111 protein-coding genes and 4 pseudogenes (2 of these 115 only partly in view) are annotated in these 112,865 nt (G+C 68.5%); 70 read left to right on the top strand and 45 right to left on the bottom strand.

The genetic code is table 11. From position 1 onward, the window contains the following. A protein-coding gene (locus QGN30_RS15095; protein WP_248923090.1) for an acyl-CoA dehydrogenase family protein crosses the window boundary here: on the bottom strand, positions 1-149 show its 5' portion. It extends 1,036 nt beyond the left edge of the window; only the first 149 of its 1,185 coding nucleotides appear in the window; the start codon lies at positions 147-149; its stop codon lies beyond the left edge, outside the window. A gap of 77 nt (positions 150-226) precedes the next feature. Between QGN30_RS15095 and QGN30_RS15090 the strand changes: the two genes are divergently transcribed. Further along, a complete protein-coding gene (locus QGN30_RS15090) occupies positions 227-607 on the top strand; it encodes an NYN domain-containing protein (protein WP_009954856.1) in 381 nt (126 codons plus the stop codon). Next, complete coding sequence (locus QGN30_RS15085; RefSeq protein WP_009954858.1) at positions 604-1,575, top strand: NAD(P)H-dependent flavin oxidoreductase; 972 nt, start codon at positions 604-606, stop codon at positions 1,573-1,575. The genes QGN30_RS15090 and QGN30_RS15085 overlap by 4 nt, the downstream gene beginning before the upstream one ends. Positions 1,576-1,587: 12 nt before the next feature. Here QGN30_RS15085 and tpx read toward each other — a convergent pair whose 3' ends face one another. Beyond that, entirely contained in the window at positions 1,588-2,082 is a 495-nt protein-coding gene (gene tpx, locus QGN30_RS15080) for a thiol peroxidase (RefSeq protein WP_009954859.1), read from the bottom strand. 121 nt (positions 2,083-2,203) lie between these two features. Between tpx and QGN30_RS15075 the strand changes: the two genes are divergently transcribed. Both QGN30_RS15075 and QGN30_RS15070 read left to right on the top strand, forming a co-directional pair. Beyond that, complete coding sequence (locus tag QGN30_RS15075; RefSeq protein ID WP_009954860.1) at positions 2,204-3,154, top strand: GlxA family transcriptional regulator; 951 nt, start codon at positions 2,204-2,206, stop codon at positions 3,152-3,154. A gap of 18 nt (positions 3,155-3,172) precedes the next feature. Next, entirely contained in the window at positions 3,173-3,916 is a 744-nt protein-coding gene (locus QGN30_RS15070; RefSeq protein ID WP_009954861.1) for a DJ-1/PfpI family protein, read from the top strand. A 25-nt stretch (positions 3,917-3,941) separates the two neighbouring features. Here the strand turns inward: QGN30_RS15070 and QGN30_RS15065 are convergent, their stop codons facing one another. Continuing rightward, the gene (locus QGN30_RS15065; protein ID WP_009954862.1) at positions 3,942-4,580 is read right to left on the bottom strand and encodes a winged helix-turn-helix transcriptional regulator; all 639 of its coding nucleotides are present in this window, start codon (positions 4,578-4,580) and stop codon (positions 3,942-3,944) included. 149 nt (positions 4,581-4,729) lie between these two features. On the opposite strand from QGN30_RS15065, the gene QGN30_RS15060 reads away from it, so the two are divergent. After that, positions 4,730-5,137, top strand: a complete 408-nt coding sequence (locus tag QGN30_RS15060; RefSeq protein ID WP_009954863.1) for a tautomerase family protein — start codon at positions 4,730-4,732, stop codon at positions 5,135-5,137. Positions 5,138-5,294: 157 nt separating this feature from the next. On the opposite strand, the gene QGN30_RS15055 is transcribed toward QGN30_RS15060, so the two are convergent. Then, entirely contained in the window at positions 5,295-5,771 is a 477-nt protein-coding gene (locus QGN30_RS15055) for a nuclear transport factor 2 family protein (protein WP_009954865.1), read from the bottom strand. Between the two features lie 59 nt (positions 5,772-5,830). Here QGN30_RS15055 and QGN30_RS15050 point away from each other — a divergent pair, with 59 nt between their 5' ends. Then, positions 5,831-6,601, top strand: a complete 771-nt coding sequence (locus QGN30_RS15050; protein WP_009954866.1) for an SDR family oxidoreductase — start codon at positions 5,831-5,833, stop codon at positions 6,599-6,601. 7 nt (positions 6,602-6,608) lie between these two features. On the opposite strand, the gene QGN30_RS15045 is transcribed toward QGN30_RS15050, so the two are convergent. The 3 genes from QGN30_RS15045 to QGN30_RS15035 form a co-directional block, all read right to left on the bottom strand. Then, a complete protein-coding gene (locus QGN30_RS15045; RefSeq protein WP_014380143.1) occupies positions 6,609-7,286 on the bottom strand; it encodes a hypothetical protein in 678 nt (225 codons plus the stop codon). Positions 7,287-7,420: 134 nt separating this feature from the next. Beyond that, positions 7,421-8,653, bottom strand: coding sequence for a serine hydrolase domain-containing protein (locus QGN30_RS15040; protein WP_233042653.1), 1,233 nt, complete (start codon positions 8,651-8,653; stop codon positions 7,421-7,423). A gap of 64 nt (positions 8,654-8,717) precedes the next feature. Beyond that, positions 8,718-10,562: a fatty acyl-AMP ligase gene (locus QGN30_RS15035; RefSeq protein WP_014382571.1), complete on the bottom strand. Its 1,845-nt coding sequence runs from the start codon at positions 10,560-10,562 to the stop codon at positions 8,718-8,720. Positions 10,563-10,761: 199 nt separating this feature from the next. Between QGN30_RS15035 and QGN30_RS15030 the strand changes: the two genes are divergently transcribed. Continuing rightward, positions 10,762-11,229 (top strand): SRPBCC family protein, encoded by a 468-nt coding sequence (locus QGN30_RS15030; protein WP_036459043.1) that lies wholly within the window; start codon positions 10,762-10,764, stop codon positions 11,227-11,229. A gap of 59 nt (positions 11,230-11,288) precedes the next feature. On the opposite strand, the gene QGN30_RS15025 is transcribed toward QGN30_RS15030, so the two are convergent. The 4 genes from QGN30_RS15025 to QGN30_RS15010 form a co-directional block, all read right to left on the bottom strand. Beyond that, positions 11,289-12,452: an LLM class flavin-dependent oxidoreductase gene (locus QGN30_RS15025; protein WP_009956988.1), complete on the bottom strand. Its 1,164-nt coding sequence runs from the start codon at positions 12,450-12,452 to the stop codon at positions 11,289-11,291. 168 nt (positions 12,453-12,620) lie between these two features. Continuing rightward, on the bottom strand, positions 12,621-13,031 hold the full coding sequence (locus QGN30_RS15020) for a hypothetical protein (RefSeq protein WP_064893924.1): 411 nt from the start codon (positions 13,029-13,031) through the stop codon (positions 12,621-12,623). Between the two features lie 421 nt (positions 13,032-13,452). After that, positions 13,453-15,741 (bottom strand): isocitrate lyase ICL2, encoded by a 2,289-nt coding sequence (gene aceA, locus QGN30_RS15015; RefSeq protein WP_008256786.1) that lies wholly within the window; start codon positions 15,739-15,741, stop codon positions 13,453-13,455. Between the two features lie 136 nt (positions 15,742-15,877). Then, positions 15,878-16,591, bottom strand: coding sequence for an MBL fold metallo-hydrolase (locus QGN30_RS15010; protein ID WP_009955974.1), 714 nt, complete (start codon positions 16,589-16,591; stop codon positions 15,878-15,880). A gap of 91 nt (positions 16,592-16,682) precedes the next feature. On the opposite strand from QGN30_RS15010, the gene QGN30_RS15005 reads away from it, so the two are divergent. The 4 genes from QGN30_RS15005 (at position 16,683) to QGN30_RS14990 (ending at position 18,570) form a co-directional block, all read left to right on the top strand. Next, complete coding sequence (locus tag QGN30_RS15005; RefSeq protein ID WP_009955976.1) at positions 16,683-17,009, top strand: ArsR/SmtB family transcription factor; 327 nt, start codon at positions 16,683-16,685, stop codon at positions 17,007-17,009. After that, a complete protein-coding gene (locus QGN30_RS15000; RefSeq protein ID WP_009955977.1) occupies positions 17,006-17,422 on the top strand; it encodes an SRPBCC family protein in 417 nt (138 codons plus the stop codon). The genes QGN30_RS15005 and QGN30_RS15000 overlap by 4 nt, the downstream gene beginning before the upstream one ends. A gap of 36 nt (positions 17,423-17,458) precedes the next feature. Continuing rightward, complete coding sequence (locus QGN30_RS14995) at positions 17,459-17,905, top strand: SRPBCC family protein (RefSeq protein ID WP_009955978.1); 447 nt, start codon at positions 17,459-17,461, stop codon at positions 17,903-17,905. Between the two features lie 62 nt (positions 17,906-17,967). After that, entirely contained in the window at positions 17,968-18,570 is a 603-nt protein-coding gene (locus tag QGN30_RS14990; RefSeq protein ID WP_043954846.1) for a YbhB/YbcL family Raf kinase inhibitor-like protein, read from the top strand. Between the two features lie 10 nt (positions 18,571-18,580). Here the strand turns inward: QGN30_RS14990 and QGN30_RS14985 are convergent, their stop codons facing one another. Further along, a complete protein-coding gene (locus QGN30_RS14985; protein ID WP_014384709.1) occupies positions 18,581-20,149 on the bottom strand; it encodes a phytoene desaturase family protein in 1,569 nt (522 codons plus the stop codon). A gap of 102 nt (positions 20,150-20,251) precedes the next feature. Between QGN30_RS14985 and QGN30_RS14980 the strand changes: the two genes are divergently transcribed. The 7 genes and pseudogenes from QGN30_RS14980 to QGN30_RS14950 all read left to right on the top strand — a co-directional run bounded on the left by QGN30_RS14980 (position 20,252) and on the right by QGN30_RS14950 (position 25,409). After that, positions 20,252-20,851 (top strand): TetR/AcrR family transcriptional regulator, encoded by a 600-nt coding sequence (locus QGN30_RS14980; protein ID WP_008256801.1) that lies wholly within the window; start codon positions 20,252-20,254, stop codon positions 20,849-20,851. A gap of 190 nt (positions 20,852-21,041) precedes the next feature. Continuing rightward, positions 21,042-21,434, top strand: a complete 393-nt coding sequence (locus QGN30_RS14975; RefSeq protein WP_225346575.1) for a tautomerase family protein — start codon at positions 21,042-21,044, stop codon at positions 21,432-21,434. Positions 21,435-21,442: 8 nt separating this feature from the next. Further along, a complete protein-coding gene (locus QGN30_RS14970; protein WP_197748743.1) occupies positions 21,443-22,414 on the top strand; it encodes an NAD(P)H-dependent flavin oxidoreductase in 972 nt (323 codons plus the stop codon). 104 nt (positions 22,415-22,518) lie between these two features. Next, positions 22,519-23,148 carry a nitroreductase family protein gene (locus tag QGN30_RS14965; protein ID WP_009955986.1) on the top strand — a complete coding sequence of 210 codons (630 nt, stop codon included), beginning with the start codon at positions 22,519-22,521 and terminating at the stop codon, positions 23,146-23,148. Further along, entirely contained in the window at positions 23,148-23,642 is a 495-nt protein-coding gene (locus QGN30_RS14960) for an SRPBCC family protein (RefSeq protein WP_009955988.1), read from the top strand. Before QGN30_RS14965 ends, QGN30_RS14960 begins: the two co-directional genes overlap by 1 nt. 98 nt (positions 23,643-23,740) lie before the next feature. Beyond that, positions 23,741-24,310, top strand: a pseudogene (locus tag QGN30_RS14955) (hypothetical protein); the annotation flags it as partial. 136 nt (positions 24,311-24,446) lie between these two features. Continuing rightward, the gene (locus QGN30_RS14950; RefSeq protein ID WP_014384712.1) at positions 24,447-25,409 is read left to right on the top strand and encodes an FAD-dependent oxidoreductase; all 963 of its coding nucleotides are present in this window, start codon (positions 24,447-24,449) and stop codon (positions 25,407-25,409) included. 2 nt (positions 25,410-25,411) lie between these two features. Here the strand turns inward: QGN30_RS14950 and QGN30_RS14945 are convergent, their stop codons facing one another. Continuing rightward, positions 25,412-25,801 carry a phage holin family protein gene (locus tag QGN30_RS14945; protein ID WP_008256813.1) on the bottom strand — a complete coding sequence of 130 codons (390 nt, stop codon included), beginning with the start codon at positions 25,799-25,801 and terminating at the stop codon, positions 25,412-25,414. Positions 25,802-26,015: 214 nt separating this feature from the next. On the opposite strand from QGN30_RS14945, the pseudogene QGN30_RS14940 reads away from it, so the two are divergent. The 3 genes and pseudogenes from QGN30_RS14940 to QGN30_RS14930 all read left to right on the top strand — a co-directional run. Beyond that, a pseudogene (locus QGN30_RS14940) lies at positions 26,016-27,068 on the top strand (13E12 repeat family protein); the annotation flags it as partial. A gap of 238 nt (positions 27,069-27,306) precedes the next feature. Continuing rightward, positions 27,307-28,377: an IS110 family transposase gene (locus QGN30_RS14935; RefSeq protein ID WP_042792078.1), complete on the top strand. Its 1,071-nt coding sequence runs from the start codon at positions 27,307-27,309 to the stop codon at positions 28,375-28,377. 113 nt (positions 28,378-28,490) lie between these two features. Beyond that, positions 28,491-28,826 (top strand): annotated as a pseudogene (locus QGN30_RS14930) (HNH endonuclease signature motif containing protein); the annotation flags it as partial. 185 nt (positions 28,827-29,011) lie between these two features. Here QGN30_RS14930 and QGN30_RS14925 read toward each other — a convergent pair. Further along, positions 29,012-30,079 carry an amidohydrolase family protein gene (locus QGN30_RS14925; protein ID WP_038536352.1) on the bottom strand — a complete coding sequence of 356 codons (1,068 nt, stop codon included), beginning with the start codon at positions 30,077-30,079 and terminating at the stop codon, positions 29,012-29,014. 154 nt (positions 30,080-30,233) lie between these two features. Between QGN30_RS14925 and QGN30_RS14920 the strand changes: the two genes are divergently transcribed. Further along, the gene (locus QGN30_RS14920; RefSeq protein WP_407937426.1) at positions 30,234-31,430 is read left to right on the top strand and encodes an MFS transporter; all 1,197 of its coding nucleotides are present in this window, start codon (positions 30,234-30,236) and stop codon (positions 31,428-31,430) included. 2 nt (positions 31,431-31,432) lie between these two features. Here QGN30_RS14920 and QGN30_RS14915 read toward each other — a convergent pair whose 3' ends face one another. Then, positions 31,433-32,728, bottom strand: a complete 1,296-nt coding sequence (locus tag QGN30_RS14915; RefSeq protein ID WP_038536354.1) for a competence/damage-inducible protein A — start codon at positions 32,726-32,728, stop codon at positions 31,433-31,435. 34 nt (positions 32,729-32,762) lie between these two features. Here QGN30_RS14915 and QGN30_RS14910 point away from each other — a divergent pair, with 34 nt between their 5' ends. Continuing rightward, positions 32,763-33,257 carry a macro domain-containing protein gene (locus QGN30_RS14910; protein ID WP_179293464.1) on the top strand — a complete coding sequence of 165 codons (495 nt, stop codon included), beginning with the start codon at positions 32,763-32,765 and terminating at the stop codon, positions 33,255-33,257. On the opposite strand, the gene QGN30_RS14905 is transcribed toward QGN30_RS14910, so the two are convergent. Further along, positions 33,254-33,559, bottom strand: coding sequence for an MTH1187 family thiamine-binding protein (locus QGN30_RS14905; RefSeq protein ID WP_014382583.1), 306 nt, complete (start codon positions 33,557-33,559; stop codon positions 33,254-33,256). The two genes, QGN30_RS14910 and QGN30_RS14905, sit on opposite strands and share 4 nt — an antisense overlap. Before the next feature lie 52 nt (positions 33,560-33,611). On the opposite strand from QGN30_RS14905, the gene dtd reads away from it, so the two are divergent. Together dtd and QGN30_RS14895 are read left to right on the top strand one after the other, a co-directional pair. Continuing rightward, complete coding sequence (gene dtd / locus QGN30_RS14900; RefSeq protein ID WP_009956813.1) at positions 33,612-34,043, top strand: D-aminoacyl-tRNA deacylase; 432 nt, start codon at positions 33,612-33,614, stop codon at positions 34,041-34,043. A gap of 16 nt (positions 34,044-34,059) precedes the next feature. After that, entirely contained in the window at positions 34,060-34,971 is a 912-nt protein-coding gene (locus QGN30_RS14895) for a class I SAM-dependent methyltransferase (protein ID WP_248923091.1), read from the top strand. A gap of 4 nt (positions 34,972-34,975) precedes the next feature. On the opposite strand, the gene QGN30_RS14890 is transcribed toward QGN30_RS14895, so the two are convergent. Continuing rightward, positions 34,976-36,001, bottom strand: a complete 1,026-nt coding sequence (locus tag QGN30_RS14890; RefSeq protein ID WP_038536361.1) for an alcohol dehydrogenase catalytic domain-containing protein — start codon at positions 35,999-36,001, stop codon at positions 34,976-34,978. A gap of 10 nt (positions 36,002-36,011) precedes the next feature. Then, positions 36,012-37,961 carry a flavin-containing monooxygenase gene (locus QGN30_RS14885; RefSeq protein WP_038536363.1) on the bottom strand — a complete coding sequence of 650 codons (1,950 nt, stop codon included), beginning with the start codon at positions 37,959-37,961 and terminating at the stop codon, positions 36,012-36,014. A 252-nt stretch (positions 37,962-38,213) separates the two neighbouring features. On the opposite strand from QGN30_RS14885, the gene QGN30_RS14880 reads away from it, so the two are divergent. Further along, the gene (locus tag QGN30_RS14880) at positions 38,214-39,344 is read left to right on the top strand and encodes a nitronate monooxygenase (RefSeq protein ID WP_008256833.1); all 1,131 of its coding nucleotides are present in this window, start codon (positions 38,214-38,216) and stop codon (positions 39,342-39,344) included. 26 nt (positions 39,345-39,370) lie between these two features. Here the strand turns inward: QGN30_RS14880 and QGN30_RS14875 are convergent, their stop codons facing one another. The 3 genes from QGN30_RS14875 to QGN30_RS14865 all read right to left on the bottom strand — a co-directional run bounded on the left by QGN30_RS14875 (position 39,371) and on the right by QGN30_RS14865 (position 40,376). Further along, entirely contained in the window at positions 39,371-39,592 is a 222-nt protein-coding gene (locus QGN30_RS14875) for an Rv1893 family protein (protein WP_038536367.1), read from the bottom strand. A 77-nt stretch (positions 39,593-39,669) separates the two neighbouring features. Beyond that, positions 39,670-39,960: a hypothetical protein gene (locus tag QGN30_RS14870; protein ID WP_008256835.1), complete on the bottom strand. Its 291-nt coding sequence runs from the start codon at positions 39,958-39,960 to the stop codon at positions 39,670-39,672. Positions 39,961-39,971: 11 nt separating this feature from the next. Further along, the gene (locus tag QGN30_RS14865; RefSeq protein ID WP_008256836.1) at positions 39,972-40,376 is read right to left on the bottom strand and encodes a hypothetical protein; all 405 of its coding nucleotides are present in this window, start codon (positions 40,374-40,376) and stop codon (positions 39,972-39,974) included. Positions 40,377-40,621: 245 nt separating this feature from the next. On the opposite strand from QGN30_RS14865, the gene QGN30_RS14860 reads away from it, so the two are divergent. From QGN30_RS14860 to QGN30_RS14850, 3 genes are read left to right on the top strand one after another with little or no spacing between them, the layout of a single operon-like run. Further along, positions 40,622-41,908 carry a cytochrome P450 gene (locus QGN30_RS14860; RefSeq protein WP_014382588.1) on the top strand — a complete coding sequence of 429 codons (1,287 nt, stop codon included), beginning with the start codon at positions 40,622-40,624 and terminating at the stop codon, positions 41,906-41,908. Positions 41,909-41,917: 9 nt separating this feature from the next. Next, the gene (locus tag QGN30_RS14855) at positions 41,918-42,931 is read left to right on the top strand and encodes an alcohol dehydrogenase (protein WP_095562717.1); all 1,014 of its coding nucleotides are present in this window, start codon (positions 41,918-41,920) and stop codon (positions 42,929-42,931) included. Positions 42,932-42,943: 12 nt separating this feature from the next. Then, complete coding sequence (locus tag QGN30_RS14850; protein WP_038536373.1) at positions 42,944-43,504, top strand: YceI family protein; 561 nt, start codon at positions 42,944-42,946, stop codon at positions 43,502-43,504. 19 nt (positions 43,505-43,523) lie between these two features. On the opposite strand, the gene QGN30_RS14845 is transcribed toward QGN30_RS14850, so the two are convergent. After that, complete coding sequence (locus QGN30_RS14845; protein ID WP_198347120.1) at positions 43,524-44,660, bottom strand: DUF7159 family protein; 1,137 nt, start codon at positions 44,658-44,660, stop codon at positions 43,524-43,526. Positions 44,661-45,289: 629 nt separating this feature from the next. Between QGN30_RS14845 and ag85B the strand changes: the two genes are divergently transcribed. From ag85B to QGN30_RS14805, 8 genes are all read left to right on the top strand, one after another. After that, a complete protein-coding gene (gene ag85B, locus QGN30_RS14840; protein ID WP_009952996.1) occupies positions 45,290-46,282 on the top strand; it encodes a diacylglycerol acyltransferase/mycolyltransferase Ag85B in 993 nt (330 codons plus the stop codon). A 90-nt stretch (positions 46,283-46,372) separates the two neighbouring features. Then, the gene (locus tag QGN30_RS14835) at positions 46,373-46,957 is read left to right on the top strand and encodes a chorismate mutase (RefSeq protein ID WP_263656930.1); all 585 of its coding nucleotides are present in this window, start codon (positions 46,373-46,375) and stop codon (positions 46,955-46,957) included. Between the two features lie 105 nt (positions 46,958-47,062). Then, positions 47,063-47,500, top strand: a complete 438-nt coding sequence (gene rpfC / locus QGN30_RS14830) for a resuscitation-promoting factor RpfC (protein WP_038536378.1) — start codon at positions 47,063-47,065, stop codon at positions 47,498-47,500. 35 nt (positions 47,501-47,535) lie between these two features. Beyond that, the gene (locus QGN30_RS14825; RefSeq protein WP_170320593.1) at positions 47,536-48,015 is read left to right on the top strand and encodes an SRPBCC family protein; all 480 of its coding nucleotides are present in this window, start codon (positions 47,536-47,538) and stop codon (positions 48,013-48,015) included. Further along, the gene (locus QGN30_RS14820; RefSeq protein ID WP_036459059.1) at positions 48,012-48,845 is read left to right on the top strand and encodes an SDR family oxidoreductase; all 834 of its coding nucleotides are present in this window, start codon (positions 48,012-48,014) and stop codon (positions 48,843-48,845) included. The genes QGN30_RS14825 and QGN30_RS14820 overlap by 4 nt, the downstream gene beginning before the upstream one ends. A gap of 12 nt (positions 48,846-48,857) precedes the next feature. Further along, positions 48,858-49,280: a lipoprotein LpqH gene (locus QGN30_RS14815; protein WP_038536381.1), complete on the top strand. Its 423-nt coding sequence runs from the start codon at positions 48,858-48,860 to the stop codon at positions 49,278-49,280. Between the two features lie 55 nt (positions 49,281-49,335). After that, positions 49,336-50,658 (top strand): cytochrome P450, encoded by a 1,323-nt coding sequence (locus QGN30_RS14810; RefSeq protein ID WP_038536384.1) that lies wholly within the window; start codon positions 49,336-49,338, stop codon positions 50,656-50,658. Between the two features lie 85 nt (positions 50,659-50,743). Further along, on the top strand, positions 50,744-51,187 hold the full coding sequence (locus QGN30_RS14805; protein ID WP_038536387.1) for a nuclear transport factor 2 family protein: 444 nt from the start codon (positions 50,744-50,746) through the stop codon (positions 51,185-51,187). A 412-nt stretch (positions 51,188-51,599) separates the two neighbouring features. Here QGN30_RS14805 and QGN30_RS14800 read toward each other — a convergent pair whose 3' ends face one another. The 6 genes from QGN30_RS14800 to bfr all read right to left on the bottom strand — a co-directional run bounded on the left by QGN30_RS14800 (position 51,600) and on the right by bfr (position 58,277). Next, positions 51,600-52,715: an amidohydrolase family protein gene (locus tag QGN30_RS14800; RefSeq protein ID WP_014382595.1), complete on the bottom strand. Its 1,116-nt coding sequence runs from the start codon at positions 52,713-52,715 to the stop codon at positions 51,600-51,602. A gap of 10 nt (positions 52,716-52,725) precedes the next feature. Further along, positions 52,726-54,078, bottom strand: coding sequence for a glutamine synthetase family protein (locus QGN30_RS14795; protein ID WP_020188642.1), 1,353 nt, complete (start codon positions 54,076-54,078; stop codon positions 52,726-52,728). A gap of 57 nt (positions 54,079-54,135) precedes the next feature. After that, on the bottom strand, positions 54,136-55,017 hold the full coding sequence (locus QGN30_RS14790) for a TIGR03854 family LLM class F420-dependent oxidoreductase (protein WP_014382597.1): 882 nt from the start codon (positions 55,015-55,017) through the stop codon (positions 54,136-54,138). A gap of 110 nt (positions 55,018-55,127) precedes the next feature. After that, complete coding sequence (locus QGN30_RS14785; RefSeq protein ID WP_009953008.1) at positions 55,128-55,622, bottom strand: carboxymuconolactone decarboxylase family protein; 495 nt, start codon at positions 55,620-55,622, stop codon at positions 55,128-55,130. A 65-nt stretch (positions 55,623-55,687) separates the two neighbouring features. Next, a complete protein-coding gene (locus QGN30_RS14780) occupies positions 55,688-57,760 on the bottom strand; it encodes an MDR family MFS transporter (protein WP_233042661.1) in 2,073 nt (690 codons plus the stop codon). Between the two features lie 37 nt (positions 57,761-57,797). Then, positions 57,798-58,277, bottom strand: coding sequence for a bacterioferritin (gene bfr / locus QGN30_RS14775; RefSeq protein WP_008256872.1), 480 nt, complete (start codon positions 58,275-58,277; stop codon positions 57,798-57,800). Between the two features lie 339 nt (positions 58,278-58,616). On the opposite strand from bfr, the gene QGN30_RS14770 reads away from it, so the two are divergent. After that, positions 58,617-58,802, top strand: coding sequence for a (2Fe-2S)-binding protein (locus QGN30_RS14770; protein WP_008256874.1), 186 nt, complete (start codon positions 58,617-58,619; stop codon positions 58,800-58,802). Positions 58,803-58,817: 15 nt separating this feature from the next. Here QGN30_RS14770 and QGN30_RS14765 read toward each other — a convergent pair whose 3' ends face one another. Genes QGN30_RS14765 through QGN30_RS14750 form a run of 4 tightly spaced genes read right to left on the bottom strand, consistent with a single transcriptional unit; the run spans position 58,818 to position 61,712 of the window. Then, positions 58,818-59,567 (bottom strand): enoyl-CoA hydratase/isomerase family protein, encoded by a 750-nt coding sequence (locus tag QGN30_RS14765; protein ID WP_038536399.1) that lies wholly within the window; start codon positions 59,565-59,567, stop codon positions 58,818-58,820. Between the two features lie 18 nt (positions 59,568-59,585). Then, positions 59,586-60,029, bottom strand: coding sequence for a TIGR03618 family F420-dependent PPOX class oxidoreductase (locus tag QGN30_RS14760; protein ID WP_038536402.1), 444 nt, complete (start codon positions 60,027-60,029; stop codon positions 59,586-59,588). Positions 60,030-60,038: 9 nt separating this feature from the next. Next, a complete protein-coding gene (locus tag QGN30_RS14755; RefSeq protein WP_038536405.1) occupies positions 60,039-60,740 on the bottom strand; it encodes an EthD domain-containing protein in 702 nt (233 codons plus the stop codon). A gap of 36 nt (positions 60,741-60,776) precedes the next feature. Beyond that, complete coding sequence (locus tag QGN30_RS14750; protein WP_014382600.1) at positions 60,777-61,712, bottom strand: hydrogen peroxide-inducible genes activator; 936 nt, start codon at positions 61,710-61,712, stop codon at positions 60,777-60,779. A gap of 101 nt (positions 61,713-61,813) precedes the next feature. On the opposite strand from QGN30_RS14750, the gene QGN30_RS14745 reads away from it, so the two are divergent. From QGN30_RS14745 to QGN30_RS14735, 3 genes are read left to right on the top strand one after another with little or no spacing between them, the layout of a single operon-like run. Beyond that, on the top strand, positions 61,814-62,401 hold the full coding sequence (locus QGN30_RS14745) for a peroxiredoxin (protein ID WP_008256883.1): 588 nt from the start codon (positions 61,814-61,816) through the stop codon (positions 62,399-62,401). A 38-nt stretch (positions 62,402-62,439) separates the two neighbouring features. After that, positions 62,440-62,976: an alkyl hydroperoxide reductase gene (locus tag QGN30_RS14740; protein WP_009953017.1), complete on the top strand. Its 537-nt coding sequence runs from the start codon at positions 62,440-62,442 to the stop codon at positions 62,974-62,976. Positions 62,977-62,986: 10 nt separating this feature from the next. Next, entirely contained in the window at positions 62,987-64,315 is a 1,329-nt protein-coding gene (locus tag QGN30_RS14735; protein WP_036459060.1) for an alpha-amylase family glycosyl hydrolase, read from the top strand. Here the strand turns inward: QGN30_RS14735 and QGN30_RS14730 are convergent. Beyond that, positions 64,301-64,738, bottom strand: coding sequence for a DUF1810 domain-containing protein (locus QGN30_RS14730; RefSeq protein WP_038536409.1), 438 nt, complete (start codon positions 64,736-64,738; stop codon positions 64,301-64,303). The two genes, QGN30_RS14735 and QGN30_RS14730, sit on opposite strands and share 15 nt — an antisense overlap. A 19-nt stretch (positions 64,739-64,757) precedes the next feature. On the opposite strand from QGN30_RS14730, the gene QGN30_RS14725 reads away from it, so the two are divergent. The 7 genes and pseudogenes from QGN30_RS14725 (at position 64,758) to QGN30_RS14695 (ending at position 71,919) form a co-directional block, all read left to right on the top strand. Beyond that, entirely contained in the window at positions 64,758-66,017 is a 1,260-nt protein-coding gene (locus tag QGN30_RS14725) for an alpha-hydroxy acid oxidase (RefSeq protein ID WP_051475320.1), read from the top strand. A gap of 122 nt (positions 66,018-66,139) precedes the next feature. Then, complete coding sequence (lon, locus tag QGN30_RS14720; protein WP_179293458.1) at positions 66,140-68,461, top strand: endopeptidase La; 2,322 nt, start codon at positions 66,140-66,142, stop codon at positions 68,459-68,461. Between the two features lie 61 nt (positions 68,462-68,522). Beyond that, on the top strand, positions 68,523-68,900 hold the full coding sequence (locus QGN30_RS14715) for a nitroreductase family deazaflavin-dependent oxidoreductase (protein ID WP_036396652.1): 378 nt from the start codon (positions 68,523-68,525) through the stop codon (positions 68,898-68,900). Positions 68,901-68,908: 8 nt separating this feature from the next. Further along, positions 68,909-69,239 (top strand): annotated as a pseudogene (locus QGN30_RS14710) (TfoX/Sxy family protein). Between the two features lie 43 nt (positions 69,240-69,282). Then, positions 69,283-69,909 (top strand): endonuclease, encoded by a 627-nt coding sequence (locus tag QGN30_RS14705; RefSeq protein WP_248923092.1) that lies wholly within the window; start codon positions 69,283-69,285, stop codon positions 69,907-69,909. Positions 69,910-69,915: 6 nt separating this feature from the next. Beyond that, positions 69,916-70,641 (top strand): DUF72 domain-containing protein, encoded by a 726-nt coding sequence (locus QGN30_RS14700; protein ID WP_038536421.1) that lies wholly within the window; start codon positions 69,916-69,918, stop codon positions 70,639-70,641. A 45-nt stretch (positions 70,642-70,686) separates the two neighbouring features. Then, entirely contained in the window at positions 70,687-71,919 is a 1,233-nt protein-coding gene (locus QGN30_RS14695; protein WP_036459064.1) for an NAD(P)/FAD-dependent oxidoreductase, read from the top strand. Here QGN30_RS14695 and QGN30_RS14690 read toward each other — a convergent pair. The 3 genes from QGN30_RS14690 to QGN30_RS14680 form a co-directional block, all read right to left on the bottom strand. After that, complete coding sequence (locus tag QGN30_RS14690) at positions 71,893-74,052, bottom strand: NAD-dependent epimerase/dehydratase family protein (protein ID WP_038536424.1); 2,160 nt, start codon at positions 74,050-74,052, stop codon at positions 71,893-71,895. The two genes, QGN30_RS14695 and QGN30_RS14690, sit on opposite strands and share 27 nt — an antisense overlap. A 112-nt stretch (positions 74,053-74,164) precedes the next feature. After that, complete coding sequence (locus QGN30_RS14685; protein ID WP_009953030.1) at positions 74,165-75,649, bottom strand: acetyl-CoA acetyltransferase; 1,485 nt, start codon at positions 75,647-75,649, stop codon at positions 74,165-74,167. A gap of 93 nt (positions 75,650-75,742) precedes the next feature. Beyond that, positions 75,743-78,145, bottom strand: a complete 2,403-nt coding sequence (locus tag QGN30_RS14680; RefSeq protein WP_085979661.1) for a CaiB/BaiF CoA-transferase family protein — start codon at positions 78,143-78,145, stop codon at positions 75,743-75,745. 212 nt (positions 78,146-78,357) lie between these two features. On the opposite strand from QGN30_RS14680, the gene QGN30_RS14675 reads away from it, so the two are divergent. The 4 genes from QGN30_RS14675 to QGN30_RS14660 all read left to right on the top strand — a co-directional run bounded on the left by QGN30_RS14675 (position 78,358) and on the right by QGN30_RS14660 (position 83,444). Further along, complete coding sequence (locus QGN30_RS14675) at positions 78,358-79,281, top strand: undecaprenyl-diphosphate phosphatase (protein ID WP_008256912.1); 924 nt, start codon at positions 78,358-78,360, stop codon at positions 79,279-79,281. Positions 79,282-79,381: 100 nt separating this feature from the next. Continuing rightward, on the top strand, positions 79,382-80,230 hold the full coding sequence (locus tag QGN30_RS14670) for an SDR family oxidoreductase (protein ID WP_009953032.1): 849 nt from the start codon (positions 79,382-79,384) through the stop codon (positions 80,228-80,230). Positions 80,231-80,260: 30 nt separating this feature from the next. Further along, on the top strand, positions 80,261-82,624 hold the full coding sequence (locus QGN30_RS14665; RefSeq protein ID WP_038536427.1) for a phosphoketolase family protein: 2,364 nt from the start codon (positions 80,261-80,263) through the stop codon (positions 82,622-82,624). Positions 82,625-82,685: 61 nt separating this feature from the next. Beyond that, complete coding sequence (locus tag QGN30_RS14660) at positions 82,686-83,444, top strand: CPBP family intramembrane glutamic endopeptidase (protein ID WP_026071384.1); 759 nt, start codon at positions 82,686-82,688, stop codon at positions 83,442-83,444. Between the two features lie 6 nt (positions 83,445-83,450). Here the strand turns inward: QGN30_RS14660 and QGN30_RS14655 are convergent, their stop codons facing one another. From QGN30_RS14655 to QGN30_RS14635, 5 genes are all read right to left on the bottom strand, one after another. Then, positions 83,451-84,479, bottom strand: coding sequence for a zinc-binding alcohol dehydrogenase family protein (locus QGN30_RS14655; RefSeq protein ID WP_014382612.1), 1,029 nt, complete (start codon positions 84,477-84,479; stop codon positions 83,451-83,453). A gap of 46 nt (positions 84,480-84,525) precedes the next feature. After that, a complete protein-coding gene (locus QGN30_RS14650) occupies positions 84,526-84,825 on the bottom strand; it encodes a GlsB/YeaQ/YmgE family stress response membrane protein (RefSeq protein WP_008256923.1) in 300 nt (99 codons plus the stop codon). A gap of 131 nt (positions 84,826-84,956) precedes the next feature. Next, entirely contained in the window at positions 84,957-86,099 is a 1,143-nt protein-coding gene (locus QGN30_RS14645) for an alanine and proline-rich secreted protein Apa (protein WP_014382613.1), read from the bottom strand. Positions 86,100-86,240: 141 nt separating this feature from the next. Further along, positions 86,241-87,344, bottom strand: coding sequence for a sulfate/molybdate ABC transporter ATP-binding protein (locus QGN30_RS14640; protein ID WP_014380167.1), 1,104 nt, complete (start codon positions 87,342-87,344; stop codon positions 86,241-86,243). A 9-nt stretch (positions 87,345-87,353) separates the two neighbouring features. Continuing rightward, a complete protein-coding gene (locus QGN30_RS14635; protein ID WP_179293463.1) occupies positions 87,354-88,151 on the bottom strand; it encodes an ABC transporter permease in 798 nt (265 codons plus the stop codon). Positions 88,152-88,380: 229 nt separating this feature from the next. Between QGN30_RS14635 and QGN30_RS14630 the strand changes: the two genes are divergently transcribed. Next, positions 88,381-89,043, top strand: a complete 663-nt coding sequence (locus tag QGN30_RS14630) for a DUF2510 domain-containing protein (RefSeq protein WP_009956132.1) — start codon at positions 88,381-88,383, stop codon at positions 89,041-89,043. Positions 89,044-89,079: 36 nt separating this feature from the next. Here QGN30_RS14630 and modA read toward each other — a convergent pair whose 3' ends face one another. Further along, positions 89,080-89,856 carry a molybdate ABC transporter substrate-binding protein gene (modA, locus tag QGN30_RS14625; protein WP_009956131.1) on the bottom strand — a complete coding sequence of 259 codons (777 nt, stop codon included), beginning with the start codon at positions 89,854-89,856 and terminating at the stop codon, positions 89,080-89,082. A 187-nt stretch (positions 89,857-90,043) separates the two neighbouring features. On the opposite strand from modA, the gene QGN30_RS14620 reads away from it, so the two are divergent. The 3 genes from QGN30_RS14620 to QGN30_RS14610 all read left to right on the top strand — a co-directional run bounded on the left by QGN30_RS14620 (position 90,044) and on the right by QGN30_RS14610 (position 92,906). Next, positions 90,044-90,721: an SDR family oxidoreductase gene (locus QGN30_RS14620; protein ID WP_008256934.1), complete on the top strand. Its 678-nt coding sequence runs from the start codon at positions 90,044-90,046 to the stop codon at positions 90,719-90,721. Between the two features lie 212 nt (positions 90,722-90,933). Further along, complete coding sequence (locus tag QGN30_RS14615) at positions 90,934-91,314, top strand: DUF4189 domain-containing protein (protein WP_009956130.1); 381 nt, start codon at positions 90,934-90,936, stop codon at positions 91,312-91,314. A 206-nt stretch (positions 91,315-91,520) separates the two neighbouring features. Further along, positions 91,521-92,906: an NAD(P)/FAD-dependent oxidoreductase gene (locus QGN30_RS14610; protein WP_009956129.1), complete on the top strand. Its 1,386-nt coding sequence runs from the start codon at positions 91,521-91,523 to the stop codon at positions 92,904-92,906. A 50-nt stretch (positions 92,907-92,956) separates the two neighbouring features. Here the strand turns inward: QGN30_RS14610 and QGN30_RS14605 are convergent, their stop codons facing one another. Further along, positions 92,957-93,379 carry a PaaI family thioesterase gene (locus QGN30_RS14605; RefSeq protein WP_009956128.1) on the bottom strand — a complete coding sequence of 141 codons (423 nt, stop codon included), beginning with the start codon at positions 93,377-93,379 and terminating at the stop codon, positions 92,957-92,959. A gap of 337 nt (positions 93,380-93,716) precedes the next feature. On the opposite strand from QGN30_RS14605, the gene QGN30_RS14600 reads away from it, so the two are divergent. The 7 genes from QGN30_RS14600 (at position 93,717) to mbtN (ending at position 101,194) form a co-directional block, all read left to right on the top strand. Next, entirely contained in the window at positions 93,717-94,136 is a 420-nt protein-coding gene (locus QGN30_RS14600) for a BlaI/MecI/CopY family transcriptional regulator (RefSeq protein ID WP_095763301.1), read from the top strand. Between the two features lie 14 nt (positions 94,137-94,150). Continuing rightward, positions 94,151-95,101: a M56 family metallopeptidase gene (locus tag QGN30_RS14595; RefSeq protein WP_008256947.1), complete on the top strand. Its 951-nt coding sequence runs from the start codon at positions 94,151-94,153 to the stop codon at positions 95,099-95,101. Positions 95,102-95,202: 101 nt separating this feature from the next. Then, on the top strand, positions 95,203-96,672 hold the full coding sequence (gene gndA / locus QGN30_RS14590) for an NADP-dependent phosphogluconate dehydrogenase (protein WP_009956145.1): 1,470 nt from the start codon (positions 95,203-95,205) through the stop codon (positions 96,670-96,672). A 39-nt stretch (positions 96,673-96,711) separates the two neighbouring features. Next, positions 96,712-98,148, top strand: a complete 1,437-nt coding sequence (locus QGN30_RS14585; RefSeq protein WP_014380175.1) for a GuaB1 family IMP dehydrogenase-related protein — start codon at positions 96,712-96,714, stop codon at positions 98,146-98,148. Between the two features lie 54 nt (positions 98,149-98,202). Next, complete coding sequence (locus QGN30_RS14580; RefSeq protein WP_008256950.1) at positions 98,203-98,457, top strand: acyl carrier protein; 255 nt, start codon at positions 98,203-98,205, stop codon at positions 98,455-98,457. After that, positions 98,450-100,018, top strand: a complete 1,569-nt coding sequence (gene mbtM, locus QGN30_RS14575; protein ID WP_248913336.1) for a long-chain-fatty acid--ACP ligase MbtM — start codon at positions 98,450-98,452, stop codon at positions 100,016-100,018. Before QGN30_RS14580 ends, mbtM begins: the two co-directional genes overlap by 8 nt. Before the next feature lie 9 nt (positions 100,019-100,027). After that, complete coding sequence (gene mbtN, locus QGN30_RS14570; RefSeq protein WP_198347125.1) at positions 100,028-101,194, top strand: mycobactin biosynthesis acyl-ACP dehydrogenase MbtN; 1,167 nt, start codon at positions 100,028-100,030, stop codon at positions 101,192-101,194. Here mbtN and QGN30_RS14565 read toward each other — a convergent pair. Further along, positions 101,161-101,784: a GNAT family N-acetyltransferase gene (locus QGN30_RS14565; protein ID WP_095562731.1), complete on the bottom strand. Its 624-nt coding sequence runs from the start codon at positions 101,782-101,784 to the stop codon at positions 101,161-101,163. The genes mbtN and QGN30_RS14565 overlap by 34 nt on opposite strands. A gap of 311 nt (positions 101,785-102,095) precedes the next feature. Between QGN30_RS14565 and QGN30_RS14560 the strand changes: the two genes are divergently transcribed. The 7 genes from QGN30_RS14560 (at position 102,096) to QGN30_RS14530 (ending at position 112,259) form a co-directional block, all read left to right on the top strand. Next, a complete protein-coding gene (locus QGN30_RS14560; protein WP_009954823.1) occupies positions 102,096-103,466 on the top strand; it encodes a hemolysin family protein in 1,371 nt (456 codons plus the stop codon). Then, positions 103,463-104,503, top strand: coding sequence for a hemolysin family protein (locus tag QGN30_RS14555; protein ID WP_008256962.1), 1,041 nt, complete (start codon positions 103,463-103,465; stop codon positions 104,501-104,503). Before QGN30_RS14560 ends, QGN30_RS14555 begins: the two co-directional genes overlap by 4 nt. A gap of 312 nt (positions 104,504-104,815) precedes the next feature. Beyond that, positions 104,816-107,011, top strand: a complete 2,196-nt coding sequence (locus QGN30_RS14550) for a malate synthase G (RefSeq protein ID WP_008256964.1) — start codon at positions 104,816-104,818, stop codon at positions 107,009-107,011. 103 nt (positions 107,012-107,114) lie between these two features. After that, positions 107,115-109,238, top strand: coding sequence for a substrate-binding domain-containing protein (locus QGN30_RS14545; protein ID WP_014382621.1), 2,124 nt, complete (start codon positions 107,115-107,117; stop codon positions 109,236-109,238). A gap of 350 nt (positions 109,239-109,588) precedes the next feature. After that, the gene (locus QGN30_RS14540; RefSeq protein WP_248923093.1) at positions 109,589-110,479 is read left to right on the top strand and encodes an oxygenase MpaB family protein; all 891 of its coding nucleotides are present in this window, start codon (positions 109,589-109,591) and stop codon (positions 110,477-110,479) included. Between the two features lie 31 nt (positions 110,480-110,510). Next, positions 110,511-111,494: an oxygenase MpaB family protein gene (locus QGN30_RS14535; protein ID WP_248923094.1), complete on the top strand. Its 984-nt coding sequence runs from the start codon at positions 110,511-110,513 to the stop codon at positions 111,492-111,494. A gap of 120 nt (positions 111,495-111,614) precedes the next feature. Further along, positions 111,615-112,259 carry a TetR/AcrR family transcriptional regulator gene (locus tag QGN30_RS14530; RefSeq protein WP_248923095.1) on the top strand — a complete coding sequence of 215 codons (645 nt, stop codon included), beginning with the start codon at positions 111,615-111,617 and terminating at the stop codon, positions 112,257-112,259. A 19-nt stretch (positions 112,260-112,278) separates the two neighbouring features. Here QGN30_RS14530 and gcvP read toward each other — a convergent pair whose 3' ends face one another. Next, positions 112,279-112,865, bottom strand: the 3' portion of a protein-coding gene (gene gcvP, locus QGN30_RS14525; RefSeq protein WP_248923096.1) for an aminomethyl-transferring glycine dehydrogenase. The gene runs 2,239 nt beyond the window's last position; only the last 587 of its 2,826 coding nucleotides appear in the window; the start codon falls outside the window, past its right edge; the stop codon is at positions 112,279-112,281.

The following is a 112,865-nucleotide window of genomic DNA, read 5'->3' as shown; positions in this document are numbered from 1 at the left end:
GACATCAGCCCGCTGGCCCACATCTCGTCGACGATCGCCGGAGTCAGGGTGCGCATGCGTTCGGATTCGGGGGCCTGGGCAGCCACCAGCTCGCGCATGCCGCGCGCGAGCGAGACGACCCGGTCTTCGGTGTCGGCGATCGACGTCATGGGGGTGACCGTATCAACCGGCCATGGCTTTGAGAACGAAAATCGGCCGTCGCGGCACGTCGTTTACGGTGTGGGTTGTGCGCTGGATCGTCGACGGCATGAATGTGATCGGAAGCCGCCCCGACGGTTGGTGGAAGGACCGCGAGGGTGCGATGGTCGCATTGGTGGAGCGCCTGGATCGATGGGCCTCGAGTCAAGGAGAAACGGTGACAGTGGTTTTTGAGCGACCGCCGTCGAGGGTGATCGCGTCGTCGGCGGTCGAGATTGCCCACGCCCCCAGGGCGGCCGCGAACTCGGCCGACGACGAGATCGTCCGGCTGGTCGCGGCCGACGCCGCGCCGCGCGACATTCGGGTGGTGACATCCGACCGCGCGCTGACCGAGCGGGTGCGAAGCCTGGGGGCGTCCGTCCATCGGTCGGAAAGCTTTCGCGACCTTGTCGATCCGCGGGACCGATGACCGCCGGCGCGCCGGGCCCCGTACCCAACCGGGTCTGCGCGCTCGCGCGCATCGACATCCCGATCATGCAGGCCCCGATGACCTACATCGCCGGCGCCCAGCTGGCCGCGGCGGTGTCGAACGCCGGGGGCCTCGGCATCATCGAGACCACCTCGGATCAAGGCCGAGCCGACCTGCGGCGCGTGCGCGACCTGACCGACGGCGCCGTGGGCGCCAACATCGCGCTGCTGTTCAACCGTGATCCCGCCATGCTGGATTTACTTGTCGCCAACGACATTCGGTTCGTGACCACCTCGGCCGGGGACCCCTCGCTGTTCACCGATCGGCTGCACGACGCGGGCATCACGGTCTTCCACGTGGTGGGCACGTTGGCCGCGGCCCGCAAGGCCGTCGACGCCGGCGTGGACGGGCTCGTGGTCGAAGGCGTCGAGGGCGGCGGCTTCAAGAACCGCTTCGGCGCCTCCACCATGGTGCTGCTGCCCTTGGTGGCGGCCCACGTCGACGTTCCGATCGTGGCCGCCGGCGGGATCTGCGACGCCCGGTCGATGGCGGCCGCTTTCGTCCTGGGCGCCGAAGCGGTGCAGATGGGCACGCGGTTACTCGCCTCGGCGGATTCGCCGGTGCACGGCAATCTCAAGCAAGCGGTCGTCGACGCCGACGAGACGGGCACAGTAATGCTCCCCCTCGACGGCAAACGGATGATGCGCGTCATCCGCACGCCCGCGGCCGAGCGGCTGGACGCCGCGACGTCTGCCGGCGAGGGCGCCGCGGCGCTGCAACGCGTGCAGCGGCTCTATTTCGACGGCGACCTGGACGCCAGCGTCGCCAATACCGGCCAGGTGGCGGGTCGTATCGACGACCTGCCCCCGGCCGCCGACATCATCGATCAGATGTGGAAAGGCTGCCGCGAGGTGCTCGCCGCCACCGCCGACCGCCTCGGGACGGTCGGCGGCGAGGCGCGCGCCTAGCGTGCCGCGAGATCAGCCCGCCGCGGCCAGCGCCGCGTCGTAGTTGGGCTCCTGCGCGATCTCGGGCACCAGTTCGGTGTAGGCGACGTTGCCGTCGGCGCCGATCACCACGATGGCCCGCGCGAGCAGCCCCGCCATCGGGCCGTCGGCGATGGTGACGCCGTAGTCCTCGCCGAAGCTGTCCCGGAACGCCGACGCGGTCTTGACGTTCTCGATGCCCTCGGCGCCACAGAATCGCGCCTGCGCGAACGGCAGATCCTTCGAGACGTTCACGACGGTCGCCCCGCCCCCGGCGGCGCGCTCGTTGAATGTCCGCACACTGGTCGCGCAGACCGGGGTGTCCACGGACGGAAAGATGTTGAGCACCACGGGCTTACCGCCGAACTGCTCGCTGCTGACCGGGGCCAGATCGCCGCCCGTCAGGCTGAAGCCCGGGGCTTTGGATCCGACGGGGGGCAGCTCGCCGACTGTGTTGATCGGGTTTCCACGCAACGTTATCTGTGCCATGCGCACAGTCTGCCAACACTGCCGCGAGCGCGATGGGGCAGGGTGGGCGCAGGCCCGCGTGTCCTAATTGGTGGGGTGCATGGCGTAGACGCCAGGCCGTCGCGTGTCCAACACTGGGTTCATGCCTCGCAAGGTGGTGATCGCCGGTTATCCCGGCGTGCAGGCGCTCGATGTGATCGGGCCTCATGACGTCTTCACGACCGCGTCGCTGTTGACGGGCGGCAGCTACGACGTCACCGTCGCCTCGGTCGACGGCCAACCAGTGTCGACGGCTACCGGGCTGGCCTTCGTCGCGGCGCCGTTGCCGGACCCGGGCGACTCGATCGACACGGTCGTGCTGCCCGGAGGCGGCGGCATCGACGCGGCGCGCGCCGATGCCGAGCTCGTCGCCTGGGTCAAGGCCGTCGCCGGACATGCCCGGCGCATGGTGACGGTGTGCACCGGCGCGTTCCTGGCCGCCCAGGCGGGGCTGCTGGACGGGCAGCGGGTGACCACCCACTGGGCCTTCGCCGAGCGGTTGGCGAGCGAGTTCCCCGCCATCGAGGTCGACGCCGACCCGATCTTCGTCCGGAGCTCCGAGACCGTGTGGACCGCGGCGGGCGTCACGGCGGGCATCGACCTTGCGCTCGCGCTGATCGAGGAGGACCACGGCACCGAGGTCGCGCAGACGGTGGCTCGTTGGCTCGTGCTGCATCTGCGCCGCCCCGGCGGGCAGACGCAGTTCGCGGCGCCGGTGTGGATGCCGCGGGCCCGCCGCGACTCGATCCGCGAGGTGCAGGAGACCATCGAGGCCGAGCCGGGCGGTTCGCACAGCGTCGACGACCTGGCCCGCCGGGCGGCGATGAGCCCGCGCCACTTCACCCGGGTGTTCACCGCCGAAATCGGCGAGGCGCCCGGCCAGTACGTCGAGCGCATCCGCACCGAGGCCGCGCGCCGGCAGTTGGAGGAGACCGACGACACCGTCGTCGCAATCGCCGCCCGATGCGGCTTCGGAACCGCGGAGACGATGCGCCGCAATTTCCTTCGCCGCGTGGGCATTTCGCCCGACCAGTACCGCAAGGCCTTCGCTTAGCCGGAAAGGACGACACTCATGACCCAAATCGCCTTCGTGGCCTACCCAGGATTCACCGCGCTGGACATGATCGGCCCCTACGAGGTGCTGCGCAACCTGCCGGGCGCGCAGGTGCGGTTCGTCTGGCACGAGGCCGGACCGATCACCGCCGACTCCGGCGTGCTGGTCATCGGCGCCACGCACACCCTGGCCGAAACACCCTCTCCCGACGTGATTCTCGTCCCCGGAGGTCCCTCGACCCCGGTCCATGCCCGCGATGACGCGCTGCTCGACTGGCTGCGCCGCGCGCACCGCACCGCACGCTGGACGGCGTCGGTGTGCTCGGGCTCGGTCATCCTGGCCGCCGCGGGCCTGCTCGACGGGCGGCGGGCGACGTCGCACTGGCTGACGATTCCCGCGCTGAAGGCCTTCGGCGCCATCCCCGTGGCCGACGAACGGATCGTGCACCAGGACGACATCGTCACCAGCGCGGGTGTGTCCGCCGGCCTCGACCTCGCGCTGTGGCTGGCCGGACAGATCGGTGGCGAAAACCGCGCCAAGGCAATCCAACTCGCGCTCGAATACGACCCGCAGCCGCCGTTCGACTCGGGCCACATGTCGAAGGCGTCTGCGACCACGAAGGCCGCGGCGACGGCGCTGCTGTCCAAGGACAGCGTGAAGCCCGCCAACGTCAAGGCCACGACGTTGCTGGCCTGGGAGCAGGCGCTGGGTAGGGTCCGGTCGCGGCGGCGCAGGCGCCAGCCGGTTCGTTTCCCCGCCTAGCACCGCCGACTGCGCGCCGTGAGCTTCACGCGTCAGGCGCAGGTTCGACAGGAGCCGGCAAGGGAAACAGGCGCCGGAACCTCTCCACGACGGCGCGGTCGCCGACGATGCGTAGCGACCCGTCCTCGACCATCCCGTCGAGCCCATTGTCGGTGCGGAGCAGCGACAGGAGCGTGGCCTGATCAGTTACCAGGGTGGCGTCCGGGTGATCGTCCTCGCCGCGCGTGAGGCTGAGCTCGCCGCCGGTGATGCGGAGCCGAAAGGGTTGACCGCTCAGATGGATTGCGATTGTCGCGTCCAATCCGGCTGCGGCTCGTCGGTCGAAAAGGGCTGTCAGGGAAAGCATCAGGGAGTCGACGCTCAGCGGAGCGTCGTAAGGCATGGACGGTGAGCGGCTGGCCCAGCGGGCCAGCCCGAGCACGGTCGGCGCCAATTCGGCCCCCCACGGCGTCAATTCGTAGACCCAGGACGCGCTGGGCGGGTTGAGCCGACGCCGGAGCACGACTTGCGCGTCGGTGAGCTCGCGCAATCGCTGGGTAAGCATGTCCGGACTGGCGCCGGGCAAGCCGGCCAGCAGATCCGTGAAACGTTTTGGGCCGAGCAGCAGCTCGCGAACCACCAACAACGCCCAACGCTCACCGACCAAATCCAGCGCGTGGGCCACCGCGCACCCGGTGTCGTACCTGCGTTTCCCTGCCATGAACGGCAGTCTACCAGTGCTAATTGGATTACCCAAGTTCATACTTGGAAATTCCAAGTAGTCGGATTAGCATCGAACGTGTCCACTCGGACGACCATCAAGGAGAGAGAGTCATGCCCGTATTCACCGTTGACGCACCGATCGGTGCGCCACCGAACGCCAAGCAAAAAATGCTGAAGGAGATCACCGATGCGCTCGATGAGGCCTATCCCATCCCCGATACCCGCGGATGGCTGCGGGAGTACTCGGCTGACAACGTGTCCCAAGATGGTCGCGTGCGAGCCGAGCCGATCCGACCGGTGGTTTCCTTGGAAGCGCCCGAACTGGCGAACCTCGACGCCAAGAGGAAGTTGGTGCAAAAGATCGAGTCGGCCGTCGGCGCGGCCTACGACGGGATCGCCAACATCGACGAAGTTCTCGTGTTGATCAATCACTACCCGTTACGCGACGTCGGCTGGAGGGGCAGCCTTCAATCCGACAAGCCGGAAATCGTTGAAGCGGTCGCCGCGCTGAACCGCTGAGATCCCGCACGGCAGCGGACTCGCCGATCGGCTTGGACCGGGGTGCAGACGCGGTGCTCTGGTCCAAGCCGGTACGGTGCGCGGGGACGCCGGTCGGCGTCAGCTTTTCGAAATGCTTTGGCGCGCAGCACGCCTTGCAGCTTGTGGCCGGCGACGCCTAGGCGTTGGGCTGCAGGATCTCGGTCGTGGCGAGCTGCCCGCCGGCCTGCATCCATGCCGCGACGACACCGGGCGCATCACGGTCCGGGTTGTAGATGTCCTCCTCGCTGGAGAACAGGCCGTTCCCGGCATAGACCAGCCGGGTCCAGTTGGGGAACCAGAACGGTTCGCCGTCCGGATCGGTGGGATGGTCCAGCAGGTTCTTGATCATGACGACGACGGCGTCGTTGTCCTCATCGTGGGCGATCCAGTCGTTGGGAAAGCGCATGTGCGGAAACGGCGCCATCACCGCGACGATCCAGTCCCGGACCGCCTCGCGCCCGTGGAAGACGCCGTAGTGATGCTCGGTGTAGACGACGTCTTCGGTGAACAGATCCGCGAAGGGACGCCAGTCGCCCGACGCGCTGCACCCCTCGACGACCTTGGTGTAGTTCTCGACGGCTTTGTCGATTTCTGCCCTGGTGAATTTGCCCATAGCGGACACACTAGAACGTGTTTCGGTTTCGGGTTGCCCGTTGCGAATAGGGTTATCGAATGAACGTGTGGGACCTGTTCGACTTGCGCGGCAAGCGCGCGTTGGTGACCGGGGCGTCGAGCGGCATCGGCAAGAAGGTGGCCCAGGCGTATCTGCAAGCCGGCGCCCAGGTGGCCCTTGCGGCACGGAATTTCGAAGCCTTGCAACGCGTCGCCGCCGAGCTGGCCGCAGCCGGGGAGGGCAACGTGGTGCCGATCCGTTGCGACGTGACCCAACCGGACCAGGTGGGCACCATGGTGGACCGGGTGACCGCGGAGTTGGGCGGCATCGACGTCGCCGTGTGCAACGCCGGGATCATCGCCGTCACGCCGATGCTGGAGATGTCGCCGGAGGAGTTCCAGCGCATCCAGGACACCAACGTGACCGGAGTCTTTCTCACCGCCCAGGCGGCGGCCCGGGCGATGGTCCGCCAGGGACACGGTGGCGCCATCATCACCACCGCCTCGATGTCCGGCCACATCATCAACGTCCCGCAGCAGGTCGGCCACTACTGCGCCTCCAAGGCGGCCGTCATCCACCTGACCAAGGCGATGGCAGTCGAATTCGCGCCCCACAACATTCGGGTCAACAGCGTCAGCCCCGGCTACATCCTCACCGAGCTCGTCGAGCCCCTCGAGGAGTATCACCGCCTGTGGGAGCCCAAGATTCCGCTCGGCCGCATCGGCCGGCCCGAGGAACTCACCGGCCTCTACCTGTACCTGGCCAGCGAGGCGTCCAGCTACATGACCGGTTCGGACCTCGTGATCGACGGCGGATACAGCTGCCCGTAGCGCTTCGTCACCGCTCGATCTCGCCGGAGATCCCGCGTTCGATCTTCGCCTGCGCAGTGGACGGCAGCACCAAAATGCCGTCGAGTTCGCTGCGGGCAACCTCGTAGGCGCGCTGACGTTCGTGCGCCGCCGCCGCGGGGTCGGCGGCCACCCGAAGCAGACTCTGGGCGCGGGCAATCCGTTGCTGATCCGCCTGGGAGAAATCGTTGCGGCGTCGGCGCATCGCTTCGGCCTCCGCGGCGTTGAACGCGGTCGCGTAATCCTCGACGGCTGCCATGTATTGGGCGGCGGCTTCCCGATCGTCGAGCAGATCTTCGGCCTTGGCGGGCCGCAGGAAGTCGGCGCGGAGTTTGGCCTTGTGGAACGCGACCGTCAGCGCATCGCGCATGTCGGTCATGAGCGGAAAGTCCAGCAGCTTGGCGACGTCGAGTTCGTACTCGAGCCAACGATCATCGGTGCGGTTGTGCTCGTCGAGGACGCGCCGGATCGCGCGCCACCGGGCCGCGTGGTTGTTGGCGGCGGCCCCGCCGGCGGGCGCGTCGGGCAGTGGCGCCCGGTCGGCTTCCCGCGGCTGCTCGTCGGCGCGCCGCCGGTAGGCGCCGAACGCGCGCGCCGCGGCCACGATCGCGCCCGTCAGCGGCAGGATCACGATCAGCAGCTCCGCCAACCGGAATAGCAAGCCCACATGGCCAGGATGCCATCAGGACGGTCGGTGTTCGGTCACTCTGCGGGCGCACCCGCCGCCGAGCGTGGGGACTACGGACGAATCCGGTGCGGTTCGCGTCCCTGGGGCCCACACTCGACGCCGCACGAATCCGGTCAACTCTGTGGGCGCGCCCCGAGCACATCGCGAAACAACGCCTGCCGCAACGCGAGTTCACGGGGGTCGCTCCACAGGTGAAACCCGAGCCGGTTCATGACGTAGGCGAAGCCGATGCCGGTGTCGGGGTCCGCACATCCGAAGGAGCCGCCGAAGCCGGGGGTGCCGAAGGCCTTGTCCGATGAACCGAATGTGAAGTGCGGCACCGGCTTACAGAAGCCGAGCGAATACGCCACGTCTACGTGCATCACCTTGTCGCGCACGCCCTGACTCGGCGAGATCGCCGGCGCCGCCAGGGACTCGAGCGTGGCGGCGCTCAGCCCCACCTCGGCGCCGCCGGCGGCGGCGCTGCCGTACATGCGCGCCACCGATCTGGCGGTTCCGATGCCGTTGACCGACGGGATCTCGACCGCCCGGACGTCGTCGCGGTTGTAGTCGCCGTCGAACGCGTTGACCCCCCGTGGGACCCCGACGGTGCGTGCCGTCAGGCCGACGGGATTGAGCGAGGCGCCGACGAACCCGGGGGGCATCACGCCCAGGTGCAGAAGTGTTTCCGCCCGCACCCAATTGTGGACGTGGGCGACTCGCGTGCGGTCGACCGAGTCCGGCAGGCCGATGTGCAGGTCGAGTCCTGACGGCGTGACGATCTCGTCGGCCAGGAATCGGCCCAGGGTGCGGCCGGCGGGGTCGGTGCGGCGGATCAACTCGGATTCGTACCAGCCCAGCGTGATCGCGTGGTATCCGTGCCGGGTGCCCGGTCGCCACGCCGGCGTCTGGGCGGCCAGGATCGGCGACAGCCGCTCAGGGTCGGCCACGTCGGCCAGCGTCGGCTTCGGTTTGAGCGCACACAGTCCGGCCTGATGTCCCAGCAGTTGGCGGACCGTGACATCCGCCTTTCCCGATTGGGCGAATTCCGGCCAGTAATCGGCGACCTTGGCGTCATAAAAGATGAGTCCGCGGGACACCGCCACCGCCACGACGAGGGCGGCCACCCCTTTGGTCGTGGAGAACATGTTCACCATCGTGTCGGGCCGCCACGGATCCTTGGTCAGTCCATTCCGGTACCCGCCCCACAGGTCGACCACCTTGGCGCCGTCGCGGTAGACGGCGACGGCCGCGCCGACTTCCGCGCCGCCGCGAAGAGTCGCGCGGAAAGCGTCGGCCACCTTGCCGTAGCCGGCATCCACGTCGCCGCCGATCAAGTCCGGCGACACCGTCATCTTGAGAACCATCTGGCGCCTCCGAGTGGAGATTAGCCAGCCGGGTGCGCACGCGGGGCCGGTTTGGGCGCCCCGGTCAGTGGGCGCTTAGGCCGCCACCGAGGTATTCGGCGCGGCATGCCCGACGGGCCAGTTTGCCGCTGGTGGTCCGCGGGATGGCGCCGGCCGGCAGCAGGCGCACGTCCGAGACCGTCAGGCCGTGTCGCCGCGAGACCGCCTCGTGGATCGCCTCGATCGCCGGCTGTGGGTCCTGACGGCTGGTGCCGGCGGCACGTTCGGCGACGACGACGAGCCGGTCGGCACCCGGGTTGTTTTCGGCCGGTACGGAAAACGCCGTCACGTATCCGCGCCGAATCATCGGGGACGCTTCGGCGACGGTGGCCTCGATGTCGTGCGGATAGTGGTTGCGGCCCTCGATCGTGATGAGGTCCGCCATCCGCCCCGTCACGTACAGCTCGCCGTCGAGGTACACGCCCAGATCGCCGGTGCGCAACCACGACCGTTGGAGATCGGCGCCGTCGGCATGGCTGCCGTCGGTCCGTCGCGATCGCAGTTCGGCGCCGAACGCCAGCCGAGTCGCCTCGGGCAGGCCCCAGTATCCGCGACCAATGTTGTTGCCCTGCAACCAGATTTCGCCCACCTGACCGTCGGGCAATTCGGCTGCTTTGCCGGGGTCGACGATCACGGCCCATTCGCTGCGTGCCACCTGGCCACAGGACACCTGAGCGACGGCGTTGGGAGCGTCGGCGGGAACGCGGACCGCGTGCCCGGCGCCCAGTTGTTCGCGGTCGAAGTACACCGCCGTCGCTTCCGCCGTTGGGGCGATGGTCGCGACGAGCAGCGTCCCCTCGGCGATGCCGTAGGACGGTTTGAACGCGGTGCGGGGCAACCCGTATGGCGCGAACGCCTTGTTGAAGGTCCTGATCGCGTCGATGCTGACCGGTTCGGAGCCGATGATCATCACCACGTTGCGCAGATCGATGTCCTCGCCGCCGGTGGGCAGGCCGCGCTGTGCCGCCCACTCGTAGGCGAAGTTCGGCGCGGCGGTGACGACGTTGCCCTGCCGCGAGCCGTCGGACAGCGCCTGGATCCACCGCAATGGCCGGCGCACGAACGCGGCCGGAGACATCAGCGTGGAATGGCCGCCGTAGACGGCGGGAAAGCCGATCATCGACAAACCCATGTCGTGGTAGAGCGGTAACCAGCTGACGCCGTGGGTGTTTCGGTCCAAGAGGTCGATCGACAGGATCATCTGCACCAGGTTGGTGCCGACGGCACGGTGGGTGATCTCCACGCCGACCGGCGGCCGGGTGGATCCCGACGTGTACTGCAGGTGCGACACGTCGTCCATGCCGAGCTCGGTCGCCTCGAACGACTCGCCGGCCGCATCGGGGATCTGGTCGATGGCGATCACTTCCGCCCGGCCCAGGTGGGGGTGGTCGGCCAGGAACTTGGCGACCGCGCCGTGCGCGGCGGTGGTCGTGAGCAGGGCCGTGGGCTCCGAGTCGCGCAACGCGGTATCCAGGCGCTCGGCGTGCCCGGGCAATTCCGGGGCGAACAGCGGGACCGCGATGGCTCCGGCCTTGACGGCCGCGTAGAACCCGGCGACGTAGTCGATGCCCTGCGGCGCGAGGACCGCGACGCGCTCGCCACGGCTCGCGACTTGCTGGATGCGCGCGCCGATGGCTTCCAGCCGGACACCGAACTGGGTCCAGGTCACCTCGTCGGCCTTGCCATCCCCCGGGCCGCTGTAATCGAGGTAGCGATAGGCGACGGCGTCACCGACGTTGGCGATGTTGCGGTCGATCAGGGATATCAGGTTGACGCCGGGTGGCAGCGCGATACCCCCGTCGCCGTCCAGGCAGTCCTCGATTCGGAGCAGCCCGGGGACACCGGCGTCGCGCCGGGAACCGTGATCCATGCCGCCAGTCTAGGCAAGCCGATCAGGCGGGCCCTACGCCGACGAATGGGGAAACGCCAAGAGCGGCGGCCGCATTCGCTCATTCCGTGAGGTGTAGGTGGCCCCGTGGCCGGGTCCTGGTCGGGCGGGCGGTAGCCTACCGGCGAGCGGCGTCCAGGGCCATCGAAGGCCGTAGGGTTTGCTATCACCAGGAGTTGTCATGTCGGGCCGGAAGTTCTCCTTCGAAATCACCCGTACCAGCAGCGCACCCGCCGAGACGCTGTTTCGGCTCGTCGCTGATGGCGCCAACTGGTCGCAGTGGGCCAAGCCAATCGTGTTGCGCTCGAGTTGGGCCCGCGAGGGCGATCCCGCACCGGGCGGGGTCGGGGCCATCCGCAAGGTGGGCATGTGGCCCGTCTTCGTGCAGGAGGAGACCGTCGCGTACGAACCGGACCGCCGCCACGCCTACAAGCTGGTGGGGCCGCCTACCCCGGCCAAGGACTACGCCGGCGAGGTGGTCTTCACGCCGAATGCGGCCGGCGGCACTAACATCCGCTGGACCGGCTCATTCACCGAGGGCGTTCGCGGAACCGGCCCGGTGATGCGCGCCGCGATGGGCGGGGCGGTGCGGTTCTTCTCCGGCCGCTTGGTGAAGGCGGCCGAGCGCGAGTCGAACGCCGGGCGTTAGTCAGCGCGAAATATGCGGTCCGCGAAGCACACTCGCGTGGCGGTTGGGTCGGTAAGCCGTTACTTGGACTCGACCTCGTCCTGATACTTCTTGGTCATGTGCGCGACCGCATCGAGCTGCGACTGCGCGAGGCTCTCCCGCGCCTGCCCGGCGCGCGCCGCCGCGTCCAGCGTCGGCTGAGCCTGGCCCTGAAAGTGCGGCATCACTTCGGCGGCGAACAATTCGGCGGATCGCCTGGTGGCGGCCGGATTCGCCCACTCGTGACCCATCTGCAGCATGCAACCGAACCCGCCGGACTGATCCCACAGCCTTTGCACCTGCTCGCGCGCCCGCTCGGGCGTGCCGATCACGCCCGCGCCGTTGTCGTTGATGACGTCGATCATCTCGTCGAGCTGTTCTCCCGGCATCGTCATCTGCGGGAACGCGGCCACCTTCTGGAAGTACCGGAACCACGGCTCGATGCCGAACTTGACCTCTTCGCGGGCCTGCTTTTCTGTCTCGGCGAGATGGAACAGGCCGACCAGGCTCCAGTTGCGGCGATCGACCTGCGCGCCGAAGGTCGCCGCGCGCTCCTCGACGATGTCCCAGTGGTACGACAGCGCGTTGAAGCCCTCGACGGTCAGCGTCGCCCCGATGGACAGCAGCCCGATGCCGTGCTTGCCGGCCAGCCGCGCCCCCGTCGGCGACGCGACCGCGGCGACCGACAGCGGGATCCCGCCATCGGAGTACGGGGCGAGCTGCAACCTGGCGTCGAACAGCTGATGGGTTGCCGTTTTGGCGCTGACCGTCTCCCCCGCCAGCAGCCGCACGACGATGTCGAGGTTCGTTTCCAGCAACTCGCGCGTGTCGGTGGGGGTGAGTCCGATCATCGACGAGTCGCTGGGCAGCGAGCCCGGCCCGACACCGCCGATGATGCGGCCGTGGGTGAGATGGTCCAGCAGCATCAGCCGATCCGCGACCCACAGCGGATTGTGATACGAGAGCGAAATCACCCCGGTGCCGAACCGGATTCGCTTTGCACGTTCGGCGGCGGCGGCGATGAAAATCTCCGGGGAGCTGATGATTTCGCTTCCGGCGGAATGGTGCTCGCCCAACCAGACTTCGTCAAAGCCAAGGGCGTCGAGATGCTCGATGAACGCGAGATCACGCTGCAGGGCCAGCGTCGGATTGGTGCCCGCGCGATGAAAGGGTGCGATGAAGTATCCAAACCTGAGCTTGCCCATGGGATCCCTTTGCAGTCGAGTCCCCCGAACCATAGCTCAACGGGCGCTGCGGGAAGCCAGAAAAAACCCCAGAGTTATCAGCCGGTGGGGCCAGGTAACCATGGCCCCACCGGCTAGCGAAACAAGTCTGGGACTTCGAACTAGAACGGGCTCAACGCCAGTGGCTGATCACGGGTAGCCGCCGCAGACGTTGCCGACGCACCCGCCGCCACCGCCCGGGCCACCGCCGCCACCGCCGACGCCGGGGATGCTGCCGCCGCCGCCACCGGGGCCACCGCCGCCGGTCGGGCCGCCGGGGATGCTGCCGCCGCCGCCACCGGGGCCGCCGCCGCCGGTCGGGCCGCCGGGGACGCTGCCGCCGCCACCACCGGGGCCACCGCCCCCGGTCGGGCCGCCGGGCACGTTGCCGCCGCCGCCTTCACCAGGCGCAGTGGAGGGCGCGACGCTCGACGAGGGCGTGGTCGTCGGGGTGGTGGTGCTGCTCGGGCCCTCTTTATGACCGCCGCCGCAGCCGACCGCCAGTACGAGCATGGCCGCGCCGCCGAAAAGGGCGACCGTTGTCCTCGGTCCAGATCCCATCAGATCCCCCAATCTCCACTTGCGCCACACCGCGGCGCCCACTGTTTCTTACCCAGGGGCATCGGCGCGCAAACTACTTCCGGCGCCGAGATTGCGACGGGAAAAGGATGGCCCGTCACGCGGGTGGGCGTGGCCGGCCGGGAAAGTGGAGCGTGCGCGATCCCGTGGAGCGGAGCCGCAGCGGCACAAGGGAATCTGGCGAACGCGGGAACATGACCATCGAGGCTTTTAAAAGCCGATGGCCCATCTCGGGCCTATGGACCATCGGCGAAACAAATCGTATCCGGGTGCGGGCCTTCCCGTGGGCGAAATGTCTGACTCGTAAATTAGAAAATTCCTTATACTCACTAAGTAGACCTTCCTCCGATCGGGCGTGGGCGGCCGCGCAAGCCCGTGACCAGGGCCGCAGCCGAAACCGCGGCTACCCCTCCTTGGTGATCAGCTTGCGCAGCGCCACGCGGTCGGGCTTGAGCAGTTCGGCGATGCGGGGCTGATTCACCTCGGCGACGATGATCTCGCCGACCTCCTGGTAGACCTCGCTGAAGATGCCGTGGGATTTCATCTTCGAGGTCTGATAGAGGTTGTCCTCGGTCGGCGTCACATAGATCACCCCGTCGGCCTTGAAGCGGTGCACCAGCCAGAGGTGGATCAAGGTCATCAGCCGCTTCTGGCGGAGCTTCTCCGCGAAGGTGTTCTGGTCGCGCACCTGAAGGATGCTGCGGCCGTGCCGGTCCTTGATCGGGTCGACGACCACGTTGGCCAGCTGCTCGTCGTCGTTCCCGTAGATGCCGAGTTCGAGCACGTCCGAGCCGGCGCGGCGGGGCCGCAGTTGCACCCGCAGTTTCTCGCCGAGGTCGTAGTTCTCGCTCCACATCGCCAGCCACTCCTCGAGCAGCTTCTTCGGCACCTCGGTCTGCACCAGGTGCTGGTGCTGGGTCGAGCCTTCGCCCATCGACTTGGTGGTGGCGGTGCGGCCCGAGGAGGCCGTGAGCGCGGCGTCGCTGCGCGGTCCCCCGACGAGGGTTTGCGGTGTGCGGTAAGGAGATTCGACCAGGCGCATCTTGCGCTGCAGGCGGGCCAGCGCCAGCATGCCGTCCTGTTGCAGCGAGGTGGCGAACTCCTCGGCGGCGACGCCGTCGATCTGGTGTCCGCCGTAGGTGATGAAGTTGAAGACGAAACCCATCTTGCCCAGTTCCTCGGGGAACTGCTTCATCTGCTCGTCGGTCATGCCGGTGGTGTCCCAGTTGAACGACGGGGACAGGTTGTAGGCCAGCATCTGGTCGGGGAACTTGGCGTGGATGGCGTCGGCGAACTGCCGGGCGTCATCCAGGTCGGCGGTCTTGGTCTCCATCCACAAGAGGTCGGCGAACGGCGCGGCCGCCAGCGATTTGGCGATGGCGTACGGGATGCCGCCGCGGATCTGGTAGTAGCCCTCGGGCGTCTTCGAAAGTTCGCAGTCCCAACCGGGGTCGACGCCCAACTCCTTCGCCTTGGCCCTGGCCGAGTAGAGCGAGGCGGTCGCGGCGAACTCTCGCCACTCCTCGGCGCTCATATCGGCCGGTTCGCCCTCGCTGGCGGCGAACGCGAGCACATCGGCGACGGCCTCGCCGTAGGTCATCAGGCCGGCGTCGTCCTCCCAGGCCGCCACGAACCGCGACTCGACTTGGTCGAACAGGTCGTCGATCGACTGCTGACCGTCCTCGCGCCAGGCGTTGACGGCGTCGGAGACCAGGCCCTGGATCCCTTGGCGCTCAAGCCAAGCTGTGGCCTCGGCGTACTCCCCTTCGGGCAGCGCGTACAGCAGGTGGCCGTTGAGGTCTTTGACGCCCAGCTCGTAGAAGCGACGCACCAACGCCAGGAAGCACGACTTGTACGACGGGATCTTGAGGTTGGTGGCTCCGAGCAGGAACGGCTGGTCACGCTCGTCGGCCCGGCTGTCCAGCAGGTTGGCGGCCTCGGCGTCGGTGCGCGCGACGATGATGCCCGGCACCTTCATGATGTCGAGCTGGAAGCGCGCGGTGTTGAGCCGTTTGATCTGTTCGTCGGACGGCACCAACACCTTGCCGCCCTGATGGCCGCACTTCTTGGTGCCGGGGCGCTGGTCCTCGATGTGGTAGCCGGGCACGCCGACCTCGACGAACCGGCGGATCAGGTTGCGCACGTGCGGGTCACCGCCGTGGCCGGTATCAGCGTCGGCGATGATGAACGGCCGGTAGTCGTAGACCGGCGCCGCGGCGCGCTGCTTTTCGCTCATCTGCAGGCGCTGGTATTGCTGGTTGCGGTCGGCGGTCAGCAGGGCGCGCACCAGCACCGCGGCGTCGTCGGGCACCTGGCTCAGCGGGTAGCTGGCGAGGTCGGGTCCGGGATCTTCGGTGGTGGACCCCTTGGCCGAGGTCGCCCAGCCGCCCAGATAGATCCCCTCGATGCCCATCCGCTTCATCGCGACCGCCTGGCCGGGCGAGTACGGGCCGAACGTCGTGATGCTCTTCTTCTGGGCGAACAGCTCGCGCAACCGCTCGTAGAAGGCCGCCGCCGCGTTTCGTGCCACGGTGTAGTCGGTCGGGATGGTGCCGCGCTGCTCGGCTACCTGGCGGGCCGTGTACAGGCGGGTGATCCGGGAAAAGCGCGGATCGTCGAAGTATTGCTGCGTGGCAGCGACCTCGTCGTCGAACGATGGCCGGACTTGTGTGTCCTTGTCGATGATCGCCATGTCTTACGCCCCTCTCCGGCACGACTCCACTGAACGTGAGTCTATCCCCGCGAAGGGCGGTTCAATCAGGAGTCGAAAGACTCGGCTGAAACGGTTGCAAAACCACTGGGGCACAGCGCATTCGATGGTCCACCGATCACGGGACGCCTCCGCGCCGGGCAAGCCAGTCCCGCTGACGGGCCACGAATGCGGCGTCGACGACCTTGCCGTGGCCCGGGACGTAGATGGCGTCGGGTCCGCCGACGGCGAGCAGTCGCCCGAGGGTGGCCGGCCAGGCCGCCACGTCGGAATCGGCGTCGATCGCCGGGTCGGCGGACTCCTCGACCAGGTCACCGGCGAACACCACCATCCTGTCGCCGGCGTTGGTCGCGGGCGCGATCACCACCAGGTCCGAGGCGGTGTGGCCGCGCCCGAGGTGCGTGATCGTCACCGTCCGATCCCCCAGATCGACGCTGGCGTCGTAGACCCCGCGGCGCGGAGGGCGTAACGCGGCGATCGCCGCGTCCACTTCAGTGGCGTCGGCGCCGTACCGCAGCGCCTCGGCGCGGATCTGGTCGGTCGCCGATCGGAGGTGCCCGACGACCTCGGGCGCGCAGTAGATCTTCGCGCGGCCGAAGAACGATGAGCCCAGGACGTGGTCGAAGTGCTTGTGCGTCAACACGATATGGCTCACCGGCCGCCCGGCAAGCCGTCGGACGTCGGCGTCGATGGCGGCGGCCTCGGCCAGCGTGGTACCCGAGTCGACGAGCAGCGTTCCGGTGCGGCCGCGCACCAGGCCGATCGTGACATCGCAGAACGAGAGCCGGCAGCGGTGCACGCCGCTGGACAGCGTTTCCCAGCCGAAATGCACACCAGCAACGTAGCGGCCACGCGTGGGCTGCGCCGGCGGTGCGCCGGGACGATGTGTCGGAAATAGTTGACATGTCGGGATTGTCCGACATATGTTGTCGACCGTGACTGGCGTCGATCGCGTCTTTCTCGCCTTGGCCAACCCGGTGCGGCGTGAACTGCTGGAGATCCTGTTCCGGCAACCATTGTCGGCCGGGGAGCTCAGCGAGCGGTTCGAACTCAGCCGGCCCGCGGTCGCCGAGCATCTCAAGGTGTTGCGTGACGCGAGGCTGGTGGCCGACGAGCCGCGGGGGCGCCATCGGATCTATCACCTGACCGCGGAGCCCCTGGCGGAGCTGGGTGAGTGGCTTCATCCGTTCGAGAAGTTCTGGCGTGCCCGGCTTGCCCGGCTCGCCGAGGTGGCAGAGGAGCTGGAATGACCGCAACGTCACGGTTCGCGACGATCCGGGTGGATCAATTCGTCGCGGCGCCACCGGAGAAGGTGTGGCGGTTGCTCACCGAACCCGCCCTGATGAAACTCTGGTGGGCCGAGGGGCAGGTGGCCGCGGTGGTGGGACACACGTTCACGCTCGACATGCCGGGCTATGGCCAGCAGCCGTGCACGGTGCTCGAGGTCGACGCGCCGCACCGCTTCGTCTACACGTTCACCACGGCCTGGACGCTGACCTGGCGGCTGGAAGCCGAAGGCGCCGGCACCCGAGTGTTCTTGGAGCACAGCGGCTTTGACCTCGACGACGGCCGTATGGCGCAGGCCTTCGAACGCATGGGACCCGGCTGGCGGGACGTGGTCCTCCCCCGGCTCACGCGGGTTGTCGCTCACGTGAGCCCCTAGGGTTTCGAGCGACGTCGCACCGGCTATCTCCCCGAGATGGCTATCACCGATTCCCGCGAAGTCGTCATCGAAGCGACGCCCGACGAAATCCTGGATGTGCTGTTCGACCTCGAGTCGTTGACCGAATGGTCGTCGGCGCACAAAAAGGTCGAGGTGCTCGAGCGGGACGACCAAAACCATCCGACCCGATCCAGACAGGTGGTCAAACTCGTCGGCGTCAGCGACGAACAGGAGCTCGCCTACACCGTTCACGACGATGGCGTCGGCTGGACCCTGATCAGCTCCAAACAGCAACGCGCTCAGGAGGGCCGGTACACGTTGACTCCCGAGGGGGACTCCACCCGGGTCCGCTTCGACCTCACCGTCGACCTGGTGGCGCCCGTTCCCGGATTCCTGGTCAAGAGGGGTGCCAAAACCCTCATGGACACGGCCACCGAGGGATTGCGCAAGCGGGTACTGGAAGTCGAGAAGCGCGCCAAGTAGCCGCGGCCCTCGCCCCGAAACGGGTGCTTTCGCGGCGCGCCCGCGCGGGTCAGACTGTTTTCATGGACTCGTCGCACGTGTTTCGCCGAACCGCAGCGCTCATCGGAGCAGCGGTGCTGCTGGGGCCGCTGACCGGCTGCGGCGGAACTGGGGATAGCCACCCGACGTCGTCTCCGGCGCCGAAGGTCACGACGCTGGGCAAGACGGCGCCCAAGGCGCCCGCCGGAGGCTCATTGACGATCAGCAGCCCGGCCTTCGCCGACGGTGCGCCGATTCCGGTGCAGTACACCTGCAAGGGCGCCGACGTCGCACCGCCGTTGGTGTGGTCGGCGCCGCTGGGTGCGGCCCTCGTCGTCGACGATCCCGACGCCCCGGCCGGGTTGTACGTCCACTGGGTGGTGATCGGAATCGCCCCCGGGCCCGGCAGCACGGCCGAGGGCCAAACCCCAGCCGGCGCAACCACTCTGCCGAACACGGCCGGCCAGTCGGCGTATCAGGGTCCCTGTCCCCCGAACGGAACAGGCACGCATCGTTACCGGTTCACCCTCTATCAGCTTCCCAATGACTACCAGCTGCCCGGCGGCCTGGCGGGCGTGCAGGCCGCGCAGACGATCGCCGGCGCCGCGACCGCGCAGGCGCAGCTCGTCGGGGCGTTCGGCGGCTGATCGGCTCGCCTCAGGACGCGTCGTCGAGCACCTGGTAGCCGGCGTTGTACCCCGGGGTGAAGGTGATGCCCGGTCCGCCATGGCAGCCGGCGCCGGCGAGGTAGAGACCGTCGATCGGAATGGGTAGATCGAGGAAGCCGCGCGGTCCGGGTCGGTTGGGCCCCATCAGGTCTGGGTGCAAAAGCCCGTGGCAGAAGTCGCCGTCGGGCGCACCGAACATAGTGTTCATGTGGTAAGGCGCGAACGTGATGTGGCGTATCACGATGTCCTTGAAGTTCGGTGCCAACCTGGTGATCTTGTCGATAACCCGTTGCGCCATCTCATTTTTGAGGCGCCCGTGCTGACCGCGGTCGGATTCGACCGGAAACGCGTAGGCGAACGCGCTCGCCGCGTGCTTGCCCGGCGGCGCCATGGCGGGGTCGTGGACCGACGGGATCTGCATGCCCATCGACGGATCGTCCGGGACGATGCCCCGCCGGCAGTTCTCCCAGTGCAGCTGTTGGGATTCGGGCGACCCGAAGATGCCGATGGACTGTTGCATGCCGTCGTCGTTGAGAAACTCGTACGGTGGGGCGAATTCGGGCAGCCCGTCCAGGGCGAAGTGGATCTGCACGAACGAGGCGCGGTGGTCGCGGCCGGATACCCGCGAGACGAGCTCCGCGGGAACGTGTTCTGGTGCGATGAGGTCGGTGAGGGTGACATCGGGTGACAGGTTGGACACCACGATCGGCGCCGAAATCGTCGACCCGTCGCGCAGCCGCACGCCGGTCACCTTCTGCCGGTCGACGAGGATCTGCTCGGCCTTGGTGCGGAAGCGGATCTCGCCGCCGTGGGAGACGAAGAGCTCGCGTAGGTGCTCGGTGAGGGCGCCGATGCCGCCCTTGAGCTTGGTCATCATCGCGGTGCTGCCGTCGGGCACCGCCAGCGCGAACGCCAAACATGTTGCGCTGCCCGGTGTATACGGACCGCGGTAGGTCGAGTTGACGGCCAGGAACGCCAGCATCCCGCGCATGACCGCGTGCTTTTCCCGGTCGGGCAGATAGCGGTCGATCACGTCCATCGCCGAGCCGAAGAGCATGTCGTGAATGGCACGGCGTTCGGCGTCGTTGGTCGCGCAGGCATACATTTCGTCCAGGGTCTTCGGCCGTTGGCGGACGTCGAAGCGGCCGAGCGCCTTCGCCGGTGCCTGGCTCCACCCGATCAGTTCGGCCATGCCCGTGACGGCCTCGACTCCGTGTTTCTCGCCCAGATGCGTCATCAGTCGCATCGGGTCGCGATAGAAGATCATCGGCTCTTCGCCGTGGTCGCCGATGTTTGTCGACATCACCTCGGGCTCCACCGCCGGCAGCGTGTCGAGGCCGAGGTCTTTGGTGAGCTGGCTTGCCATCGGGAACTGCACCGACCCGGCGATCTCGTATCGGAAGCCGTCGATCAATTCGACCGTCGCGGCCATGCCGCCCGCATAAGTGTTGGCCTCCAGGCACACGGTGCGCAGTCCCGCGCGTTGCAGGATCGCCGCCGCGGTCAGCCCGTTGTGTCCCGCCCCCACCACGATCGCGTCGTAATGATTTGTGCTCATGGTTCTCGCCTCCGTCGGGTACCCGTGCAGAATATGTCAGTACTGACATAATTGGAAGATGTCAGTAGTGACCACTTCGGCTGGGATACCATCTCCCCTGAGATGACCGCCCCGGGCAACCGTCACGAACAACGACGACGATCGACGCATGAGGCCCTACGTCGCGCGGCGTTGAAGAGCTTCGCGCGCAAGGGCTTTGCGAATGTCACCGTCACCGAGTTGGCGCGCGAGGCCGGCGTCACCGAGCGCACCTTCTTCCGGCACTTCCCCACCAAGGAAGCCGTCCTTTTCCAGGATTACGAGACGCAGCTGGAATGGCTGGCCGAGGCGCTCGCGCAACGCCCGTCGTCGGAGTCGTTGTTCGATGCGGTGCTGGCGAGTGTTTCGGCGTTCCCGCACGACCTCGAGGTGGTTCGGCAGGCGGCGACGGCGCGCGCGGAGCTGATCAGCGCCGAGCGGATCGCGGGCCACCTGCGAGTGGTGCAGTCCTCGTTCGCCGGCGTGCTCGCCGACTTCGTCAGGAAGCGCAATCCGGATACGGCGGACATCGACCTGGCGGCCGAGGTCGCGGGTTCTGCGCTGGCCGCGGCCTTGGTTGCGGCAGTGGAGAATTGGGGCCGCAAGGGTTGTGCGGGCGACCTCGGCGCAGACGTGGCCGCAAGCCTGGATCTGGTGCGCTCCGGTCTGGCGCGGCTCGCCTGAGCGACCCTGCAGTTCCCGCGCGCTATTCCCCGCCTCGACAAAGCGGCGCGGCACGGCGTAGCGACCGCTTCGAAGACGCGAGTTCATGAGCGATGTGTCGCAGCACGCATCTCACGAGGGATTTCCGCGGGCCTACCGTCTGTTGGAGTAGACGTCGAGATCCACGATCCACTCCGGCGATGGAGGACACATGCCGCTGTTGTACATCGACCTGATCGGGGGCCGCTCTCCGTCGGAGGTTCGGGCGCTGCTGGACGCGATCCACGAGACGGTGGTCGAAGCGTTCGGTGTTCCCGAGCGTGATCGCTATCAGGTGGTCCGCACTCATCCGGCCCACGAGGTCATCGCGCTGGACACCGGTCTCGGCATCGACCGCTCGGCGCGGCAGGTCATCCTGCACGTGGTCAGCAGGCGACGTCCGCGCGAACTCAAGCAGAAGCTCTACGAACTGCTGGCGTCCCGCCTCGCCGACCGGTGCGGACTCGACCCGGCGGACTTGATCGTCTCGGTCACCGAAAACAACGATGAGGACTGGTCTTTCGGCCACGGCCGCGCACAGTTCCTCACCGGTGAGCTGAAGTGAGCGACACCGTGCCGTTGCGGACCCGCCTGACGGAATTCTTCGGTATCGAGCAGCCCGTCCTGCTCGCGCCGATGGCCCTGGTCTCCGGGGGTCGGCTCGCGGCGGCGGTGACCGGGGCGGGCGGCCTGGGCCTGCTCGGCGGGGGCTACGGCGATCCCGAATGGCTGCAGCGCGAATTCGACAACGCCGACAGCGCCCGGATCGGTTGCGGGTTCATCACCTGGAGCCTGGCGGGCAACCCGCGGGCGCTCGACATCGCGCTCGCCCACCAACCCGCGGCGATCATGTTGTCCTTCGGCGACTTACGGCCGTTCGCCGATCGCATCCACGCGGCCGGCGTCCCGCTCATCGCTCAGGTGCAAAACCTCGACCAGGCGCGCCGGGCCGTGGACGCCGGGGCGGAGGTCATCGTCGCGCAGGGCAGCGAAGCCGGCGGACATGGAATGAGCGGGCGGACGACGTTCACATTGGTGCCCGAGGTGGTCGATTTCGTGGCCGAACGCTCACCCGACACGCTGGTGGCGGCCGCCGGCGGCGTCGTCGACGGCCGCGGATTGGCGGCCGCGCTGGCGCTGGGCGCCGACGGCGCGGTCGTGGGTAGCAGGTTGTGGGCGTCGCCGGAGGCATTGGTGTCACCGCGTGCGCAGCGGCGGGCCGTCGCGGCCTGTGGCGACGACACCGTGCGCACCCGGGTCTATGACGTTGTGCGCCGCCTCGATTGGCCCGCCGGATACGACGCGCGGGCGCTGGGCAACGCGTTCCTCGCCACCTGGCACGGTCGCGAACCCGAGCTGACGGCCCAGCTACCCCAAGCGGTCGCCGACTACGAAAAAGCCGTTGCCGCAGAGGATTTCGATACCGCGGCGATCCTGACCGGCGAAGGCGTGGGACGCGTTCGCGACGTCCGTCCCGCCGCTGACATCGTCGCCGACATGGTCGCCGAGGCCGCACACATCCTCAATCGGCGGGCGAGGGCCTAGACAGCCGAGCTCGGGGTCTGGTTTGCTCAGCTCGACACCTCAATTTCACGTCGCGATGATGGGCCGCACCTTTAACCACCCCCGCCGACACATCTAAGGATCCCATGGACATCGCCACCGTCGACGAACTGCTGAGCACCACCCGGTCGGTGCGCAAACGGCTCGACCTCACCCGGCCGGTCGGCCGCGACGTGATCCTGGAGTGCATCCAGCTGGCGATGCAGGCGCCCACGGCGAGCAACACGCAGGACTGGCGCTGGCTGGTGATCACGGACCCCGACAAACGCGCGGCCATCGCCGAGATCTACCGCAGCATCGGCGCGCAGTACCTGGCGTACGCGGCCGACAACGCGACGGATCCGCAGACGCAGCGGGTGTACCGGAGCGCGATGAGCTTGACCGAAACGCTCGGGCAAGTCCCGGTGCACGTCATCCCCTGCCTTAACCAGCGCATCGACACCGCGGAACCGGGCATCGCTGCCGCGGCGTGGGCGTCGATCATCCCGGCCGGCTGGAGCTTTCTGCTGGCGCTCCGCTCGCGCGGGCTGGGATCGGTGTGGACGACGATGCACCTGTTCAAGGAGCGCGAGGTGGCCGAGCTGCTGGGCATCCCACCCACCGTCACGCAGGCCGCGCTGTTCCCCGTCGCGTACACGATCGGCACCGACTTCCGGCCGGCCGCACGCCCGCCGGCGGCGACCATCACGTTCTGGGATGGCTGGGGAGAAGGCTGATGCAGTCCTACACCGTGCGATTCCACATCGACGCTCCGCCGCGGAAGGTCTGGCGGGCGCTGCATCCGCCGGCCCCGCCGAACGCCCCGCGCCCCCGGGTGCTCGAGTGGCCGACCGGCAGCATGGAAATCCTCAACGAGGGCAACGAGGCCGGTGAGGGCCTGGTCCGCACGTGTGTCTTCGAAGTGCCCAAATACCTGCTCACCGGCGGCCGGGCGCGTTCCTGGGAAACCGTGACCGAAGCCGAGATCGACAAGCTGTCGCGTTACGTGGCCGTCGGCGCGCCGCTGTGGTCGCGCGCCGAGGGGTATCACCAGCTCGAGGAGCAGCCCGACGGCACCACCGTGCTGACGTTCCACGAGACGTATCGCGCCTACAACCCCGTGCTGCGCTTCCTCCTCGAACGCCCGGTCTACGCGAAGATCTCCCGTGACAACCTCGAGACGTACGAGCATGCGCTCGCCCGCGCGGGCCGGGTCCGGCGTCTCGTCTAGCCGTTCTTTGCTGCCGGGTTCATTTCACAACGGCATGAATTAGGTACTTGGCCCCGGTACCCTCGATTTCTATGGGTGGAGTAGCTACTGCGGCGCGACTGGCCGCCGCGGGTTTGATGGTCGCGGGGTTGGCCACTTCGACGGTCGTTGCCAGCGCCGATCCGGACGAGACACGGGGGCCCGCCCCGGGCCCGGCCGCGTCGCCAGCACCGGCACCAGCGCCTTCGGCGGCACCCGCACCGGCCGCGTCGCCGGCACCGGCACCGGCGCCTTCGGCAGCACCCGCACCGGCGGCGTCGCCCGGGGCTTCGCCGGCACCCGCCCCGCCGGGGCCGAAGACCAGCATCGACAAGGACGGCATTTACGCCGTGGGGACCGACATCGTCCCGGGCATCTACAGCTCCGGTGGCCCCGTCGGCAACGGCACGTGCTACTGGAAACGGACCGGCAACCCCGACGGCGCGCTCATTGACAACGCCATGACCAAGAAGGCGCAGGTCGTGCAGATCGACCCGGGTGACAAAGCCTTCAAGACCTCGGGCTGCCAACCCTGGCAGCTGACCCCGGACGCCGTTCCGCCGTCACAAACGCCGCCCGCGGGCGTGCAGGGCACGCTCGGCATCCTCAACGGTCTGTTGGGCGGAAACGCACAGCGGCCCCCGCAACCGTCGCCCGCTCCGCAAGCGCCCGCACCTGCACCGGCGCCGGCCTCACAAGCGCCGGCGGCCCCGCAAGCCCCGGCGGCCGCGCCCGCAACTCCGGTAGCCCCACAAGCCGCGCATTCCTGATCGGCCCGCCGGCGCCGTGGCCAGTACGCACCAGATCGTCGTGGTAGGGGCTGGCGTCAGCGGGTTGACGTCGGCCATCTGCCTGGCCGAGGCGGGCTGGCCGGTGCGGGTCTGGGCGGACACGATGCCCAAGCGAACGACTTCGGCGGTGGCGGGCGCCGTGTGGGCGCCCCCGCGGCCCGCGGAACGCGCCGGCGATACGCTGCGCTGGACCGAGCACTCTCTAGAGGTGTTCCGTGATCTCGCCCGCGATCCCGACTCGGGTGTGTTGCTGGCGCCGGCGCTGGCCGTCGGCGAGTTGATCGCGACCGAGGCGATGTCATCGGCGGCCGCGCTGATCCCCGACCTGCGGCCCGCCGACCCGGCCGACGTTCCGCCGGGTTTCGGCACCGGATTTCGCGCCACCGTGCCGATGATCGACATGCCGCACTACCTCGACTATCTGACCCGGCGGCTCGCGGCGGCCGGCTGCGAGATCGAAGAACACCCCGTTCGATCCCTGGCCGAGGCCGCCGACACCGCTGACATCGTCGTCAACTGCACTGGTCTCGCCGCGGGCGCGCTCATCGACGACCACACCGTGCGGCCGCTCTTCGGCCAGCACGTGGTGCTGACCAATCCCGGTCTGCAGCAACTGTTTCTGGAATTGAACGACGGCCCCGAGTGGACCTGTTTCTTCCCGCATCCACAACGGGTGGTGTGCGGCGGAATCAGCATCCCCGGTCGCTGGGACACGACCGCGGAACCCGACGTGACCGAACGCATCCTGCAGCGCTGCCGACGAATCGAGCCGCGACTCGGTGACGCCGAGGTGATCGAGGTCATCACCGGACTGCGCCCCGACCGTCCCTCGGTGCGCGTGGAGGCCGAACCGCTAGGGCGGGCGCGTTGCATCCACAACTACGGTCACAGCAGTAACGGCGTCACCCTGTCCTGGGGCTGCGCGCGCGACGTGGTGGCCCTGGCCGGCGGCCGCTGATCTCAGGCGCCGGTGCGGCGAATTATCAAGGACAGCAACCAACTGACGATCGACAAGACGATCGCCGCCCAGATGGCGGTCCACCAAAAGTGGTCGATCTGCAGCCCCCAGTGCGTGGTGTGCTCGGTGATCCACGCCGTGATCCAGAGCATCAGCGCATTGATGACGACATGGAACAGACCGAGCGTCACGATGTAGAGCGGGATCGACAGGATCTGGACGATCGGCTTGATGAATGCGTTGACCAGACCGAAGATCACGGCGACGACGAAGATGATGCCGACCCGTTCCAGCCTCGTGCTACCACCCACGAAACTCAGGCCGTGCACGAAAAGGGTGACGATCCACAACGCAAAGCCGGTCAGCGCGGCGCGCACCAAAAATGGGCCCATGCGCCTAGATCCTGCCATCCGGTCGGCCGGGAAGGTAAGCAAATCGGCGCGGGTGAATTCTGACCGGGTGACCGGCTGCGACCGTCGGTTCTCGCGCCTACACGCGGGCGCGGTTTCGGATATCGGAAACGGATATTGAATTCCCTTGTGTCACTGTGGTTTCTGTGGTCACATTGCGGGGTTTTGTGTCGGTGGGCCTCGATAGTTTGGCGGTATGGGTTCGGGCGGCGTCGTCGATCGGGACGCGATCAGCGCGGCCTTCGACGCGCTCGATGCCGCGATCGAGGGCGTGGCGGGGCTGAGTTTTGATGCGCTGGCTCCTCGGGAGTGCCTGGCGTTGTTGGAGCGCTGCGAAAGGGCGCGCCGCCGGCTGCCGGTGGCTGAGCATGCGTTGATCAATCACCTGGCCCGCCAAGCCAGCATCGAAGAACTCGGCGGCCCGCTGGATCAGGCGATCGCCGACCGGCTGCGGATCAGCCACACCGAGGCCGCCCGGCGGGTCAAAGACGCCGCCGATCTGGGCCCGCGCCACGGCCTGACCGGTGAACCCTTGCCCCCGGTGTTGGCGGCCACCGCCGCCGCCCAGGCCCGCGGTGAACTCGGCGCCGCCCATGTGGCGGTGATCCGCCGATTCTTTCGCCGCCTGCCCGGCTGGATCGACCCGGCCACCCGCGAACGCGTCGAGGCCGACCTGGCCGGTCACGCCGCCTATCACCGGCCCGACGAACTCGACGGCCTGGCCCACGTCCTGGAAGATTGCCTCAATCCCGACGGCCTCTTCACCGACGAGGACCGCGCCCGTAGCCGCGGGGTGACCCTAGGCAAACAACAGGCCGACGGCATGTCGGAGTTGCGGGGCCTGATCACCCCCGAACTACGCGCCACCTTCGAGGCCGTGGAAGCCAAACTCGGCGCCCCGGGCATGTGCAACCCGCTCGACGAGACCCCGTGTGTTGAAGGGGCGCCCAGCCAAGCCGCCATCGAGCGCGACTCCCGCTCGAAGGCTCAGCGCGGCCACGACGCCCTGCTGGCCGGGCTGCGCGCGCTGTTGGCCTCCGGGGAGTTGGGTCAGCACAACGGGTTACCGGCCTCCATCATCGTCACCACCACCCTGGCCGAGTTGGAGGCCGCCGCCGGGCGAGCCCTGACCGGCGGGGGCACCATCCTGCCGATGAGTGAGGTGATCCGCCTGGCCCGCCACGCCCATCACTACTTGGCGATCTTCGATAAGGGCAAGGCCCTGGCGCTGTATCACACCAACTTGTTAAATCCTTGCAGGCGATCGTGGTCTGCAGCCATGATCTCCGAGGTGGTGGCCGGTTGACTCGTATCACACCTGTCACCCGTGGTTGACTTTCGCTTGGCTTGTCGGCCGGTCACCGCCGTATATGCGCAGAGTGGCTGAAGAGAGGCCTGCGTAGCCGAAAGTTGGTGTGCCCTCCGCGCTTTCATCTCTAAACCGAGGCGAGGAGAGAAGTTTCGTGCCAGCGATATTGAAGACCCAGATGGTGATCGCAATCGATCCACACAAAGCGTCCTGGACTGCCGCAGCAGTGGACGCCTCGTCGCGGCCCGTAGCCGCCATTCGCGTACCGGTCAGCCGTGACGGCTACCGCGCATTGCGTCGTTTCGCCCGCCAGTGGCCCGACTCGACATGGGCGATCGAAGGCGCATCCGGTCTGGGCGCGCCACTGACAGCGTGGCTACGTACCGACGGAATCGACGTCGTCGATATACCTGCGAAACTAGCTGCGCGCGTGCGGACGCTGTCGACCGGCCACGGTCGCAAGAACGACGACGCGGACGCAGTAAGCGTGGGGATCGCCGCACTGAGCGCACGTTCGCTGACTTCTGTTGTGGTAGACGGCACCGTGATCGCCCTACGTGCGATCGTCGACCACCGCGACGACCTGGTCAAAACCCGCACCCAGACCGTCAACCGCCTGCACGTCGTGCTTGCCAATCTCATTCCTGGTGGTGCAAAACGTGATCTCACAGCCGAGCGGGCCGTCGAACTCCTTCGCAAGGTCCGTCCTCGCGATGCCGCCGGCAAAACCCTGCGCAGCCTCGCCGCCGACCTCATCACTGAGGTACGCCACCTGGACCGCCGAATCACCAAGGCGGCCGCCGACATCAAGACCGCCGTCAGCGCCTCTGGCACAACCCTCACCGAGTTGTGCGGCATCGGAGAATTGACCGCGGCCAAGATCCTCGCCCGAGTCGGCACCATCGATCGGTTCTGCTCCGCCGCGGCGTTCGCCAGCTACAACGGCACCGCCCCGATCGACGTGTCCTCCGGAGATGTCATCCGCCACCGGCTCTCTCGCGCCGGAGACCGCCAACTCAACTGCTGTCTACACATCATGGCCTTAACACAAATCCGGCAGGACACCCCAAGCAAGGCCTACTACTTGCGGAAACGAACCGGCGGTAAGAGTCACAAGGAAGCAATACGGTGCCTGAAACGACGCCTGTCTGACATCGTCTACCGCCAACTGCTCCGCGACGCGACAAGACGTAAGGCAGGCCCGGGAGGACAATCGGGGGCGGCTCTAATATCCAGCGCGGCCAGCTGAAACCCCGCACACTGACTCTTCGGACAAGCCACTTCCCGGACCTGCTAGCAGCCACCATACAACCGAACAATGGCACACCTCTTGACACAGAGAGGCGCCAAGCGGCTGGCTTCCCGGGACAACGAATCGTGTTGTACGCCAAGGACCGCGGCTGCACCGCCCCGGGCTGCACCGTGTCGGGCTACTACTGCGAAGTCCACCACACCACCGACTACAGCAAGTGTCACAGCACCGACATCAACCAGCTCACCTTCGCCTGCGGCCCGCATCACCGCATGCTCAACCCCGGCGGCTGGACCACCCGCAAAAACACCCGCGGCGACACCGAATGGAAACCCCCACCCCACCTCGAGCGCGGCCAACCCCGCACCAACACCTACCACCACCCCGAAAAACTCCTCCACCACGAACACGACGACGACGAAACCGACAATCCCGGCGCCGCATAACACTTTCACCATCGCCGCTAGCTCCGATGGCGCCGACCCGCCTCGCCCGGCTGCGCCGCGCTCGCGATCGCCGCTAGCTCCGATGGCGCCGACCCGCCTCGCCCGGCTGCGCCGCGCTCGCGATCGCCGCTAGCTCCGATGGCGCCGACCCGCCTCGCCCGGCTGCGCGGCGCTCGCGATCGCCGCTAGTTCAGGTTGTAGAAGCGCTGCGCGTTGCGCCCACCGATCTTCTCGCGGGCCTCCTCGCTGATATCGGCGCGAGTGCGCAGGTGCTTGGTGCTTTCCGGCCACTCGCCGTCCCAGTGCGGATAGTCGCTGGCGAACATGATGAAATCGGCGCCCAGCACGTCGATCACCCCGGGCAGAATCGGCTCCTCCGGTTCACACGTCACCCAGATGTTTCCGGAGGCCAGATACTCGTGCGGATCGCGACGCCAGCCGTGCTCCACCCAGTCGCCACGCTTCTCGTAATGCTCGTGCAGCCGATCGATAAAAAACGGAACCCAGCCCGCGCCCGCCTCGAGGAAGGCCACCCGCAACTCCGGATGACGCTCGAAGACGCCGCCGGAAACCATCGCGGTCATCGCCGTCATCTGGTCAAACGGAAAGCTGATGCAGTGCACCTGAATGTAATTCGTGAAACGGTCTACCCCGATCTTGGGCAGATGAATGCCGGGCGCCCCATGCACCCCCAGCGGCATCCCGAGTTCGACGGCGGCGGCATAGAACGGGTCGAGGTCGGGGTGGTCGAGGTTGCGTGTCTTGAGCGCCGGCGGCACCAAAGTCGCCACCAGCCCAAGGTCTTTGGCTTCGGTCATGACATCGATCGCCAGCCGGCCATGTTCTATCGGAGTCACCGCGACGCCGCGGAGCCGCCCGTTCGAAGCGGCGCAGTAATCGGCGATCCACTCGTTGTAGAGGCGAGCGAATCCGGCCGCGAATTCGGGATCCTCGAGACTCGGCGCGCACAGGCCAAGGCTGGGATAGAGCACCATCGTGTCGATGTGATCGCGGTCGGCGTCACCCAGCACGCCTTCGGCCGACCGGCAGTTGATATCGGCCGCGCTACTGATCCCGTGTTCGGGCGGGCAGCCCGCGCCCGGACCGCGGTCCTCGGGGTAGTTGCGTCCTTCGAGGGTCAACCCGAGCCGCCCATGCCTGCCGGGTCTGACGTGGTCCGGCCACCGCTTGATCGCTTCGACTGCCAGTGACGAATTTTCGGCGACATGGCCGTCGGCATCGATGATCCGCATGCATCCGGAACTTACTCCCGCACGACGGGCGGCGAAACAGGTCGCGCCGACGCGCTCGGTACGCCACGATGCTGACGTGACCACACAGAGCCCTCGACAGAAGCTGACCGCCGACCAGCGAAACTCCTTCATCGCCGCCCTCTTGGGCTGGACGATGGACGCCTTCGACTACTTCATCGTGGTGCTCGTCTACGCCGACATCGCAAAGACGTTCCACCACAGCAAGGCCGAGGTCGCGTTCGTCACCACCGCCACCCTGATCATGCGTCCCGTCGGCGCGTTGCTGTTCGGGCTGTGGGCCGACCGCGTCGGCCGGCGGCTCCCCCTGATGGTCGACGTCATGTTCTACTCCGTGGTCGGGTTCCTGTGCGCGTTCGCACCCAACTTCACGGTGCTCGTGATCCTGCGCCTGCTGTACGGCATCGGCATGGGCGGGGAATGGGGGCTCGGTGCCGCGCTGGCCATGGAGAAGGTTCCGGTCCAGCGACGCGGATTTTTCTCCGGGCTGCTGCAGGAGGGTTACGCGTTCGGCTACCTGCTGGCCAGCGTGGCCGCCCTGGTGGTGATGGATTGGCTCGAGCTCTCGTGGCGCTGGTTGTTCGGCCTGAGCATCGTTCCCGCACTGATCAGCTTGATCATTCGCTACCGGGTGGAGGAATCCGAGGTGTGGGAGGCCGCCCAAGACCGGATGAGGCTCACCAGCACCAGAATCCGCGACGTGCTGCGCAGCGGCGCGATCATCCGGCGCTTCATCTACCTGGCGTTGCTGATGACGGCCTTCAACTGGATGAGCCACGGCACGCAGGACGTCTACCCCACCTTCCTCGGCGCGCACGCCAACCAAGGCGCCGGGTTGTCGAGCACGACGGTCAGGTGGATCGTGGTGGCCTACAACGTCGGCGCCATCATCGGAGGGCTCGTCTTCGGAACGCTGTCGCAACGACTGAGCAGGCGCTACACGGTCGTCTTCTGTGCGGTTCTGGCGCTGCCGATCGTGCCGCTGTTCGCATACTCACGCGGCGCGGCCATGCTGTGCCTGGGCTCGTTCTTGATGCAGCTCTTCGTGCAGGGCGCGTGGGGCGTGATTCCCGCCCACCTCACGGAGATGTCGCCGGACGCCATCCGCGGCCTCTACCCCGGTGTGACCTACCAACTCGGAAACCTGTTGGCGGCGTTCAACTTACCGATTCAGGAACGTCTCGCCGAATCCCATGGCTACCCGTTCGCCTTGGCGGCCACGATCGTGCCGGTGCTGGCCGCGGTGGTGGTCCTGACGCTGATCGGAAAGGACGCGACGGGAATCCGCTTCGGCACGACGGAAAGTTCTTTTCTCGCAACGGAAGCGACGTAAAGCTAGTCGGCGTCGGCCAGCAGGCGCCGCAGCAGGTGCATGGCCACCGTCGTCGAGCGTTCCCGGATATCGGACCGGTTGCCCGGAAGGCGCAGGGTGCGAGTGTCCGTGCGACCGCCCGCCACCTTCACGCTGAAGCAGACCGTCCCGACCGGCTTGTCTTCCGTGCCCCCGCCCGGTCCGGCGATCCCGGTGATCGCGACCGCGGTGTCGGCGCCGAAGCGTTGCAGCGCGCCCGCGGCCATGGCCTCGGCCACCGGCTCCGATACCGCGCCATGCGCTTCGATCAGCGCCGGGTCGACGCCGAGCACCTCCGCTTTCGCCTCGTTCGAGTAGGACACCACCCCGCCGGCCACGTAGTCCGACGATCCGGGCCGATCGGTCAGCCGCGCCGCCAGCAGTCCCGCGGTGCACGACTCCGCCGTCGCGATCCGGTGCCCGGTGAGAAGCTGCGCGACCAGATCGTCGACACGCGAGCCGTCTTCGGAGTACAGCTGATGCCCGTGCCTCTCGCGCAGCAGCTTCGTCAGTTGCGTGTACGCGTCGGCGGAGTCCGGCTCGTAGCGGGTGACCATTTCGATCTCCCCGCGCCGCAGGCAGGTGGTGATCTCGAGGCGGTCGAAGCCGGGCACGGTCTTTTCGGCGTCGCGCAGCGTCTCGGCCAGCCCCGACTCGGGCAGCCCGAACATCCGCAGCATCTCCTGCCGATAAATGGTCCGGCCGGCGATCGCGTCCTGCGCCGCCGGTGTCTGGATGGCCGTGTGCCACATCGGCTGCAGCTCGCGCGGGGGTCCCGGGAGCACGATCACCGCGGGCTTGCCCGGCACCACGACACCCGGTGCGGTGCCGACCGGATCGAGCACCTGCGCCCCGGCCGGGACCATGGCCTGCTTGCGGTTGGCGGCGCGCAGCGACTCGAAAGTGCCGGGGTCCAAGGCGGATTGGAACGCGGGATTGCGCCCCATCAGCTTCTTGAGGATGTTCGCGATCTTCTCTTCGACCTCGGCATCCAACACCAGCTCGCGCCCGCAGAAGCGCGCCACCACCTCGACGGTCATGTCGTCGGCCGTGGGCCCCAGGCCGCCGCTGGTGACGATCAGGTCCACGCCTTGATCGGCGAGAAACCGCAGCTGGGCTTCGATGTCGGCGGGCCGGTCGCCGCAGATCGTGATGTGCGCGAGCTCGACGCCCAGCTCCAGGAGGCGATCGGCGATCCAGGGGCCGTTGGCGTCTTGGACGCGTCCGGTGAGGACCTCGGTTCCGGTGACAACGATGCCTGCACGTGCGCTCACCGCCATGAGCCTACGCATGGGCCTGCGGGACAATGAGCCGATGATCGAGTTAGAGGTGCTTGCGGCCGACGTGACCAAGCTCGACGTGGACGCGATCGCCAACGCCGCCAACACGCAGCTGCGGCACGGTGGCGGCGTCGCCGCGGCCATCTCGCGCGCGGGCGGGCCCGACGTGCAGCGCGAATCGACCGAGAAGGCGCCGATCGGGCTCGGCGAAGCGATCGAGACCACCGCCGGCGACATGCCCGCGCGCTACGTCATCCACGCGGCGACCATGGAACTCGGTGGGCCGACCTCGGCCGAGATCATCGGCGCCGCCACGGCTTCGACATTGCGCAAGGCCGACGAGCTCGGCTGCCGCACGCTGGGGCTGGTGGCCTTCGGCACCGGTGTCGGCGGGTTCCCGCTCGACCAGGCCGCCCGGCTGATGGTCGACACCGTCCGGCGGCACCAGCCGGACTCGCTGCGCAAGGTGGTGTTCGCCGTGCACGGCGACGCGGCGGAGCAAGCGTTTCGGGCCGCGCTGCGGGCCTAGCTCTCGGAAAGGTAGCGCTCGACGGAGGCAACCTTCTGCGTCATCGCGTCGCTGGCCCCGGTGCGCCAATCGGCCTTGATCACCGTGCTCACCCGCGGCGCCCGGGCCGCCACGGCCTCGACGGCGCGCTGCACCACCGCCATGACCTGCTCCCACGTGTCGCCCTCGATCACCGTGAACATCGAGTCGGTCTTGTTGGGCAGGCCGGACTCGCGAACCACCCGAACCGCCTCGGCGACGATCTCGCCGACACCCTCGCCCACCCCCATCGGGGTGACGGAAAACGCGACGAGCACGGACACCCTGTCGAGCGTACCCACCCCCGCCCCGGCCGGTCTGGCACCATCGAGGCCCATGCGGGTGTTGGTGCAACGGGTCTCGTCGGCGACGGTGACGGTCGACGGCGCGGTGGTGGGAGCGATCCGGCCGGATGGCCAGGGGCTGTTGGCATTCGTCGGCGTCACCCACACCGACGATCGCGACAAGGCCCGCCGGCTCGCCGAAAAGCTCTGGAACCTAAGGATTCTCGCCGAGGAGCGGTCCGCGGCCGACGCAAGAGCCCCCATCCTGGTCATCAGTCAGTTCACCCTGTACGCCGACACCGCCAAGGGCCGCCGCCCGTCGTGGAATGCGGCCGCCCCCGGGCCGGTGGCCGAGCCGCTGGTGGCGGAGTTCGCCGCGACGCTGCAGCGGCTGGGCGCCGAGGTACAGACCGGGGTGTTCGGCGCGAACATGCAGGTCGAGTTGGTCAACGACGGCCCGGTCACGGTGCTGCTCGAACTCTGAAGGGTACGTTGGCCCCGTGGGCACGACACCTGAATTCGGATCGCTCCGCTCCGACGACGACAACTGGGACATCGTCAGCAGCGTCGGCTACACCGCGCTGCTCGTGGCGGGATGGCGTGCCCTGCACGCCGTGGGCCCGCAGCCGCTGGTGCGCGACGAATACGCGAAGGTCTTCATCGCCGCCTCGCGGGACCCGTATCTGGCGGGGGTGCTTGCGAACCCGGGCAGCACCGAGGACGAGACGGCCTTTCCGCGGCTGTATGGCGTGCAGACCCGGTTCTTCGACGACTTCTTCGTCGGCGCCGGCCAGGCGGGCATACGCCAGGCGGTGATCGTCGCCGCCGGCCTGGATTCGCGGGCGTTCCGCCTTGAATGGCCCGACGGCACAAGGGTCTTCGAGGTCGACTTGCCGAAGGTCCTCGAGTTCAAGACGCGTGTGCTCGACGAGCAGGGTGCCGCGCCGAAGGCGAACCGGATCGAGGTCGCCGCCGATCTGCGCACCGACTGGTCGCGGCCCTTGGAGGCGGCCGGGTTCGATGTCGAGAGCCCGAGCGCCTGGTCGGTGGAGGGGTTGCTGCCCTACCTGACCGACGAGGCGCAACACGCGCTGTTCACCCGGATCAGCGGGCTCAGCGCGCCGGGCAGCCGGATCGCGATCGGCGCGCTGGGGTCGCGGCTGGACCATGACCAGCTCCACGCCTTGGAGGCGGATCACCCGGGGGTCAACGTGTCGGGCAACGTTGACTTTTCGGCTCTGACGTACGAACCGCAGTCCGATCCCGCAGAGTGGCTGACCGCGCACGGGTGGGCCGTCGAACCCGTCCGCAACACGCTCGATTTGCAAGCCGGTTACGGCATGACCCCGCCGGAGGTCGACGTCAAGATCGACAGTTTCATGCGGTCCCAATACATCACCGTCACCCGGTGAAGGCCTAGGGCTGCAGCAGGATCTTCACATCGTCGCCGGAGCGCGATTCCGCGGTCGCATAGCCCTTGGCCGCGTCGTCCAAAGGCATTGTCGTGGTGAAGATGCCGTCGACATCGAGGCGGCCGGACTGCAGCAGCGGGATCAATTCCGGCCAGGTTCGCTGCACCGGCGCGGTGGTCATCCGCAACGTGATGCTGCGGATCAGGCAGCCCAGCGCGTTGAGCGGAAACGGATTCATGTCGTGCACACCGACGACCGAGACGGTTCCGCCCGCCCGGACGGCGTTGAGCGCCTCGGTCAGGGATGCGTCGGTGGCGACGGCGTCGATCACCGCATCGACGCCGCGGCCGCCGGTGGCGGCAAGGATCTCCTCGAGCGCCGGCGCCTTGACGGGTGTCGCCCCCCACCGCGCGGCGCGCTGTAACCGGCCGTCGACCTGATCGACGGCGAAAACAGTTGCCGCGCCCTGAAAAAGCGCGCTGCGCAGCGAGCACAGGCCGACCGCTCCGAGGCCGATCACCGCCACGGTCCCGCCGAACGGAATGTCGGCGCGCTGCGCCGCGGCCCAGCCGGTGGCGAGATTGTCGGTGAGTAGCAGCGCCTGCTCGGTGCTGATGCCCTCGGGCATCTTCAGGAGCTGGAAATCGGCGGCGGGCACCGCGAGCAGATCGGCCTGCGCGCCACCGAGCACTCCGCCGCCGAAGATCTGAAAGCCGGAGTGGCACATGACCGGATCGCGGGTGGCGCACCCCGCGCACGCGCCGCAGCCGGCGACCGACGACACCATGACCTGATCGCCGACCTTGACGTTGCGCACCTGCGGCCCGGCGTCCACCACCGTGCCGATGGCTTCGTGGCCGAGGGCGATGGGATCGGGCATCGGGAAGTCGGCCTCGTAGAAGTGCAGATCCGAGCCGCAGATTCCGGCGGCGGTCACCTCGACGATCGCTCCGTCCGGGCCCGGCAGCGTTGGGTCGGGGCGGGTGTCGACCCGGATGCTGCGGGGCCCATCGACGACTACCGTGCGCATATCGGTGTGCTCACTTCCCTTGTCGCGCTTGATCTTTCTGGCGCACTACAAATTGTGACCAGTCTGGTTCACGCACCGCCGACCAGTACTCGTTGAGGCGCCACGGGCTGACGGTGTGAATCTCGCCGTCGGCGTTCTTGAAATACGAGTGCTTGACCGCCGGGTGTGACCACACCATCTTCTTGATCTGGGTCTGCGTCCGCCGGTGCCAGTCCGTAGCGGCGTCAAGTTTCGGCTCGACCGAATGCACATCGGCCTCGGCCAGGCGCGCCAGGCATTGGTCGATGTAGCGCATCTGCAGTTCGGACTGGAAGATCAGGCTGCCCCCGTGGGCCAGGTGGGTTCCGGGCCCGTAGACGATGAAGAAGTTCGGGAACTGCGGGACGGTGATCCCGAGGTAGGCATACGGCCTGCTCCCCCACATCTTGTGCAGGTCGACGCCGTTGCGGCCGGTGATCTTCAGCGGCCACAGCACGTCGGTGTGCCGGAACCCCGTTGCGTAGACGATGACGTCGACGTCGTGCGCCACTCCGTCTTCGGTGACGATGCCCTGCGGCGTGATCCGGTCGATCGGTGTGCGCACCAACTCGACGTTGTCGCGCTGCAGCGTTCTCAGCCAGCTGCCGTTGTCCTGCAGCGTGCGCTTGCCGCAGGCGGGATAGTCCGGCAACACCTTGGCCAACAACGGCGAGTCTTCGCCGACCTGGCTGGTGATCCACTGGGAGAACATCATGTGCGCGCCGGCGTTGATGTCGCTGACGGCGTGGTCCTGATCGGCGTAGTTCGGGTCGCCCTCGGCGGCGTCGAGGCCCTTGTCCGAGCCGGGCCATAGCACCAGGAAGCGATACCACCGACCGTAGAACGGCAGGTGGCGCATCGCCCAGCGCACACCGTCGCCGACCTCGTCGTGATACATCGGGTTCGGGAACATCCACTGCGCGGTCCGCTGGAACACCGTCAGGCGCTCGACCTCCTCGGCGATGGCGGGCGCGATCTGGAACCCGCTGGCGCCTGCGCCGACGAGCGCGACCCGCTTGCCTTTGAGGTCCACCGAGTGATCCCAGGCCGCCGAGTGAAACGACGGGCCCCGGAAAGTCTGTGCTCCGGCGAATTCGGGAATGTTGGGCCTGTTCAGCTGGCCCACCGCCGTGATGAGCGCGCGTGCGCGCAGGGTCGACCTGCGGCCGTCGGCCGATCGCAGCGACACGGTCCAGGTGCCGTCGTCGTCGTCCCATTCGGCCGCGAGAACCTCGGTCTGCCAACGTATCCGGTCGGCCAGGTCGTGTTCGTCGATGACCTTGGTGAAATAGTCCTGCAGCTCGTTTTGCTCGGCGAAGAAATGGGTCCAGTCGTTGTTGGGTTCGAAGCTGTAGCAATAGAAATGGTTCGCGACGTCGACACGGGCGCCGGGATAGCGGTTCTCCCACCATGTTCCGCCCGGGCCGGCGTTCTTCTCGACGATGGTGAACGGAATGTTGGCCTGCTTGAGGCGCACGCCGGCAAGGATGCCGGATTCGCCGCACCCGACGACCAGAACCGGAAGCTGCGCCGCGCGCTCTGCCGGCAACGCGGCCGGCCGCCGGGGGTCGACCCCGGCGAGGTCCAGTTCTTCGGAAACCAGGGACAGATAGTCGTCGGGAACGTGCTCACACGCCGCCCAATCCATCATTTCCCTGATGAGCTCCGGGCTCAGCGGCGCCGGTTCGGGGCAGCCGCGATCCCGATACTCGGTGATCACCGTCAGCGCCTCGGCGCGGGCCCGCGCCTTGTCCTCCTCCGACATGAACCCCTGGACCTCGTTGAGGAAGATGCCCATCTGCTTGTAGTCGCGGATGAATCGGGGGTCGCCGGTGATGTGGACGAGGGAGAGCAGCAGCGTCGGGATGCTGACATCCTCTAGGGCGGCGGCGATCTCGGGCGTAGACGTGGTGAAGGGATCGCCGGCGTAGCGGCTGCGCATCAAGCCGATCCTCTCGGTGGTTTGGAAGCCAATTACGCTACGCGTAGTTTCGTAATTGGCAGCACTACGCTACCCGGTCGCTCGGTGCGGGATCAAGGGATCAAAGGCGGTGGCAGGCCGAACGGCGTCGCGGCCCGCTCGGCGGCGACGGCCCGTAGTGATGGGGCGCAGTTCAGGACCCGCTGGCCACGTCAGTGACGTCCGTACTAAACTAGAACACGTTCCAATTCGGCGAGCATCCCAGGAGTTGTAATGCACACCCCTATTTGCGACGAACTCGGCATCGAGTTCCCGATCTTCGCCTTTACCCACTGCCGCGACGTCGTCGTGGCGGTCAGCAAGGCCGGGGGGTTCGGCGTGCTCGGGGCCGTCGGCTTCACGCCTGAGCAGCTCGAGATCGAGCTCAACTGGATCGACGAGAACATCGGCGACCACCCCTACGGCGTCGACATCGTCATCCCCAACAAGTACGAGGGCATGGACTCACACCTGTCCGCGGAGGAGCTGGCCGAGACGCTGCGCAAGATGGTGCCCCAGGAGCACCTTGACTTCGGGAAGAAGATCCTCGCCGACCACGGCGTGCCGGTCGAGGACAGCGACGGCGACACCCTGCAGCTGCTCGGCTGGACCGAGGCGACGGCCACACCCCAGGTCGAGGTGGCGCTCAAGCACCCGAAGGTGAAGATGATCGCCAACGCGCTGGGCACCCCGCCGGCCGACATGATCAAGCACATCCACGAGGCCGGACTCAAGGTGGCCGCGCTGTGCGGCTCCCCCTCGCAGGCCCGCAAGCACGCGGACGCGGGCGTCGACATCATCATCGCGCAGGGCGGCGAGGCCGGCGGGCACTGCGGCGAGGTGGGCTCGATCGTGCTGTGGCCGCAGGTCGTCAAGGAGGTCGCCCCGGTTCCGGTGCTGGCCGCCGGCGGCATCGGCAGCGGCGAGCAGATCGCGGCCGCGCTGGCGCTGGGCGCACAGGGCGCGTGGACCGGATCGCAGTGGCTGATGGTCGAGGAATCCTCGAACACCCCGGTCCAGCAGGAGGCCTACGTCAAGGCGGGCAGCCGCGACACCGTCCGCAGCCGGTCGTTCACCGGCAAGCCGGCCCGCATGCTGCGCAACGACTGGACCGAGGCGTGGGAGGCCCCGGAGAACCCGAAGCCCCTCGGAATGCCGTTGCAATACATGGTGTCCGGCATGGCGGTTCGTGCCACGAACAGGTACCCGAACGAATCCGTGGATGTCGCGTTCAACCCGGTCGGTCAGGTCGTCGGGCAGTTCACCAAGGTGGAGAAGACGTCGACGGTCATCGAGCGCTGGGTGCAGGAGTACCTGGAAGCGACCAACAGGCTCGACGAGCTCAACGAGGCCGCCTCCGTCTGACGGCGGGGCTTGCCCGGCCGGCGGGGCTAGATGTCGTCAACGTCCTGCCGGCCGGTGAACACTTCCTTCGTCCGGTCCAGGGCGTACGTGCCGATGTCGATGGAATTCTGAACGATTCCGCTGGCACCGCCGGCGAGGTCACCCCGGATGATGTCGCTGGCGTGCTCGACGATGTCGGAGGCTTTCTCGACGGCGTTGGTCGCGATGTCCCTCGCCGCGTCGACCGCATCTTTGGGATTGAAGGCCACTCGAGTCTCCTTTGTCGCAGGTTCGTTGCCCTGAACTCTAGACGGGACGAGGCCCCATTTCTCGGCGGCGGTGGGCTTCAGTAGTGCACGAGGGTGCGCCAGTAGTCTTCGGGAATTTCGGCCCCCGAGCGCAGTATTCGGGCCAGACCGATGGCCATCGCGATGCCCAGCAGCCCCAACCACAGCCCTGCCACCGCGATGACGCCCCACAGCACGGCGGTGACCGCGGGCCACGGCGAAAACACGGCCAGCACGGGCGCGAAGAAGAATCCGGTGCCGATGTACCACGCCGACCCGGCGCGATCCGAGGCCAGGACGAAACGCAGCCAGCGGGGCACGGGCGACGCGCCTTGCTCACCACGCTTCATCGTCGTGCCGATCAGTCGGAGGGCGGGAAAAACCCTGCGCCGGTAAACCATCCGGGCTGCCATCCCTGCTCCCCCAGGCACAGCATGGGAAGCCCGTCCGGAGTCTGCGCCGCCGCCTGCGAGCCCGGGCATTTCGCGCCGGTCTGCTGGACCCCGTAGAGCGGATAGGAAGCGACCCAGTACCCGGTAGTGGCCGCCGGGAACTGGTTCGGCGGCGGGAAGTGACAGGCCTCGGCCTGGCCGCTGGGCCCTCGTCCGAAGATGAAGCGCTCGTAGTTGTCGCACGGGGCGCCCAGCGAAGCTTGATAATTCATGCCCGGGACGTCGCCGTCGTAATGCGGGTCGGCGGCCGCGCACGGCGCCATGCCGATCGTGATGCCCGCTATCGAAGCGGCGCTCAGCAATTCCCGAATCATGTTCCACCCCGCCTGTCGTCGCCGGTGACCTGCACCAAAGCATATCGGTCGGGCCGCGGGCCACAAGACGGTTTCGGCGCGCGGCCGCGATCCCCGCCGGCGCACGACCGTGGCGGACAAAGCGCACCCGCGGAACACGTTCCAATTTGCCCCCGACGATCTTGCGTCAATGCTTCCCAACCGTGGTCCGGCAATGGTTTCCTTGCACAAGGACGCCTAGACGACTTCGTATCGAGGAGTGCGCCATGTCAACCGTCGAGCCCAGCACCAAGCCGGTCCCCAATCTGCCTCCAGGCTTCGACTTCACCGATCCGGACATCCACGCCGAGCGATTGCCGGTGGAAGAACTGGCCGAGCTGCGCCGCACGGCGCCGATCTGGTGGAACGAACAACCGATCGGTGCCGGCGGGTTCGACGACGGCGGCTTTTGGGTGGTGTCCAAGCACAAGGACGTCAAAGAGGTCTCGCTGCGCAGTGACGTGTTCTCCAGCCTGCAGAAGACCGCGCTGCCGCGCTACAAGGACGGCACGGTCGGCGAGCAGATCGAGCGCGGCAAGTTCGTCCTGCTCAACATGGATGCGCCGCAGCACACCCGGCTGCGCAAGATCATTTCGCGGGCGTTCACGCCACGGGCCATCGAGCGCCTGCGCGAAGACCTCGCCGAGCGGGCCCGCCACATCGTCGAGCAAGCGGCCGCCGAGGGCCGCGGCGACTTCGTCGAGCAGGTGTCGTGCGAACTGCCGCTGCAGGCCATCGCCGGGTTGATGGGCGTGCCGCAGGAAGAACGCAAGAAACTGTTCCACTGGTCCAACGAGATGGTCGGCGACCAGGACCCCGAATTCGCCAACAACGACGCCATCACCGCCTCGGTCGAACTCATCATGTACGGCATGCAGATGGCGGCCGAGCGGACGAAGAATCCGGGGGAAGACCTCGTCACCAAGCTGGTCCAGGCCGACATCGACGGGCACAAGCTTTCCGACGATGAATTCGGCTTTTTCGTGATCCTGTTGGCGGTGGCCGGAAACGAGACCACCCGCAACTCCATCACCCAGGGCATGATGGCCTTCACCGACTTTCCCGACCAATGGGAGCTGTTCAAGAAGGAGCGTCCCGGCACCGCCGCCGACGAGATCGTCCGGTGGGCCACCCCGGTCACCTCGTTTCAGCGCACCGCGCTCGAGGACTACGAACTGTCCGGTGTGCGGATCAAAAAGGGTCAGCGGGTCGTAATGGTCTACCGCTCAGCCAATTTCGACGAGGACGTCTTCGACGATCCGTTCACGTTCAACATCCTGCGCGATCCCAACCCGCACGTCGGGTTCGGCGGAACCGGCGCCCACTACTGCATCGGGGCGAACCTGGCACGCATGACGATCGACCTGATGTTCAACGCGATCGCCGACGGCATCCCCGACCTCGAATCCATCGGCAAGCCCGAACGCCTGCGGTCGGGCTGGCTCAACGGGATCAAGCACTGGCAGGTGGACTACCACACCGATGGCAAAGCGAAAGCCCCTGCCGCGCACTAAGCTAAGCCGATGCCCAAACATCAAGCTGTCCGGATCCAGTCCGCAGGCGGCCCCCTAGAGCTGGCCGAAGTCGAAACCCAACCACCCGGCCGCGACGAGGTACGACTGACGGTCGGCGCGTGCGGGATCTGTGGCACCGACGCGCACTTCGTCAACGGGGGGTTCCCGGGCATCTCGTGGCCCCTGACGCCCGGACATGAGATCGCGGGCAAGGTCGCCGAAGTCGGTGACGGCGTGCAGGATTTCGCGATCGGCGATCGCGTCGCGGTCGGTTGGTTCGGCGGGTGCTGCTACAGCTGCGATCAATGCCGCAAGGGCCTCTTCATTCACTGCGCGAACGGGAAGGTGCCGAGCTGGCAGTATCCCGGCGGATACGCGGAATCGGTGACCGTCCCGGTGAGCGCCCTGGCCCGGATACCGGCCGAGCTCTCCGACGCCGAAGCCGCCCCCATGGGGTGTGCCGGCGTCACCACCTACAACGCGTTGCGTCACACGAAAGCCTTGCCCGGCGATCGCGTGGCGATACTGGGCGTCGGTGGCCTGGGCCACCTCGGCGTGCAGTTCGCCCGGGCGATGGGCTTCGAGACCATCGCGATCAACCGCGGCAGCGGCAAGGCCGATGACGCCCGGAAACTGGGCGCCCATCACTACATCGATTCCACCGCCAACGATCCCGCCGAAGCGCTGAAGGACTTGGGCGGCGCGACCGTCGTCCTGGCCACCGCGGGCAATTCGAAGGCGATGGCCGCCACCGTCGGCGGCATCGTCCCGCGAGGTGAACTGGTCACCATCGGCGTCACGCCCGAGCCGCTGCCGATCAGCCCCGTACAGCTGATCACCCCCGGCGTCAGCATCGTCGGGCATCCCTCCGGTACGGCCAAAGACGTCGAGGACACCATGCATTTCGCGGTCCTGTCCGGCGTTCGGGCGTGGATCGAGGAGTTACCGCTGGCGCAGGCGGCCGACGGCTATGCGGCGCTGGAGCAGGGGCGAGCGCATTACCGCACCGTCTTGACCATGTGACAGCGTCGGTCCGTGACTTCTGAGAAGGGCGCGACGTGGACGATCGGCCCGCCCGACGGTGAACTGTTGCTCCACACCGGTGTTGCCGGGCGAGCGGCGCGGATGGGCCACCGCCTCACCATCGTGATGTCGCGCTGGCGTGCCACCGTGAATTGGGCGGGTTCGCGACCCGTCAGCGCCGAACTTGCGGTCGACCTCGGTTCCTTCGCCGTGGTGAACGCCGAGGGCGGCATCAAAGGGCTGTCCGCGACCGAGAAGGCGCAGGTGCGCTCCAATGCATTGAAGTCGTTGGACGCCAAGCGATTTCCCGAGATTCGTTACAGTACGGATGTCATCGAGCGGGCCGGCGACGGGTACCGGCTCACCGGCACGCTCGAGATCCATGGCACCTCGCGAGACCACGTCGTCGACGTGCGCACCGAAGATCTCGGAAACGCGTGGCGCATATCGGGTGAAACCGCCGTCCGGCAAACCGATTACGGCGTCAAGCCCTACTCGCTGCTGATGGGCTCGGTCCAGGTCGCCGACGACGTGTCATTGACGTTTACCGCGGTTCACGCCAAGGACGGGTGAACAAAACTTCCGGGCGAGATCAGGGCTGCCCGCCCGCCGCGCGCGGCGCCGAATCGGCCGCGTCGCCCGCGTCCCCGGGGATGTGCTCGAGCACGCGGGTCAAGTAGGGCTGCCCGTTACCCGGATCCGGCTGCCGATCGCCACCGACGCCCGGTTGCTCTTCCGGCGCGGCCGGCTCGGCAGCGGGCTCGCCGGCGGCGGGCGGCTGGGCGGGTCGTTTGACCGGTGGGGGCGCCGGAAGCGGCGCGACGGCCTGGGCCGCCTCGGCGGCCTGGGGCGTGGACGGATGGGTGGTGTGCTTGGACGCGGGCGCGCTGGCCGGGCCCACGTGGATCCCCACCGCCAGCGACACCGAGCCGACGAACGTGACCGCACCGGCGGCCAACGCCGTGAGGGCCCCGGCGTACGACAGGTGCCGCTGTCGTGCCGGCGCTGAGGAAATGGGTTCGCTGTGGTGCGCCACCAGCTGGTCGTCGGTGAACTCGGTGCTGCGGGCCGCGGACAGCGCCGCGCCCCGTGCGATCGTCACCTGGGCCATCGATTGCACGAAAACCGGTACCGGCAAGGCCTTTTCGAGTTGCCATGAGAAACCGTCGATGTCGCGGTGTGCGCCGACGACGACAACCCCGCCGGGTTGCCATCCGTCGCGGTCGAACATGCCGGTCAGCCACCGGGTCAGGCCGTCGAGGCCGCCGCGCACCTGCTTGGTCGCCGTCTGGGTCTCGCCGTCCTGAGTGTCGACCATGACGACGGTCGTGGCGTCATGGTCGAGAATGCAGACCGCGGTCTGTTCGTAACCGATGACGGGTGCGATGGCCTGCGCCAGGGTCTCGATGGCCTCGAGGAACCGGACCGGCACGACGTTGTCGAAACCCGAGTCGGTCAACGCCTCCAGCACCAGCGCCGCCTGAGCGGCTGCGTCGTCGTTCCAGGTCACCCCGATGACGCGCAGTCGTTGATCGCTCGCGGCCGCCGCCGTGTCGACCCGCAAGACCTCGTCGACGACTTGCTCCGCGGTGTTCACGGCGCGGACACCCCGGCCGGCGCGCAGCGCCAACTCCTGGTGATCCAGGATGGTGCCGTCTGCGCCGTGTCCCTCAGCGAGGACCCAGCCGACGGCGGTCGGCGTCACTGACAGGCCAAGTACCGTGTCCAAATCTATGCCCCAATCGGTCCCGCGCCTCGGCTCCCAGACGCACCGACGCGCACCATCAAACCGCTGGTGCGGAGGTTCGTGAGGGCCGGAACAGACACGGGATAGCGTGGTCTTCATCGGCTTGCTTCGACAGAGCCTACGCGGTCGGCGCAAACCGGGCGGCGCCGGTCCACACCGCCTCGCGACACGCCGATAATCCCAATTGGGTTGATCGGAAGGGGACGCCGCGCCGTTCTCATCGGATATGCACACAATTCCGGTGTCGCTGTGCGCCCGATGGCGGATTCAGACGGTCGACGGCGCGACACGCACCGCCGCTGACCGTCCGCCGAAATCGCATCTGGGTCGATCGGGCGCGCGCTGTGTCTATCGCGCGGTCTCAAGGGCTTTCGGCGCCGCGCACACCGGAGGCCGCCGCCGGCCGGCGACTTTTGCGGCGGCTCGGTTAAGCGGACGCCGAGCGGGTACTCGCCGATGGTCGCCGCCCGGGTCCCCGGGTGGCGAAATTGCGAGGTAAAAGCGATACGAAACCGAGACGCGTCCGCGTCCCAATCGACATTTGACGGACTTACACGGTAAATTCCTGTGAGACCGCGATCACATTCGATCACATCCGACAAGGGGCAGGTATGACAGATCTGAGCGAGAAGGTCCGGGCCTGGGGGCGCCGACTTGTGGTCGGTGCAGCCGCGGCTGCAACGCTGCCGGGCCTGATCGGTATTGCCGGCGGCGCGGCGACCGCGAATGCGTTTTCGCGTCCGGGCCTGCCCGTCGAGTACCTGCAAGTGCCGTCCGCGGGAATGGGTCGCGACATCAAGGTCCAGTTCCAAAGCGGTGGCAACGGCTCCCCCGCGGTCTATCTGCTGGACGGGCTGCGGGCTCAAGACGACTACAACGGCTGGGACATCAACACCCCGGCGTTCGAGTGGTACTACCAGTCGGGTCTGTCGGTCATCATGCCGGTCGGCGGTCAGTCCAGCTTCTACGCCGACTGGTACCAGCCCGCGTGCGGGAAGGCCGGCTGCTCGACCTATAAGTGGGAGACCTTCCTGACCAGCGAACTGCCGCAGTACCTGGCCTCGAACAAGGGCGTCAAGTCCACCGGCAGCGCCGCGGTCGGCATCTCGATGTCCGGCTCCTCGGCGATGATCCTGGCCGTGAACCACCCCAACCAGTTCGTCTACGCCGGATCGCTCTCCGCGCTGCTGGACCCGTCCCAGGGCATGGGCCCCTCGCTGATCGGCTTGGCGATGGGAGATGCCGGCGGTTACAAGGCGGACGCCATGTGGGGCCCGTCGAGCGACCCGGCCTGGCAGCGCAACGACCCCAGCCTGCAAATCCCGGCGCTGGTCGGTAACAACACCCGGCTCTGGGTGTACTGCGGTAACGGGACACCGTCGGAGCTGGGCGGGGCGAACATGCCTGCCGAGTTCCTGGAGAACTTCGTGCGCAGCAGCAACCTGAAGTTCCAGGACGCGTACAACGCGGCCGGCGGCCACAACGCCGTGTTCAACTTCAACGCCAACGGAACACACAGCTGGGAGTACTGGGGAGCCCAGCTCAACGCCATGAAGCCCGACCTGCAGAGCGCGCTGGGCGCTTCCTCGGGCGGCGGCGGATAACCCTATTCACCTGACGCCACTACTGCGCTTGACGACACGTCAGGCGCAGTAGTGCGTTAAGGGGCGGCGATTCACGCCAGAATCGTCGCTATGTCCCGCAGCGCGCGCCCGCACCGCGTCCGTCTCGTTCCCCTGTGTGTCGGCGTGGTCGGCGGCCTGGCGGTGTGGGCGGCGCCGGCCCGCGCCGACGACGCGAATCCCCTGACCCCGTTGGTCGACGCCGCCGCGCAACGGCTACAGGTTGCCGACCCGGTGGCCGCCTATAAATGGAAAACCCACGGGGCAATTGAGGACCCCGTTCGCGTCCGGCAGGAATTGGCAAAGCTCGGCGACGACGCCGTCGCCGCACGCATCGACCGCGACTACATCACCCGGGTCTTCGGTGACCAGATCGGCGCGACCGAGGCCATCGAATACGGCCGGTTCGCGGATTGGAAACTCAATCCGGGTGACGCCCCGGCCGACTCCCCGGACCTCGCGGCCTCGCGGTCGACGATCGACGGCCTCAACCAGACGATGCTGGCGCAGATATCGGCCAACTGGGACGTGCTGCACTCGCCGGCGTGCGCGGGCCAGCTCGACGCCGCCAGGGGCGCCGTCGTCGCGAGTCGTCGGCTCGACGGCCTCTACCGACGCGCCCTCTGGTCAGCGACGCAATCGTATTGCCAGCAATAATTTAATTTTTCCTCACCATTTCCTAACCGTCGAATTTGGCCTGGCGATAACGCGATTTCCGCAGATAGAAGGCATATCTCGCGCCATTTTCGAATAGGTAACGCTTTGGCCACACGCGCCGAAAACCTTGACATGAAGAATCTCTGCAAGCTTCTCGTCAAGTCCATAGCGGTCGGCGGGTTCGTTGCAGCATCGATGGCTTCGTCCACGGGTGTGGTGAGCGCGGACGCCGCTCCCAACTGGGACGCGATCGCTCAATGCGAATCCGGCGGCAACTGGCACGCCAACACCGGAAACGGCAATTACGGTGGACTGCAATTCAAGCCGGCCACCTGGGCGCGTTACGGCGGCGTCGGCAACCCGGCGACCGCCTCCAGGGAGCAGCAAATCGCCGTGGCCAACCGGGTTTTCGCGGAAGAGGGCGTGGAGCCCTGGCCGAAGTGCGGCGCGCAGTCCGGCCTGCCGATCGGGTGGTACTCGCACCCGGCGCAGGGCATCAAGCAGATCATCAACGGGTTGATCCAGGCGGCCGTCCCGCACTGATGACACGCCCGCGTGGTCTATGACCCCGCACGAAGCTGTGTTTGGATCAGCCCATGGAAGGTTCGGCGACTGTTCACATGGCGGCGCCCGCGGCCAAGATCTGGGATCTCATCGCGGACGTGCGCAACACCGGACGGTTTTCCCCGGAGGTTTTCGAGGCCGAGTGGCTGGGCGATGCGACCGGCCCGGCCCTCGGCGCGAAATTCCGCGGCCACGTCCGGCGCAACGAAATGGGACCCGTGTATTGGACGACCTGCAAGGTCACCGCGTGCGATCCGGGCCGCGAATTCGGCTTCACCGTGCTGCTCGGTGATCGGGAGGTCAACAACTGGCACTACCGCTTGGCGCCCAGCGGCGGCGGGACCGACGTCACCGAGTCGTTTCGGCTCAACCCCGCGCCCTGGCTGGGCGTGTACTGGTTGTTCGGCGGATTTCTGCGCAAGCGCCGCAACATCCGCGACATGACCAAGACGCTGAACCGCATCAAAGACGTGGTCGAGGCCGACGCGTCGTGAAATCGGTCTTCATTACCGGCGCCGGCAGCGGCATGGGCCGCGAAGGCGCAAAGCTGTTCCACGCCAAGGGCTGGCGGGTGGGCGCGGTGGACCGCAACGACGACGGCCTGACCACGCTGCAGCAAGAATTGGGCGGCGACCGGCTGTGGACCCGCGCCGTCGACGTGACGGACAAGGCGGCCCTGGACGGCGCCCTGGCCGACTTCTGCTCCGGCAACGCCGGCGGCGGCCTCGACATGATGTGGAACAACGCCGGCGTCGGCGAATCCGGGTGGTTCGAGGACGTGCCGTATGACGCCGCGATGCGCCTCGTCGATGTGAACTACAAAGCGGTGCTGACCGGCGCCTACGGCGCGCTGCCGTACCTGAAGAAAACCCCCGGCAGCCTGATGTTTTCGACGTCGTCCTCGTCCGCGACTTACGGCATGCCCCGCCTCGCGGTCTACTCGTCGACCAAGCACGCGGTCAAGGGCCTGACCGAGGCGCTCAGCGTGGAATGGCAGCGGCACGGGGTGCGCGTCGCCGACGTGCTGCCCGGTCTGATCGACACCGCCATCCTCACCACGACGACCAACCACTCCGGCGACGGCGCCGCGCCGAGAACCGCCGAGGAGTTGCGCGCCACCGCCCCCAAAAGAGGCCCGCTGCGGCTGATGCCGGCCAGCAGCGTCGCCGAAACCGCGTGGCAGGCCTACCACCATCAGAAGCGGCTGCATTGGTATGTGCCCAAAAGCATTCGCCTGATTGACTTCTTCAAGGGCCTGAGCCCCGAACTCGTGCGACGCAGTATCGTCAAGGCCCTACCCGCGCTAGCGCCGAAGCGGCAGTAAGGAGGTCGGCTGGTGCAAAACCGCTTGCCCACAGTCGCTTTGATCCTGGCGGCGGTCGTCGTCGGCGTCGCGGGGTGCAGCGCGGCGCAGACGACGCCCCGCCGCGCCGCCCGCCTGACCATCGACGGCGCCACACACACGACACGTCCCCCCGCGTGCCGGCAAGACCAGATGTATCGGACCATCACGATTCCGGACCACGACGGCGGCGTCGAGGCGGTGATGCTGCTCAGTGGCTACCGGGCCATGCCGCAATGGGTGAAGATCCGCAACGTCGACGGCTTCACCGGCAGCTTTTGGCAAGGCGGCGTGGGAGACGCGCATGTCGACCTCGCCCATGACGCGTACACCATCACCGGCAGCGCGTACGGCATCAACAGCAGCAATCCCAACAAGGTGGTGACCACCGAATTCAAAATCGTCGCGGAGTGCTGACTCCCCCGATGCGCGCGGCCTACGCTCGTAGCGACACCTGAGCGAGGGAGGGCCGGTGAAAAAACGACTGCACTGGTTCGCGATGCACGGCTTCATCCGCGGCGCCGCGGCGTACGGCGCGCGCCGGGGTGACGTCCAGGCCCGGTTGATCGCCGATCCGGCGGTGGCGGCCGATCCGGTGCGCTTCTACGACGAGGTCCGGGCCCGGGGCAAACTGGTGAAGGGCCGCGTCGCCTACCTGACCGCCGATCACGCGCTCGCCCACGAGCTGTTGCGGTCCGACGACTTCCGGGTGGTGATCTTCGGATCGAATCTGCCCGCGCCCTTGCGATGGCTCGAGCGCCGCACCCGCGACGACCTCCTGCACCCCCTGCGTGCCCCTTCCTTGCTGGCCGTCGAGCCCCCCGACCACACCCGCTACCGCAAGACCGTGTCGGCGGTGTTCACGCCCAGGGCGGTCGCCGCCCTGCGTGAGCGCGTCGAGCAGACGGCCGCCGACCTGCTGGAGCGGTTGACCGGTGAGTCCGGCGTCGTCGACATCGTCGGGCGCTACTGCGCGCAACTTCCGGTCTCGATCATCAGCGAGATCCTCGGCGTTCCCGAGTCGGATCGGCCGCGGGTCCTGGAATTCGGTGAGCTGGCCGCGCCGAGCCTAGACATCGGGTTGCCGTGGCGGCAGTACCGCAGCGTGCAGGACGGGATCGCCGGCTTCAGTTCCTGGCTCGCCGAACACCTGCAGCGGCTGCGCCGGGAACCCAGCGACAACGTGATGAGCCAGCTGATCCAGACCGCCGAAAGTGGCTCCGCGGAGACCTATCTCAACGAAAACGAGCTTCAGGCGATCGCCGGACTGGTGTTGGCGGCGGGCTTTGAGACCACCGTGAACCTGCTCGGCAACGGGATTCGCACGCTGTTGGACGCGCCCGAGCACCTCGACGCGCTACGGCGACGACCGGAGCTGTGGCCCAACGCCGTCGAGGAGATCCTGCGGCTGGAATCGCCGGTGCAGCTGACCGCCCGGATGGCGCGGGGCGATGTCGAGATCGCGGGGCACCAGGTCGCCCGAGGCGACCTGGTGCTGGTGTACCTGGCCGCCGCCAACCGGGATCCGGCGGTGTTCAGCGACCCACACCGCTTCGACATCGAAAGACCAAACGCCGGGCGGCATCTCGCCTTTTCCGGTGGCCGGCACTTCTGTCTCGGGGCGGCGCTGGCACGCGCCGAGGGCGAAGTCGGGCTGCGGACGTTCTTCGACCGCTTCCCCGAGGTGCGCGCGGCAGGCGCCGGCAGCCGGCGCGAGACCCGCGTGCTGCGGGGATGGTCGTCGCTGCCGGTGGCGCTCGGGCCGGCCCGGTCGATGGCCGCCGCCGAAAGCTGACCGATCGCGATTGCGGCGCGAACGGCCGCAGTAGTTGACACCGGCGCGGCAACCGAGTTTATTTGCCGGTATGACAGAGGTATCTATGATCGCGGTCGAGGATGTCGTCCGTGGGCTGTGGCAGGCCCTTTCGCGCCGCGACTGGGAGGCGATCCCGACATTCTTGTCCGACGACTGCCTCTACGTCGACATGCCGGTTCCGGCCTTGTCGGCCCGCGGCCCCGAGGGCATCGTCAAACGACTCAAGATGGGTCTGGAACACCTGGCGGGCTACGAGAACCACACCGGCGTGCTGGTGTCCAACGGTTCCGACGTGCTCTACGAGCACTCGGAGACATGGACATTCGCGACCGGCGAACAGGGCGTGCTGCGGTTCGTGACCGTCCACAAAGTCGTCGACGGCAAGATCACCGTCTGGAAAGACTATTGGGACATGAACAGCCTCGTCGCGTTCGCTCCCCCGAACCACTTCGAAGCACTGGCAAATGGGGACACTAGCTGGGTGTTCGACGCGTCAGCGCTGGTCTGAATCAGACGTTCGCGAATTGCGCTGCCGCGCAACGTAATGCGCCGGCTTGGCACGCGCTGCCGTGGAATGCCGGCATGGCCACCCCTCATAGACCATTCCGGCACTCCCTCGGCACAACGGCGATAGGGCTTGGCTACAACCCGCCCTGGTGCGGATATGACACGTAGTCACCAGAACTGGTGGCGTGGCGACCCCCACTGCGTGACGCGTAGGGCGGAGGCGCCGAAGCGGCGACGGTAACGATGGCTGCGTCGACGAACGCAGCGCGGGACAACATGTGCCCAAACCTCCTTGCTGCCTCAGTTTGGTGACGTTGCCCGATTCGTCTCCCGAAGCCTATGCGCCCCCGCGGCGGGTTACAGCGGAATTTGTGAAAAATGTCGTGGCCGCGCTTTCGCGGCCGAAGACCGGGCTACCCGAGGTCGTAGATCCTGCGGGCGTTCTCGCGGGCGATGAGATCGACCACCCGGATGGCGTCGGCCTCGCTCCAGTCGCCGCGGTCGACGAATTCGCGTAGCACCCGGTGTAGGCCCCGGCGCCACAGGACCGCCCCGAGAAAGTGCAGTTCCGCGGGACCGAAACCGTCTGACGAGTAGAGGATCTTGGAAAAGGGTGCCAGCTCCAGCAGCCGCCCGAGGAACGCCGGCGACCGCGCCCCCAGGTGGTTCACGCTCAGTCCGCCATCGAGGTAGACGTTGTTGAACGCCTGCGCCAGATAACCGGCCTCACGCTCGTAGGGATAACAGTGCAACAGCACGATCGGGACGTCGGCCGACCGGCGCAGAAAGTCAAGCAGCAGGAGCGGATTGGCCTTGTGCAGGTCGCAGTCCCGATCGCCGAACCCGACGTGGAATTGCAATGGCTTGCCGAGTCGCAACGCCTGATGCAACCCGAACCGCAGCAGGATCCGGTCCCGCAATCGCGTCCCGCCGCGCGCGCGCCACCGGTCGGCGGCCTCGGCGACCTCCGCCGTCGACGGCTCGCTGAGGTCACCCTCGAAACCGCCCCGGTAGGCCAGGATCGATTTGGTGCCCACGGCGTCGGCCGCGCGCCGATGCAGGATCTCCTCGAACGCCGCCGCATAGTCACCCGCGGCTTGGGCGGCCTGTTCGGCCACCTCCTCGAGACGCACGATTTCGTGCGCACGGCCGCCCGACATCCGGGCGATCTGCCCGACGCCGGCGACCCCGCCCCCGCCGATCCCGGTGTCCACCAGCCAGTCCCCGACGCCGGCGGCCGATAGGAACACCCGCGCCAGTTCGTCTTCGGCGAACTGGCGACGACGGTCCCAATAGGCCTGCGGGTCGACGTGCTCGGGCAGGCCGAGGGCGGGGGCGCAGTGCGCGCGCACGGCGAACCCGAGTTGGGAGTCGAAACCCGAGTCGGCGATGGGCTCGGTGTTGGCCTCGTTGAGTGCGTTCTCGAATCGCCGTCGGTCGCCGGCCGCCAACCAACAACCGTGGACGTGCTGATCGATCAGCGACACCGCGCCGATGTGCTCGGCCAGGTCGCGGGTCTCGGCGCTCATCAACGGCCCGTCACAGGCTCCAGGCCATGCGGAATCGGTCCGCCAGCTGCTCGGGGTCCAGATCGCCGTAGCGTTCGTGTTCCAGTCGGCGAACCGCGACCACCATGTCGACCGCCGGATCGCCCAGGATGCACCGCATGCGCTCCGAAGCGTCCAGCGCCGCAACCGCCTCGGCCTGCGAATCGGTCAGGCGCACCACGCCGTCACGCGCGCGGTCGGCATCGGAGCGCGCCGCCGGGTCGACCGTGACCTCCGGCGGCAGCGGGGCCCCGGATTTGATGCCGTCCAGCGCGAGCCCCAGGATGGCCGCCGATGCCAGGTACGGATTGGCCGACGGGTCGACGATCTTGACCTCGACGTTTCCGCCGCGCGGGCTGGCGGGTCCGCCGGTGACGAATCGCACTGCGGCCTCGCGGTTTTCGGTGCCCCAGCACGCGTAGGCGCCGGCCCAATTGCCGGGCCGCATCCGCAGACCCGAGACGACCGATCCGCACAGCACGCCCTGGGCTTCCCGCAGACCACCAACCACGCCCGCCACCGCGCTCTCCCCCGCCGGCGTCATGCCCGCGGCGCCCGCGCCGTCACAGAACAGCGGTCCTTCCGGCGTCGTCAGCGAAAAATGTTGGTGCGCACCGGATCCGACGGCACCGGCGAACGGGGCGGGTGACAAGCTGATGCGCAGGCCGTGGCGGCGCGCCGCGCGGCCGATGATGAGCCGCATCAGTATCAGCTGATCGGCGGCGGCGACCGGCGGTTGCGGCGGCAGCGAGATCTCGAACTGGTTGGCGCCATACTCGGGGTGGAATTGTTCGATCGCGACGCCGGCTCCCGTCGCCGACCCGATCACCTCCCGGATGAACGCTTCACGCTCCAGCACGCCGGCGAGGCCGTACGGGGCCCACACCGCCGACGGCAACCGGCCGCCGTCCGGCGCGACCAACAGGAATTCGATTTCGTGCCCGACGGCCGCCTCGATGCCGGCGTCGTCGAGCGCCGTTTCTATGCGCCGCAGCGTTCCCCGGCCGCACGTGGGGACCGGCGTGCCGTCCTGGGAGAAAAACGCGGCGGGCGCCCACGCCAGGCCGTCGCCAACGATGCGCAACGCGGACAGGTCGATCCGGAGCCGCTGGTCCCCCACCACGCCGACGTCGGCGGTGAAGGCGATGCCGGTCTGGTCGATGGCGAACGCGTGCCAGGAGGGGCTGGCGCCCAGCCCGGGATCGGCGAAGGTGTTCGTCTGGCGAATCGGAACGGCCTTGGCCAGGGTGAGCCCGGCGGAATTGACGACGGTGCCGATGACCGTGTCGACGCCCTCGCCCTCCAGCTGGGCAATCGCCGCGGCGGCAAGCGGTGTGCCGGTCATGGCAGTCATTCTGCAGCCTCGCGGTGGTCCGGTCGGGTAATCGTCCCGCGTGCCCGGTCAGTTCTGGCGGCCGACGAGTTCGGAGACGAAGCGATCGAGGAATCCGTCCACGGGGGCCCGACCGGCGGGCCGGATGACGAATTTCGTCAACCCGGCCTCCAGGTACGCGTCCAGTTGGCGGTGCAGCTGATCCCACCCGGCGGCGATCAGCTCACCGGGGTCGAGGTCCGGTCGGCGCTTGCGGACCGCCGCGGTCAATTCCGCGGGCAGCTCGCCCTCGGTGACGGCGAGCGAGATCCCGAAGTGGTCGGGTTCGATGTGCCGGCCGGCCCGCTCCGCGGCCCGTTCGATCGCCTCGCGCCCGGTCCTGGCCTCCGCCGGGGTGAGGAAGCTGCCCAGCCAGCCGTCGCCGAGCGCTCCGATACGCCGAAACGCGGCGGGCGCCGAACCGCCCAACCAGATGTCCAGCGGCGGCACCGGTTTCGGGGCGATCGCCGCGCCGGTGACGGTGAAGTATTGGCCCGTGAACGTGGCCGAATCCCGTTCCAGGGCCGCGCGCAGCACCCGTAGCGACTCGTCGAAGACCGCCGCCCGCCGACCGTCGGGAACCACGAACACCTCGCGCTCGGCCGGTATCGCCGATCGCAAGCCGAACACCGGAAGGACCCGCTTCGGGGCGACGGCCGCCAGCGACGCGAGCTGCTTGGCCACCAGCACCGGATGCCGGCCCGGCAGCACCGCCACCGAGGTGCCCACCTTCAGCCGGCTCGTCCGGGCGAGCGCGTACGCCATCCCGACCGTGGGATCGACGGCCGGCGAGTACACCAGCTCGGAAAACCACAGCGAATCCACGCCGTTGGCCTCGAGGTGGTCGACGATGGCGGCCAGCTGATGTGGGGCGGTGTCCGCGCCCAGCCCGACGCCGAAGCGAACCTTCACCCGAGCCTCCTCCTGCGTGGTCTCACCCGTCGCGCAACGCCGCGGCGCCCCGTTTTGTGCCCGCGGCGCGCGTCATCGCCTGCTGCCCGGAGTTCGGAGGGCGCAAACGGCTATGCGCGGCTGGGAATGGTGAGCTTGCAGGCCTGGCCGATGTCGAGGGTCCGCAACACCCGGCCCATGCCCACCCACAGCGCGCAGGAGAGCGCCAGGTCGGCCAGCAGCTCGTCGGAGAAGTGTTCGGCGCAGCGCGTCCAGAAGTCTTCGTCGTCGCGCAGGCCGGTGTGGTCGGTGGCGAAGCGGTCGGCGAACTCGGCCGCCAGCCGCTCCTGGTCGCTGTAGCCGGGCCAGGTGCGCCATTCGTGGACGTGGTCGTACAGCTCCTCGTCGACACCCGCGGCGGGTCCGTCCTCGTCGCGGGTGTTGACGCAGACGACGCATTCGTTGCGGTGAGCGATCACGGCGCGCGCCAATTCGCGCGTGCGCAACGGCAACCGGTTCTTGGTGTAGACCGCCTGGCTGAAGGCGCCGAGCGCGCCGCCGATGTCCGGCGACTTCACAAACCAGCCGGCCAGGTCGTCGTCAGCAAATGTTCCGATTCGGCTCATGGCGTGATGGTACGCCCGCCTAAGGACCCGGGTCGCGGTTGTCGCGAAACGGGTGGAGCCACCGGCTAGCGAGCGGCCGGACCGATCGCCGCGGTTGGCGTTTCCTCATGCCAATCACGTTGGGCGAGAACCCGATGCGCGACGCGTTCGAGCGCGGCCTGCACCGCGCGGCGGTCCGGGCGGCCCTCGAAGCCCGGCGAGCGGGCGAGCTTGTCCACGAGCCAGGCCACCAGCAGCGAGTGCACGTAGCCGACTTGCTGGGCCCCGGCCGGGGTGAGCGACAGTTGGTCGCCGTCGCTTCGCGCGTAACCGCCGGTGGCCAGGCGCGCGAAGGTGGGCTCGAGAACCTCGAACGGTATTCGGTGATAGTCGGCCATGTCGGTGAGACGGGCGGTCCCGTACATCTGCGTGTAGCGATTGATGCGCAGGACCCCCCACAGCCCGGCCACGTCGAGCCGGCAATCGGGCCGCATGGCGATGCTGCGTAACCGCATGCCGGTTTCGCCGCGCAACATCCGTGCGATCGCGTTCTCCAGCATCTGGTCCGGCGTCTCGGAGGTCGGCATGCCGAACGCGTCGCCGAGATCGACTGTGCTGTCGTGGATATCCCGCAGCGGGACCTCGCGCAGGAACAGGGCCAGCACGAAACCGACCACGGCCACCGGCGCCGCCCACAAGAAAACCTCGGTGAGCGAATCGGCGTAGGCCGCCACGATGGGCGCGGCCACATCGTGCGGCTGCCGGTGCAGGGCCCCGGGCGAGCTGACCGCGTCGGGCGGCGCGCCGCTGGCCGCCAGGGCCGGGCCGATGCGGCGGTCGAGGAAGTTCACGAACAGCGAGCCGAATATCGCCGCCCCGAAAGAACTTCCGATGGTGCGAAAGAACGTCACCCCCGAGGTGGCGACGCCGAGGTCTTCGAAATTCGACGTGTTCTGCACGATCAGAACCAGCACCTGCATGGACAATCCGATCCCGGCGCCCAGGATGACCAGGTACAGCGACTGGATCAGGGCGGACGTCGACGGCTCCATCCGCGACATCAGCAAAAACGCCAGCGCCATCAGCGCGGTGCCGGTCACCGGGAAAACCTTGTAGCGGCCGGTGCGGCCGACCAGGGTTCCGCTGCCGGTCGAGGTGATCAGCATCCCGACCACCATGGGCAGCGTGCGCAGACCCGAGGTCGTCGCCGAGACCCCGTTGACGTACTGCATATAGGTCGGCAGGAACGTCAGCGCGCCCAGCATCGCAAAACCCACGACGAAGGACAGCACGCAGCACACGGCGAACACCGGACTGGCGAACAACCGGATGGGCAGGATCGGCTCGGCGGCGCGACGTTCCACCACCACGAAAACGCCCAGCGCCACCGCGGCGCCGACGAACAAGCCGATGATCGTCGGCGACCCCCACGCGTACAGCGTCCCGCCCCAGCTGGTGGCGAGCGTCAGGCCCGCCGCGCCCAGGCCGACGAACACGATTCCGGAGTAGTCGATGATCGGCTTGGCGGACGCGCCCAGCGCTGGAATCGCCGCGGCGGCAACGAAAATGACGACCACGGAGATCGGCACGTTGACCCAGAACGCCCACCGCCAGGTCAGGTAGTCGGTGAAGTAGCCGCCCAGCAACGGCCCGATCACCGTGGTGACGCCGAAGACCGCCCCGAGGATGCCCTGGTACCGGCCCCGCTCCCGCAGCGGGACGACCTCGCCGATCAGCGCGCTGGCGGTGACGGTGATGGCGCCGCCGCCGATCCCTTGCAGCGCACGCGCTCCCACCAGCATGGCCATCGACTGGGACAGCCCGCACAACGCCGATCCGACGACGAAGAAGACGATCGCCGCCTGGAACACCCGCTTGCGCCCGTAGGAGTCCCCGAGCTTGCCGGCCAGCGCGGTGACGACGGTCGATGCGAGCAGATAGCTGGTGACGACCCAGGACTGATGGCCGGCGTCGCCCAGGTTGGCGACGATCGTCGGCAGCGCGGTGGCGACGATGGTCTGGTCCAACGCCGCGAGCAGCATCCCCAGGACGATCGCGACGAAGATCAGGTTGCGCCGTTGCGGGCTGATCAGCTCGCCGCTGGGCGCGGAATTCGCCGCCGGGGTCGCCTGGGTCACCGCTGCTCTCGGGCTCGTCATGCCGGCCCGACGTTACCTACCTTGCCCGCCGCCCGCGTCAGCTGGGTGGCCGCGAGACGCACTGCGCCGAGTACAGCTCCACGCCCAGCTTGTCCATCAACTCCAGCTGCGTCTCGAGGTAGTCGATGTGCTTTTCCTCGTCGGCGACGATGTCCTCGAACAGGGTGGCGGTGGTGGAATCCTGCTTGTCCCGGCATAAGACGATGGCCGGCTTGAGGCGGTCCATCACCTCGTATTCGATGGCGAGGTCGGCCTCGAATTGCTCGCGCAAGGTCTGGCCGATGCGCAGCGAGAAGAGGCGCTGGTAGTTCGGCAACCCGTCGAGCAACAGGATGCGGTCGGTGATCGCCTCGGCGTGTCGCATCTCGTCGAAGGACTCCGCGCGGGTGTGCTCAGCTAACTCGGTGAAACCCCAGTTGTCCTGCATCTTGGAGTGCAGGAAGTATTGGTTGATCGCGGTGAGCTCGCTGGTCAACTGCTCGTTGAGCAGACGCAAAACTTCCGGATCCCCTTGCATTTTCACTCCTACGGTGTCTGCGGCTGGCATGTTCGGCCGCGATCCGTGCGCTGGGCTGGAGCGCACAAACCCGGCCTGTAGCAGCACTTTGCCACGGCCGCCGCAAATGTTCTAGCAAGGTTTGGCTGCACTCAGTGCGTTGTCGAGCTAGTCTAAGCACCCGGTTGTTAGGTTAGACTGCACTAAGCAGGTTAGGTTAGACTCCACTAATATGCGGCTTGTTCGTTTCGCACCTCCGGCCGGGGCCCCGAGTCCCCGGGAGGCCAGGCGCGGGAGCGGCATCGGGTCGCTCGAACGAGCCGTCGACGAAGGGGACGCCCACATGCGGGAGGTGCGCTGATGTACGTGTGCCTGTGCGTCGGGGCGACCAGCCAGACCGTGTGCGACGTCGTCGCGCAGGGCGCGTCGACCTCCAAGGAAATCGCCGCGGCATGCGGGGCGGGCGGTGACTGCGGTCGCTGCCGGCGCACCCTGCGCGCGATCCTCGCCGACGCGGCGAAGTTAGAGACAGCGCCGTCGGCCTGACGCCGGAACGCCGTTTCAGCCCTTGTTGAAATCAGCCAGCGCCGCGGCGTTGGCCTGCGCGCCCATGAGCTCGGCGAAGTGCGCGTTTTCCCGCGCGGTGGCCGCCGTGATCTCGGGGCGGACCGGCTCCATCATCGTGTGTTTGACGGCCATCAAGCTCGAAATCGGCCGGGAGGCAAGGATTTCGGCGTGGTGGCGGGCCTGCGGGAGCAGCTCGTCCGGTTGGCACACCCGCCAGACGAGGCCCATCCGCAGCGCCTCGTCGGCGTCGACCCATTCCGACGACATCAACAACCACGCGGCGTTCTGCCGGCCCACCAGCTGCGGCAACAGATAGGACGACGCCGCTTCCGGGGCTACGCCCAGGCTGGTGAACGGGCACTTCAACTGGGCCGTCGACGACATGAACGCCAGATCGGCATAGCCCAGAATCGTGGCGCCGATCCCCACGCCGACACCGTTCACCGCGCAGATCAGCGGCTTGGGAAAGGCGCTGAGCGCGTTGATGAGTCCGATGAAGCCATGCTTGCCCGGGGTGAAGCCGGGGTCGGTGATGCGCGCCTGCATCTCACCCAGGTCGGTACCGGCGCTGAACCCGCGACCCGCTCCGGTCAGCAGGACCACGGCCACCTCGGGATCGTCGGCGGCGGCCAGCAGCGCTTCGGCGGTGGCGTCATAGAGGGCTTCGTTGAAGGCGTTGAGCGCCTCCGGGCGGTTCAGCGTGAGGGTGCGCACCCGCTTGTCGTCATCGATCTGCAGCGTCACCCCCGCAGCGTAGCGAGGCTAGCCGTTGCTGTAGACGCGGGTCGGGGCGATCAGCACCACGGCGCGCCCCTCGGAAGCCATCACCCGGTCGTACTCGTCCCAGTTGTCGTGGGTACCGCCCGCCGCAACGAACACATCGCGCAGCAGGACTCGCAACCGATCGGGATCGGTCAGCCACGGCTGGGCGTCGTCGGGGCCGACGAGCTCCGCGCGGCCCTCGACGGTCGCCCACTGCCAACCGTTACGGAAGGTGATGGCCAACTGCGGCCGGGCCCGCAGGTTGGCCAGCTTGACTCTTCCGTAGGTGGTAAACCCCAGCACCGGTTGACGATTCGCCGGGTGCGACAACAGGCCCACGTTGACCAGTGACGCCTGCACGGTCCCGTCAGCCCGGACGGTCGATACCACCGCCAATCCGTTCTCCGCCGCGGCCAATGCCACGGCGTCGCGCAGTGTCGTCATCTGGTGTCCTCAGTCCGTGAACGGCGTGCTGATGACGTAGCGGCTCGTCGGCACGGTGTCGATGTTCTCGTTGGCGCCAAAGGCCGTCGTGCTGGCCACCATTCGTCCTAACCGGTGTTGGAGATCCTTGTCGTCGGCGGCTCCGAAAAATGCCCGAAGATCGGTGATCGCCTCCGCGGGAAACAACTCCTCGACGATGCCGGCGATTCCCGGCGCGTCTTCGGTGAGCGCGCGCACCACCCAATTCTGGGTGTAGCCGAACGTCGACTGTGTCTCGATGGCTACCGGTGTATGGTCGCGTTGCCAACGGGTCAGCCACGTCGCCTGGTCCATGCCCGCGGGCCGACGCAGCAACGCGATGTTGGCCAAACCCGGTGTGCGGGAACCGGACTCGACGGCGGGCGCGCTCAGCGGGACCGATTCCGTCACCAGGTACGCGGCGAGCTGCTCACACTCCTTTGCCAGCAGCTCGAGCGCGGACGTCATCTGCTCGCCGTAGCACTGCTGCGTCCACATGCTCACCACCGCGGCGACCGGTGGGTCCAGCGTCGTGAGCGTCATCAACGACTGGCGCACGGCGTCGTCGCGGACGTTGACCGACAATCCGGGCACACCCAGCTCCAGCAGCGCATCCGCGACCGCCCCCCGCTGCCGGGCGCACCAATCGTCGTCGGAGTCGGCGCGCATGAGCACCGCGATTACCTTTTCCATAGGCCGAACCTACCGGTGCGGGCCCGCCGGATAGGCCTACTTCACCGGGCGCACCTGATGCTGACTGCTGATCAGCTTCCCGATGAGCCCGGCCAGCTGACGGTAGGACTCGTCGCGCCCGCTCGACGAGCGGTAGACCAAGCCGATTCGCCGGCCCGGGCGCGGTGCCGCGAACTGCGCCAGGCCCAGGCGGCTTCTCGAGGCCTCGACGGGCACCGCGCTCTGAGGAATCAGCGTGACGCCCAAACCGCCCGTCACGCATTGCACCGCGGTCGCCAGTGAGGCCGCCCGCGTGTTGGCCAGCTCAGCCCGGACCCCGGCCTTGTGGCAGACATCCAGCGCCTGATCGCGCAGGCAGTGCCCCTCGTCCAGCAGTAGCAGCGGCAGGTCGGCCAGCGCCGTCGCCGGAACCCGGCGCTTGCCCGCCAGCGGATGGCCGGGTGGCAGGGCGAGGACGAAATCCTCGTCGTAGATGGGGATCGCGCTGACCCCGGCGCCCTCGGCGGGTAGGGCGATCAATGCCGCATCCAATGCCCCTTCGCGCAACACCGCCAACAACCGCTCGGTCTGGTCTTCGGTCACCCGCAGCGCCAGCCCCGGAAGCTGCTCGGCCACCCCGGCCAGCACGGTGGGCAGCACGTAGGGCGCCACCGTGGGAATCAGGCCCAACCTCATGCCGGCCCGCAACGGATCCGAGGCGCCCGCCGCCGCGGCGGTGAAGGCGTCGGTCGCCTCGACGACGGCCTGGGCGCGCGGCAACAGCTCCGTACCCTGGGGTGTCAAGAAGACACGCCGGGTCGAGCGCTCGACGAGACGGGTGCCCAAGCCCGCCTCCAGCGCCGAGAGCGCCTGCGACAACGTCGACTGGCTGACGCCGAGAGCCGTTGCAGCACCGCTGAATTGATGCTTCTCGGCCACCGCCACGAACGCGCGCAGGCCGGCGATCGTCGGCTGATAACTCTTATCGGTCATACCTATAAGTGTAGTGGGAAATATCACCTTTACTTCAACCAGGGTACGCGGCAACATGGTGGAAGAAAGCTAATCTTGAGTAAATCCAGATAAGGAGCGATATGCCTCTGCTGACCATCGGCGACCAGTTCCCCGCCTACGAGCTCACCGCGTTGATCGCCGGCGATCTGTCCAAGGTCGACGCCAAGCAGCCCGGCGACTACTTCACCACCATCACCAACGAGGACCACGCCGGCAAATGGCGCGTGGTGTTCTTCTGGCCGAAGGACTTCACCTTCGTGTGCCCGACCGAGATTGCCGCCTTCGGCAAGCTCAACGACGAATTCGCCGACCGCGACGCGCAGGTTCTGGGTGTGTCGATCGACAGCGAGTTCGTCCACTTCAATTGGCGTGCGCAGCACGAGGACCTCAAAAAGCTGCCCTTCCCGATGCTCTCGGACATCAAGCGGGAGCTGAGCCTGGCCACCGGTGTGCTCAACGCCGACGGTGTGGCCGACCGGGCGACCTTCCTCGTCGACCCCAACAACGAGATCCAGTTCGTCTCGGTCACCGCGGGTTCGGTGGGCCGCAACGTCGAGGAAGTGCTGCGCGTGCTGGACGCGCTGCAGTCCGACGAGCTGTGCGCGTGCAACTGGCGCAAGGGCGACCCGACGCTCGACGCCACCGAGCTGCTCAAGCAGTCGGCCTGATCCGGGGCTGATCCCGTAGGGTCTGAACAGGAGGCGAGATGAGCGTAGAGAACCTCAAGGAAGCGCTGCCGGAGTACGCCAAGGACCTCAAGCTCAACCTGGGTTCGATCACCCGTACGACCGAGCTCGACGAGGAGCAGCTGTGGGGCACGCTGTTGGCGAGCGCCGCGGCGACCCGGAACACGCAGGTGCTCAGCGAGATTGGCGCGGAGGCGGCCGATATTCTGTCCGCCGAGGCGTACAACGCGGCGCTGGGAGCCGCATCGGTCATGGCGATGAACAACGTGTTCTACCGTGGCCGGGGTTTCCTCGACGGCAAGTACGACGACCTGCGCGCGGGATTGCGGATGAACATCATCGCCAATCCCGGTGTGGAGAAGGCGAACTTCGAGCTGTGGTGCTTCGCAGTGTCCTCGATCAACGGATGCCCGGATTGCGTGGCCGCCCACGAGCACACGCTGCGCGAGGCCGGTGTCAGCCGCGAAACCATCCAGGAGGCGCTGAAGGCCGCGGCGATCGTTTCCGGCGTGGCCCAAGCGATCGTCGCTTCCCAGACGCTGGCGACCGTCGGCTGATAGCGCCGTCGTGACCAGCGCCGTGTCCGGACCCGACTGGGTCCAGCACGCCATCTGGTGGCAGGTCTACCCGCTGGGGTTCGTGGGCGCGTTCCCCGTACCGCAGTCAAACGAGCCGCCGCAACCGCATCAACACCGGTTGCGGCGGCTCGTCGACTGGTTGGACCACGCCATCGAACTCGGGGCGTCCGGCATCGCGCTGGGCCCGATCTTCGCCTCGCGCACACACGGTTACGACACCACCGACCACTACCGCATCGATCCCCGGCTCGGCGACGATGCCGATTTCGACCACCTCGTCGCCGAGGCGCACCGACGCGGCCTGCGCGTCCTGCTCGACGGCGTGTTCAACCACGTCGGGGTGGATTTTCCGCGCCACCGCGAGGCTGCCGAGGACGACGCCGCCGCGCGCTGGTTCCGCGGACGTCCCGGGCGCTTTCACACGTTCGAAGGCCACGACGGGCTGATCACCCTCAACCACGACAACCCCGCCGTCGTCGACTACACCGTCGAGGTGATGGCGCACTGGTTGGGCCGCGGCGCCGACGGCTGGCGCCTCGACGCGGCTTATGCCGTGCCACAACACTTCTGGGCCTCGACCCTGCCCCGGGTGCGCGAGCGCTATCCGGATGCCTGGTTCGTCGGCGAACTCATCCACGGCGACTACGCCGCGGTCGTCGACGCCGCCACCTTCGACTCGGCCACCCAATACGAGCTGTGGAAGGCGATCTGGAGCAGCCTCAACGACGGCAACTTCTTCGAGCTGGACTGGGCGCTGCAGCGCCACAACGACTTTCTGAGCCGCTTCGCGCCCCTGACCTTCATCGGCAATCACGACGTCACCCGCATCGCCAGCCAGCTGGACAACCCCGCGCATGTGGCCCACGCGCTGGTGCTGCTGCTCACCATCGGCGGGGTGCCCAGCGTCTACGCCGGCGACGAGCTCGGGTTCCGCGGCGTCAAGGAAGAACGGTTCGGCGGCGACGACGCTGTGCGCCCCGAATTCGGCTCTCCCCCACTGCAACTGGATGACTTCGGCGTCCAGACCTGGGGGCTGCACCAGTACCTGGTCGGGCTGCGACGGCGCCACCCCTGGCTGCACGCGGCGTCCACCACCGCGTTACGGCTGGAAAACCGGCACTACGTCTACGAGGCGCGCAACGGCGACGACGCCCTGCTGGTGGTGCTCAACATCGACGACGAACCCCTGCACGTGTCGCTGCCGGAGCTGGGCCCGGGGCGCGCGCAGGTCATCGGCGGATCGGCGGCCCCGCCGCCGGAGGTCGTGGACGCTGTCGCCGTCGAGCCGCACGGGTGGCGGATCCTAAGCTCGGTCTAGGCGCTCGCACGTCAGCGCGTCCTGGCGGCCGTCGTAATACTTGTCGAGCACCGCGACGAAGTCCTCGTCGTCCTCGGTGGCGTGGGCGAACAGGGACATCGACGAGCGCAGTTTGAGGTCGTCCGGCGAGCCGAAGATCTGCCCGATCGAGCGCCCCTGCACCGCGGTGACCAGTCGGGCGCACTCCCGCAACCGCGGCCCCAGCAGCTCATGACGCAGGTACGCCCGAGCCTCGTCCAGCGAGGAGATGCCGTAATGGACCGCGGTCGGGCTGCCGCCCAGGCCGCGCAGTTGGGGGAAGACGAACCACATCCAGTGGCTGCGTTTTCGTCCGGCCCGCAGCTCGTCGAGGACGTCGCCGTACACCGGCTCCTGCGCGTCCACGAAACGCTGGAGATCGAACGGGTCGCCTGCAGATCTCACCTGACTACGGTTGCACATTATGGAACTCGAAAGACGGAAGGCCGTTCGCCGACGAGTACCCAAAGTGCGCGATCTCGCCCCGCTCATGCAGTTCAAGCGGCCCGAGCTGAACGCGACCAAGCGGCGGCTCGACGCCGCCTACACCATCGAAGACCTGCGGCGCATCGCCAAGCGGCGCACCCCGAAGGCGGCGTTCGACTACACCGATGGCGCGGCCGAAGACGAGCTGTCCATCGAACGCGCCCGACAAGCCTTCCGCGACATCGAATTTCATCCGGCGATCCTGCGCGACGTCTCCCAAGTGACCGCGGGGTGGGATGTGCTCGGCCAGCCGGTCGTGCTGCCGTTCGGGATCGCGCCCACCGGATTCACCCGGCTCATGCACACCGAGGGCGAGATCGCCGGCGCGCAGGCGGCGGCCAGGGCGGGGATCCCGTTTTCGCTGTCCACGTTGGGCACCTGCGCGATCGAGGACCTCGTCACGGCCGTGCCCCAAGGCCGAAAGTGGTTTCAGCTCTACATGTGGCGGGACCGCGAACGCTCGATGGAGCTGGTCAGACGCGCCGCCGATGCCGGCTTCGACACCCTGCTGGCCACCGTGGACGTCCCGGTCTCCGGCGCGCGGCTGCGCGACAACCGCAACGGCATGACGATCCCGCCCACGCTGACGCTGCGCACCGTGTTGGACGCGGTGCCCCACCCGAAGTGGTGGTTCGACCTGTTGACCACCGAACCTTTGGCGTTCGCGTCGCTGGACCGCTGGCCCGGCACGGTCGCCGAATACCTGAGCACGATGTTCGATCCCAGCCTGACCTTCGATGACCTGGAGTGGATCAAGGAGCAGTGGCCGGGCAAGCTCGTCGTCAAAGGGATTCAGACGCTTGACGATGCCCGCGCGGTCGTCGACCGCGGTGTCGACGGGATCGTGTTGTCCAATCACGGTGGGCGCCAACTGGATCGGGCCCCGGTGCCGTTTCACCTGCTGCCGACGGTGGCGCGCGACCTGGGTCAGCACACCGAGATCCTGGTGGACACCGGCATCATGTCGGGCGCCGACATCGTCGCGGCGGTCGCGCTGGGCGCCCGGTGCACGCTGGTCGGTCGGGCCTACCTCTACGGCCTGATGGCCGGCGGCGCGGCCGGGGTGAGCCGCGCCATCGACATCCTCGCCGCGGGAGTGATCCGCACGATGCGCCTGCTCGGCGTCACGTGCCTCGAGGAGCTCTCGCCCCGGCACGTCACGCAGTTGCGGCGCCTGGGGCCCGTGCCGCCGGTGTGAGGCCGGCGGCACACTCGGGCATCAATGTGAGGCTGGCCGCACACTCGCGACCGCGGGGCGCTCGGGAACAAACCGGCGCCGGGCTGGGTTAAGCGCATCAGACTCAACTTTTGGAGGATTTGATGGCTGAAGCCAAGTCGGTGCCGGTGCTGTTTGTCACCGACACCATCGTGCTGCCCGGAATGGTCGTGCCGATCGCGCTGGACGACGCGGCCCGCGCGGCGATCGACGCCGCCCAGGCCAGCGAGTCGGGACAGCTGCTGATCGCCCCCCGGCTCGAGGACCGGTATCCGTCCCACGGCGTAATCGCGAAGATCCTGCAGGTCGGGCGCATCGCCGGTGGCGGCACCGCCGCGGTGGTGCGCGGCGAGCGCCGGGCACAGATCGGGGCGGGCGCATCCGGCCCCGGGGCGGCGCTGTGGGTCGAGGTGACCGAGGTCCCCGAGGCCGAGGCGACCGACGAGGTCAAGGCGCTGACCGCGGAGTACAAGAAGCTGCTGCTGGCCATGCTGCAACGACGCGAGGCCTGGGAGATCATCGATTACGTCAACCGGCTGTCCGATCCGTCGGCGCTGGCCGACACCTCGGGGTACGCGTCCTACCTGAGCAACGCGCAGAAGCGCCAGCTGCTGGAGACGGTCGACGTCGCCGAGCGGCTGCGCGTGCTGATCGACTGGACCAGCGACCACCTCGCCGAGGTCGAGGTCAGCGACAAGATCGCCGAGGACGTGCGCGAGGGCATGGAGAAGACGCAGAAGGAGTTCCTGCTGCGTCAGCAGCTGGCCGCCATCCGCAAGGAATTGGGCGAGGGCGAACCCGATGGTTCGGACGACTACCGCGCCCGCGTCGAGGCCGCCGAGCTGCCCGAGAAGGTGCGCGAGGCCGCGCTACGCGAGGTCGGCAAGCTGGAACGCTCGAGCGACCAGAGCCCGGAGAGCGGCTGGATTCGCACCTGGCTGGACACCGTGCTCGACCTGCCGTGGAACGTCAAGACCGAGGACTCCACCGACCTCAAGGCGGCGCGGGAAGTCCTGGACGCCGATCACCACGGGCTGGACGACGTCAAGGATCGCATCGTCGAGTACCTGGCCGTGCGGGCGCGCCGCGCCCAACGTGGGCTGCAGGTGGTCGGCGGGCGCGGCTCCGGTGCGGTGATGGTGCTGGCCGGTCCCCCCGGCGTCGGCAAGACGTCTCTGGGCGAGAGCGTGGCCCGGGCATTGGGCCGCAAGTTCGTGCGCGTCGCCCTGGGCGGTGTGCGCGACGAGGCCGAGATCCGCGGGCACCGTCGTACCTACGTGGGCGCGTTGCCGGGCCGGATCGTGCGCGCGATCGGTGAGGCGGGGTCGATGAATCCCGTTGTGCTGCTGGACGAAATCGACAAGGTCGGTTCCGACTACCGCGGCGATCCGAGCGCGGCGCTGCTCGAGGTGCTCGACCCGGCGCAGAACCACACCTTCCGCGACCACTACCTGGACCTGGACCTGGACCTGTCCGATGTGGTGTTTTTGGCGACGGCCAACGTGATCGAGAACATCCCGTCGGCCTTGCTGGATCGCATGGAGCTGGTGGCCATCGACGGCTACACCGAGGACGACAAGGTCGCCATCGCGCGGGACTACCTGCTGCCCCGGCAGCGGGACCGCGCGGCGCTGACCGAGGACGAGGTGGCGGTGAGCGACGCGGCGCTGCGCAAGATCGCCGCCGACTACACCCGCGAGCCCGGTGTGCGACAGTTCGAACGGCTGCTGGCCAAGGCGCTGCGCAAGGCGACCACCAAGCTGGTTGACGATCCGCGACCGATCACCATCGACGAGCCGGATCTGGTTGACTACCTGGGCCGTCCGCGGTTCATGCCGGAATCGGCCGAACGCACGGCGGTGCCCGGTGTGGCCACCGGCCTGGCCGTCACCGGCCTCGGTGGCGACGTGCTCTACATCGAGGCCGGCTCCACCGACGGTGACCCGGGCCTGCAACTGACGGGTCAATTGGGCGACGTGATGAAGGAGTCGGCGCAGATCGCGCTGTCCTACGTGCGCTCGCACGCCGCCGAGCTCGGTGTGGATCCCAAGACGCTGGACCGGCGCATCCACGTCCACGTGCCCGCGGGGGCGGTGCCCAAGGACGGCCCGTCGGCCGGTGTCACCATGGTGACCGCCTTGGTCTCGATGGCCACCGGACGCCAGGTCCGCTCCGACGTCGGCATGACCGGAGAGGTCACGCTGAACGGTCGGGTGCTGCCCATCGGCGGGGTGAAGCAAAAGCTGCTGGCCGCCCAACGTGCCGGGCTGTCAACGGTTTTCATTCCGCAGCGCAACGAGCCGGATCTCGATGACGTGCCCGCCGAGGTGCTCGAGGCGCTGGACGTGCGGCCCATGACCGACGTCGCCGAGATCGTGGCCCAGGCGCTCGAACCGGCGGCCTCGGCCGCCACGGCCGCGGCCTGATCGGGGCGCCGGGCGTGACCCGGGGCTTTCCCCGCGGTCACGCCCGGCGTTGAATGAACCCGTGACTCTCAAACGACAAGTGGTCCACCGTGTTCAACGCCTGCTGGTCAACCCGGTCGGCCGGCAGCTGCCGATGACCATGCTCGAAACCACCGGACGCAAGAGCGGGCAGCCGCGGCGCACCGCGGTGGGCGGGCGCGTGGTGGACAACCAGTTCTGGATGGTCTCCGAACACGGCGAGCACTCGGATTACGTCCGCAATATCAAGGCCAATCCGGCTGTGCGGGTGCGTGTTGGCGGCACGTGGCGCAACGGCACCGCCCACCTCCTGCCCGACGACGACGCGGTGCAGCGCCTGGGCAACCTGCCAAGGCTGAACAGCGCGATGGTGCGGCTGATGGGCAGCGACCTGCTCACCGTCCGGGTCGACCTGGACTGAACCCGCGGATGGCCTACGACGAAGACCTGGCCAACCGGATCCGCGAACTCCTCGCGGGCGGGCCCGGCATCGACGAGAAGCGCATGTTCGGCGGCCTGGCGTTCCTGGTCAACGGCAACATGTCGGTGGCCGTCAGCGGCCAGGGCGGACTGTTGGTGCGGGTGCCGCGCGAGGACACCGACAAATTCGCCGGGCGCGCACGTCAGCCCCATGGTGATGGCCGGACGGGAAGCCCGGGGCTGGTTGCGCGTCGAGGCCGCCGGGGTGCAAACCAAACGCCAGCTTCACAGTTGGGTCAAACGCGGGGTCGACCACGCGCGCAGCCTGCCGCCCAAATAGCGGGCGCGGTTTGCCGTCGCGGCGTGGGGGTACGCGGTGCGGTATGGACAAGCGGGTGCGACGACTGCTCGACGTGGCGGGCACCACCTACGCGGCGCAGGCGCGCATCACGCTGAGCGACAAGCCGATGCCGCTGTTCCAGCTTTTGGTGCTGTGCATGCTGGCCAGCAAGCCGATCGATGCGACCATCGCCACGGCCGCCTCGCGCGAACTGTTCAAGGCGGGCCTGCGGACTCCCAAGGCCGTGCTGGCCTCGGACCGGAAAACCATGATCGACGCCTTTGGGCGCGCGCACTACGTGCGTTACGACGAGAGCTCGGCCACCCGGCTCACCGATATGGCCGAACGACTTCGCGACGACTACTCCGGCGACATGCGCGAATTGGCCGATCGCAGCGGGCATGACGTGGCCACCGCGAAACGGATGCTCAAGAAGTTCAAGGGAATCGGCGACACGGGCGCCGACATCTACCTGCGCGAGGTGCAGGACGTGTGGACCTGGGTGCGGCCCTATTTCGATGACCGCGCCACCGGCACCGCCAAGCGGTTTGGCCTACCCGTCGAACCTAAGAAACTGGGAAGCCTTGCGCCGCAGGCCAATGCGCGACTGGCCGCCGCGTTGGTCAGGGCGTCGCTGGACGCCGATGTGCGTCAGCGGGTGGCCGGCTGAGCCGCGGTGACCATACGAATCGGTACCTCGGGGTGGTCGTACAACCACTGGATCAATGTGCTGTATCCGCCGGGAACGCCGTCGGCGCGCCGGCTCGCCCGCTACGTCGAGGCGTTCGACACCGTCGAGCTGAACGCGAGTTTCTACCGGTGGCCCAAGGATTCGACGTTCGAGGGTTGGCGCGATCAGCTGCCGGACGGCTTCACCATGTCGGTCAAGGCGCATCGCGGCTTGACGCACTACCGCCGGCTGGCCTCCCCCGAACCGTGGATCGAACGATTCGAACGCTGCTGGCAGCTGCTGGGTGATCACCACGGCGTGCTGCTGGTGCAGCTGCACCCCGAACAGCAGCGCGATGACGCGCGCCTGGACTCGTTCCTGCAACTCGTGCCCGCGTCGATCCGCGTCGCCGTCGAACTGCGGCACCCGTCGTGGAATGACCCCGCGGTGTTCGAGCTGCTGGAACGCCATCGCGCCGCGTATGTGGTGATGAGTGGGCTGGGGCTCGAGTGCATTCCCCGCGCGACGACCGATCTGGTGTACATCCGGATGCACGGGCCGGATCCCGAGGCCAATTACGCCGGTTCCTACACCGCTGACGATCTGCGGCGCTGGGCCGAGCGGCTCACCGCTTGGGACGGTGAAGGGAAGGACGTGTGGATGTATTTCAACAACGACCTGGGCGGGCACGCGGTCCGCAACGCTCTCGACCTGCGCGAGCTGTTGGGCTGAGCGCCCGCGAGTAGGCTGAAAATTCCACAGAACGGAGCCCCATCCATGGCCAACTCGACCAGCTTCGTCATCATCGGCGGCGGACTCGCGGCCGCCAAAGCCGTAGAAGCTTTGCGCGACAACGATTTTGATGGGCACATCATTGTGTTCGCCGACGAGGAACATCTGCCCTACGAGCGGCCGCCGCTGTCGAAGGAGTATCTGGCCGGCAAAAAGTCGCTGACCGATTTCACCGTGCAGAACTCCGACTGGTACCGCGACCACAACGTCGACCTGCGGCTCAACACGCGGGTGAGCACCCTGGATGCCGCCGCCCACACGGTAGGGCTTCCCGACGGCACCACGGTCGGCTACGACAAGCTGTTGCTGGCCACGGGATCGGCCTCGCGCCGGCCCCCGATACCGGGGGCGGACTCCCCCGGTGTGCATTACCTACGCACCTACGAAGACGCCGTGGCATTGAATGACGTTCTGTCCGAAGGCGCTTCGCTCGCGGTCGTGGGCGCCGGGTGGATCGGGCTGGAAGTGGCGGCGGGTGCGCGCCAGCGAGGTGTCAACGTCACCGTGGTGGAAACCGCCAGGCAGCCGCTGCTGGCCGCGCTGGGCGAGACCGTCGGCGAGGTGTTCGCCACCCTGCACCGCGAGCACGGGGTGGATCTTCGCCTCGAGACGCAGGTCGCGGAGATCACCAGGGCCGACGGCTCGGCCACCGGCCTGCGGATGCGGGACGGATCGACGGTGGCCGCCGACGCCGTGCTGGTGGCCGTCGGCGCCAAGCCCAACGTCGAACTCGCCGAGCAGGCCGGGCTCTCCCTGGGCGACGGCGGGGTGCTCGTCGACGCCTCGTTGCGCACCAGCGATCCCGACATCTATGCGGTCGGCGACATCGCGGCCGCCGAACACCCGCTGTTGGGCACCCGCATCCGCACCGAGCACTGGGCCAACGCGCTCAAGCAGCCCGCCGTGGCGGCGGCCGGGATGCTGGGCACACCAGGCGAATACGCGGAGCTGCCCTATTTCTTCACCGATCAATACGACCTCGGGATGGAGTACGTGGGACACGCCCCCAGCTTCGAGCGGGTGGTGTTTCGCGGTGACGTCGCCGGCCGGGAGTTCGTCGCGTTCTGGCTCGACGGCGACCACCGGGTGCTGGCCGGAATGAACGTCAATATCTGGGATGTGCTCGACGACGTCAAAGCGCTGATCCGGTCGAAGGCCGCCGTCGACCCCGACAAGCTGGCCGACCCGCAATCACCCCTGGGCGAGCTGCTCGGCTGAGCCATCCTCGGCGGTGGTCCCGGCGCCGGAGTCGTCGGGGCTGTGCGGGACGGGCGCCCAGGCCCCGTCGATAACGTCGGGTGGGAACTGCGCCTGCAGGCGTTCGCGTTCGGTGCGGCGGCGTTTGATCCGCAGCCGTGCGTCGCCCGGCATCGTGACCAGTTCATTGCACGTCAGGTAGTACATGTCGTCGACGGCGTCGATCAGGTCCGCCTCGACGCGCAGAGATCCCAACGCGCGCAACGTCATCCGCAGTTCGTGCGTGAACCGCATCGTGGTGTCGTGGGCCAGCTCCCGCGAACCGCGCGCGTTGGCGGTAAGCCGCTCGGCCAATGTGGCGGGCGTGGGCTCGGGGGGTGCGGCCCCTGCCGCGGCGGTCAGCAACATCGTCGGGTCGTCGGCGAAGGTCTTGCTGGCCAGCTCGGCCTCGCCCGGACCGCGGTGCCCGATTCGTGCGACGACCGCGTCCACAATGGCGGCGGTCTTCGGCGACAGCGCACGAATGCTCGCGAGGTTGCCCTCGGCGGCCAGCGCGCGCAACGGCGGGTCGGCCCGCAGCGCCGACGCCAGCTCGGCGGTCTCCGCCGCGACGAGTCCGCTGTCGGTGATCATGCTGATCCCGGGCACGCTGCGCCCCGCCTGGCTGCGCGGCAGCGCCGCGGCGGTGACGCCGGTGTCGATCAACCAGAGCGCGTTGAGGATCCAGCCCTGGTGGATGCGGTCGCGCAACAGCCGCAGCCGCACTTCCAGGGCCGCTTCGGGCAGCAACGCCAGTTGGGCGGCGTCGAGGTGCTCTGCTTCCGCGGCGGCGCAATACGCCCGGGTGTCGGCCCGCAGGTGACGCAGGAGCGCGACCGACCGCCCCGCGGCGACGGCCTTGGCGACCGAGCCGAGCGCCCCGGCCGTCCAGGCCGGCTCGCCGAACGGCAGCGGATCGCCGACCTGGGGCTGGCCGACGAGGGCGTTGCGGGCGACGGCGTCCTGGTCCCAGCCGGGCAGCTGGCTGGCCGCGACCATGTTGACCGACACGCCGACGTAGGCGCGGTGGCCGAACACCGCGATGGCCCTGCTGCCCCATTCGGCATCGGCGACGCCGCCGAGGGCGAGCGCCTGTCCCAGCACCCGGCTCGCGGCGCGCAGCCCGCTCAATTGGACGTCCAGCGTGATGGGGGTGAGCGGTCCGGGCAGCGCCTCGGCCAGTGCGGCGCCGCTGAAAACCGGGAACCGCGAATCGATCTGATCGTCGAATTCGCCCTCCAGGCCTTCCGGCGCGGCCGTGCGCACGTCGTCACCGGCCGGTCGCCGAGATTGCGGCAGCACCTCGACGGGCAGCGCGAGCTGTCCCCCCTGGTTGATCGCGCCGGCGGTGTCCAGCCGGCGCCCGACGAGTCCCCGCGCGGTGTCGGCGACGGCGTCCAGCGCGTGCCAGCCGTATGAGAACATCCAGTCCTCTTGTGCCGCAGCGACATCGAACTCCGGCGTCAGCTGGGCCCAGCTGCGCACCCGATGCGGCCGGATGCGCGGGTCGGCGGCTCGCAACACGCGCCAGGCGGTGACCATGTTGACGGTGTCCGGGCTGGCGAGGTCCACCACACCGGTGCGGTCGGTGTCCATCGCCAGGACCAAAAAGCGCATCAGGTCGTCGAGGTGCAGCACGCGCATGGGTTGCGCGGACACCTTGCTGCGCAACAGCGTGGCCACGGTGCGGCACACCATCCAGTCGAGCTGGCGCCCGACCGGTGGCGCGATCCGGATGACCGCGGTGGGGCCCCAGCTCGAGGACACCAGGTCCTCGGCCGGCCGATACAACTCGGGCCGTCCCGCGGCCTGCGAGACGAACACCAGGCGGGAGCCGGCGCGCGCGGCCGCATCGGTGACCCGCGCCAGCCCGTCCATGCCGGCGCTGCCGGGCGCGGTGGGGTCGATGGGTGCCAGGTGGATGACCGCGTCGGCCTCGTCGGTGAGCTCCCGCAAGACGCGGTCGCGCAGCGATGCGCAAACAAATTCGACGTTGCGGTCGAGGCAGGGATGCGGGAGCTCAGCAATGCCGGTGACCGTGTGCCCGGCAGCGATGAGCTGCCCAGCGACCAGGCGCCCGAGTGCGCCGGTGGCGTCGGTAACCAGGATGTGCACCTGGGCTCACCTCCCCCAACCCTCAGCACTCAACAATAGGCAAGTCGGCATAGGCTACGCGACCGTTACCCAGGATCGGCGCCGTTGACCTGGCGCCATACGGGTGACGGGGCTACCGCAGCGTCGCGCTGCCGTCCGCGGCGACGGCGACCTTGGCGCCACCGAGATCTTCACGCACCGAGGCCTGCACCGCGTCGGCGTCGGTGACCACGGCCAGCGCGCGCGACCCGTCGGGGGTGCGCACCGCCAGAAAGGCCTTTTCCGGCCGTCCCTCGCGGTCATACGGCGTCGTCCACGCCTCGAGGGTGCCCACGCCTTCCCATTCCACCACCGCGTCGGTCGTCGGCTCCGCGTCGACCTCTGGTTGCGTGTCCTCCCAACGGAATTCGGCCGGCGGTTCGGTGCCGTAGACACCGAAGCTGTGTTTGGTCAGGTAGCCGCCGTTGGCGGTGATCAGACCGCGCCGGCCCGGATTGGCCACCAGCAACTCCGCCATGGTTGCTATCGAATGCATCACGTAGTTGCTCCACGGGCCGCCGGCGAACGTCAGTCCGCCGGTCACGGTCAGCGGCCGGGCGGGGTCGTCGACGCTCAGCCCGAGTTCGGCCGCCGCGACTTGCACCGCGGAGGGAAAGCACGAGTACAGGTCGACGTAATCGATGTCGTCGATGCCCAGGCCGGCCAGCTCGAGCGTCCGCGCGCCGGCGATCCGGATGGCCGTGGACCGGTGCAGTTCGTGGCGCTCGGCGATGGACGGTGTGTCGTGCGCGTCGGTGCCCGCGTGCGGGTACACCCAGCGTTCGGCGGGGATCTTCAGCCTCCTGGCCTGCTCGACCGAGGTCAGAACGAGCGCCGCGCCCTGGTCGACCATGTTGTTGGAGTTCATCAACTTGGTGTAGGGCCAGCTGATCATCCGGTTCCGCGGGCCCACCCGGCGGATGTCGTCGGCACTGGACGGCGTGCGGATCCACGCGTGCGGGTTGTCCACCGCCACCGCGTTGAACCGCGCCCACAGCTCCCCGATGCGCCGGAGGTGATCGTCGATCGACTCGCCGCGCGCCACCCGCAGCGCCTGCTCGAACAAGGGGTAGACGTAGGCCGGGCGGTCCAGGGAAATCCTGATCTCGGCGTCGCCGGCCATCGGGACGTCGTCGCCGCTCACCTCGGCCATCGGGACCGAGCGGTCCTGTTCGGTCCACACCAGCTTGCCGCCCTGGGCCCGCAGACCCCGCCTGGTGCGCCAGGTTTCGGCGCCGGCCAGCAGCACGACGCCCGCGCGGCCGCCCTGGATGTCCAGGCAGGCCTGGTTGAGCAGCGATTGCGGCACATTGCCGCCGACCGGGCTGTACAGCGTGGTGAAATCCGAGGCGCCGATGCGCTGGCCCAATAACAGCCCGGGATCCCGATACTGGGCCGACAGGATGTTGACCACCCGGATCGAGTCGACCGCCTCGATCACCGCGGCGTCGGCGGCCCGCTCGACCGCGGCCACCATCAGGTCCATCGGCTCGACGGACCGCGTGGCCGGATCGATCTCGTCGCGGTGGTTGACCTGGCCATAGCCGATCAAAACCGGGGTCCTGGGGTCAGCGGTCATGCGTCGAACCTATCGGACCCCGGGCGTGCGGCTCGCCGCACAGTCGGGCGCGAGCGTGCGGCCGGCCGCACATTCGGGCGACCGGGGGCCGGCTCAGGCGTCGGCGGCCGGGCCGAACAGCACGCGGTCGTCGATCAGCCGCTGGATGTCGGTGGTGTTCATTCCCAGCACGTTTCGGCAGATCTCGACGGTGTCCTGCCCGGGCTGAGGCGCCGGGCCCCGCCGGGCCGCCGGAATGTGGCGGTAGGGCGCCGGTCCCGTCTCGGCGGGCAGCGGGTTCTCGATCAGCGGATGAGTCATGGCGCTGTAGACGTTTCGCGCGATCAGCTGCGGGTCCTCGAGTATGTCGGGCGGACGGTTCATCGGCCCGGCCGGAACACCCGCCGACTGCAGCAGTTCGGCGGCCCGCAGCGGGGTGCGGGTGCGGGTCCACGCCGAGACCCGTTCCACCAACTCGTCCCGATTGTCCAGCCGCGCTTGGCCGGTGGCGAAGCGCGGGTCGTCCGCCCATTCGGGGTGGTCGAAAACCGAAGCGGCGCGCCGCCATTCGTCGTCCGTTCGGATCGAGATGACGCACCATTCGTCGTCACCGGCGCAGGGATAGACCGCGTGCAGGCTGGTGTCCTGCCGGATCCGGTCGATGCCCGCGGCGAGCGCGGCTTGCGTGACATACAGGGTGTCGAGCTGGTTGACCACGACTTCGGCCTGCGAGATGTGGACGTGGGCGCCGTTGCCCGTCCGGTCGCGGTGGATCAGCGCGGCCAGCGCGGCGATCGCGGTGACCCGGCCGACCACGTGGTCGGGGAACACCGTCGTCGCGTCGTAAAACGCGTGCCGCGCCGCGTCGGCCCCCTCCCCCGGGCCGTCGCTCGTCCAGAGCCGGGTGACGCCGGTCGTGGCCCGCACGAGCGGGCCGTACCCCAGTCGCGCGCTCCACGGCCCCGTGTCGCCGAACGCGCTGCTCTCGGCGAGCACGATCCGCGGGTTGAGGGCGCGCAGCTCGTCGTAGGAAAACCCTAGTGCGGTAAGGGTTCCCGGCTTGAAGTTGGCGAAGACCGCGTCGGCGTCGGCGACGAGCCGGCCGAAGATCTTCTTGCCCTCGGCGCTGCGCAGGTCCAGCCCGAAACCGCGGTTGTTGCGGTGCGTCCAGGCGAAGGACTCGCTCATGGCCTCGCCGACGCGGGCCTGGCGCAATCCGTCGGGGTAATCGGCGCTCTCGATTTTGATGACGTCGGCGCCCAGGTCGCCGAACAGCCGGCTCAGCTCACCGCCGGCGACGATGATGCCCAGATCCAAAATCCGCAGTCCCGCAAAGGGATAGTCGCCGAGCCGGCCGGAGGCCGACGGCACCACCGAGGGATTGCCGCGCCAGTACGGTTCGTCGTTGCCCGCGGCGGGCACCGGTGTGCGGAAACCCGCGCGCCGGCCGTCGACCACGAAATACCCGGTCGGCACGGCGGTCCGCACGCCGGGGACGAGCTCGGCCTCGGTGATCGCGCCGACCGCCCGGAAGTGATCCGAACCCAGGATCCGCGCCGGCGTCAGCACCGCGGCGATGGGCACCCCGTGCGCCTGTCCGGCGGCCACCAGATCCTTCATGCTCTGTCCGGCGAAGAGCTTCTCCAGCAGCTCGCTGATCTGCGGCCACACCGCGAATCGCGCGCCGATCACGTCGTATTTGGGATCTTGGAAGTCTTCCGGCTCCCCCAGCCAGCGTCGCAGGCCGCGCCACTGCCGGGGCGCCATCACGCACAGCCGGACGTAGCCGTCTCGGCAGGGGTAGATCGGGTAGGCGTCCTGGTTCTTCGGGCGGCCCCGCCACCGCCCGGTGCGCCGGACGCCGGCGGCGGCCTGCCCGTGCGCGCCGAAGGCCGGGTCGAGGGCCATGACGACCGCGTCGAACCACGAGAAGTCGATGTAATCGCCGGTGCCGCAACGCAATCGGTTGTAGTACGCCGCGAGCGCGGCCCACGCCGCCTGGACGGCCGCGGTGGCCGACGCGATGCCGTCCGGCGGCAGCACAGGGGTGCCGGTGGTGGGGCCGGACCGCGACAGCGCGCCGCACATCGCGTACAGCACCGGATCCGTGGCGCGCCACGAGGACCGCGGGCCGGTCGCGCCGAAGTCGGTGATCGACAGCACCACCAGGTGCGGGTAGCGGGCGGCGAGCTCCTCGCCGGAGGTTCCGAACATGGCGCCGCGCTCGTCGGCGCCGGTGTCCACGACGATGTCGGCGTCGGCGGCCAAATCGAGGAAGCGGGCGCAGTCCTCGTCGTCGAACGGGTCGAGCACCGCGCTGCGCTTGTTGGCGTTGTGCACGGCGAACGGGATGCTGGCGCCGCGCAGCGTCGGCAGCGCGTCACGCGCCAGGCAGCCGCCCGGCGGTTCGACCTTCAACACGTCGGCGCCCAGATCGGCGAACAGGCGGGTCACCACGTCGGCGACCCCGCTCGACAAGTCGAGGACGCGCACGGCATCGAGCAACCCGTCGACCATCTGCACACCGTACCTGCCTGGTCAGGGCGCTGCACGGCGGGCGTTTAGCCGCCCGGCCCAGCGACGAGGCGGCCAAAAGGCCAGGTGGGCAAGCCGATTCGGTCTCTGTCCAACCGGGTCAGCCGCAACGCTCGGTCGCGGACCCGCGCCGGCGCGGCGTGGGCTATCGTCACAGGCCGACCGCGACCCGTCGTCCGATGGAGGCACCCACTATGACCGCGCACTTGAGCTACGTCGAGGCCGTGGTGGTCGGCGCGTTCCAGGGCGTCACCGAGCTGTTCCCGGTCTCGAGCCTGGGGCACGCGGTGTTGGTGCCGGCACTCGTCGGCGGGCGGTGGGCGCAGGACCTCAGCGTCTCGGCCCCCCACTCGCCCTACCTCGCCTTCATCGTCGGCCTTCACGTCGCCACCGCCGCCGCCCTGCTGCTGTTCTTCTGGCGCGACTGGCTGCGCATCCTGTCGGGGTTCTTCTCGTCGCTGCGGTATCGCCGCATTCAGACGCCCGACGAGCGGCTGGCGTGGCTGATCGTGGTGGGCACCATCCCGGTGGGCCTGGCCGGCCTGGCGCTCGAGCAGCTGTTCCGGACCACGCTCGGCAAACCGATCCCGGCGGCGACGTTCCTGTTGCTCAACGGCATCGCCCTGTACGTGGGCGAGGTGCTGCGCCGGCGCATCGCGCCCGCGCCCGCGCCGGGACAGCCGGCGCCGTCCGATGCGGAGCTCGAACACGGCGACGAGGCCTCGGATCAGCGGCTGGCGCAGCTCCCGCTGCCGCGCGGCCTGGTGATCGGGGCCGCGCAGATCCTGGCCCTGTTCCCCGGTATCAGCCGGTCGGGGATCACGATCGTCGCCGGCCTGTGGCGCGGCCTGTCGCACGAGGACGCCGCGCGCTTCTCCTTCCTGCTCGCGACGCCGATCATCCTGGCCGCCGGGGTGTACAAGATCCCGGAGCTCTTCGGGCCGCTGGGCGCCGGCATCGGCGGCCAGGTGCTGGCGGGCAGCGTCGCCTCGTTCGTCTGCGCCTACCTGGCCGTGCGCTTCCTCACCCGCTATTTCCAGACCCGGACGCTGACCCCGTTCGCGATCTACTGTGCGCTGGCCGGCGCCGCCAGCCTGGTGTGGCTGGCCGTGCGCTGAACCTCGCCCGGTCCGACCGGCTGTTGCGCGGCCGGACTTCGAGTGCTGTGCTTACCGGATTGTCTAGTTGACACCCGTCAAGAATCTGGAAGGCACGAACATGGCAGACACGGGTTCCCTCGGCCTCAAAGTCCGCGGAAAGGTCATCGTCATCACCGGCGGTGCCCGGGGAATCGGGCTGGCCACCGCGACCGCGCTGCACAATCTGGGCGCCAAGGTCGCCATCGGCGACGTCGACGAGGTGCGGGTGAAGGAGTCGGGCGCCGACCTCGGACTGGACGTCTACGGCAAACTCGACGTCACCGACCCGCACTCCTTCGCCGATTTCCTCGACCAGGTCGAACGCCGGCTCGGCCCGATCGACGTGCTGATCAACAACGCCGGCATCATGCCGGTCGGCCGCATCGTCGACGAGCCGGACGCGGTCACGCGGCGGATTCTGGACATCAACGTCTACGGCGTGATCCTGGGCAGCAAGCTGGCGGCCCAGCGCATGGTGCCCCGCGGCACAGGCCACGTCATCAACGTCGCCTCCCTGGCCGGGGAGCTCTACATCGTCGGCCTGGCGACCTACTGCGCCAGCAAGCACGCGGTGGTCGCGTTCACCGACTCGGCCCGGCTGGAGTACCGCTCGGCCGGGGTGAAGTTCTCCGCGGTGCTGCCGACGTTCGTCAACACCGAGCTCACCGCGGGCACGGACGGGGCCAAGGGCTTCCGCAACGCCGAGCCCGCCGAGATCGCCGACGCCATCGTCAAGCTGGTGGCCCACCCCAAGCCGCGGGTGCGGATCACCAAGGCCGCGGGGGCGATGGTGGTGTCCCAGAAATTCTGGCCGCGCCGCATCGCCGAGGGCCTCAACCGGATGCTCGGCGGGGATCACGTCTTCACCGACGACGTCGACGTCGAAAAGCGGCAGGCGTACGAAGCCCGCGCCCGCGGCGAGGAGTAGCGGGAGGGATCGGTGGGAACAATCGGTGAGATGACCCACGCAACCGCGCTCTCCGACGACGAACTCGCCCTGATCGACAAGTACTGGCGTGCCGCCAATTATCTGTCGGTCGGGCAGATCTACCTACTGGACAACCCGCTGCTCACCGAGCCGCTGACCATCGATCACGTCAAACCGCGGTTGCTGGGTCACTGGGGCACCACCCCCGGGCTCAACCTCGTCTACGCGCACCTGAACCGGGTCATCCGCCACCGCGACGCCGACGTCATCTACGTGACCGGGCCGGGGCACGGCGGACCGGGGCTGGTCGCCAACGCCTACCTGGAAGGCACCTACAGCGAGGTCTACACGGGCATCGAGGAGGACACCGAGGGCCTGCGCAAGCTGTTCCGGCAGTTCTCCTTCCCCGGCGGCATCCCCAGCCACGTCGCGGCCCAGACGCCGGGATCCATCCACGAGGGCGGCGAGCTCGGCTACGCGCTGGTGCACGCCTACGGCGCCGCGCTGGACAACCCGTATCTGGTGGTGGCCTGCGTCGTCGGTGACGGCGAGGCCGAAACCGGGCCGCTGGCCGCCAGCTGGCACTCCAACAAGTTCCTCAACCCCGTCACCGACGGCGCCGTGCTGCCGATCCTGGCGCTCAACGGCTACAAGATCGCCAACCCGACGGTGCTGGCCCGCATCCCGCACGCCGAACTGGAATCGCTGCTGCGCGGCTACGGGTACCGCCCGATCACGGTCGCCGGTGACGACCCGGCCGATGTGCATCGGCAACTTGCCGCCGCCCTCGACGACGCCTTCGACGACATCGCCGCCATCCAGAGTGCGGCCCGCGGCGGCAACGGGGTCGAGCGGCCCGTGTGGCCGATGATCGTGCTGCGTACCCCCAAGGGCTGGACCGGGCCAAAGATGGTGGACGGCAAGAAGGTTGAGGGCACCTGGCGCTCGCACCAGGTGCCGCTGGCCGCGACGCGCGACAACCCCGAACACCGTGCCCAGCTCGAAGAGTGGCTGCGCAGCTATGGGCCCGGGGAGCTTTTCGACGAAAACGGCCGGCTGCGGCCGGAGCTGCGGGCGCTGGCGCCCAGCGGGGATCGCCGGATGAGCGCCAACCCCCACGCCAACGGCGGGCTGTTGCTGCACGACCTCGACCTGCCCGACTTCCGCGACTACGCCGTCGCCGTCGAGCGACCGGCGGCCGTCACGCACGAGGCGACCCGGGTGCTGGGCGGGTTCCTGCGCGACGTGATCGCCCGCAACAAGGACCGATTCCGGCTCATGGGGCCCGACGAGACGGCCTCCAACCGGCTCGACGCCGTCTACGGATCGACCGACAAGGTGTGGCTGTCCGAGATCGAGCCCGACGACGAGCACCTGGCGCCCGATGGTCGCGTCATGGAGGTGCTGTCCGAGCACCTGTGCCAGGGGTGGCTGGAGGGCTACCTGCTGACCGGGCGGCACGGCCTGTTCAACTGCTACGAGGCGTTCGTGCACATCGTCGACTCGATGCTGAACCAGCACGCGAAATGGCTTGCCACCAGCCGGGAATTGCCGTGGCGGCGGCCGATCGCGTCGCTGAACTACCTGCTGAGCTCCCACGTGTGGCGGCAGGACCACAACGGGGCGTCCCACCAGGACCCGGGGTTCATCGACCTCGTCGCCAACAAGCGGCCCGAGCTCACGCGGGTGTACCTGCCGCCGGACGGCAACACGCTGCTGTCGGTGGCCGATCACTGCCTGCGCAGCCGCGACTACATCAACGTCATCGTCGCCGGCAAGCAGCCCGCGCTGGCCTATCTCGACATGGATGAGGCCATCGCGCACTGCACCCGCGGGCTGGGCATCTGGGAATGGGCGAGCACCGCGACCGACGACCCCGACGTCGTGCTGGCGTGCGCCGGGGACATCCCGACACTCGAGACGCTGGCCGCCGCCGACATCCTGCGCTCCGAGCTGCCGGAGCTGGCCGTCCGCGTGGTCAACGTCGTCGACCTGATGCGGCTGCAGCCCGACACCGAGCACCCGCATGGCCTGCCGGACCGCGAATTCGACGCGTTGTTCACCCCGGACAGGCCGGTGATCTTCGCCTACCACGGCTATCCGTGGCTGATTCACCGGCTGACCTACAGCCGCACCAACCACGCGCATATGCACGTGCGCGGCTTCAAGGAACGCGGCACCACGACGACGCCCTTCGACATGGTGATGCTCAACGATTTGGACCGCTTCCATCTGGTCATGGATGTCATCGACCGGGTCGACGGATTGGCCAGCCGCGCCGCCATGCTGCGGCAGCGCATGGTCGACGCCCGCCTGGCCGCGCGGATGTACACCCGCGAGCACGGGGAGGACGACCCGAAGATTTCGGGGTGGACCTGGGGCCCGAGCGACTGAGATTCGCATGACGGCAATCGCATTGGCCCGTCGCGCCGTGGGCCGCCGGTAGACTGGCCGGATGCATGAGGCCGGCACAGTCGACGTTCACCCTGTGGCGTCCCAGCATTCGGCACTGCACCGGTTCCGGATCCACCTGGACGTCGCCGTCGTCGTGGTGGTTCTCGTCCTGACGGATTTGATCGCGCATTTCACCACGCCATGGGCGAGCGTCGGCACGGTCCCGGCCGCCGCCGTCGGGCTGGTCATCTTGATGCGGTGCCGCGGTTTGGGCTGGGCGGACCTCGGCCTCGGGCGCGAGCACTGGAAGCCGGGACTGGGCTATGCGCTGGCGGCCGTGGCGGTGGTGGCCTCGGTGATCGCGGTCGGCGTGCTGCTGCCGGCGACCCGGCCGATGTTCCTGAACAACCGCTACGCCACGATCTCGGGCGCGATGGTCGCCTCGATGGTCATCATCCCGCTGCAGACCGTCATCCCCGAGGAGCTGGCGTTTCGGGGCGTCCTGCACGGCGCGCTCAACCGGGCGTGGGGTTTTCGCGGGGTCGCGCTGGCGGGCTCGCTGCTGTTCGGGCTGTGGCACGTGGCCACGTCGTTCGGACTGACCAGCAGCAACGTGGGGTTCACCCGGCTGTTCGGCGGCGGGATCGTGGGAATGGTGGCGGGGGTGGCCGGCGCCGTGGTGGCGACGGGAGCGGCGGGGTTCGTCTTCAGTTGGCTGCGCCGGCGCAGCGGCAGCCTGATCGCGCCGATCGCGTTGCACTGGTCCCTGAATGGGCTCGGTGCGCTCGCCGCCGCGTTCGTGTGGCACCTGTCCACCTGAGAACGGTCACACCAGCAGCACCGCCGCGCCCGCGATGCGCCCGGCGCTCAGATCCGTCAACGCCCGATCGGCTTGTCCGAGAGGATATTCGGGCGTGGTCACCTCGATGTGGTGCTCGCCCGCGAAATCGAGGAAGGCCCGCGCGTCGGCCCGGGTGTTGGAGGTGACCGACCGGACCTGGCGTTCCTGAAACAGGTGACGCTGGTAGTTCAGCGCCGGGATATCCGAGAGGTGGATCCCGGCGATCGCCAGCGTGCCACCGCGATCCAGCGCCTGCAGCGCGGGCAGCACCAGATCACCGACGGGAGCGAACAGGATCGCGGCGTCCAGTGGCGCCGGGGGCGGATCCGCCGCGCCTTGTGCGGATGCGGCGCCGAGTTCCAACGCCAGCTCGCGGGCCCGCGCTCCGCGGGTCATCACGTGCACCTCTGCGCCCTGCGCGAGGGCGACCTGCGCGGTGATGTGCGCGCTGCCGCCGAAACCGTAGAGGCCCAGCCGCCCGCCGGGCGGCAGCTCGGCGCGAAGCAGCGAGCGGTAACCGATGATGCCCGCGCACAACAACGGTGCGAGTTCGCTGTCGCTGTACCCGCCGGGCAGGGGGTGCGCGAAAGCGGCCGGGACGGTGGCGAATTCGGCGTAGCCGCCGTCGGCGTCCCAGCCGGTGTAGCGGGATTTCGGGCAGAGGTTCTCGTCGCCGCGGCGGCAGTACTTGCACACGCCACAGGTGTGGCGCAGCCAGGCGATACCCACCCGGTCCCCCACCCGGAACTCGTCGCCGGCCTCGGCGCCGAGTTCGACGACCTCCCCCACCACCTCGTGCCCGGGCGTGACACGCTCGCGGTGGACGGGAAGGTCGCCTTCGGTGACGTGCAGGTCGGTCCGGCACACCCCGCACGCTCGCACGGCCACCAGCAGTTCGGACGGACCCGGCCGCGGCACCTCGGTGGTGACCTGCTCGAGCGGGCCGGTATCCATCGGCCCGGGTCGACGAACGCGCCAGGCGCGCATTGCCGTGGTGGTCACCGGTGATGCCATCGCTCCATCATGCCGCTAACCACCACGGCCGCAACGGGTTCGGCGGCTAGGTCCTGCGGACCATGCCGACGATCCAGAGCAGGAGCAACGAGCCGAGCAGGGCGGTGAAGAAGGTGAAGAAGTAGCCGCCGCTGGCGGTGTCGACGAAGAAGCTCAGGATGAAACCGCCGACCAGCGCGCCCACAATGCCGATCACGATGTCCATCAGGATCCCGGCTCCGCTACCGCGGATGATCTTGCTGGCGATCGCACCGGCGATACCACCGATGATGATGTAACCGATCCAGCCGACGCTGGTGAGCGTGCTTGATCGAGCGAGGAATTCCGTAGCTGCCATGATGTCCATTGCGGGTCTCCTTGCAATCGCTGGCAAAGCCCAGCGCTTTGCTGGGCCGTCACTTCGGTATACCCAGTTTGGGTCACGAAACGAGTGCCGAATCGGAGACGGTTGACCAACCGGTTTTCCGTCGGCCTATATCAGGCCGAGCGAGTTTGCTGCGGTGCCGGCGCGGGAGTGGGGCTGACCTCCACGGCCGGCGCCTGGCCCGGGACCGGTGCCCCCGGAGCCGCCGGCGCTGCGGGAGCCCCAGGTGCGGGAGCCGGGGCGGGCCCCCCAGGAACCGCCGGTGCCGGCGCGGGCGCACCAGGAACCGCCGGTGCGGGCGCACCCGGAGCCGGCGGGGCTCCCGGAGCCGCCGGCGGTGTCCAGGCCTGGATCGACTCGGTGAGCGCCTTGGCCGCGCCCCGGTCCACCGGGTCGTTGGAGGTTCCGAGCCACACCACAAACCAGCGTTGCGCGTTCCCGCCGTTGGCCGAACCGATCACGCCCGTCCAGATCTGGCCGTTCGGCTTGGAGGCGTCACTGAATTTGACCTCGTAGTACGACCCGCTCCCGGTGCTGCCGTTGGCGCCGGTGAGCGGGGTGCTCTCCTGGTTGATCCGCGTTCCGGGATAGGGCATGAAGAACTCACCCATGTCCGAACCCAGCCGCACCGCGGCCTTGGCGTTGTCGGCTTCCGCGCTGGCGTAAAGCTTTTGGTCGAGGCGACCCATCACGATGCGGGTGTCGTTGGCAACCTGCGGCGGTTGGTCGGGCATCGGCGGCGGGCCGGTCACCTTGCTCAGCAGCGCCGAACCGTAGTCCAGGTGGGAAGCGTCCGACTCGACCCAGCCGGCGGGCAGGACGTAGCTGAATCCACCCACGGCGTTGTTGATCCGCCCCGCGTTCGGGTCGACGGGCGGTGGTGGCGGCGCGTTGGGGTCGACGGGCGGTGGTGGGGGCGCGTTGGGGTCGACGGGCGGTGGCGGTGCCCCGTTGGGGGCCACGGCCGGTGGGACCGCGTTGGGATCACCCGGTGCCGGTTGCCCATTCGGCGCCGGAGCCGCCGGCGCGGCCGGAGCCGCCGGAGCGGCGGGTGCCGCCGGAGCCGCGGGAGCTGCGGGAGCGGCCGGAGCCGCCGGAGCGGCCGGGCTCGGCGGGACGGGGGTCGGGACTTCGGGATCGGCGCTCGAGGTCGCCGGCAACGCGATGGCGAGTGCGCTGGCACCACTCATCGTGGTGATCGCCAGCGTCGTCCACAGTCCTTTGCGGCGTGTCGAAATCGGTTCCACCTGCTCCATGGCGACGAACCTACCGTGTTACGGCTGTGACGCAAGGAGCTTTGCGGACTATTGCAGCGCAGTTGTGTCGATGTTGCCAATGTGCAACCTGCCGACTGCCTTGCGGACGGCGGACGCCGCCGGGCACTCCGCCGCCGGCGCTCAGTGCGCGGCCGGATACAGCGTCACCTCATGGGCTTTCACGGAGAACCACACCCGGTCCCCCGGCGCCAGCCGCAACTCCGCGGCGGCGTCCGCGGTGATCTCGGCGGCCAGGCCGGGGGCGCCATCGGGTTGCTGGGCGCCGCGCACCAGCACCGCCGACCCGCGGACATCCATCTCCGCCACGGTGACTTCCACGGCGTTGCGGGGGCTGCCGTGCGGCCGGTCGCGATAGACGGCGACCACCGTGGGCGCGAACACCGCGATCGCATGCTGCTCGGGTGAGACCAGTTCGCCCCGCTCGGGTGGGGCGGCGTACCAGCGGTCGCCGCCGACCGCGACCAGCGAGCCGTCGCGGTCGACCGTCCCATTGACCAGGTTGACACCGGCGATGCGGGCCGCGAAATGGCTGCGCGGCGCGGTGAGCACGTCGGGCACCGGCCCGATTTCGGCGACCTTGCCGGACTCGAGCACCAGCACCCGATCGGCCAACGTGAACACGTCGAGCAGGTCGTGGGTGACCAGGATCGCGGCGCAGCCGCTGCGGGTGACGACCTCGCGCAGCACCGCCCGGATCGCCGCGGCCGCGGCGACGTCGAGCCCGGCCAGGGGCTCATCGAGCAGCAACACGTCGGGTTCGGCCGCCAGCGCCCTTGCGATGGCGACCCGCTGAGCCTGCCCGCCGGAGAGCTGTCGCGGTTTGCGGTCGGCGAGCCGCTCGGCGTCCACCTCGCGCAGCCAGCGGGATGCCGTCGCTTTCTGCGTCGCGCGGGCCGGACGCAGGCTCGCGCGACGACTGTGCGGTCCGAAAGCGACGTTGGCGGCAACGGTCATGTGGGGGAACAGCAATGCGTCTTGCAGCAGCAGCCCCACTCGGCGGTCGTGCGTCGGGACGTCGATCCCGGCCGCGGTGTCGGTCAAGACCCGATCGCCCAGCCGCACCGTCCCGTGGTCGGGTCGAAGGAGGCCCGCGATGACATGCAGGACAGTCGATTTGCCCGCGCCGTTGGGCCCGAGCACCGCAAGCACCTCCCCCGCGGACACCGAGAACTCCACATCCACCTGGCGGTCGGCGACGACCGCGCGCAGCTGCAATTCGCTCATGGCCCGGCCCTACCTCGCGTCCGCCCCGGTCAGCCGGCGTGTGCCCAGCCCCAACACCACCAGGGCCGCCACCACGACCAGCAGGAGCGACAACGCCACGGCCGCGTCGGCGTCAGTCACCCGCTGCAAATAGATCTCCAGCGGCAGCGTGCGGGTCACCCCCTGCCGCGAGCCGGCGAAGGTCAGGGTGGCGCCGAACTCTCCCAGCGAGCGGGCGAACGCCAGCACCGCGCCCGAAGCGACGCCCGGCGCCAACAGCGGCAAGGTGACGCGCCACCAGACCGCGCTGGGCCGCGCCCCGAGCGTCGCGGCCACCACCTCGAAGTCGGCCCCCGCGGTACGCGCCGCGCCCTCGAGGGAAATCACCAGAAACGGCAGCGAGACGAACGTCTGCGCCAGCACCACGGCGGCGGTGCTGAACGCGATGCTGATGCCCGCGGCCTCGAGGTACTGGCCGAGCAGTCCGAGCCGCCCGAACGCATAGAGCAAGGCGATGCCCCCGACGACGGGGGGCAGCACCAGCGGCAGCAGGATCAACGGCCGCAGCAACCGCACCAGTCGCGCCGTGCTGCGCGCCAGCACCAGCGCCATCGGCACGCCCAGCGCCACGCACAACACCGTGCTGGCGGTCGCGGTCCGAAGGCTGAGCGCCAGCGCGGTAAGCGACGAGGGGCTCGTGATCAGCGACCAGAAATGCGGCCAATCGACCTTCACCGCGACGGCCAGCAATGGCAGCCCCACGAAGGCGGTCCCGACGGCCGCGGGCAGGTACACCCAGCGGGGCAGATCCGTGCTGTGCGCGCTAATACCCAGCCTCCTGCCGACGGCCACCTCGACAACTTCGCGGAACCCGCTCACCCGCTCCTCGCATTACACCGGAACGGCGTGCTCGGCGCGCCGCAGTGGGGGCGGGACCCGCCGACGCCGGCGGTAAGTGGTGGCCCGATGACTGGTGGTCAGCCAGTGCGCGAGAATGGTTTTGCGCGGCCATCGCCGCGGGTAGCCGGAAGGTCACCGTCAGGACGAAGGTGCTTGGATGCCATCTGAACAGGCGCCGCCCCCGCCCAAATCGGCGCCGGGCTGGTACCCGGATCCCGCCGGGGTAGGCCATGGGCTGCAACGGTATTTCGACGGGACCAATTGGACCAGCGAATGGGCCTTCGCCACGGAGCCGCCCAGGAAGGGCCTTTCCGGGAAGGTGGCCCTGGCGCTGTCTGTACTCACCGTGCTGGTTCTCCTCGTGATCGTCGGCAAAAGCTGGGGTTTCGAACGAAACGACAGCCAACTGCCCTCGTCCGCGCCGTCGACACCGACCGAGGCGGCGCCGTCGACGCCGGCCGGTCCCAAGAAGCCCGACGGCGTCACCTTCACGACCACGCAAAGCCCGGACGGCGAAATCGTCGACGCCCGATTCGCCATTCGAGACAACTACACCGAGCTGCTGATCAAAGACGGTGCGCGGCTGGACACCATCGACATTCTCAGGTACGCCCGAGCGACCTACCCCGACGCTTCCGCCGTGAACGTTCAAGGCACGTTCCCGATGACCGACCCGTACGGCAACACCTCGACCCAGGTCGCCATCGACCTCACCTACTCGCGGGAGACGTTGAACAAGATCAACTTCGACGGCGTGACCAAGAACAGCATCTGGGAGATCCGCGATTCCGGCTCGATTCTTCCGGCCTTCCAGCCCTAACCGAGGGCGTTCGCCGAGTTGCGGTGAGGACGACGGTCAGGGCCTGGCGAAGCCGGCCTGCGCCAGGATCTGCTGGCCGGCCGCGGAGGTCACCAGGTCGACGAACTTCTGCGCCTGGGATGGATGCGCGGCCTTGTTCAGCACCGCGATGGGATAGACGTTCACCGCGCCGGCGGCCTCGGGGAAGGTCACGGTCGCGACCCTGCTCCCGGCCGTCTTGGCGTCGGTGACGTAGACCAGCGCTGCGTCGGCCTGGCCGCTGGTGACCTTGTTGAGGGCGTCCGTCACGCTGAGTTCCTCGCTGACCGGGTTGAGGCGCACCCCGGTGCTGTCTTCGACGCGATGGGTGGCCGCCCCGCACGGCACCGGTCGTTGGCAGGTCACCACGTTCAGCCCGGGCTTGGCCAGATCGGCGAAGGATCCGATCTGCTTTGGATTGCCCGGCGCGGTGACGATGACCAGCGTGTTCGACGCGAAGGTCCGCGGGGCGCCGCTGAGCAGGCCCGCCTTGCTGACCGTGTCCATCTGCGCGGTGTCGGCCGACGCGAAGACGTCGGCGGTCGCGCCCTGCGTCAACTGGGTGGCCAGCTCGGAGGAGCCGGCGAACTCGAATTCGACGCCGCTGCCCGGGTTTTCGGCCGTGAACTGCTGGCCCAGCCGGGTGAACACCGGCTTGAGCGACGCGGCGGCGAACACCATCACTTTCCCGGACGCCTGCGGCGACTGCGCCGGCGGCGGCGTGGACCCGCACCCGACCAGCCCCGCCACCAACATCGCCGAAACCAACCCGGTCCGGAACCCGATCCGACGCATGGATGCACCCTAGCCCGCCGACGATGCGGTCCCCCTGGCGGCCGAATCGCCGCAAAAAGTGACGCACAAATAGTTACCCAAGTGATCCGCGCGTCGCGGCCGCAAAAATTTCGCCAGCTAGCTACTGTCCAGTAACATATACGGGGATTGACGCCATAACGCGCTGAGGTCCCAGGCAGAGGAGGTCATGGCAGTGGAGGTACTGGTTACCGGCGGAGACACAGAGCTGGGGCGCGCGGTGGCCGAGGGCTTCCGCGATGACGGCCACAAAGTGACCCTCGTGGGCGCGCGCAAGAGCGATCTGGAGATCGCCGCCAAGGAACTCGAGGTCGAGGCGATCGTCTGCGACACCACCGACCCGGCCAGCCTCGAAGAGGCTCGCCCGCTGTTCCCCCACCACCTGGACACCATCGTCAACGTGCCGGCGCCCACCTGGGAGGCCGGCGACCCGCGCACCTACTCGATCGCCGACACCGCAAACGCGTGGCGCAAAGCGCTTGACGCGACGGTGCTTTCGGCGGTGCTGACGCTGCAGACCGTGGGCGATCATCTGCGCTCGGGCGGGTCGATCATCAGCGTGGTACCCGAGAACCCGCCGGCGGGCAGCGCCGACGCCGCAATCAAAGCGACGCTGGCGAATTGGACCGCCGGGCAGGCGAGCGTCTTCGGCACCCGTGGAATCACCGTCAACGCCGTCGCCAGTGGGCGCAGCGCCCAGGCGGGCTACGACGGACTCACCCGCACCCCCGCCCCGGTGGCCGCCGAGGTCGCCCGCCTGGCGCTGTTCTTGACCACATCGGCGGCACGCCACATCACCGGTCAGACGTTGCACGTGAGCCACGGCGCGCTGGCTCAGTTCGCCTGAGGCGTAACCCGCGCCCGTCGCAAACCCTTTTCCCGTGCCCGGCCGATCGCTACGGTGATCAGCGTCGTCGAGGAGGCCGGCGCGGCGGTGCGCCCGCTCGTCGGGCTGTAGGCCCTACGCGGCTCGCGGATTCGTCGTGGCGCGGTAATACTTCCCGAATAGCGTTTACCTGCGCCACGGTCGCGCAGCGCAGAAGAAAAGCCGGGGAGGCCATGAAGAAACGAGCATGGGCCGCGCTTGCCGTCGGCGTGGCGTTGGCGCCGGCCCCCCTAGCGCATGCCGACGACAACTGGATCGCCATGGCGATATCGGACTCCACCGGGCACATCAGCATCGCCGATGGCGCGGCCAGCCAGGGCGCAGCCGAAAAGGCGGCCATGGATACGTGCCGCAAGAGCATCAGCGACTGTCGTCTGCTGGCCAGCGGCCAGGGCGGCTGCGTGGCGCTCGCCTTGAACGGGGCCAAATCCCGATATTTCGGGGGCTGGGGTCCGACGCGCGAGGACGCCGAGGCGGCGGCGCTGGCGCGCGCACCCGGCGGAATGGTCCAGGCCGGCCACGACCACTGCGCGGGAGAAGGCGCCCCCCAGTGACGGCCACGCGATGCGCGGCGCTGCTGTCTCTGCGGGATTGATAACTTCACCACAGTGCCGGTCGACGACCAGGCGTGATGCGCACGGTGTGGTTGATTACACATGTTGCGAGTTAGGTTGCGGGGTATCCGCCTGACTAGCGTGGTTGCTAGTTGCAATCGCGCGTCCAAAAGCCTCCAAAAGCCCTCGTCAGGAGCAGCGGAAACATGAGCCCCCAGCCAAGTAACGCAGCTGGACCGGAGCGTCGCCACCAGGTCGTCATCATCGGGTCGGGCTTCGGCGGGCTCAACGCTGCCAAGAAACTCAAGCACGCCAACGTCGACATCAAACTGATCGCCCGCACCACGCACCACCTCTTCCAGCCGCTGCTGTACCAGGTGGCGACGGGCATCGTGTCCGAAGGCGACATCGCCCCGCCCACCCGGGTCGTGCTGCGCCGGCAGCGCAACGTCCAGGTGTTGCTCGGCGACGTCACGCACATCGACCTGGCGGGCAAGTTCGTGGTGTCGGATCTGCTCGGCCACACCTACGAAACCCCTTACGACAGCTTGATTGTCGCCGCCGGTGCCGGCCAGTCGTATTTCGGCAACGACCATTTCGCCGAGTTCGCCCCCGGCATGAAGTCGATCGACGACGCGCTCGAGGTCCGCGGGCGGATCCTGAGCGCCTTCGAACAGGCCGAACGGTCCCGTGATCCGGAGCGACGCGCCAAGCTGTTGACCTTCACCGTGATCGGCGCCGGACCCACCGGCGTCGAAATGGCCGGGCAGATCGCCGAATTGGCGACCTACACGCTCAAGGGCTCGTTCCGCCACATCGACTCCACCAAGGCGCGCGTGATCCTGCTCGACGCCGCCCCCGCGGTGCTGCCGCCCTTCGGCGACAAGCTGGGCCAGCGGGCCGCCGACCGGCTGGAAAAGATGGGCGTGGAGATTCAGCTGGGCGCCATGGTCACCGACGTCGACCGCAACGGCATCACCGTCAAGGACTCCGACGGCACCGTCCGGCGCATCGAATCCGCTTGCAAGGTATGGTCCGCCGGCGTTTCGGCCAGCCCGCTGGGCCGCGACCTCGCCGACCAGTCGACGGTCGAACTCGACCGGGCCGGGCGCGTCAAGGTGCTGCCCGACCTGTCCGTCCCGGGCCATCCCGACGTGTTCGTCATCGGCGACCTGGCCGCGGTCGAAGGCGTGCCGGGAGTCGCCCAGGGCGCCATCCAGGGCGCCAAGTACGTGGCGAGCACGATCAAGGCCGAGCTCGACGGCGCCAACCCGGCCGAGCGGGAACCGTTCCAGTACTTCGACAAGGGGTCGATGGCCACGGTGTCGCGGTTTTCCGCGGTGGCCAAGATCGGCCCGGTCGAATTCAGCGGCCTGTTCGCCTGGTTCGCGTGGCTGGTGCTGCACCTGGTCTACCTGGTCGGGTTCAAGACCAAGATCAGCACGCTGCTGTCGTGGACGGTGACATTCCTGAGCACGCGACGGGGCCAGCTCACCATCACCGAACAGCAGGCGTTCGCCCGCACCCGGCTCGAACAGCTGGCGGTGCTCGCGGCCGAGACCAAGCGCCCCGTCGCCAGGCGGGCGAGCTAGCGAAACCCGTTGCCCGGCAGCGGGATTCGGCGCATCCGGGCGTCCTCTGCTCAGCCCTCGCGAAGCTCGAGATTCTGCAGGCGCACCTGGCCCCGGGCGACCACGCGGTCGTCGTCGTCGGTGATGGTGACCAACCACAACTGCTGGCTCCGGCCCCGGTGGATCGGTTCGACCCTGCCGTACAGCATGCCGGAGCCGATGGAGCGGAGGAAGTCGGTGTTGTTGTTGACTCCCACGACATTTCCGCCACCGCGGGTGGCCAGCCAGGTGTAGGCCGCCACGCTGGCCATGCTTTCGATCATCGAGCAGTAGACGCCGCCGTGCACCAGCCCCATCGGCTGCAACAGCTTGGGCGTCACCTCGAGTTGGGCGCGGGCGCCGTCGGGACTGAGTTCGGTGAACTGCAAGCCGATCTCGCGGTCGAACGGCGCGGAGAAATGCGGCGGGATGATCGTTTCCTGCGGCTCTGGCACGTCCCTGTGTCTACACCATCGCGTGCGGGACGGCTTCGGCGGCAGCACAACTCGCCGGATACACCCCCGAAAACGGCTGAGCCCCGTGCACAGGGCACGGGGCTCGCCGATCGAGTAAGACCGGGGGTCACTGCAGCCCTCAGGACTCTCACGCGGTCCGTTATCGCTCGACTCGAGTAGCATAGGCAAGGCTGCCCTAACTTTGCAAGGGGTATGGTTCGACTTGTTCGCGACGGGGCGTGCGCGGTGGCCGGCACAGAGATTTGTCAGCTTTCCGTACGACGGTCGGTAGTAAGCGGGAGTAGTCTGGTTTCGACGCTCAGGAGATGAACGAACTATGGCCAAACTGACACGGCTGGGGGATCTGGAACGGGCCGTCATGGACCATCTGTGGTCCGCGCCCGAGCCTCAGACGGTGCGCCAGGTCCATGAGGCATTGTCGGCGCAGCGCGACCTCGCCTACACCACGATCATGACCGTGCTGCAGCGGCTGGCCAAGAAGCACCTGGTCTCCCAGATCCGCGACGACCGGGCACATCGGTACGCCCCCGTGCACGGCCGCGACGAACTCGTCGCCGGCCTCATGGTGGACGCGCTGGCCCAGGCCGAGGACTCCGGCGGCCGGCAGGCCGCGCTGGTGCACTTCGTCGAGCGCGTCGGCGCCGACGAGGCGGAGGCGCTGCGGCGCGCGCTCGCCGAACTGGAAGCCAATCAACGCAACAACTCGCCATCTGCTGGCGCAGGCCCGGAGGGCTGAGAGACACTAACAGTGTGTCCGCGCTGGCTTTCACCATTCTCGCGGTGCTACTGACCGGTCCCGTGCCGGCCATGTTGGCACGCGCGCGGTGGCCGCTGCGCGCCCCCAGAGCCGCCATGGTGTTGTGGCAGGCCGTCGCGCTGGCCGCGGTCCTGTCGGCGTTCAGCGCCGGGATCGCGATCGCCACCCGGCTGCTCATGCCCGGTCCCGACGGGCGACCCACGACCAGCATCGTCGGCGCCGCCGACCGGCTCGGGTGGCCGCTGTGGGCGGCATACATCGGGGTTTTCGCGTTAACCGTGCTGGTCGGCGCCCGATTGATGGTCGCCCTCGCCCGGGTGGCCATCGCCAATCGGAAGCGCCGGGCCCACCACCGGATGGTCGTCGACCTGGTCGGGGTCGGCCACGACGCGGCGCTCTCGCAGTCCTGCACCCGCACCCGCGATCTGCGCGTGCTGGATGTCCCGCAACCGCTCGCCTACTGCCTGCCGGGCGTGCGCAGCCGGGTGGTGGTCAGCGAGGGCACGCTGAGCACGCTCGCCGACGCCGAGGTCGCGGCCATCCTCACCCACGAGCGCGCCCACCTGCGGGCGCGGCACGACCTGGTGCTGGAGGCGTTCACCGCGGTGCACGCGGCCTTCCCGCGGCTGGTCCGCAGCGCCAACGCGTTGGGCGCCGTCCAGCTGTTGGTCGAGTTGCTCGCCGACGACGCCGCGGTGCGTGCCGCCGGCCGCGCTCCCCTGGCCCGGGCGCTGGTCGCCTGCGCGTCGGGGCGGGCGCCGTCGGGCGCGCTGGCGGCGAGCGGTCCCAGCACGGTGCTGCGGGTGCGTCGGCTGGGGGGGCGCGGCAACAGCGCCGCGCTGGCGGCGGCCGCCTACCTCGCCGCGGCGGCGGTGTTCGTGGTGCCCACCATCGCGCTCGCCGTGCCCTGGCTCACCGAGCTGGAACGCCTGTTCAACCTCTGACGTCGCGCAGAGCCGATCACCCGGGGCGCACATTCCTGCGCTGTGCCACAGTGTCACCGAAAGCTTTTGCCGAAATGTTCTCCCGATTGAGAGGCGAAGACATGAGTTCGTCGGACACCCAGGCGGGTTCCAAGACCGGCACCGCACAGATCGGCGTCACGGGCCTGGCCGTGATGGGGTCGAACATCGCCCGCAATTTCGCCCGGCACGGCTACACCGTGGCGCTGCACAACCGGTCGATCGCCAAAACCGACGCGCTGCTCAAGGAGCACGGCGGCGACGGCAAGTTCGTGCGGTCGGAGACCATCGCCGAGTTCCTCGACGCGCTGGAAAAGCCGCGACGGGTGCTGATCATGGTCAAGGCCGGCGATCCCACCGACGCCGTCATCAACGAACTCGCCGACGCCATGGAAAAAGGCGACATCATCATCGACGGCGGCAACGCGCTCTACACCGACACCATCCGTCGGGAGAAGGCGATGCGCGAGCGCGGTCTGCACTTCGTCGGGGCGGGCATCTCCGGCGGAGAGGAGGGCGCGCTCAACGGGCCGTCGATCATGCCCGGCGGCCCGGCCGAGTCGTACAAGTCGCTGGGCCCGCTGCTCGAGGAGATCTCCGCGCACGTCGACGGGGTGCCGTGCTGCACCCACATCGGTCCCGACGGGGCCGGGCACTTCGTCAAGATGGTGCACAACGGCATCGAATACTCCGACATGCAGCTGATCGGCGAGGCCTACCAGCTCCTGCGCGACGGCCTCGGCAAGACCGCCGGCGAGATCGCCGACGTGTTCGACGAGTGGAACTCCGGCGACCTGGACAGCTTCCTCGTCGAGATCACGGCGCAGGTCTTGCGCCAGACCGACGCCAAGACCGGCAAGCCGCTCGTCGACCTGATCCTCGACGAGGCCGAGCAGAAGGGCACCGGCCGCTGGACGGTGAAGTCGGCCCTGGATCTCGGCGTGCCGGTCACCGGCATCGCCGAGGCGGTGTTCGCGCGCGCGCTGTCGGGGTCGGTGACCCAGCGCAAGGCCACCACCGGGCTGGCATCGGGCGGCTTGGGCACCAAGCCCGGCGATGCGAAGCAGTTCACCGAGGACATCCGGCAGGCGCTGTACGCGTCGAAGATCATCGCTTATGCCCAGGGCTTCAACCAGATTCAGGCCGGCAGCGCCGAATACGACTGGGGCATCACGCCCGGCGACCTGGCCACCATCTGGCGCGGCGGTTGCATCATCCGGGCTAAATTCCTCAACCGGATCAAGGACGCCTTCGACGAGGACCCCGACCTGCCGACGCTGATCGTGGCGCCGTACTTCCGCAGCGCCATCGAGGACGCCATCGACGGCTGGCGCCGTGTCGTGGTGACCGCCACCCAGCTGGGCATCCCGATCCCCGGGTTCTCCTCGGCGCTGTCGTACTACGACGCGCTGCGCACCGAGCGGCTGCCCGCCGCGCTGACCCAGGGGTTGCGGGACTTCTTCGGCGCGCACACCTACGGCCGCATCGATGACGACCCCGACAAGCGCTTCCACACGCTGTGGAGCGGCGACCGCACCGAAGTGCCCGCCTAGCTGGGCCACACTGGAGGGCGTAAGGGGGTTCGCGTTGCGATGAGGTTCCTCGACGGGCACCGGCCCGGATACGACTTGACCTACAACGACGTCTTCATCATGCCCAACCGCTCGGAGGTCGCGTCGCGGTTCGACGTCGACCTCTCCACCGCGGACGGCTCGGGTACGACGATTCCGGTCGTCGTCGCCAACATGACGGCGGTGGCCGGCAAGCGGATGGCCGAGACGGTGGCGCGCCGCGGCGGGCTGGTGATCCTGCCGCAGGACCTGCCGATCACCGCGGTCGAGCAGACGGTCGAGTTCGTCAAGGGCCGCGACCTGGTTCTCGACACCCCGGTGGTGCTCGAGCCCGACGACTCGGTGTCCGATGCGATGGCCCTGATCCACAAACGGGCGCACGGGGTCGCCGTGGTGGCTTTCGAGGGCCGTCCGCTGGGGTTGGTGAGCGAATCGTCCTACCTGGGTGTCGATCGGTTCACCCGGGTGCGCGACGTCGCGATGACCGACTTCGTCACCGCCCCGGTGGGCACCGAGCCGCGCAAGATCTTCGACCTGCTCGAGCAGTCCCCGATCGGTGTCGCGGTCGTCACCAACGCCGACGGCACGCTGGCCGGGGTGCTGACCCGCACCGGCGCCATCCGCGCGGGCCTGTACGCGCCGGCCGTCGACGCGCGCGGCCGGCTGCGGGTGGGCGCGGCCGTCGGCATCAACGGCGACGTCGGGGCCAAGGCGCGGTCCCTGGTCGAGGCCGGGATCGATCTGTTGGTGATCGACACCGCACACGGGCATCAGGTCAAGACGCTGGAGGCGATCAACACGGTCGCGTCGCTCGACCTCGGCGTGCCGCTGGCGGCGGGCAACGTGGTCTCGGCCGAGGGAACCCGCGACCTGCTCGGCGCCGGGGCGAGCATCGTCAAGGTCGGCGTCGGGCCGGGCGCGATGTGCACCACTCGGATGATGACCGGGGTCGGGCGCCCGCAATTCTCGGCCATCGTCGAATGCGCTTCGGCGGCAAGGGAATTGGGCGGGCACGTGTGGGCCGACGGCGGCATCCGCCATCCCCGCGATGTGGCGCTGGCACTGGCCGCGGGCGCGTCCAACGTGATGATCGGGTCATGGTTCGCCGGCACCTACGAGTCGCCCGGCGACCTGATGCGCGACCGCGAGGACCAACCGTACAAGGAGAGCTACGGCATGGCGTCCAAGCGGGCCGTGGTCGCCCGCAGCGGCGCCGACACCCCCTTCGACCGGGCCCGCAAAGCGTTGTTCGAGGAGGGCATTTCGACGTCGCGGATGGGGCTGGACCCCGCCCGCGGCGGTGTCGAGGATCTGCTCGATCACATCACCTCCGGGGTGCGCAGCACCTGCACCTATGTCGGCGCCGCGAACCTGGCGGAACTGTATGAGCGGGTCGTGGTCGGGGTGCAGTCGACCGCGGGCTTCGCCGAGGGGCATCCGCTCCCGCTGGGGTGGTGACACGCGCAGGGTAAGGCTAGCCTTGCCTAATAGGGCCTGCTAACCTACTGCGCCATGACCTCCTCTTCCCCCACCGTCAGCGCCGAGCTGCTGAGCATCCTGCGCGAGGACCTCAACGTCGACGCGTCCCGCCTGACCCCCGACGCCCGACTGGTCGACGACGTCGGGCTGGATTCGGTGGCCTTCGCCGTGGGCATGGTGGCCATCGAAGAACGGCTCGGTGTCTCGCTGTCCGAAGAGGAACTCCTGAACTGCGACACGGTCGGCGACCTGCAGGCCGCGATCGCCGCCAAACATCGCGATGAGTGAGCTGGCCGCGGCGCTGACGGCCGCGATGCGCGGCGGCACCAGCGATCTGGTGGTGTTCGACCGCGAGGCCTCGGCCTGGCACCGCCACCCCTGGCCCGAGGTGCACGGGCTGGCCGAGAGCGTCGCCGCGTGGCTGCTGGACCGGGGCCGGCCGGCCGCCGTGGGGCTGGTCGGCGAACCGACCGTCGAGTTCGTCGCCGCCATTCAGGGTGCCTGGCTGACGGGCGCGAGCGTCTCGATCCTGCCCGGGCCGGTGCGCGGCGCCGAGGGCCGGCGGTGGGCCGAGGCGACGCTGACCCGCTTCCGCGGCATCGGGGTGCGCACCGTCCTGAGCCACGGCTCCTATCTGGACGGCCTGCAATCGCTCGATCCCGCGGGCCTCGACGAGGACATGGTCGTCGAAGACGTTGGGCCCGCGGCGCGCACGGGCCGCACGTGTGGCGAGCCGCCGGCCCGACGCGAGAATCCCGCGATCCTGCAGGGCACGGCGGGCTCGACCGGCTCGCCCAAGACCGCCGCGCTGTCGCCGCGGGCGGTGCTGGCCAACCTGCGCGGCCTCAATCACCGCCTCTCGGTCACCCCCGCGGACGTCGGCTGCTCGTGGCTGCCGCTCTACCACGACATGGGCCTGTCCTTCTTGCTCGCGTCGTCGCTGGGCGGCATGTCGGTATGGCTTTCTCCCACATCGGCTTTCACCGCCTCGCCGTTTCGCTGGTTGAGCTGGCTGTCGGAAAGCCGCGCGACGATCACCGCGGCGCCGAACTTCGCCTACAACCTGGTCGGCAGGTACGCCCGCCGGGTCTCCGACGTGGACCTCGGCGCCGTGCGGGTGGCGATCAACGGCGGGGAGCCGGTCGACTGCGAGGGATTCGAGCGCTTCGCCGACGCGATGGGCCCCTTCGGGTTCGACGCCGGCGCCGCCACCCCGTCCTACGGGCTGGCGGAGTCGACGTGCGCGGTGAGCGTGCCCGCCCCCGGCACCGGGCTGCGGTTCGCCGACGTCACCGACGAGGCGGGCTCGCGCCGCCACGCGATGCTGGGCGAACCCATCGCAGGCACCGAGATCCGGATCTCGCCGCGCGACGACACGCACGGCGACATCGGTGAGATCGAGATCCGCGGCGCGTCGATGATGGACGGCTACCTGGGGCACGACCCCGTCGACCGCGAAAGCTGGTTTCCCACCGGCGATCTCGGCTTCTTCGCCGACGGCGGCCTGGTGGTGTGCGGCCGGGCCAAGGAGCTCATCACCATCGCCGGACGCAACATCTTCCCGACCGAGATCGAGACGGTTGCCGCCGGAGTCCGCGGGGTGCGCGAAGGCGCCGTGGTGGCGCTGGCCACCGGCGAACGTTCCGCGCGCCCCGGCCTGATCGTTGCCGCCGAATTCCGGGGGGCCGATCAGGCCGGCGCGCGCGCCGACGTCATCGCGCGCGTCGCGTCCGTGTGCGGCGTCGTTCCCTCCGATGTCATCTTCATGGCGCCGGGGTCGCTGCCCCGGACGTCGTCGGGCAAGCTGCGCCGCCTGGAAGTGCGGCGCTCCCTAGAGGCGGTGGATTAAGTGACGGCAGTGCCTGAGACAACCCAGGCCAGTCTCGACGGCTACCGTGGCCTGCTGGCCGACGCGTTCAACGAACAGGTCCTGGCGTGGACGACGGAAGCCGAAGCGCGCCAACAGTTTCCGCGTGAACTGATCGAACACCTCGGTGCGCGCGGTGTCTTCAGCGAAAAATGGGGCGACGGCGCGCTGCCCGACGTCGGCAAGCTGGTCGAGCTCGCCTTCGCCCTGGGCAGGTTGTCCTCGGCCGGCATCGGGGTGGGGGTCAGCCTGCACGACTCGGCGATCGCCGTCCTGCGCCGGTTCGGCAAGTCCGACTACCTGCGGGACATCTGCGAACGGGCGATCCGGGGGCAGGCCGTGCTGTGCATCGGAGCCTCCGAGGAGTCCGGCGGCTCCGACCTGCAGATCGTCGAGACCGAGATCTCCTCTCGGGACGGGGGTTTCGATGTCCGCGGGATCAAGAAGTTCGTCTCGTTGTCCCCCATCGCCGATCACATCATGGTGGTGGCGCGCAGCGTCGACCACGACTCGTCCAGCAAGTACGGCAACGTCGCGCTGATCGCGTTGCCGACGGCCCAGGTCGGCGTGCAGCGGCCCTACAACAAGGTCGGCGCCGGGCCGCTGGACACCGCCGCCGTGCACATCGACACCTGGGTCCCCGCCGACGCCCTGGTCGCGCGGGCCGGCACCGGGCTGGCGGCCATCAGCTGGGGGCTGGCCCACGAGCGGATGTCGATCGCCGGTCAGATCGCGGCGTCGTGCCAGCGGGCGATCGGGATCACGTTGGCGCGCATGATGACTCGTCGCCAGTTCGGCCACACGTTGTTCGAGCACCAGGCGCTGCGGCTGCGGATGGCGGATCTGCAGGCGCGCGTCGACCTGCTGCGGCACGGCCTGCTCGGCATCGCGGCACAGGGCCGGCTGGATCTGCGCGCGGCCGCGGGTGTCAAGGTGACCGCGGCCCGCCTCGGCGAGGAAGTGATGTCGGAATGCATGCACATCTTCGGCGGCGCGGGTTACCTCATCGACGAGACGCCGCTGGGCGCGTGGTGGCGCGACATGAAGCTCGCCCGCGTCGGCGGCGGCACCGACGAGGTGTTGTGGGAGTTGGTCGCCGCCGCAATGGCGCCCGATTACGCCGGCTACGCGTCGGTGGTGGGGGCTTCCAGCGCGTAGAGCGCCATGCGCCGGTTCGTCGTGTCGTGCTCGCCGAGGAACTCACATCCGACGTACTCGCACAGCCTGCGGGCGGTGGTGTTGCGGTGATCGGGGTCGAACATGATCCGGCGGCACCGCGGCTCCGCCGAAAAGGCACTGGCCACGATCCGGGGCAACAGCATCGGGCCCAGGCCCCGATTCACCAGCGTCACGTCGGCGATGGCGGCGTGCAGCCCCAGATCGTACGGCTCGGCGTCGTAATAGTGTGAGATCAGATCCTTTGCGCCCCAATACAGTTCGAGGTAGGCGATATCCCTGCCGCGTACACTCCCGATCAACGGCAGGGAGTAGGTGCCCTCGAGTTGGGCATCCAGGTGCTGCCGCCAGCGCGGGGTCGGCCAGTCGTACTCCCACGCCTCGGCCAGGTGCGGCCGGTTCATCCACTCGGCCACCATGTCCGCGTCCTCGAGCTGGGCGGCGCGCAGCCCGAAGGGGGCATCCAGGGCGGGCGTGGGTGGCCGGGGGATCTGTGCGACCTCGTCGGCGATGTCGAAGCGTTCGCGCGGCAGGATCTGGACCGCAGGCGTGTCCGGTGGGGCGTCGGGCATAGTGCGCAGAGCGTACCTGAGTAAGGGTAGGCATACCGTAGTTGCCCCCGGTCAGCGGCGGTTTCCGGCGCCAACCCGCGGCGCCGCCGCGAGCGGTCGGCGCCGCGGCGCCGTCACCCGGGCTAGCATTAGGCAGCAAAGACGGAAGCAACCGCGTCCGCTCGGTCACCAGGCAGCGAAAGGATCGACGTGCCGCAGGCACCCGCGCAGGCCATCGGCTTGCCGGCGCACGGGCCGTCGGACGAGCCGCCCGATGCGGAGCCTCCCCCGGTCACCGGCCCACCACCGTCGACCCGCGGGCGGCGTAATTCATGAACGTCACCGTCACCGTGATCAGCATTGTGGCGATCGCGGTGCTGATCTTCGGCAACGCCGTCTTCGTCGCCGCCGAATTCTCGTTGACCACCCTGGACCGCAGCGCCGTGGAGGCAAACGCCCGCGGCGGCGGCCGCCGCGACCGCTGGATCCGCCGCGCGCACCAGCGGCTGTCGTTTCAGTTGTCGGGCGCGCAGCTCGGGATCTCCGTCACGACGCTGGCGGCCGGTTACCTGACCGATCCGATGGTCGAGGACCTGCCTCACCCCTGGCTGGACGCGCTCGGCATCCCCGACCGGGTCGGCGACGCGATCATGGCCGCGCTGGTGCTGGTGATCGTGACGTCGGTGTCGATGGTGTTCGGTGAGCTCGTCCCCAAATACCTGGCGGTGGCGCGGCCGCTGTCGACCGCGCGCGCCGTAGTGGGGGCTCAGGTGCTGTTCTCGCTGCTGTTGACCCCGGCGATCCGATTGACCAACGGCGCGGCGAACTGGATCGTGCGCCGGTTGGGCATCGAGCCCGCCGAGGAGTTGCGGTCCGCACGGTCCCCGCAAGAGCTGTTGTCGCTCGTGCGTTCGTCGGCGCGCAGCGGCGCCCTGGACGCCTCGACGGCGGCGCTGGTGCGGCGATCGTTGCAGTTCGGCACGCTGAGCGCCGAGGAGTTGATGACGCCCCGCTCCAAGATCGTGGCGCTGCAGACCGACGACACGGTCGCCGACCTGGTGACCGCGGCCGCCGAGTCCGGGTTCTCCCGCTTCCCCATCGTCGACGGCGACCTCGATGAGACCGTCGGCATCGTGCACGTCAAACAGGTGTTCGCGATCCCGCGCGCCGACCGCGGGCGCACGCTGCTGACCACGGTGGCGCAACCCGTCGCGGTGGTGCCCTCCACCCTCGACGGGGACGCGGTGATGGCCGAGATCCGGGCCAACAGTTTGCAAACCGCACTCGTCGTCGACGAATACGGCGGCACCGCGGGCATGGTGACCCTCGAGGACCTGATCGAAGAGATCGTGGGCGATGTCCGCGACGAACACGACGACGCCACGCCCGACGTGGTGCCCGCCGGCACCGGCTGGCGGGTGTCGGGCCTGTTGCGCATCGACGAGGTGGCCGCCGCCACCGGATTCCGGGCGCCCGAGGGCCCCTACGAGACGATCGGCGGATTGGTGCTGCGCGAGATCGGTCACATCCCGGCGGCCGGTGACACGGTGAAGCTTCCCGGCCTGGACGCCGACGGCTTGCTGGACGCGGTGACGCGCTGGCAGGCGCGGGTCATCCGGATGGACGGCCGCCGGATCGACTTGCTCGAATTGACCGAACTGAGCGGTCACGGCGACATTCCCGCGCCGGAGGCACACCGATGAGCGACACCATGGGCGTGCTGCTGGCGTGCCTGCTGATCGCGGTCAACGCGTACTTCGTCGGGGCCGAGTTCTCGCTCATCTCGGCGCGGCGCGACCGCCTCGAAGCGCTGGCGGAACAGGGCAGAGCCGCCGCCGTCACGGTGATCCGCGCCGGGGAGCAGCTGCCGTCCATGCTGGCCGGCGCGCAGCTGGGCGTCACGGCCGCGTCGCTGCTGCTCGGCCGGATCGGTGAGTCGGCGGTCTCGGACCTGCTGCGAACGGGGCTCGGGCTGACCGCGATTCACCCGGCGCTGCTGCACACGCTGTCGTTGGCGCTCGCTCTGGTCATCGTGGTGACGCTGCACGTGCTGTTGGGCGAGATGGTGCCCAAGAACATTGCGCTGGCCGGTCCGGAGCGCACGGCCATGCTGCTGGTCCCGCCGTACCTGGCCTACGTGCGGGCGGCCCGGCCGTTCATCGTGTTCTACGACAAGTGCGCCAGCGTGGTGGTGCGCGCGCTCGGGGTCGAGCGCAAGGAGGAGCTGGAGATCACGGTCTCCCCCGGCGAGCTGAGCGCCATGATCGCCGAGTCCGCGTCCGAGGGGCTGCTGGACCAGGAGGAGGGCACCCGGCTGGCGCGTGCGCTGCAGATCCGCCACCGGGTGGTCGGCGACGTCGCGGTGCCCCTGTCCGGGGTGCGCGCGGTGCCGGTGGCCGGCGCCGGCAAGGGCCCGACGGTCGCAGCGGTCGAGGAAGCCCTGGCCCAGAGCGGCTACTCCCGCTTCCCGGTGGCAAACGTCGACGGCAGCTTCGTCGGTTACCTCCACATCAAGGACGTGCTGACGCTCGACGACGATCCCGAGACGGTGATCGATCTGGCAAAGGTGCGGCCCCTGCCGGGACTGCCGAGGTCGCTGCCGCTGGCCGAGGCGTTGTCGCGGCTGCGCCGCAGCAACAGCCACCTGGCGCTGGTCATCGACGAGATCGGCGCCGTGGTGGCCATGGTGGCGATGGAAGACCTGGTCGAAGACTTCGTCGGGACGATGCGCGAGGCCTAGCGAGACTGGCCCGGCGGGCCCGACCGCGCGCAGCCCGTATGATCTTTCACGGCTACCAGTTAAGAAAGTGCTGGAGGGCGCCGGAGGGCACAGTGCCGCTTGCGCACGGAATGTGCGTTGCTGGACATCGATTCCGGTTACCACCGCAGCATCATTCTTGGGGCTGTCAGCGCGTCCTGACCTGCTGTGGCAGGTCGGCGAATAACGCTCGCCAGGCTGTGCTCGGTAGGCTGATGACATTGCCAATCTGGGCCTTTCTGGTCCCTCGACGGCCCATGGAGGGTCCAGGGCGGCCCATGACGGAGGAGAATCATGACTGATCGCGTGTCGGCGGGGAACTTGCGCGTCGCCCGGGTGCTTTACGACTTCGTGAACGAAGAGGCCTTGCCCGGCACCGATATCGACCCGGACAGCTTCTGGGCCGGCGTGGACAAGGTCGTCACCGACCTCACCCCGAAGAACCAGGATCTGCTGCGCCGGCGTGACGAGCTGCAGGCCCAGATCGACAAGTGGCACCGGCAGCGGGTCATCGAGCCGCTCGACATCGACGCCTATCGCGAGTTCCTCACCGAAATCGGTTACCTGCTGCCCGAACCCGCGGATTTCACGATCACCACCTCGGGCGTCGACGACGAGATCACCACGACCGCGGGCCCCCAGCTCGTGGTGCCGGTGCTCAACGCCCGGTTCGCGCTGAACGCCGCCAACGCCCGGTGGGGTTCGCTCTACGACGCCCTGTACGGCACCGACGTCATCTCGGAGGACGACGGCGCCGAAAAGGGGTCGAGCTACAACAAGGTGCGTGGCGACAAGGTCATCGCCTACGCGCGCAAATTCCTGGACGAGGCCGTGCCGCTGGAATCCGGCTCGTGGGCCGACGCGACCGGTCTGTCCGTCGAGGACGGCCGCCTGAAGGTCGCGACCGCCGACGGTTCCGCCGGCCTGGCCGACCCGGACAAGTTCGCCGGCTACACCGGCGAGCTCGGCTCCCCCAGCTGGTCGGTGCTGCTGGTCAACCACGGCCTGCACATCGAGATCCTCATCGATCCGGACTCGCCGATCGGCAAGACCGACGCCGCCGGCATCAAGGACGTGATCCTGGAATCGGCCGTGACCACGATCATGGACTTCGAGGACTCGGTGGCCGCCGTCGACGCCGACGACAAGGTGCTCGGCTACCGCAACTGGCTCGGCCTGAACAAGGGCGACCTGTCCGAGGACGTCGACAAGGGCGGCAAGACCTTCACCCGGGTGCTCAACCAGGACCGCACCTACTCCACGCCCGACGGCGAGGGCGAGCTGACCCTGCCGGGCCGCAGCCTGCTGTTCGTCCGCAACGTCGGCCACCTGATGACCAACGACGCGATTATCGACGCGGAGGGTCACGAGGTGTTCGAGGGCATCATGGATGCGCTGTTCACCGGGCTGACCGCGATTCACGGGCTCAAGACGAGTGAGGCGAACGGGCCGCTGGCCAACAGCCGCACCGGGTCCATCTACATCGTCAAGCCCAAGATGCACGGGCCCGACGAGGTCGCGTTCACCTGCGAGCTGTTCAGCCGGGTCGAAGACGTCCTCGGGCTGCCGCAGGGCACCCTCAAGGTCGGCATCATGGACGAGGAGCGGCGCACCACCGTCAACCTCAAGGCCTGCATCAAGGCCGCGGCCGACCGGGTGGTGTTCATCAACACCGGCTTCCTCGACCGCACCGGCGACGAGATCCACACCTCGATGGAGGCGGGTCCGATGATCCGCAAGGGCGCGATGAAGGGCACCACCTGGATCAAGGCCTACGAGGACGCCAACGTCGACATCGGCCTGGCCGCCGGGTTCAAGGGCAAGGCGCAGATCGGCAAGGGCATGTGGGCGATGACCGAACTGATGGCCGACATGGTCGAGCAGAAGATCGGCCAGCCCAAGGCCGGAGCCACCACCGCGTGGGTGCCCTCGCCGACGGCGGCCACCCTGCACGCGATGCACTACCACTACGTCGACGTGGGCGCCGTGCAGGAGGAGCTGGCGGGCAAGAAGCGCACCAACATCGACGAGTTGCTGACCATCCCGCTGGCCAAGGAACTGGCCTGGGCTCCCGAGGAGATCCGCGAGGAGGTCGACAACAACTGCCAGTCCATCCTCGGCTACGTGGTGCGCTGGGTCGCCCAGGGCGTCGGCTGCTCGAAGGTGCCCGACATCCACGACGTGGCGCTCATGGAAGACCGTGCGACACTGCGGATTTCGAGTCAGCTGCTGGCGAACTGGCTGCGCCACGGTGTGATCACCGAGGAGGACGTGCGGGCCAGCCTCGAGCGGATGGCCCCGCTGGTGGACGAGCAAAACGCCAAGGATGCGGCGTATTTGCCGATGGCGCCCAACTTCGACGACAGCCTGGCGTTCCTGGCGGCGCAGGACCTCATCCTGACCGGAACGCAGCAGCCCAACGGCTACACCGAGCCGATCCTGCACCGCCGTCGGCGCGAGGCCAAGGCGCGCGCCGCGCAGTCGAATTGAGCCTGCGCTGGAATCGGGTTCGCACGTGTAATAGTGCCGCGGATGACTAAAATCGGCGGCGAGTTCATTCGGATGGAACGACGGAAAGGCCGCGGGCACTGCTATGGGTAGGCACAGTGCGCCCGACCCTGACGACTCCCTCGACGAGCCTTCTCGCGACGACGTGGTCGACGAGCCGTCCCGAGGTGACGACGCAGGACATCAGCAGCGGGACGCCGGCGAGGCGGCCGATTACTACTCGGAAGCCGACGACGACTACGCCGACGACGACTACGCGGACGAGGACTACTACTCGGACGAGCGCCACTATCCCGACGACGATGAGCCCTACGCCGACGACGAGCCGTACGCCGCGGGCGACGCGTTCGCTGACAGCACGGCCGACGAGTACCCGGAGTTTCCGCCGCGCCAGGGCGGACCGGCGAGTTCGGAGCCGCCGGCCGAATCCCCCTCGCTGTTTCGCGGCGGGCACCGGGGGCTCGCCGACTGGCGGGGCGGCCATCGCAGCGAGGGCGGTCGCCGCGGCGTCAGCATCGGGGTGATCGTCGCGCTGGTCGCCGTCGTCGTCGTGGTGGGATCGGTGATCCTGTGGAGCTTCTTCGGCGACGTGCTGTCCAAGCGGTCGCACAAGGCGGCCGGCCGTTGCGTCGGCGGTCAAGAGACCGTAGCCGTCGTCGCCGACCCGTCGATCGCCACGTCCGTTCAGGAACTCGCCGAAAGCTACAACAAATCGGCCGGACCGATCGGCGACCGCTGCATGGTGGTCAACGTCAAGCCGGCCGACTCCGACGCCGTGCTCAACGGTTTCATCGGCAAGTGGCCGGCGGAACTGGGCGGCCAGCCGGCGCTGTGGATCCCCGGCAGCTCGATCTCCGCCGCCCGGCTGGCGGGAGCCGCGACTCAGAAGACGATCAGCGAGAGCCATTCACTGGTCAGCTCCCCGGTGGTGCTTGCCGTGCGTCCCGAACTGGCACCGGCCCTCGCCAAGCAGAACTGGGCGGCGCTGCCCGGGCTGCAGACCAACCCGAATGCGTTGGCGGGGTTGAACTTACCCGCGTGGGGGTCGCTGCGACTGGCGCTGCCGATGGGCGGCAACGGGGACGCATCGTTTCTTGCCGGTGAGGCGGTCGCGGCCGCGTCCGTACCGCCCGGCGCCCCGGTGCCCCAGGGCACCGCCGCGGTGCGCTCCCTGTTGAGCGCGCAACCCAAGCTCGCCGACAACTCGTTGACCGAGGCGATGAACACGCTGCTGAAGCCCGGTGACCCGGCGACCGCGCCGGTGCACGCCGTGATCACCACCGAACAGCAGCTATTCCAGCGTGGCCAATCGCTCCCAGATGCCAAGAGCGCCTTGGCTTCCTGGCTGCCGCCGGGTCCCGCGCCGGTGGCCGACTATCCCACCGTGCTGCTCAGCGGTTCGTGGCTCACGCGCGAACAGGCCACGGCGGCCAGCGAGTTCTCCCGCTTCATGCACAAGCCCGATCAGCTGGCCAAGCTGGCGAAGGCGGGCTTCCGGGTCAACGGGGTCAAAACCCCCAGCAGCCCGGTGACCACCTTCCCGACGCTGCCGTCCACGCTGACCGTCGGCGACGACCCGATGCGCGCCACCCTTGCCGAGGCCATGGCCGCGCCATCGACCGGGCAGGCCACGACGATCATGCTCGACCAGTCGATGCCCGGCCAGGAAGGCGCGAAGTCCCGGCTGGCGAACGTGATTGCGGCGCTTCAGGACCGGATCAAGGCCCTGCCCGCCAGCGCCGTCGTCGGCCTGTGGACCTTCGACGGTCACGAGGGCCGCTCCGAGGTGGCCAGCGGCCCGTTGGCCGATCCCGTCGGCGGCTCCAGCGGCCAGCCACGCTCGGCCGCACTATTGGCCGCCCTGGACAAGCAGTACTCCTCGGGCGGCGGCGCGGTGTCGTTCACCACGCTGCGCATGATCTACCAAGACATGCAGGCCAATTACCATGCGGGCCAAGCCAATTCGCTTCTAGTGATCACCTCCGGACCCCACACCGACCAAACCCTGGACGGTCCGGGGCTACAGGATTTCATCCGCAAGAGCGCCGACCCGGCCAAGCCGATCGCGGTGAACGTCATCGATTTCGGGGCCGATCCGGACCGATCGACGTGGGAAGCCGTCGCCCAGCTCAGCGGCGGCAGCTACCAGAACATCGCGACGTCGGCGTCCCCCGAGCTCGCGACGGCGGTCAACGCCTTCCTGGGCTAGCCGGCCCGGCGTCGGTCACGATGTGGCCGACGGCGTCGTGCACGGAAAACCGGAAAATTCGGACACCGTCTATCCAATCGCGGTCGGCTGTGCCACACTCGTGATAGAACAAACCGTTCTTTCTATCAACGTTGATCCAGGAAGACGTAGCGCAACGATGTCCTCTGCACCGCTGGACGCCGCCGCGACACCGGCCTTGCGCCCGACCGGACCCCCTTCGGCGACCCGGCGACGCGGGAGCGCCTGGCGCGCCCTGCTCGGCGGCCGCGCGGCACCCGGGCGCGCCCGCCTCCCCTTCGCACACCGCACCGAATCTCGTTGAGCCGTTGGCCAACCCAGGAAGGCACCCCATGGCCCAGCCCCTGCCCACCGACCCGGAGGACGTCCCGGCCGGACCCGAGCGGCGCGACCGGCGGGCGGACACGGATTCCGCCGACACCTCGTTTCTCGCCGAGGAGATATCGCCGTGGCTGTCCCCCGCCTACGGCGCGGCGAACGTCGTGATGCAGCTGGCGAATTCCGGTGTGGCCTATGGCGTGATGGAAAGCAAGGTGGACAGCGGCAACCTGTACAAGCATCCGTTCAAACGCGCCCGCACCACCTTCACCTACATCGCGGTGGCCATCGCCGGCAACGCGCGGGACCGCCGTGTGTACCGGGAGGCCGTCAACGCCGCACACGCCCAGGTGCGCTCCGGCCCGCAAAGCCCGGTGCGCTACAACGCCTTCGACCCGCAGTTACAGCTGTGGGTCGCCTCCTGCATGGCCGCGGTGTTCGAGGACACCCGCAGGCTGCGGGGCGGCCGTTCCCGACGCGACCCCGACACCATCCACCGGGCGGCGTCGGTGTTCGCCACCACATTGCAGGTGCCGCCGGAAATGTGGCCCGCCGACCGCGAAGCCGCAGACCGGTACTGGCAGGAGCAACTCGACCGGCTCGACTTCGACGACCGCATGCGCAGCTACCTGATCGGCATCGCGCGCCTGGATTTTCTGCCCGCCCCCGTCTCGGCGCTGTTCGGCGGGTGGAACCTCTTCATGACGCTGGGGTACCTGCCGCCGCAGCTGCGCGAAAAGCTCGGGTTCGGCTGGACGGCCGCGCAGCAACGCCGGTTCGACCGCTGGCAGCGCCTCCTCGGGGTCCTGGACCTGTTCACGCCGCGGTTCTTGACGCGCCTCGGCGTGCAGGCGGTGGTGTGGGACATGCGTTTTCGGCACCGGATCGGGGCGACCGTCGTGTGACGGCCCACCGACGCGCACAAGGAGGAACGGGATGACGACGACAAGCCGAATCGACCGGCGCGGCAACGCTTCCGCGGCGACGTTCGTGCCCCCCGAAGCGGAATGGAATTCCGCGCACCGGGCGCTGGCCGACGACGTCAGGTGGTTCGCCGGGTCGCCGCTGGCCGCGGCGTTCGGCCGCCTGGCCCTCGACCAGGTCGCGCATCGCGAAATCGCGGCCGCGGTGGACCGCAGCGGACGCTTCGCCGACAACTTCACCGACCGTGGGATCCGCAGTGCGGCGTTCACCGCCCTCGCCGCCTTCGGCGACAGCTCGGACGTGAAGGCGTCGCGGGACGATCTCAAACGGTTGCACCGCGACGTCCGCGGCGCGGGAAAGGACTCGTTCAGCGACACGCGCTACAGCGCGCTTAACCCCGAGCTGTGGACCTGGGTGGCCGTGAGCGGTCTCAACCTCTTGTACCAGGGTTATCTGCGGGTGTGCGGGCGTCGCCTCACCCTCGCCGAGAAAGAGGTCGTCTATCAGACCCTGCGTTCGGAACTACAGTTTCTGGAGCTGCCCAGCAAGCAGGGGAAGCTGCCGGCGACCCTGCACGACATGCTCGAACATTACGACGCCGTCGCGGCAAAAGACTTGGCCGACAACGAGTTTCTCCAATTCGCCAATCGCAGCTTCGTCGCCCCGCCGATCCCGAAGCTGCTGGTTTCCCGGCAACTGCGGCCCGTGCTGCAAGTGGTCTGGCCGGTGCTGACCGCGCTGGCATCGCGCCCGGTGGTCGTGTGTTCGGCCGCCGTCGCCCACCCCACGATGCGCCGGCTGCTCAAGGTGCGGTGGGGCGCCCGCGAGCAGGTCGAGTTCGTCGTCTACGTCGCCGCGTTGCAGCTGGGCTGGCGATGGTTGCCGCGCCGGCTGACGTTGGAACCCCTGGCCTACAACCGCTACCAATACGAGCGGCTCCGCGACCGCTACCGTTCGGTGCTGCTGGATTCCTTCGCGGCGCCCGAGCGGAATTGACCCGCAAGCCCGGCTTTCTCGCGGTGGTGACGGCGCACCCGCACCGGCGCGCCGCGAATGCGGGTGAATACGCTGATGGAGCGCAGAATTGACCTGATACCCCAACCGGCTGGAGGGCAGATGTCAGACCCCGCGATGCTGCTCGGCGCGCTGCCCGACGGCCTGGCCAGCCTCGATCCGACCGCCCGCACGATCGTCACCGCGGCACGCACCTGCTTCACCGAGCGCGGATTCTCCAACACCACCATGCAGGACATCGCCGACACCGCCGGTGTCGGCGTCGCCACCGTCTACCGCCGGTTTCGGCACAAGCGAAACCTGGTGCGGCTGACCATCATGGACGAATCGCTGCGGCTGAGCACGCTGGTCTCCGAGGTCGCGGGTCGCGCGGGATCACCGGAAGAAGGGATCGCCGAAGTCTTCGCCGCGTTCGTGCACGAGGCCTCCGCCCCCAAGTTGTTGACCCGAAGCATCCGCGAATCGCCCGCCGCCGGGGAGCTGTCCGCCTACCTGACCGACGAGCACCTGATCGCCATGACGCGCGGCTACATCGCGACGTGGCTGCGCCGCTGGCAGGAGCGTGGCGAACTGGCCGCCGACCTGGACACCGAGATCGTCGGGGAGATGATCGGGCGCCTGATCATTTCGCTGATCAAGACGCCCGAGTCCGTCATCCCGATCTACAACCCGAACGAATCCCGCGACTTCGCCCGCCGATACCTGGTGCCGCTGGCGTTGCGGGCCCCGGCGCGAACGCCGGGGTGATCCCGCACCGACCCCGCCGTCAGGCGAACGCCTCCACGGGCGGGCACGAGCAGACCAGGTTGCGGTCGCCGTAGGCGCCGTCGATGCGGCGCACCGGCGGCCACACCTTGGGCCGGAAGTCCTTGCCCAGCGGATAGGCGGCCTCTTCGCGGGTGTACGGATGGTCCCACTCGCCGATGACCAGGCACTCGGCCGTGTGCGGGGCGCCGCGCAGCGGGTTGTCGTCGACGGACCACTCCCCCGCACCCACCCGATCGATCTCGCGGCGAATCGCGATCATGGCCTCGCAGAAGGCGTCGACTTCGGTCAGGGTCTCGCTCTCGGTGGGTTCCACCATCAGCGTGCCGGCCACGGGGAAGCTCATCGTGGGCGCGTGAAAGCCGTAGTCCGCCAGGCGCTTTGCGACGTCGTCGACGGTCACGCCGGTGTCTTTGGTGATGCCGCGCAGGTCCAGGATGCACTCGTGGGCCACCATGCCGTTCTCGCCGGTGTAGAGCACCGGGAAGTACTCGTCGAGGCGACGGGCGATGTAGTTGGCCGAGGTGATCGCGGTCAGCGACGCCGCGCGCAGGCCCTCGGCGCCCATCATCCGGATGTAGGCCCAGC

The sequence above is a fragment of the Mycobacterium sp. 3-98 genome (assembly GCF_035918355.1).
In the GTDB taxonomy this organism is placed as follows: domain Bacteria; phylum Actinomycetota; class Actinomycetes; order Mycobacteriales; family Mycobacteriaceae; genus Mycobacterium; species Mycobacterium intracellulare.
Note: the sequence above shows the minus strand (reverse complement) of the source record. Positions and strands in the feature narration are given on the sequence as shown.

Coding starts and splice junctions, on each gene's coding strand:
- QGN30_RS15040 (WP_233042653.1), bottom strand. CDS start 8,653: ATGGTTCTCAAGATGACGGTGTCGCCGGACTTGATCGGCGGCGACGTG.
- QGN30_RS14990 (WP_043954846.1), top strand. CDS start 17,968: ATGGACTCGTCGCACGTGTTTCGCCGAACCGCAGCGCTCATCGGAGCA.
- QGN30_RS14865 (WP_008256836.1), bottom strand. CDS start 40,376: ATGATTCGGGAATTGCTGAGCGCCGCTTCGATAGCGGGCATCACGATC.
- QGN30_RS14985 (WP_014384709.1), bottom strand. CDS start 20,149: ATGAGCACAAATCATTACGACGCGATCGTGGTGGGGGCGGGACACAAC.
- QGN30_RS14780 (WP_233042661.1), bottom strand. CDS start 57,760: ATGACGAGCCCGAGAGCAGCGGTGACCCAGGCGACCCCGGCGGCGAAT.
- dtd (WP_009956813.1), top strand. CDS start 33,612: ATGCGGGTGTTGGTGCAACGGGTCTCGTCGGCGACGGTGACGGTCGAC.
- QGN30_RS14800 (WP_014382595.1), bottom strand. CDS start 52,715: ATGAGCGCCGAGACCCGCGACCTGGCCGAGCACATCGGCGCGGTGTCG.
- QGN30_RS14965 (WP_009955986.1), top strand. CDS start 22,519: ATGGACATCGCCACCGTCGACGAACTGCTGAGCACCACCCGGTCGGTG.
- mbtM (WP_248913336.1), top strand. CDS start 98,450: ATGAGTGAGCTGGCCGCGGCGCTGACGGCCGCGATGCGCGGCGGCACC.
- QGN30_RS14580 (WP_008256950.1), top strand. CDS start 98,203: ATGACCTCCTCTTCCCCCACCGTCAGCGCCGAGCTGCTGAGCATCCTG.
- QGN30_RS14655 (WP_014382612.1), bottom strand. CDS start 84,479: ATGGCATCACCGGTGACCACCACGGCAATGCGCGCCTGGCGCGTTCGT.
- ag85B (WP_009952996.1), top strand. CDS start 45,290: ATGACAGATCTGAGCGAGAAGGTCCGGGCCTGGGGGCGCCGACTTGTG.
- QGN30_RS14585 (WP_014380175.1), top strand. CDS start 96,712: ATGAGGTTCCTCGACGGGCACCGGCCCGGATACGACTTGACCTACAAC.
- QGN30_RS14980 (WP_008256801.1), top strand. CDS start 20,252: ATGACCGCCCCGGGCAACCGTCACGAACAACGACGACGATCGACGCAT.
- QGN30_RS14705 (WP_248923092.1), top strand. CDS start 69,283: ATGGACAAGCGGGTGCGACGACTGCTCGACGTGGCGGGCACCACCTAC.
- QGN30_RS14870 (WP_008256835.1), bottom strand. CDS start 39,960: ATGAAGCGTGGTGAGCAAGGCGCGTCGCCCGTGCCCCGCTGGCTGCGT.
- QGN30_RS14665 (WP_038536427.1), top strand. CDS start 80,261: ATGACCCACGCAACCGCGCTCTCCGACGACGAACTCGCCCTGATCGAC.
- QGN30_RS14640 (WP_014380167.1), bottom strand. CDS start 87,344: ATGAGCGAATTGCAGCTGCGCGCGGTCGTCGCCGACCGCCAGGTGGAT.
- QGN30_RS15050 (WP_009954866.1), top strand. CDS start 5,831: ATGAACGTGTGGGACCTGTTCGACTTGCGCGGCAAGCGCGCGTTGGTG.
- QGN30_RS15020 (WP_064893924.1), bottom strand. CDS start 13,031: ATGGGATCTGGACCGAGGACAACGGTCGCCCTTTTCGGCGGCGCGGCC.
- QGN30_RS14945 (WP_008256813.1), bottom strand. CDS start 25,801: ATGGGCCCATTTTTGGTGCGCGCCGCGCTGACCGGCTTTGCGTTGTGG.
- QGN30_RS14755 (WP_038536405.1), bottom strand. CDS start 60,740: ATGGAAAAGGTAATCGCGGTGCTCATGCGCGCCGACTCCGACGACGAT.
- QGN30_RS14695 (WP_036459064.1), top strand. CDS start 70,687: ATGGCCAACTCGACCAGCTTCGTCATCATCGGCGGCGGACTCGCGGCC.
- QGN30_RS14650 (WP_008256923.1), bottom strand. CDS start 84,825: ATGGACATCATGGCAGCTACGGAATTCCTCGCTCGATCAAGCACGCTC.
- QGN30_RS14660 (WP_026071384.1), top strand. CDS start 82,686: ATGCATGAGGCCGGCACAGTCGACGTTCACCCTGTGGCGTCCCAGCAT.
- QGN30_RS14600 (WP_095763301.1), top strand. CDS start 93,717: ATGGCCAAACTGACACGGCTGGGGGATCTGGAACGGGCCGTCATGGAC.
- QGN30_RS14540 (WP_248923093.1), top strand. CDS start 109,589: ATGGCCCAGCCCCTGCCCACCGACCCGGAGGACGTCCCGGCCGGACCC.
- QGN30_RS14645 (WP_014382613.1), bottom strand. CDS start 86,099: ATGGAGCAGGTGGAACCGATTTCGACACGCCGCAAAGGACTGTGGACG.
- QGN30_RS14610 (WP_009956129.1), top strand. CDS start 91,521: ATGAGCCCCCAGCCAAGTAACGCAGCTGGACCGGAGCGTCGCCACCAG.
- QGN30_RS14550 (WP_008256964.1), top strand. CDS start 104,816: ATGACTGATCGCGTGTCGGCGGGGAACTTGCGCGTCGCCCGGGTGCTT.
- QGN30_RS14805 (WP_038536387.1), top strand. CDS start 50,744: ATGATCGCGGTCGAGGATGTCGTCCGTGGGCTGTGGCAGGCCCTTTCG.
- QGN30_RS14785 (WP_009953008.1), bottom strand. CDS start 55,622: ATGAGCCGAATCGGAACATTTGCTGACGACGACCTGGCCGGCTGGTTT.
- QGN30_RS14535 (WP_248923094.1), top strand. CDS start 110,511: ATGACGACGACAAGCCGAATCGACCGGCGCGGCAACGCTTCCGCGGCG.
- QGN30_RS14670 (WP_009953032.1), top strand. CDS start 79,382: ATGGCAGACACGGGTTCCCTCGGCCTCAAAGTCCGCGGAAAGGTCATC.
- QGN30_RS15085 (WP_009954858.1), top strand. CDS start 604: ATGACCGCCGGCGCGCCGGGCCCCGTACCCAACCGGGTCTGCGCGCTC.
- QGN30_RS14555 (WP_008256962.1), top strand. CDS start 103,463: ATGAGCGACACCATGGGCGTGCTGCTGGCGTGCCTGCTGATCGCGGTC.
- QGN30_RS14675 (WP_008256912.1), top strand. CDS start 78,358: ATGACCGCGCACTTGAGCTACGTCGAGGCCGTGGTGGTCGGCGCGTTC.
- QGN30_RS14685 (WP_009953030.1), bottom strand. CDS start 75,649: ATGACCGCTGACCCCAGGACCCCGGTTTTGATCGGCTATGGCCAGGTC.
- QGN30_RS14995 (WP_009955978.1), top strand. CDS start 17,459: ATGGCTATCACCGATTCCCGCGAAGTCGTCATCGAAGCGACGCCCGAC.
- QGN30_RS14725 (WP_051475320.1), top strand. CDS start 64,758: ATGGAACTCGAAAGACGGAAGGCCGTTCGCCGACGAGTACCCAAAGTG.
- QGN30_RS14750 (WP_014382600.1), bottom strand. CDS start 61,712: ATGACCGATAAGAGTTATCAGCCGACGATCGCCGGCCTGCGCGCGTTC.
- QGN30_RS14925 (WP_038536352.1), bottom strand. CDS start 30,079: ATGCGGATCATCGATGCCGACGGCCATGTCGCCGAAAATTCGTCACTG.
- QGN30_RS14935 (WP_042792078.1), top strand. CDS start 27,307: ATGGTGATCGCAATCGATCCACACAAAGCGTCCTGGACTGCCGCAGCA.
- QGN30_RS15030 (WP_036459043.1), top strand. CDS start 10,762: ATGTCGGGCCGGAAGTTCTCCTTCGAAATCACCCGTACCAGCAGCGCA.
- QGN30_RS14975 (WP_225346575.1), top strand. CDS start 21,042: ATGCCGCTGTTGTACATCGACCTGATCGGGGGCCGCTCTCCGTCGGAG.
- QGN30_RS14615 (WP_009956130.1), top strand. CDS start 90,934: ATGAAGAAACGAGCATGGGCCGCGCTTGCCGTCGGCGTGGCGTTGGCG.
- QGN30_RS15000 (WP_009955977.1), top strand. CDS start 17,006: ATGACCGCAACGTCACGGTTCGCGACGATCCGGGTGGATCAATTCGTC.
- QGN30_RS14795 (WP_020188642.1), bottom strand. CDS start 54,078: ATGACCGGCACACCGCTTGCCGCCGCGGCGATTGCCCAGCTGGAGGGC.
- QGN30_RS15060 (WP_009954863.1), top strand. CDS start 4,730: ATGCCCGTATTCACCGTTGACGCACCGATCGGTGCGCCACCGAACGCC.
- tpx (WP_009954859.1), bottom strand. CDS start 2,082: ATGGCACAGATAACGTTGCGTGGAAACCCGATCAACACAGTCGGCGAG.
- QGN30_RS14855 (WP_095562717.1), top strand. CDS start 41,918: ATGCCCAAACATCAAGCTGTCCGGATCCAGTCCGCAGGCGGCCCCCTA.
- QGN30_RS14835 (WP_263656930.1), top strand. CDS start 46,373: ATGTCCCGCAGCGCGCGCCCGCACCGCGTCCGTCTCGTTCCCCTGTGT.
- QGN30_RS15025 (WP_009956988.1), bottom strand. CDS start 12,452: ATGGGCAAGCTCAGGTTTGGATACTTCATCGCACCCTTTCATCGCGCG.
- QGN30_RS14740 (WP_009953017.1), top strand. CDS start 62,440: ATGAGCGTAGAGAACCTCAAGGAAGCGCTGCCGGAGTACGCCAAGGAC.
- QGN30_RS14545 (WP_014382621.1), top strand. CDS start 107,115: ATGGGTAGGCACAGTGCGCCCGACCCTGACGACTCCCTCGACGAGCCT.
- QGN30_RS15005 (WP_009955976.1), top strand. CDS start 16,683: ATGTTGTCGACCGTGACTGGCGTCGATCGCGTCTTTCTCGCCTTGGCC.
- modA (WP_009956131.1), bottom strand. CDS start 89,856: ATGCGTCGGATCGGGTTCCGGACCGGGTTGGTTTCGGCGATGTTGGTG.
- QGN30_RS15035 (WP_014382571.1), bottom strand. CDS start 10,562: ATGGATCACGGTTCCCGGCGCGACGCCGGTGTCCCCGGGCTGCTCCGA.
- QGN30_RS14770 (WP_008256874.1), top strand. CDS start 58,617: ATGTACGTGTGCCTGTGCGTCGGGGCGACCAGCCAGACCGTGTGCGAC.
- QGN30_RS15075 (WP_009954860.1), top strand. CDS start 2,204: ATGCCTCGCAAGGTGGTGATCGCCGGTTATCCCGGCGTGCAGGCGCTC.
- QGN30_RS14860 (WP_014382588.1), top strand. CDS start 40,622: ATGTCAACCGTCGAGCCCAGCACCAAGCCGGTCCCCAATCTGCCTCCA.
- bfr (WP_008256872.1), bottom strand. CDS start 58,277: ATGCAAGGGGATCCGGAAGTTTTGCGTCTGCTCAACGAGCAGTTGACC.
- QGN30_RS14560 (WP_009954823.1), top strand. CDS start 102,096: ATGAACGTCACCGTCACCGTGATCAGCATTGTGGCGATCGCGGTGCTG.
- QGN30_RS14910 (WP_179293464.1), top strand. CDS start 32,763: ATGATCGAGTTAGAGGTGCTTGCGGCCGACGTGACCAAGCTCGACGTG.
- QGN30_RS15070 (WP_009954861.1), top strand. CDS start 3,173: ATGACCCAAATCGCCTTCGTGGCCTACCCAGGATTCACCGCGCTGGAC.
- QGN30_RS14920 (WP_407937426.1), top strand. CDS start 30,234: ATGGACGCCTTCGACTACTTCATCGTGGTGCTCGTCTACGCCGACATC.
- QGN30_RS14620 (WP_008256934.1), top strand. CDS start 90,044: ATGGCAGTGGAGGTACTGGTTACCGGCGGAGACACAGAGCTGGGGCGC.
- aceA (WP_008256786.1), bottom strand. CDS start 15,741: ATGGCGATCATCGACAAGGACACACAAGTCCGGCCATCGTTCGACGAC.
- gndA (WP_009956145.1), top strand. CDS start 95,203: ATGAGTTCGTCGGACACCCAGGCGGGTTCCAAGACCGGCACCGCACAG.
- QGN30_RS14915 (WP_038536354.1), bottom strand. CDS start 32,728: ATGGCGGTGAGCGCACGTGCAGGCATCGTTGTCACCGGAACCGAGGTC.
- QGN30_RS14745 (WP_008256883.1), top strand. CDS start 61,814: ATGCCTCTGCTGACCATCGGCGACCAGTTCCCCGCCTACGAGCTCACC.
- QGN30_RS14680 (WP_085979661.1), bottom strand. CDS start 78,145: ATGGTCGACGGGTTGCTCGATGCCGTGCGCGTCCTCGACTTGTCGAGC.
- QGN30_RS14760 (WP_038536402.1), bottom strand. CDS start 60,029: ATGACGACACTGCGCGACGCCGTGGCATTGGCCGCGGCGGAGAACGGA.
- QGN30_RS14890 (WP_038536361.1), bottom strand. CDS start 36,001: ATGCGCACGGTAGTCGTCGATGGGCCCCGCAGCATCCGGGTCGACACC.
- QGN30_RS15055 (WP_009954865.1), bottom strand. CDS start 5,771: ATGGGCAAATTCACCAGGGCAGAAATCGACAAAGCCGTCGAGAACTAC.
- QGN30_RS14630 (WP_009956132.1), top strand. CDS start 88,381: ATGCCATCTGAACAGGCGCCGCCCCCGCCCAAATCGGCGCCGGGCTGG.
- QGN30_RS14530 (WP_248923095.1), top strand. CDS start 111,615: ATGTCAGACCCCGCGATGCTGCTCGGCGCGCTGCCCGACGGCCTGGCC.
- QGN30_RS14960 (WP_009955988.1), top strand. CDS start 23,148: ATGCAGTCCTACACCGTGCGATTCCACATCGACGCTCCGCCGCGGAAG.
- QGN30_RS14565 (WP_095562731.1), bottom strand. CDS start 101,784: ATGCCCGACGCCCCACCGGACACGCCTGCGGTCCAGATCCTGCCGCGC.
- QGN30_RS14880 (WP_008256833.1), top strand. CDS start 38,214: ATGCACACCCCTATTTGCGACGAACTCGGCATCGAGTTCCCGATCTTC.
- QGN30_RS14885 (WP_038536363.1), bottom strand. CDS start 37,961: ATGCGCAGCCGCTACGCCGGCGATCCCTTCACCACGTCTACGCCCGAG.
- lon (WP_179293458.1), top strand. CDS start 66,140: ATGGCTGAAGCCAAGTCGGTGCCGGTGCTGTTTGTCACCGACACCATC.